Here is a 108748-nt window from a genome sequence, read left to right on the forward strand (position 1 = left end):
GGCATGGTTGCCCTCGGACAGCGCCGGGGCGAGCTTGGCCTTGGCCTCGGCCGATTTCACGAACACGAAGCGCGCCGGCGTGGTATTGGCTCCGGTCGGGCCCAGCTTCAGCAGGTCGTAGAGCCGGCGCAGGGTGTCGTCGCTTACTTCGCCGGTGAAGGCGTTGTAGGTGCGGGCGCTGCGGAACAGCTGGTCGAGGGCGGCTTCGTTCAACGGTTGGCTCATGGTTCTGGCTAAAGGGTCCGGTTGCGGCACGAGGCCACGGGTGGGCCGCAGTGTAGAGTGTTGCAGCAGCGGTTTACCAAATCCGGCCCGGAACGAATTGATGTCGCGCATGGAACGGAACGCGTCCACCACGGCCTGGCTGCTGACCGATGGCAACGCCGGCAACGTGCGCCAGGCCGAGGCCCTGGCCGGCGCCCTCGGCCTGGACTCGCCGCGCCTGCCGGAACTGGCGCCGCGCGCGCCCTGGCGCTGGCTGGCGCCGCGGCGCTTGCCCGGGGCGCGGCACGCGTTTGGTCCCGGGCTGGCGGTGGCCCTGGCGGGTCCGGCCCCGGCGCTGGCGATCGGCTGCGGCCGCCAGGGTGCGCTGGCCGGGCGCCTGGCGCGCGAGCGCGGCGCGCGTGCGGTGCAGATCCTCGATCCGCGCATCGACAGCCGCCACTGGGACCTGGTGGTGGTGCCGGAGCATGACCGCCTGCGCGGCACCAACGTCATCACCCTGCTGGGCAGCCTCAACCCGGTCGACGACGCCTGGCTGGAACGGGCGCGGCAGCAGTTCCGCGCGCTGTGCGCGCTGCCGCGTCCGCGCACCGCGCTGCTGCTGGGCGGCCCGACCCGGCATGCGCCTTGGTCGCTGGATTCGCTGGCGCAGGCGCTGGCGGCGCTGCGCGCGCAGGTGCGTGCGGAGGGTGGCAGCCTGCTGGCCACGGTCTCGCGGCGCACCCCGGCGGCCGCCTCCGCGCCGCTGCACGCGGCGATGCAGGGCGTGCCGGGCATGGCCTGGGACGGCGGCGGCGCCAACCCCTATCCGGGCCTGCTGGCCTGCGCCGACCGCATCGTCTGCACCCCGGACTCGGTGAACATGCTCTCCGAGGCCTGTGCCACCGACGCGCCGGTGTACGTGCTCGAACCGCAGCTGGCACGCGGGCGCCTGGCGGCCTTCCTGCGCGCACTGCAGGATCTGGGCCGGGTGCGCGCGCTTGCCGGCGGGCTGGAACCGTTCCCGGTGCAGCCGCTGCGCGAGACCGCGCGGGTCGCCGCCGAGGTGCGCCGGCGGCTGGGACTGGAGGACGCGCCCTAGGAGGCGTCCGGCGCCGGGTCGAACACCAGTCCGTGCGCGGCGATCGCAGCGGCCACCTGCGCCCGCTGCGGATCCAGCGCGCCGTCGTCGGGAACCAGCCGCGGGCGCCGGTCCAGGGTGCAGCCCAGGCCCGCCTCCACCAGCGCCGCATGCGCCGCCAGCAGCGCCTGCACGGTGGCCTCCGCCAGCCGGCCGGCCGCGCCCAGCGCGGCCAGCAGCCGCGGCGTGTCGCGCGGCTCCAGCAGCGGCGGGCAGGTCGCGGCCTCGCGCAGCACCAGGTACTGCACCAGGAACTCCAGGTCGACCAGGCCGCCGGCGCCCTGCTTGAGGTCGAAGCGCGCCGCGTCGCTGCGGTCCAGCTCGGCGCGCATGCGCCGGCGCATGCCGGCCACGTCGGCGGCCAGCGCCGCCGGATCGCGCGGCCGCGCCAGGGTCTGGCGGCGGATGCGCTCGAAGTCCGCCCCCATCGAGGCATCGCCGGCGACCATGCGCGCGCGCACCAGGGCCTGGTGCTCCCAGGTCCAGGCGCGGTGCAGCTGGTATTCCGAATAGCTGGACAGCGAGGACACCAGCAGGCTCTTGCCGCCGTCCGGGCGCAGGCGCATGTCGGTCTCGTACAGGCGCCCGGCGCTGGTGACCGCGCCCAGCAGGCCCACCACCTTCTGCGCCAGGCGCGCGTACCAGCGCCCGGCCTCCAGCGGCCGCGCGCCGTCGGACAGGGCCTCCGGGTCGGCGTCGTAGAGGAACACCAGGTCCAGGTCCGAACCGAAGCCAAGCTCGCAGCCACCGAGGCTGCCGTAACCGACCACGGCGAAGCGCCCGCCGGGAATGCGGCCGTGCGCAGCGACCACCTCGCCCTCGGCCATGGCCAGCACCTGGGCCACCACCGCGTCGGCCAGCCAGGCCAGCTCGCGCACGCTGTCCGTGGCCGGCTGGCGCCGGTCCAGCGCGGCCAGGGCGATGCGGAAGCTCAGCGCCAGGCGCACCTCGTTGAGCGCGCGCAACGCCGCCTCCGGGTCGCCGTCGCCGCTGGCCACCGCCGCGGCGCAGGCGCGGTGCATTTCCGCCGCGTCCGGGATCGGCCCGGCCACGCGGATGTCCAGCAGCTCGTCCAGCAGCAGCGGATAGGCGGCGATGCGGTCGGCCAGCAGCGCGCTGCGCGCCAGCACGTCGACCAGCCGCGCCAGCGCGCTGGGCTGCTCGTCCAGCAGGGCCAGGTAGCTGGCGCGGCGCAGGATCGACTGCAGCAGGCCCAGCAGGCGCTTGAGCGCCGCATCCGGCTGCGCCGAGCGCGCGGCCGCACCCAGCAGCGCCGGCACCACCCGGTCCAGGCGCGCGCGCGCCGCGTCCGACAGCGCGCGCACGCCGTTGCCGCGGGCGAAGTCACGCAGTGCCGCGTCGGCGCCGGCGGGATCGCCAAAACCGGCATCGGCCAGCACTCCGGCCTCGCCGGCCTGCGGCAGCGCGCGCCAGTAATCCTGCAGTGCGTCCGGCGCGGATTCGCGCCGGCGCGGCACCAGCAGCGCGTCGAACTCGGCCGACACCCGGGCGCGGCAGGCGGCCAGTTCCGCCGCCAGCGCCTCCCAGCCTGCGTGGCCCAGGGCCAGGGCGATGCGCTCGCGCGTTTCCGGATCCTCCGGCACCGAGTGGACCTGGGCATCGCCCAGCATCTGCACCCGGTTCTCCAGCCGGCGCAGGAAGCGGTAGGCAGCGGCCAGCGCGGCGCCGTCCTGCGCGGCGATCTGCCCGCCCTCCACCAGCGCCTGCAGCGCCGGCAGCAGGCAGCGGCCGCGCAGCGCCGGTTCGCGCCCGCCGCGGATCAGCTGCAGCGACTGCACCAGGAACTCGATCTCGCGGATGCCACCGCGCCCGCGCTTGAGGTCGTCGGCCATGTCGCGGCGCTGCATTTCGGCCACGATCGCGGCCTTCATCGCGCGCAGGCCGTCCAGCGCGGTGAAATCGAGGTAGCGGCGGTAGACGAACGGGCGCAGGGTCTCCAGCCAGGCCTCGCCGGCGGCGATGTCGCCGGCCACGGTGCGCGCCTTGAGCCAGGCATAGCGCTCCCAGTCGCGGCCCTCGCGCTGGAAGTACTGGTCCATCGCCGCGAACGACCACGCCACCCGGCCGGCATTGCCGAACGGACGCAGGCGCAGGTCGACGCGGTGGCAGAAGCCGTCGGCGGTGACCTCGTCCAGCAGCTTGGCCAGGCGCTGGCCCAGGCGCGCGAAGTATTCCTCGGCTTCCAGCGCGCGGCGGCCGTCGGATTCGCCCTCGTGGGCGTAGGCGTAGACCAGGTCGATGTCGGAGGAGAAGTTCAGCTCGCCGCCGCCGAGCTTGCCCAGGCCGAACACCACCAGCCGCTGCGGCCGCCCGGCCGGATCGCGGACCACGCCATGGCGCTGTGCGAACTCCTGCTCCAGCGCCTCCAGGGCCAGCGCCAGGCATTGCTCGGCCAGCCGCGTGCTGCCAGCCAGGGTGGCGTCGACGTCGTCCAGGCCCAGCACGTCGCGCCATACCAGGCGGGTGGAGGCGGCGGCGCGGAAGCGGCGCAGCTGGCCGGGCCAGTCGTGCGGCTGCAGCGGGTCCAGCACCGGCGGCGGCAGCGGCGCCGGATCGTCCGCGGCCAGGTGCGCCAGCAGCGCCGGCTGCCGGCGCAGGGTCTCGATCGCGAAGTCGCTGCCCAGGGCCACCCGCGCGACGCGGTCGCACAGCCCGGGGTCCTGCAGCAGCGCGGCATGCTCGGCCGAGGCGGCACGCAGGGTGGAAAGGGCGCGTTCGGCGTGGAGCCTGCGGAGTTCATCCGCGGCGGGGACGGGAGGCGTGGGCGTGCTCATCGCCCGGATTGTGGCATGCGCCCGGCGCGCGCCCGGGCCGGGCAGGCATAAAAAAAGCCCGCTTGCAGCGTACTGCCAGCGGGCCTGCTCCCTCCCCCACGTCGGGATGCGGGGCCATCGTGAAGAGCGCCCGAAGGCTTTGCACGCTGCACTGCAAAACAGCGCCCGCCGGTTCATCAACGTGGATTTCCGGGCATTTTTGCTGAATACGGATATTCCCCGAAGTGATACCGGTATCACATGAACCGACATGGATCCCGGGCAGGACCCGCGGGCACCTTTCCGGTGCCGCCGCGGGCACCTGCGGGGGCCATCAGCCTGAACGGACTGCGCAAAAACGCCCCGGGCGCGGTGCGCGGCCGGGGCGTCCGGGGGGCGGATTCAGGCGGCCTGGTGCGCGGCCGGCAGCGCGCGGCGTCGGCGCACGGCCTGCGCCAGCCGCTCCAGCACCGCGGCCGAGGCCTCCCAGTCAAGGCAGCCGTCGGTGATGCTCTGCCCGTAGGCCAGGGCACGCCCGGCCACCGGGTCCTGGCGCCCGCCGACCAGGTGGCTTTCCACCATCACCCCGATGATCCGGCGCTCGCCGCCCTCCAGCTGCGCGGCGATGTCCTCCACCACCGCGGGCTGGCGCTCCGGGTTCTTGCCGGAGTTGGCGTGGCTGGCATCGATCATGATCCGCGGCGCCAGGCCCGAGCGTTCCAGCACCTCGCTGGCGGCCTGCACGCTGGCGGCGTCGTAGTTGGGCGCCTTGCCGCCGCGCAGGATCACGTGGCAGTCCGGATTGCCGGCGGTGGCGGCGATGGCCGAGCGCCCGTCCTTGGTCACGGCCAGGAAATGGTGCGGATGCGCCGCCGCCATCACCGCGTCGGCGGCGATGCGCACGTTGCCGTCGGTGCCGTTCTTGAAGCCCACCGGGCAGGACAGGCCAGAGGCCATCTCGCGGTGGATCTGGCTCTCGGTGGTGCGCGCGCCGATCGCGCCCCAGGCCACCAGGTCGGCGATGTACTGCGGCGAGATCGTGTCCAGGTACTCGCAACCGGCCGGCAGGCCCAGGTGGTTGATGTCGCGCAGCAGGCCGCGGGCGATGCGCAGGCCCTTGTTGATGCGGAAGCTGCCGTCCAGGTCCGGGTCGTTGATCAGGCCCTTCCAGCCGACGGTGGTGCGCGGTTTCTCGAAGTACACGCGCATCACGATCTCCAGCGCGTCGCCGAGGCTGTCGCGCAGCGGGCGCAGGCGCCGGGCATATTCCATCGCCGCGTGCGGGTCGTGGATCGAGCACGGGCCGATCACCACCGCCAGGCGGTCGTCGCGGCCGTGCAGGATCGCCGACAGCGCGCGGCGCGCATCGGCCACCGTCTGCGAGGCCTGCTCGTCGCAGGGAATCTGGGCCAGCAGCTCGGCCGGGGGAGTCAGCGGTTCGAGGCTGCGGATGCGGAGGTCGTCGGTATGCGGGGCCATGGCGTTTCCATCTCTTGGTGGGGGGCCTGCCCAGCGTGGCGGCATGAAAAAAGCCGCCAGGTTCGCTGGCGGCTTTCGGGAATGCGTCTGAAGCTTTCTTCAGGGTGAGCGCAATCCTTCCTCCGCCAGCGGCTTCGGAAAGTAGTACCAAAAGTAAAAGCTGGCACGGGTTGCGGTCATGGGCCGTATTGATAGCACGCGGTCTTGTGCGCTGCCACAGTTTCATCCGCAACCCGCGCGTCCGCGGCGTGGATGCGGTCACGGAACGCAAAAAAAGAAGGCCGCCGCGAAGAGCGGCGGCCTTGCCAGGCCCGCGCAACGGCGCGGGACGGCGGATCAGGGAATCCGCAGGATCAGGAGCGGTACACCAGGCCGGCGCCCAGCACCGGGTACAGGCTCAGGTCGACGCTGTCCTCCAGGTCGCGGCGCTCGGCTTCCAGGTCGGCGGCGAACTGGGAGTCGCCGGCCAGGCCGGTGGCGACCAGCTCGACCGAGGTCTTGGCCGCGACCACGCCCAGCTCGGAGTAGAAGCCCAGCCCCGAGCCGCCGCGCGAGCGGTAGCCGATGCCGGCGTACGGGGCGACCTTGTCCTTCAGCTCGACGCGGCCCTGCAGGCTGCCCACGTCCTCGGCCGAGTACTCGGTGCCGTTGAACTCGTAGACGCCGCCGGCGCGCGGAGTGCCGGTCACCGCGGCCTTGATGTCGCCGACCACGGCGCCGACCGAAAGCTGCAGGCCACCGGCGAACGGATGCCAGTTCAGCAGCACGCGGGCGTTGTCGGACTTCAGCTCGCCGTCGTAGCGCACCTCGTCGGTGGTCTCGTCGCCGTCGAACTGGAAGGTGCTGTAGCCGACGGTGGCGGAGAAGCGCTTGCTGAGGCTGGCGTTGACGTCCACGCCGTAGCCGAGGGTGGACACGCCGGCGCCGACGCTGACGTCCTCGAACGGGGCGGCGATGGCGGCGGGCGCGAGCAGCGCGGCCGGCAGGGCGAGGGCCAGGGCGGCGAGTTTGTTCTTGGTCATGGGGGATTCCGTTGGGTGGGTTGGGACGCGGGGTCCTGGGTGGATAGCGACCGCCACCGCGCGCGCATTAATCCCGCCTTGGTCGCGGCGTGCCCGCGGCGCGCACCCGGTCACGGAATCCGCCATGCGCGCAAAGGAAAGGCCCCGCCTTGCGGCGGGGCCTTCCGGTACTGCGTGGACCGGCCTTGGGGCCTGGATCAGAAGTCCATGCCGCCCATGCCGCCCATGCCGCCCGCGGCCGCCGGCTCTTCCTTCTTCGGCAGCTCGGCCACCATGGCCTCGGTGGTGATCATCAGGCCGGCGATCGACGCCGCGTTCTGCAGCGCGGTGCGGGTGACCTTGGTCGGGTCCAGGATGCCGAACTCGAACATGTCGCCGAACTGGCCGGTGGCGGCGTTGTAGCCGAAGTTGCCATCGCCGTCCTTGACCTTGTTGACGATGACCGACGGCTCCTCGCCGGCGTTGGTCACGATCTCGCGCAGCGGGGCCTCCATCGCGCGCAGGGCGATCTGGATGCCGTGGTTCTGGTCCTCGTTGGCGCCCTTCAGGGCCTCGACCGCCTTCTTGGCGCGGATCAGGGCGACGCCGCCGCCCGGCACCACGCCTTCCTCGACGGCCGCACGGGTGGCGTGCAGGGCGTCTTCGACGCGGGCCTTCTTCTCCTTCATCTCGACCTCGGTGGCGGCACCGACCTTGATCACGGCCACGCCGCCGGCGAGCTTGGCCACGCGCTCCTGCAGCTTCTCGCGGTCGTAGTCCGAGGAGGTCTCCTCGATCTGGGCCTTGATCTGCTTGATGCGGGCCTCGATGGCGGAGGTGTCGCCGGCGCCGTCGATGATGGTGGTGTTCTCCTTGGAGACCTGCACCTTCTTGGCGCGGCCCAGGTCCTTGATGGTGGCCTTCTCCAGCTGCAGGCCGACTTCCTCGGAGATCACGGTGCCGCCGGTCAGGACGGCCATGTCCTCCAGCATCGCCTTGCGGCGGTCGCCGAAGCCCGGGGCCTTGACGGCGACGACCTTGACGATGCCGCGGATGGTGTTGACCACCAGGGTCGCCAGGGCTTCGCCCTCGACTTCCTCGGCCACGATCAGCAGCGGCTTGCCGGCCTTGGCCACGCCCTCGAGGATCGGCAGCAGGTCGCGCACCGACGAGATCTTCTTGTCGTGCAGCAGGATGAACGGATCATCCAGGTCGGCGGTCTGCGACTGCTGGTTGTTGATGAAGTACGGCGACAGGTAGCCGCGGTCGAACTGCATGCCCTCGACCACGTCCAGCTCGTTCTCCAGGCCCGAGCCTTCCTCGACGGTGATCACGCCTTCCTTGCCGACCTTCTTCATCGCCTCGGCGATGATGTTGCCGATCGACTCGTCGCTGTTGGCCGAAATGGTGCCGACCTGGGCAATGGCCTTGTCGTCGGCGGTCGGCTTGGACAGCTTCTTCAGCTCCTCGACGGCGGCCTTGACGGCCTGGTCGATGCCGCGCTTGAGGTCCATCGGGTTCATGCCGGCGGCCACGGCCTTGGAGCCCTCGCGGATGAAGGCCTGGGCCAGCACGGTGGCGGTGGTGGTGCCGTCACCGGCGTTGTCCGAGGTCTTGGAAGCGACTTCCTTGACCATCTGCGCGCCCATGTTCTCGAACTTGTCGGCCAGCTCGATCTCCTTGGCGACGGACACGCCGTCCTTGGTGATCGTCGGGGCGCCGAAGCTCTTCTCGAGCACGACGTTGCGGCCCTTCGGGCCCAGGGTCGCCTTGACGGCGTTGGCGAGGATGTTCACGCCGCGCACCATGCGCGAGCGGGCGTCTTCACCGAAACGGATTTCCTTCGCAGCCATTTTGAAAAACTCCGTGATTCTTTAAGCGTTGAGTGGATCGAAGCGCAGGAACCGCGGCGGGACTCAGCCCAGCACCGCGAAGATGTCGTCTTCCTTCACCACCAGGTACTCGGTGCCGTCCAGCTTGACCTCGGTGCCGGCGTACTTGCCGAACAGCACCTGGTCGCCGACCTTGACCTTGGGGGCGCGCACGCTGCCGTTGTCGAGCACCTTGCCCTCGCCCACGGCGATGACCGTGCCCTTGATCGGCTTCTCGGCAGCCGAATCCGGGATCACGATGCCACCGGCGGAGACCTTCTCCTCCTCGGTGCGCTTGATCACGACGCGGTCGTACAGCGGCTTGATGTTGCTCATTTCAATCCCTCACAAGTGATTGACTGGGTTGGAAAAAGGGCGGCGAGTCTAGCACTCGCCCCTGGCGAGTGCCAGCGCCCGCGACGGCAGGAAAAACCCCCGACGGGCCGAGGGCATGGGCCCCATGTGGGGCGCCGGCGGAGGCCTTTCAAGGGGCCGGCCGGGTTTTTCTTCCGGGCCCCGGGTCCGGGCCCCGGGGCCGCGGCCGGCTACACTCTGCGCCCATGGACGTGCACCTGGTGTTTTGCAGCTGCCCCGACCCGGACACCGCCTCCACCCTGGCCAGGACCCTGGTGGAGGAGCGGCTGGCCGCGTGCGCCAGCGTGCTGCCGGGGATGCACTCGGTATACCGCTGGCAGGGCGCGGTGGAGTTGGCCGACGAGGTGCTGCTGCTGGCCAAGGCCCCGGCCGACCGCCTGCCGGACCTGATCGGGCGGCTGCAGGCGCTGCATCCCTATGAACTCCCCGAGGTGCTCGCGGTCCAGGCCACGGCCGGGCTGCCCGCCTACCTCGGATGGGTGGTCGAGGCCACCCGCGACTGACGAACGGAAGACGAAGACACGCATGACCCCGCACCGCCCCCTGCCGGCCCGGCACCTGCCCGGCCTGCTCCTGATGCTGCTGGCCTGGCTGGCGGTCCTCGCCCCCGTCCAGGCCGCGGTCGACGCCAAGGACCTGCTGCCGGTGGACGAGGCCTTCGTCCTGACCGCGACCGCGCCCGAACCGGGGCGGATCGAGATCCACTGGAAGATCGCCGAGGGCTACTACCTCTACCGCCACCGCACCGCGGTCAGCGCCAGCGGCGACTTCGTCGGCGGCAACCTGCGGCTGCCGGCCGGCGAGCGCCACGTCGACGAGTTCTTCGGTCCGGTGGAAACCTACCGCGGCGCGCTGGTGGCGATCCTCGACGGCCAGCCCACCGGCGCCGGCGCCAGCGCCGAGCTGCAGATCCGCTACCAGGGCTGCGCCGACATCGGCATCTGCTATCCGCCGCAGACCCGCCGGGTGCAGGTGCGCCTGCCCGGCACCAGCACCGCCGCCAGCCGCCTGGCGGCGCTGCAGTCGGCCAACGCCGGGCGCGACCGCCTCGCGACGGCGCTGGGCGGCGTCCGCCCGGCCCTGCCGGAGGCGCAGGCCTTCGCGGTGGACGCCATCGCCGACGGCGGCAACCGCATCCGCGTGCGCCTGCAGCCGGTGGCCGGCTACTACATCTACCGCGACACCACCCGGTTCGTGCTGGAGGACGCGCCGGGCCTGTCCGCCGGCCGCCCGCAGTGGTCGCCGGGAACCGCGCACCGCGACGAGCACTTCGGCGAGGTGACGGTGTACTTCGAACCGGCGGAGGTCGTGCTGCCGGTGGTCCGCACCCGGCCGCACCCGGCGCGCGCCACCCTGGTGGTGACCTTCCAGGGCTGCCAGGAAGGCGGCATCTGCTACCCGCCGATGACCCGGCGCGTGGCCGTGGACCTGCCCACCGGAGAGGTGACGACGGCGGCGGCGGTGGGCGCCGCGCCGCTGCCCCCGGCCCCGGCCGCAGACGCCGGCGAGGTGGCGCCTGCGGAGCTGCCGGCCCCGCCGGAAGCGGCACCGGATGCCTCGGCCGGCAACGCCGCGCGCACCGCGGCGCCGCCAGCGGCCGCGGGCAACGGCAAGCGCGGCCTGGTCGGCGCCCTGCTGCTGGCCCTGCTAGGCGGCCTGGTGCTGAACCTGATGCCATGCGTGCTCCCGGTGCTCTCGCTCAAGGCCCTGGGCCTGGCCCAGAGCGGGGAGAGCCGCGAGCGCGCCCGCGCCCACGCGCTGTGGTACACGGCGGGCGTGCTGGTGGCGTTCGCCGCCGTCGGCGCCCTGGTGGTGGGCCTGCGCGCCGCCGGCCAGGCCGCCGGTTGGGGCTTCCAGCTGCAGCAGCCATGGTTCGTGGCCGCGCTGGCCTACCTGATGTTCGCGGTCGGCCTGAGCCTGTCGGGCGTGTACACCCTGGGCACCGGGGTCGGCGGCGGCCTGGCCGCCGCGCGCAACGGACCGGCCGGCGACTTCCTCACCGGGGTGCTGGCCTGCGTGGTCGCCAGCCCCTGCATTGCCCCGTTCATGGGCCCCGCCCTGGCCTACGCCTTCGCCGCGCCGGCCGCGGCCGGGATGCTGGTGTTCCTGGTACTGGGCCTGGGCCTGGCGCTGCCGTTCCTGCTGGTCGGCTTCGTGCCGGCACTGGCACGGCGGCTGCCGCAACCGGGGCCGTGGATGGAGACGGTCAAGCAGCTGCTGGCCTATCCGATGTACCTGACCGCGGTGTGGCTGCTGTGGATCCTCGGCCGCCAGCGCGGGGTGGACGCGGTGGCGATGGTGCTGGCCGGCGCCGCGGTGCTGGCGCTGGCGCTGTGGTGGTTCGAGCGCAGCCGCTGGTGGGGCCGCCGTGGCGCCACCCTGGCCGCCCTGGTCCTGGTCGCGGTGGCGCTGGCGCCGGTGTGGGGCGTGACCCGCCTGCCGCCGGCCAGCGTGCGCGCCGCCGACAGCGACGCGGTGCCCTACTCGGCCGCCGAGCTGGACCGGTTGCGCGGCGAGAACCGGGTGGTATTCGTCAACATGACCGCCGACTGGTGCGTGACCTGCAAGGCCAACGAGCGCAACGTGCTGGCCCGCGACGGCTTCCGCGAACTGCTGGGCCGCACCGGGGCGGTCTACATGCGCGGCGACTGGACCAATACCGATCCGGCCATCAGCGCGTTCCTCGAGGCGCACAACGCGGTGGGCGTGCCGCTGTACGTGGTCTACGGACCCGGCGCACCGCCGGCGGTGCTGCCGCCGGTGCTGACCCCGGCGATCGTCGAGGACGCCCTGCTCAGGGCGGCGGCGCGGTGAGGCCCGGCCTGCGCCTGGTCCTGGCGGCAGCCTGCGCCGCCGCGCTGGGCCTGGGCGCGCGCGCCTGGTACGAGCAGCGCCGCCCGGACCTGCCGGCGCCGCTGCCGGTGCCCGAAGGGGTGCGCGCGGCCATGCCGGGGCAGCACCCCGACCCGATCCGCCTGCCCGACCTGGACGGCAACCTCGTCGAACTGGCCGCGATCGCGCCCGGCCGCCCGCTGCTGGTCAACGTCTGGGCCAGCTGGTGCGGGCCTTGCGTGGAGGAGATGCCGGAGCTGCAGCGCTTCGCTGCCGCCCAGGGCGCGGACGGTGTCCAGGTCGTGGGCCTGGCCCTGGACGAGGCGGAGGCGGTGCGCGCCTTCCTGCGCCAGGTCCCGGTGGACTACCCGATCCTGCTGGACCGCCCCGGTCCGGCCGACGCCAGCGTGCGGCTGGGCAATACCCGCGGCCTGCTGCCCTACACGGTGCTGCTGGATCGGCAGCGCCGGGTGCTGCGGCAGAAGCTGGGACCGTTCCAGCCCGGCGAGATCGCCGACTGGGCCGCGGCCGGCACCGGGCCGGACTGAGGCCGGCCTTCAAACGGTTGCTTGAAACGCTTTCATCTTCGCCGAACTGGACAGTAAAGGCGCCTTCCTCCAGACTGCCGCCCTTTCCGGTTCCGCCCGCAACCATGGCAAAGCTGCTGGTCCTGCACGGCCCCAACCTCAACCTGCTCGGCACCCGCGAGCCGGAGGTCTACGGCCACGCAACCCTGGCCGACATCGACGCCGACCTGGCCCGCCGCGCCGCGGCCGCCGGGCACCAGCTCGAGTCGTTCCAGTCCAACGCCGAGCATGCGCTGGTGGACCGGGTCCAGGCCGCCCGCCAGGACGGCACGGCCTTCATCCTGATCAACCCCGCCGCCTTCACCCATACCTCCGTCGCCCTGCGCGACGCCCTGGCGGCGGTGGCGATCCCATTCATCGAGATCCACCTGTCCAACCCGCACGCCCGCGAACCGTTCCGCCAGCACAGCTACTTCAGCGACAAGGCGGTCGGCGTGGTGTGCGGGTTCGGCGCCGACAGCTACCGCTACGCCCTGGATGCGGCGCTGGCGCGGCTGCCGGCCTGAGCCCCATCCCGTTGCAACGCGTCCGCGCCGCGGACGCCCCACACAGAGGCCACCATGGACCTGCGCAAGATCAAGAAACTCATCGACCTGCTGGAAGAATCCAACCTCGCCGAAATCGAGATCAAGGAAGGCGAGGAAAGCGTGCGCCTGTCGCGCATCCCGCAGGGCGTGGCGGTGGCCGCCCCGGCCGCCTCGCTGGAAGTGCGCTCGCCCGCCGCGGCCCCGGCCGCCGCGCCGATGCCGATGAGCTCCCCGGTCGAGGCCGCCACCGGCGGCACCCCCAAGCCGGGCAGCGACCTGCCGCCGGGCCAGGTCGTGCGCGCGCCGATGGTCGGCACCTTCTACGCCGCCCCGGCCCCGGACAAGCCGGCCTTCGTCACCGTCGGCCAGCAGGTCAAGGCCGGCGACACCCTCGGCATCATCGAGGCGATGAAGATGTTCAACCCGATCGAGGCCGACGTCTCCGGCACCGTGGTCGCCATCCTGTGCGAGAGCGGGCAGCCGGTGGAGTTCGACCAGCCGCTGTTCGTGATCGGCTGACGCCGATCACGACGGGATTGGTGATTCGTGATTGGTGATTCGAAGGAGCGGCCGCACCAGCGCCTGGATGCATGGCGCGATGCGATGGAACTTGCCGCCCTGGTGTACGCGTACTCGGCCGGCTTTCCCGCGGAGGATCGGTACGGCCTGACGGCGCAGATGCGCCGGGCCGCCGTGAGCGTGCCATCGAACATCGCCGAAGGCGCCGCCCGTCGCTATGCCCCTGAACTCGTACGTTTCCTGCTGATTGCGCGCGGCTCGCTGTCCGAACTGGATACGCAGCTGGCGCTGGCTCCGCGGCTCGGCCTCGCCGCCCCGGACCAGGACCTCCTGCAGCTGCTCGATCGCACCTTCGCGCGCCTCAACGCGCTGATCAGGTCGATCGACGACACCGCAGCCGCGCGCGACGAGCCGGCCTACTACGAATTACCAATGACGAATCACGAATCACGGGCCCAATCCCATGCTCGATAAAGTCGTAATCGCCAACCGCGGCGAAATCGCGTTGCGGATCCTGCGCGCCTGCCATGCGCTGGGCATCCGCACCGTCGCCGTGCACTCCACCGTGGACCGCAACCTCAAGCACGTGGCCATGGCCGACGAGTCGGTCTGCATCGGGCCGGCGCCGTCCACCGACAGCTACCTCAACATGGCCTCGATCATCGCCGCCGCCGAGGTGACCGATGCCCAGGCCATCCACCCCGGCTACGGCTTCCTGTCCGAGAACGCGGACTTCGCCGAGCGGGTGGAGCAGTCCGGCTTCATCTTCATCGGCCCCAAGCCCGACACCATCCGCCTGATGGGCGACAAGGTCGAGGCGATCCGGGCGATGAAGGCCGCCGGCGTGCCCTGCGTGCCCGGCTCCGGCGGCCCGCTGGGCGACGACATCGCCGCCAACGCCAGGATCGCCCGCGAGATCGGCTACCCGGTGATCATCAAGGCCGCCGGCGGCGGCGGCGGCCGCGGCATGCGCGTGGTCCACTCCGAGGCCGCGCTCAGGGCCGCGATCGAGACCACCAAGAGCGAAGCCAAGGCCGCCTTCGGCAATGGCGAGGTGTACATGGAGAAGTACCTGGAGAATCCGCGCCACGTGGAGATCCAGGTGCTGGCCGACGGCCAGGGCAACGCCATCCACCTCGGCGAGCGCGACTGCTCGATGCAGCGCCGCCACCAGAAGGTGGTCGAGGAGGCGCCGGCGCCGGGCATCACCGCCGAGCAGCGCGCGGAGATCGGCAAGGTCTGCGTCGAGGCATGCATCCGCATCGGCTACCGCGGCGCCGGCACGTTCGAGTTCCTGTACGAGAACGGCCGCTTCTACTTCATCGAGATGAACACCCGCATCCAGGTCGAACACCCGGTCACCGAGATGGTCACCGGCATCGACCTGGTGGCCGAGCAGCTGCGCATCGCCGCCGGCCACAAGCTGCGCATCCGCCAGGAGGACGTGGTGCTCAACGGCCACGCCATCGAGTGCCGCATCAACGCCGAGGACCCGGAGACCTTCTTCCCCAGCCCCGGCCTGATCCAGCACTTCCACGCCCCGGGCGGCCCGGGCGTGCGCGTGGACACCCACATCTACGAGGGCTACCGCGTGCCGCCGAACTACGACTCGATGATCGGCAAGCTGATCGTGCACGGTCCGGACCGCGAGACCGCGATCTGCCGCATGCGCGTGGCCCTGAGCGAGATGGTGGTCGACGGCATCAAGACCAACATCCCGCTGCAGCAGCGGATCATGCGCGACAAGGGCTTCCAGGCCGGCGGCCAGAACATCCACTACCTGGAGAAGCGCCTGGCCGAGCGCAAGAACCAGTCGATCGCACTGGGGTGAGGACAACCCGCCTGCGCGGCGCCGCCTCGGGAACGCCCCGGCGCGCCGCGCCGGGCAGGTGGCACCTGGGGCCGGCCATGCCGGCCCTTTCCCTTTGCGGCCAGCGCAGGCCCCGCGTGAGACAATCGCGCCCCCACACCGCAACCGCCCACGCCCATGCCCTACCTTGAACTTAGCCTGCGCAGCACCGAGGCCGAGCAGCCGCGCTACGAGCGCGCGCTGGAGGACGTGGGCGCGCTGTCGGTGACCCTGCTGGACGCCGACGCCGACACTCCCAACGAGCGCGCCATCCTCGAACCCGGCGTGGGCGAGACCCCGGTGTGGAAGTCGCTGGTGCTGAGCGCGCTGTTCGACGCCGACGTCGACGCGCTGGCCCTGCTGGCCGCGCTGGAGGCGTTCGACCCGTCGCTGGACTGGAGCAGCGCCTCGTTCCGCAAGGTCGAGGACCAGGACTGGGAGCGGGTCTGGCTCGACCAGTTCCAGCCGATGCGCTTCGGCGCGCGCACCTGGATCGTGCCGTGGAACCACGAACTGCCGGCCGAGGCCACCGCGGCCGATGCCGCGGTGGTGCGCCTGGACCCGGGCCTGGCGTTCGGCTCGGGTACCCATCCGACCACCGCGCTGTGCCTGCGCTGGCTGGACCAGCTGGCCGGCGAAGGCCTGCTGCAGGACGCGCGCGTGCTCGACTTCGGCTGCGGCTCCGGGATCCTCGCCCTGGCCGCGCTGAAGCTCGGCGCCGCGCAGGCGGTGGGCGTGGACAACGACCCGCAGGCGCTGCAGGCCTCGCTCGACAACGCGCTGCGCAACGAGGTCGAAGGCCAGCTGGCGGTGTACCTGCCGCAGGACGAACCGGAAGCGACCTATCCGGTGGTGGTGGCCAACATCCTCGCCTCGGCGCTGGATGCGCTGGCCAACACCCTGGCCGCGCGCGTGGCCCCGGGCGGGCGCATCGCCCTGTCCGGCATCCTGGAGGGCCAGGAAGGCGAACTGCTGCAGCGCTACGCGGCCTGGTTCGACGAGCTGCAGGCCAGCGTCGACGGCGATTGGGTGCGGATCGACGGCGTGCGCCGCTAAGGCGCCTGCGCCGGCCGCGGGCGCATGGTTGAATAGCGGGCATGTTCACCGCCTGCCCGCACTGCGATTTCCTGGTCACCCACCTGTCGGGCCAGCCGCGGCCCGAGGCCTGCCCGCGCTGCGGCAAGCCGCTGGCGGCCGATCCCGGCGCATCGGCCGCCAGCGGTCCGGCCGTGGCAGGCGCGGCTGCACCGCCGGCGCTGGCCACCCTGCTGGATGACGAACCGACGCCGCCAGCGGCTATCGCGCCGGAAGCGGCATCCGCCGCAGCAGACCCTGCGCCCGGACCGGAGCCCATCCCGCAACCGCAGCCCGAGCCGCGGTCCACGCCGCAGCCGCCACCGGCCATCGCCGCGGATGCACCGTCCGTCGTCGCCCTGCATGCCACGCCGGCGCAGGCGTCCGCCGCACCACGCACCAACGCGGCGCGCCCGCGGCGCGCGCGCTGGCAGTGGCCGCTGGTGGTGCTGCTGGCCCTGCTGCTCGGCCTGCAGGTGCTGCTGGCCGACCGCGCGCGGCTGGCGGCCGATCCGCAATGGCGCCCGTTGCTGCTGCAGGCCTGCGGCGTGCTGCGCTGCAGCCTGCCGGACTGGCGCGAGCCGGGCGCATTCACCATGGTCGAGCGCAGCGTGCGCCCGGGCCAGGCGCCGGGCACCCTGCGCGTGGACGCCACCTTCCGCAACGATGCGCGCTGGGCCCAGCCCTGGCCGCTGCTGCAGCTGTCGCTGGCCGATGCCGACGGCCGCACCACCGGCAGCGGCGTGTTCGCGCCGGAGCAATACCTGGGCGAGGCGCCGGAAGGATTGCTCGCACCCGGGCAGAGCGCGCAGGTCACCTTCGTGGTGCAGGAGCCGGCGCCGGGCACGGTGGCGTTCTCCTTCAGGTTCCACTGATGGCCAATGGCAGCGGCCGGGCGGCCGCGCTAGACTCCCCAACCCGCTCGATGCACGCGCATCATCCAACGGAATCCCACGTGCAGCAGAACGCCCCTTCCCGCGCCGACGCCGGCCGCAGCGCCCCCCGCCCGCCCCTGCGCGAGCACGTGGCGCAGTCGGTGCGCCGCTACCTGCGCGACCTGGACGGGGTGGAAGCCAACGACGTCTACGAGATCGTCCTGCGCGAGATGGAGATCCCGCTGTTCGTCGAGGTGCTGAACCACTGCGACGGCAACCAGAGCCGCGCCGCGGCGCTGCTGGGGATCCACCGCGCCACCCTGCGCAAGAAGCTGAAGGACTACGGGCTGGTCTGAGCCCGCGGGCGGCCCCGGGGGCGGCGGCTATAATTCCGCCTCTTTCCCCGCACCCTGCTGCCCACCCATGACCGCCGATTTCCTGCCCGTGCGCCGGGCACTGCTGTCCGTTTCCGACAAGACCGGCCTGATCGACCTGGCCCGCGCCCTGGCCGCGCGTGGCGTCGAGCTGCTGTCCACCGGCGGCACCGCCCGCGCCATCCGCGAGGCCGGCCTGCCGGTCAGGGACGTGTCCGAGGTCACCGGCTTCCCGGAAATGATGGACGGCCGGGTCAAGACCCTGCACCCGGTGGTCCACGGCGGCCTGCTCGGCCGCGCGGGCCTGGATGATGCGGTGATGGCCGAGCACGGCATCGCCCCGATCGACCTGCTGGTGCTGAACCTGTATCCGTTCGAGCAGGTCACCGCCCGCGCCGACTGCACCCTGGCCGAGGCGGTGGAGAACATCGACATCGGCGGCCCGGCGATGCTGCGCAGCGCGGCCAAGAACTTCGCCCGGGTCGCGGTGGCCACCTCGCCGGAGCAGTACGCCGGCCTGCTGGCCGAGCTGGAGGCCAACGACGGCAAGCTCTCGGCCGCCACCCGCTTCGCCCTGTCGGTGGCCGCGTTCAACCGCGTGGCCCAGTACGACGCTGCGATCAGCAACTACCTGTCGGCCGTGACCGACGCCAGCGCCGAAGTGCCGGTGCGCGCGGCCTTCTCCGCCCAGGCCAACGGCAGCTTCGTCAAGGTCATGGACCTGCGCTACGGCGAGAACCCGCACCAGCAGGCCGCGTTCTACCGCGACCTGCACCCGGCGCCCGGCTCGCTGGCCACCTTCACCCAGCTGCAGGGCAAGGAGCTGAGCTACAACAACATCGCCGACAGCGACGCGGCCTGGGAATGCGTGCGCCAGTTCGACGCCCCGGCCTGCGTGATCGTCAAGCACGCCAACCCCTGCGGCGTGGCCGTGGCGGCCAACGTCGGCGAGGCCTACGAGCTGGCCTACGCCACCGACCCGACCAGCGCCTTCGGCGGCATCCTCGCCTTCAACCGCCCGCTGGACGCGGCCACGGCCAAGACCATCCTCGACCGCCAGTTCGTCGAGGTGCTGCTGGCGCCGGAGTACGACGCCGGCGCGCTGGAATACGCCACGAAGAAGGCCAACGTGCGCGTGCTGCGGATCCCGATGGCGCCGCCGTCGCCGGGCTTCATCGACCTCAAGCGCGTTGGCTCGGGCCTGCTGATGCAGACCGCCGACGACCGCGTGGTCACCCGCGACGAGCTGAAGGTGGTGACGAAGCTGGCGCCGACGGATGCCCAGTTCGCCGACCTGCTGTTCGCGTGGAAGGTGGCCAAGTTCGTCAAGTCCAACGCCATCGTCTACGCGAAGGACAGCCGCACCGTGGGCGTGGGCGCCGGGCAGATGAGCCGCGTGTACTCGGCGCGCATCGCCGGCATCAAGGCCGCCGACGCCGGGCTGGTGGTCGAGGGTTCGGTGATGGCCTCCGACGCGTTCTTCCCGTTCCGCGACGGCATCGACGCGGCGGCCGAGGCCGGCATCAAGGCGGTGATCCAGCCCGGCGGCTCGATGCGCGACGCCGAGGTGATCGCCGCGGCCGACGAGCACGGCATCGCCATGGTGTTCACCGGCGTGCGCCACTTCCGCCACTGATCGCCCCGCGCGACCCGGCTGGCTGGTAGCGGACGGCCGCGCCCTTCCAGGCGCGGCCGTTTCCGTTCGTGGCACGGCCGGCATCACCCGGCATTCGCCGCCGCGCCCGTAGGGTGGCCCCCGACAGCCGCCCCGCAGCGCGGGCCGACCACACGCAAAGGAGAACGCGCCAATGTGGATCCGCGAGGAAGGCCCCGAGGACATCGACGCCATCTGTACCGTGCTGCGCAAGGCGTTCGCCAAGTATCCCGGCGAGGGGAAGCTCGAGACCCGGATCGTCGACACCCTGCGCGCGGACAACGCCCTGGCGATGTCACTGGTCGCCGATATCGACGGCCGCGTCGCCGGGCACATCGCGTTCTCGCCGGCACGGCCCTCGCGCGATGGCGACGGCTGGTACGTGCTCGGTCCGCTGGCGGTGGATCCGGCCGACCAGGGCCACGGCGTCGGCGCCGCCCTGGTGCGCGCCGGCCTGGCCGAACTGCAGGCACGCGAGGCCAACGGCTGCGTGGTGCTGGGCGACCCGGCCTACTACGGCCGCTTCGGCTTCGTCGCCGATCCGCTGCTGACCCTGCCCGGGGCGCCGCAGGGCGCGTTCCAGGCCCTGCGTTTCACCGATGCCGCTTCGGCCGGCGAGGTGGTGTTGCATCCGGCCTTCGGCCACCACGAGAAGCCCTGAGCCAGTCGCGGTGGTTGCCGGCGAAAGCGCCGCGCGCGGAAGGCCGGACCCGGCAGGCAGGCTAGAATCGCGTTCCCTTTCCCGCGAATCCCTTCCCACATGAGCAAGGTCCTGGTCATCGGTTCGGGCGGGCGCGAGCATGCGCTGGCCTGGAAGCTCGCGCAGTCGCCGCGCGTCAGCGAAGTGATCGTCGCCCCCGGCAATGCCGGCACCGCCGCCGAGGCCAAGTGCCGCAACGCCGCGGTCAAGGTCACCGACCTCGAGGGGCTGCTGCAGCTTGCGCGCGACGAAGGCGTGGCGGTGACCGTGGTCGGACCCGAGGTGCCGCTGGTGGCCGGCGTGGTCGACCGCTTCCGCGAAGCCGGGCTGCGCATCTTCGGCCCCACCTCCGCGGCCGCGCAGCTGGAAGGCAGCAAGGCCTTCGCCAAGGATTTCCTCGCCCGCCACGGCATCCCCACCGCGTTCTACGCGGTGCACACCCAGGTCGAGGCCGCCCTCGCGTACATCCGCCAGAAGGGTGCGCCGATCGTGGTCAAGGCCGACGGCCTGGCCGCCGGCAAGGGCGTGATCGTCGCCATGACCCTGGAGGAGGCCGAGGCCGCGGTGCGCGACATGCTTTCCGGCAATGCCTTCGGCGATGCCGGCGCACGCGTGGTGATCGAGGAATTCCTCGAGGGCGAGGAAGCCAGCTTCATCTCGATGGTCGATGGCCGCACCGCCCTGCCGATGGCCACCTCGCAGGACCACAAGCGCGTGGGCGATGGCGATACCGGCCCCAACACCGGCGGCATGGGCGCGTACTCGCCGGCGCCGGTGGTCACCCCCGACGTGCACGCGCGGATCATGCGCGAGGTGGTGGAACCGACCGTGGCCGGCATGGCCGCCGACGGCATCCCGTTCACCGGCTTCCTCTACGCCGGGCTGATGATCGATGCCTCCGGCGCGCCGAAGGTGATCGAGTTCAACGTGCGCTTCGGCGATCCGGAGACCCAGCCGGTGATGCTGCGCCTGCAGTCGGACCTGCTGGACCTGGTCGAGGCCGCGCTGGACGGCCGCCTGCACGAGGTCCAGGCACAGTGGGATCCGCGCCCTTCGCTGGGCGTGGTGATGGCCGCGCGCCCGTACCCGGAATCGCCGGTGACCGGCGACCCCATCCACGGCCTGGACGCGGTCCCGGCCGACGTGAAGGTGTTCCATGCCGGCACCGCACTGGATGCCGACGGCAAGGTCGTCAGCGCCGGCGGCCGCGTGCTGTGCGTGACCGCGCTGGGCGACAGCGTGGCCGACGCCCAGCGCCGCGCCTATACGGGGGTGGACGCGATCCGCTGGGAACACGCCTTCTGCCGCCGCGACATCGGCTGGCGCGCGATCGCCCGCGAGCAGGGCAACTGAGCCATGGCCGGCCGGGTCGAGCCGTTCCGCGCGATCGCCATCAGCCAGCTGGCGCGTGCGCTGGAGGCCCAGGGCCGCTCCGTGGTGCACATGGAGTTCGGCCAGCCTTCCACGCCGGCGCCGGCCGCGGCACTGGCGGCGGTGCGCGAGGGGCTCGACCGCGATCCGCCCGGCTACTGGGAGAGCGTGCCGCTGCGGGCGCGCATCGCCCGCCACTACCGCGACGCCTACGGCGTGGAGGTGGATCCGGCGCAGGTCGTCCTCACCTGCGGCGCATCGCCGGCGCTGCTGCTGGCGATGCTGTCCCGCTTCGAGGCCGGCGACCGCATCGCCTTCGCCCGCCCCGGCTACATCGCCTACCGCAACACCGCCATCGCCGCGCGCCTGCAGCCGGTGGAGATCGGCTGCGGACCGGAAAGCCGCTACCAGCTCACCGCGGCGGCGATCGCCGCGCTGGATCCTGCACCGGCCGGCGTCATCCTCGCCAGTCCGGCCAATCCCACCGGCACCATCATCGAACCCGGCGAGCTGCGCGCCATCGCGGACGTGTGCCGGCAGCGCGGCATCGTCCTGCTGTCGGACGAGATCTACCACGGCCTGCACTACACGCAGCCGGCGCACTCGATCCTGCAATACGCGCCGGACGCGATGGTGGTGAACAGCTATTCGAAGTACTACTCGATGGTGGACTGGCGCCTGGGCTGGCTGCTGGTGCCGCCGTCGCACGTGGACACCGCGCGTGCCTATGCCGGCAACCTGTTCCTGACCCCGCCCTCGCCCAGCCAGCAGGCCGCGCTGGTGGCGATGGACTGCACGGAGGAGCTGGAAGGCCATCGCGCCACCTACGCGCGCAACCGCCAGCTGCTGCTGGAGGCGCTGCCCGACCTGGGCCTGGAGCGCATCGCCCCGCCCGACGGCGCGTTCTACATCTGGGCCGACGTGGCCCACCTGGCCGACGACAGCCTTGGCCTGTGCCGGCGCATCCTCGAGGACACCGGCGTGGCCCTGGCCCCCGGCGTGGACTTCGACCCCGTCGATGGCCACCGCTTCATCCGCTTCAGCTTCGCCCCGGCCACGGTGCACGTGGAGGAGGCGCTGCGACGGCTGCGGCCGTGGTTCGCGGCGCAGCCGCGCATCCGCTGAGGGCTCAGCCGGGCGCGCCGCCCAGGTAGTCCAGCACCACCTGCAGCATCGCCTTCGCGCCATGCTCCAGCGCCGCCTCGTCCGGCGCGTAGTGCGGCGAGTGGTTGATCGGCGCCTGCGCCGGATCCTGTCCGGCCGGCGTGGTGCCGACCAGGAAGAACGCGCCCGGCACCTCGTTGGCGAACTGCGAGAAGTCCTCGGCGATGGTCTGCAGCGGCATTTCCACCACGTTCTCCGCGCCGGCGGCGGCCTGCAGCGAGGCCAGCACGCGTCGCGCCAGCTGCGGTTCGTTGATCGTGGCCGGCGCGGTGTTCACCACCTCCAGCCTCGCGGTGGCGCCGGCGGCGTGCGCGTAGTCGCTGGCGATGCGTTCGAAGCGCGCGATCACGTCCTCGCGCACGGCCGGGTCGAAGGTGCGCAAGGTACCGACCAGCTTCGCCTCGTCCGGGATGATGTTGAAGCGCACGCCGGCGTTGAACTGGCCCGCGGTCAGCACCACCGGCGTGCTGGCGATGTTCACCTGGCGCGCGATCATGCTCTGGGTGCCCAGCAGGATCTGCGCAGCCACCGTGATCGGATCGACGCCATCCCACGGCCGCGAACCATGGGTCTGGCGGCCACGCACCGTCAGGGCCCACTCGTCGGCGCTGGCCAGCAACGGCCCGCTGCGGAAGCCGACCTGGCCCACCTGCAGCGCGGACCACACGTGCAGGCCGAACACCGCCTCCGGGCGGAAGTCCTTCCACACGCCCTCGTCCAGCATCAACCGCGCGCCGAATGGCGCACCCGGTTCGTCGGGACCTTCCTCCGAAGGTTGGAACACGAACATCACCTCGCCGGCCAGTTCCTGCCGGCGTTCGGCCAGCGCGCGGGCCACGCCCAGCAGGATCGCCACGTGCAGATCGTGGCCGCAGGCGTGCATCACGCCCACCGGCTGGCCGCGATAGGTCGAGCGCACGGTGGAGGCGAACGGCAGGCCGGTGGCCTCCTCCACGGGGAGCGCGTCCATGTCCGCGCGCAGGGCGATGCCCGGGCCGGGTTTGCCGCCGCGCAGGACCGCGGCCACGCCGGTGCGGGCGATGCCGGTGCGCGGCTCCAGCCCCAGCGCGCTCAGTTCGCCGGCGATGGCGGCAGCGGTGCGGGCCTCGTGTCCGCCCAGCTCCGGATGGCGGTGGAAATCGCGCCGCCACTCCACCATCGCCGGGTACTGCGCCCTGGCCGCAGCGATGGCGCTGGTGGTGGCGGATTCGGCGGCGGACGCGGGCAGGGCCATGCCCAGCAGCGCGGCCAGCAGGCCTGGCAGGATCGACGGCTTCATCGCTCGGCTCCGGCGCGGGGATGGCCGATGGTAGCCGGCTGCCGCACTAGACGTTGGCCTGCTCCGCCGGCAGCGAGGTCTCGATCGGGGCGGCGCCCGGGCCAGCGCCGGCGGCCGCGCCATGGCTGTCCACGCCGTACGATGTCATCGACAGCGAGCCGTAGGCGTAGCCCTCCACCAGCGGCCGCGCCGGATGCCCGGAAGCGGCGGCCAGGCCAGCGATGTACAGCAGCGGCAGGAAATGGTCCGGGGTGGGCACGGCCAGGCGGTAGTCGGGGTGGGATACCAGCGAGGGCGCGTCGTGCGGCCGTTCCAGCATCAGTTCGCGCGCGGCCTCCTCGAAGCGGCGGGTCCAGTCGAAGGCACCGTCGGGCCGGTGCCAGTCGATCGCGCGCAGGTTGTGCACCACGTTGCCGCTGCCGATCACCATCACCCCGCGCGAACGCAGCGCGGCCAGCTTGGCGCCAAGGGCCGGGTGCCATTCCGGCGGCCTGCGCGCGTCGATCGACAGCTGCACCACCGGCACGTCGGCCTGCGGGAACGCATGCACCAGCACCGACCAGGTGCCGTGGTCCAGGCCCCAGCCGTCCAGGTCGGCGCCGAGCTGGTCCGGCGCCACCGCGTCGGCCACCTCCTCCACCAGCTCCGGCAGGCCCGGCGCCGGGTACTGCACGTCGAACAACGCCTGCGGGAAGCCGTAGAAGTCGTGGATGGTGCGCGGCCTGGGCATGGCGGTTACCGCAGTGAAGTTGCCGTACCAGTGCGCCGACACCGCCAGGATCGCGCGCGGCCGCGGCGCGGCGGCGCCGAAGGCGCGCCAGGCCTCGGTGTAGCGGTTGCGCTCCAGCGCGTTCATCGGGCTGCCGTGGCCAAGGAAGGCGGCCGGCATCAGGGCATGGGCGTCCACGCAGGACTCCGGAAACGGGGGTACCGCGCCCACTGTAAGCCGGCGCGGCCGACGCGGCACGCAAGGCAACGGTCGGGTGCGCCGTCCACGCCGCGCATGTCCACCGCGACCCGGCGCTCTGCTAGGCTCCGCGCCAGTCCCGCGGAGAGCCGCATGGCCGCCCACAGCCAGTTCGCGCTGCTGACCCAGCGCCGCTTCCTGCCCTACTTCATCGTGCAGGCGCTCGGCGCCTTCAACGACAACGTCTACCGCCAGGCCATCATCGGCCTGCTGTTCTTCCTCGGGGTCAGCGCCGAGGAGCGCTCGACCTACGCGGTCATCGCCCCGGCGATCTTCATCGCGCCCTACTTCCTGTTCTCGGCGATCGCCGGGCAGGTGGCGGAGAAGCTGGAGAAGCAGCGCCTGATCGTGGTCACCACCAGCATGGAGATCGCGATCATGTCGCTGGCGGCGGTGGGCTTCCTGCTGCAGTCCATGCCGCTGCTGCTGGTGGCGCTGTTCTGCACCGGCCTGCAGTCGACCCTGTTCGGCCCGGTGAAGTACTCGGTGCTGCCGGCCATCCTCAAGCCCGAGGAACTGACCGGCGGCAACGGCCTGGTCGAGATGGGCACTTCGATCTCGATCCTCGGCGGCATGATCACCGGCGGCCTGATCTTCCAGCTCGCCGGCGCGCACGGCCCGGAGGCAGCGGCCGCGGCGATCGTGGCGCTGGCCATCGCCGGCAACCTGGTGGCGCGCATGATCCCGCGGGTGGACGCCGGCGCGCCGGACCTGAAGATCGGCTGGAACCCGCTGCCTGAGTCGCTGGCGGTGCTGCGCATGGCGCGCGCCCAGCCGGCGGTGCGCAACGCCATCCTCGGCGTGTCCTGGTTCTGGTTCTTCGGCACCATCGTCACCTCGCAGCTGCCGGCCTACGCCGAACTCAACCTCGGCGGCGCCTCCGGCTCGGCCACGCTGTACATCTTCGTGCTGGCGCTGTTCTCGGTCGGCACCGGCACCGGCTCGCTGCTTTGCGAGAAGCTGTCGGCGCGCACCGTGGAGATCGGCCTGGTGCCGCTGGGCGCGGCCGGCATGAGCACGTTCCTGCTGGACCTCTACTTCGCCCGCCCCGGCGCGCCGCCGGCCACCGGGCTGGACGTGGCCGGCTTCCTGGCCCAGCCCGGCAGCCTGCGCATCGTCGTCGACCTGCTGGGCATCGGCGTGTTCACCGGCTTCTTCGTGGTGCCGCTGTTCGCCCTGATCCAGAGCCGCACGCCGTCCTCGCGCATGTCGCGGGTGTTTGCCGCGCTGAACATCCAGAACTCCGGCTTCATCGTGCTGGCGGCGGTGGTCGGACTGGGCGCGGGCATGCTGGGCTGGAGCAGCCCGCAGCTGTTCCTGGCCCTGGCGATCGCCAACGTGCTGGTGGCGGCGTGGATCTTCGCCCTGGTGCCCGAGTTCCTGATGCGCTTCCTCAGCTGGGTGCTGGTGCGGGCGCTGTACCGGCTGCGCGTGCGCGGCGTGGAGGAGCACGTGCCCGACGAGGGCGCGGCGGTGCTGGTGTGCAACCACGTCAGCTACATGGACGCGCTGATCCTGGCGGCGAGCATCCCGCGCCCGGTGCGCTTCGTCATGTACTACCGGATCTTCGACATCCCGGTGATGAGCTGGATCTTCCGCACCGCCCGCGCCATCCCCATCGCCGGCGCGCGCGAGGACCCGGAGCGCATGCAGCGCGCGTTCGACGCGATCGACGCCGCGCTGGCCGAGGGCGAGCTGGTGTGCATCTTCCCCGAGGGCGCGCTGACCAAGGACGGCGGGATCGCGCCGTTCAGGTCCGGGGTGGAGCGGATCCTGGAACGCGCCGCCGCGGCCGGGCGCCCGGTGCCGGTGGTGCCGATGGCGCTGCGCGGCATGTGGGCCAGCATGTGGAGCCGGCGCGATTCGCGCCTGGGCCGCATGCGCGTGCCGCGCCGGCTGCGCGCGCGGGTAGAGGTGATCGCCGCCGCGCCGCTGCCCGGCCCGGTGTCGGCGCAGGCGCTGGAGGCACGCGTGCGCGAACTGCGCGGCGACGATGCATGAGCCACGCGCCACGGCGCGGCTTTTGCCGCCAGTGGCCGGTCGGTTAGGCTTGCGGCTGTTGTCCGGGGGGATGTACGCCAGCATGGACGCGCCGAACGACGCCATGGGACGTGGCACCTGTATTCCGGCAACCGGGGCCCGGGCAACCGCGCCGCGGACGACGGGCGCGCCGCCGCACGCGCGGCACGCCACCATCCGCGACCGCAGCTGTCCGCCCCTGCAGCACCGGGCCCGGTGCCCGCGCCGGCCTGCCGCCGGCCGGCGTCAGGCCCGCCACGGCCTTTCCTTCCCTGCTGGAGCAACCTGATGAGCTACGTTCCGCCACCGTCCCCCCAGTCCGCCGCGCCGGTGCAGGAGCCGGTTCCCAACCACCTGGCCTGGGCCATCATCTCCACGATCCTGGCCACCTGCCTGTGCTGCCCGCTGGGGCTGGTCGGCATCGTCGCCATCGTGTTCGCCAGCAAGGTCAACTCGCTGCTCGACCGCGGCGACCTGGAGGGCGCGCGCCGCGCCTCGGCCAATGCCAAGACCTGGTGCTGGGTGGCCACCGCGCTGGCCATCATCGGCCTGCTGTTCAACATCTGGGCGCTGGCCACCGGCGGCATGGCCGAGTACATGCAGATGATGCAGCAGATGCAGGGCTGATCCATGGCCCTGTCGCGGCCCTTGCGGATCGCGATGCTGGCGTCGGCCGCGGTGGCGGCCGGCGCCGGCGTGTGGTTGCTGCGCACCTACGATCCCAACGTGGCCGGCAACCCGTTCCCGCCATGCATGTTCCGCGCCTTCACCGGCTGGTTCTGCATCGGCTGTGGCCTGACCCGGGCCATGCACGCGCTGGTGCACGGCGACCTGGTGCGGGCCTTCTCGATGAACCCGCTGGGCCTGCTGGCGCTGGGCCTGACCCCGCTGATGCTGGCCTGGTCCGGCGGCTGGCAGCCGCGGCTGCTGGCACCGCTGATGCGCTGGGTGCTGGAGCCGAAGCTGTGGCTGGCGGTGTTGCCGGGGTACTGGATCCTGCGGAACCTTCCGTGGTTTCCGTTCACGCTGCTCGCACCGGTCTAGGGCAACGCCAGCCCGGGCGGTGAGGCCGCTGGCGCGTGGCGACGCCTTCGTCGTGGCCAGCCCTGATGCCTGCCTGGCGCGGCGCGCGCCGCTCAGCCGGCCCAGCCGGCCAGGATCAGCAGGGCCAGCACTGCCAGCCAGAGCAACAGCGCCCGCCAGATCAGGTTCATCGCGTCGCGCAGCTCGGCCAGTTCGCCGCGCGCGGGCACGCGGCCGGCCTCCAGGTCCTCGGCGTCTTCCTCGGCCAGCTCGCCGACCACCGCCGCGCGCGCTGCCGCCTCCAGGAACCGGCTTTCCGGGTTCCAGCCGGCGCCGCCCTTGTGCCGCCAGGCACGGCTGACCAGGTCGAAGTTGCCGGCCAGGGCCAGGGCCAGGGTCATCAGCTGGGCCACCGGCCATTCCATCCAGCGCAGCAGCCACAGCAGTCCGGCGGCGTTGTCCTCGGGCAGCTGGCGGACCTGGCCGGCGAACGCCGAACGCTCCAGCAGGCGGTACAGCACCGCCCCGGCCGGGCCCAGCAGCAGGAACCAGAACAGCACCGCGAACCAGCGCCGCAGGGCGGCGCGTGCCATCACCGCCGGCAGTCCGGGGCCTTCGGCCACCACCTGCCCGGGTTCGGCCGCCAGCTGGTCCAGGCGGGCCTTGCGGGTCGCCGGGTCCTCGGCGTCCAGCACCGCTTCCACGTCCACGTCCAGGTCGCGCGGGCCCCAGGCCAGGACCAGCACCAGCACGCCGAACAGCAGCCCCGGCAGGCCGTACAGCACCCGCCCCAGCGCCAGCTGCAGGGCCAGCACCAGCAGCACCGGCGGCAGCACCGCCAGGGCGATGCCCCAGCGGGTGCGCCAGGGGCCGCCGTCGGCCAGCTGCGCGGCCAGCCAGGCCTGCCAGCGCGCGTACCAGCCGAAGCTGCGCGCCGGCGCCAGCACGGCCGGCGCCACGTGGCCCAGCACCAGGGCGATGATCACCGCGACCAGGGTCGTGAACATGCTCCCTCCGTGCCGCGGATACTAGCCGGCGGCGCGGGCGGCGGTCACCGCCGGCGCGCCCTCGGCGTACCAGTACTCGACCAGCGCCCGCGCGATCGACAGCGAGGGCGGCAGGACCGGGCCGCCACTGGCGTCGTCGCCGCGGGCCAGGGCCTGGCCGACTTCCTCGCGGGTGAACCAGCGCGCCGCCTCCAGTTCGCCGTCGATCCGCGGCAGGTCGGGCTCGCCGCGGGCGATGTAGCCCAGCATCAGCGAGCCAGGGAATGGCCAGGGCTGGGCGGCCAGGTAGCGGCAGTCGCGCACCCGCACCCCGGTTTCCTCGTGGACTTCGCGCACCACCGCCTGCTCGGGGGTCTCGCCCGGCTCCACGAACCCGGCCAGCACCGACCAGCGCCCCGGCACCCAGCCGGGCTGGCGCCCCAGCAGCAGCCGCTCGCCGTCGCTGACGGCCACGATCACCGCCGGGTCCACCCGCGGGTAGTGGTCGCTGCCGCAGGCCGGGCAGTGCGCAACGAACCCGCCACGCTGGAATTCCACCGCCGCGCCGCAGGCACCGCAGTGGCGGTTGCGGGCCCGCCAGTGGAGCATGCCGCGGGCATAGGCGAAGGCGCCGGCCACGGTGGGCGGCCAGGCGCCAGCGGCGCGGCGCAGGTCGATCCATTGCCGAACCGCCTGCCCGGCGGGCGCCTGCAGGGCGAAATGCGGCTGGCCGCTGCCGTCCAGGCCCAGGAATACGGCCTGGTCGAAGCGGTCGGGAAGGTCGGTGCCGGCCAGCGGCAGCGGCTGGCCGCACCCGTCGGCGGCGGCGCGGCCCTCGGCGTCCAGCAGCAGCAGCCGCGCCCGCGGCCACAGCGCGCGCAGGGCGGCGGCGTCGCCGCGCAGGGCGTCGGAGCGGTCCAGCCCGGCGTCGCCGAAGGCATAACCGGACAACGCGGCCGCCGCGGTGGACGTGGCCATCGGCCTGGCCTCCGCCGCGGTCAGACGCTGAAGCTGCTGCCGCAGCCGCAGGTCGTCTTGGCGTTGGGGTTGCGGATCACGAACTGGGCGCCGCTGAGGCCTTCGCTGTAGTCGACCTCGGCGCCCATCAGGTACTGCAGGCTCAGCGGGTCGACCAGCAAGGTCACCCCGTCGGTGTTCACGGCCATGTCGTCCTCGGCCTGGTTCTCGTCGAACTCGAAGCCGTACTGGAAGCCCGAACAGCCGCCGCCCTGGATGTAGACGCGCAGCTTGAGGTCGGCGTTGCCCTCTTCGGCGATCAGCTCGCGGACCTTGGCCGCGGCGGCGCTGCTGAAGCGCAGCGGCTGGTCCAGCTGCTGGTAGCTGGGAACGGTGGGAAGCGGAATCATGCTGCCAGCATGGGGGCGTGGCGCCCCCCGTTCAAGCCTCGGCGGTCGCCATCGCCTCGCCGGAACCGGCCTTGGCGGCTTCCCGCGGCTGCTGTTCCGGCGCCGGCAGGGCGCGGGTCGCCGGCGGCTGGGCGTGGACCAGGCGGCCGGTCAGCTGGGCACCGGCGCTCATCTCCACCACGGCATAGTGGACATCGCCCTCCACCCGCGCCTGCTGCCCCAGCTCCACCCGCTCGGATGCGTGCACGTCGCCGACCACGGTGCCGTTGATCACCACCACCGGGACGTGGATCCCGCCGGCGATGCTGCCGCCCTCGGCCAGCACCAGGCTGGCGGGCTTGCCCTGGACCGCCTGCACCCGGCCCTCGATGCGGCCTTCCACGTACAGGCCGCCGCTGAATTCCAGGTCGCCGCGGATCACCACCTCAGGGCCCACCAGGGTATCGATGGTGTAGCCGTTGCGCTGGCCGGACTTCTTCTTTCCGAACACGTTACCTGCCTCCCCCGCTGCCGGCGGTTTTCCAGTCGAAAGTCTGCTCGGCACCCCCTCCGTTGCCGCGCAGCAAGACTCGCACACGTTGCGGGGTGAAATCCTTGGGCAGCATCACGCTGCCGTCCAGTTCCTGGAAATACCTGAAGGAATACGGCTGGCCGGGCGCGTCCGGGCGCTGCAGCAGCTCGTTCCAGCCGATGCTGGCGAGCTTGCCGTCGCGCACGCCCTCCACGGTGAAGCGCATCTGCCCCTGGCTGATCGCGCCGCGGTTGAGGTTCTGGGTCAGCACCGCGCGGTAGCGCCAGGTGCCGCCCTCCTCCGGGGCGAACTCGATCGAGTGCACGCTCAGGCCCTTGCGCTGGCTGGTCGCGCCCACCAGGCGCTCGTAGAACGCCACGTCGGTGCGCAGCGCCGCGATCTCCTCGTCGCGCGCGGCCAGCGAGGCCTGCAGTTCGATGTTGGCGGCGCGGCTGATCTGGTCCGAGCGTTCCAGGGTCACCACCCGCTGGTTCAGTTCCTCGAGCTGGCGGCGCAGCTGCTCGGCCTCGTGCCGGGCCTGGCGCGCGCCCTCGCGCACCTGCTGCAGCCCCGGTGCGGCGAGCCGGGTGGCCACCAGGCCCACCACCACCAGGCTCAGCAGCCAGGCGCAGGCGAGGCCGATCTTCCATGCGCGCCCGGAACCACGGCGCGGGACGATGCGAAAGCGTGAGGACGATCCTGTCATCGGGTCATGCCGTCGTTTCTGCCTATACTGCGGCCGATGGCCGGGCAGTGTAACCGCCCCGGTGCCGGCGGCCGGAGCCGCCCCGCCCTGGCCCCGTGTCCCCTCCGCAAGGAGCCGCCATGACCGATGCCCACGTCTTCGTGATCGGCCTGCTGCTGGCCTGGATGGCCGGCATCCGCGCCTACCTGACCGTGTTCGGCGTGGGCCTGGCCGGGCTGCTCGGCTGGGTCGAGCTGCCGCCGGCCTTGCAGGCCACGCAGTCGTGGTGGGTGCTGGGCACCTCCGGGGCGCTGGCGGTGGCCGAATTCCTGGCCGACAAGATCCCCGGGGTGGACTCGGTCTGGGACCTGCTGCAGACCCTGGCGCGGATCCCGGCGGGCGCCTTCCTGGCCGCCGCCGCGTTGTCGCCGGACGGCGAGCTCGGCGCCGGCGCGCTGGCCACCGGCGCGGGCGTGGCCCTGGCCAGCCACGCGCTCAAGTCCGGCACCCGCGCCCTGCTCAACACCTCCCCCGAACCGGCCAGCAACTGGGCCGCCTCGGCGGCCGAGGACACCGTGGTGGTCGGCGGCCTGGCGCTGGCGCTGGCACACCCATGGCTGGCGCTGGCGCTGGTGGTCGGCACCACCGTGCTCGGCGCGCTGCTGGTGTGGTGGATCTGGCGGCTGATGGCGCGCGGCATGCGCCGCCTGCTGGCCGCCCGATGAACCGTTGCGGACCGCCCAGGGTTGTACCGGATGGAGGGATTGGTCACATAATGCAGGCCCAATAGGGGAGCCATTGATGGCCGCACGAGATCCTGCGCCCACGCCGGAGGACCCGGCGGCGCGCCAGCGCATACGCGCCGAAACCCCGCCACCGCATTACTGGCGCCGCTGGACCCGCGACGCCGCGGACGTGGCGGCCGAAGCCGCGGCCGCTCCCGCCGCGCGCGTGGGCGCCGCGGTGCCGCCGCCCGCCGCCGTGGCCCCGTCCGGCCCGGTGCCGACCCCGGCCCCGGTGCTCAGCACCGGCGAAGAGGCCCCGTACCGCATCCTGGTGGTCGAGGACGACCGTCCGCAGGCGCTGTTCGCGCAGAGCGTGCTGCACGGCGCCGGCATGCAGGCCGAGGTGCTGATGCAGCCGGAGGGCCTGATCGAGGCGATCACCCGGTTCGAGCCGGACCTGATCCTGATGGACCTGCACCTGCCGGGCGTGGACGGCCGCCGCCTGACCACCCTGGTGCGCCAGCAGCCCGGCTGCCAGCTGCTGCCGATCGTGTTCCTCACCGGCGAACCGGACCCGGACCTGCAGTTCGAGGTGCTGGAAGCCGGCGCCGACGATTGCCTGGTCAAGCCGGTGCGTCCGCGCCACCTGATCGCCGCGGTGGCCAACCGCATCCAGCGCCGGCGCGCGCAGCGCGAGGCCGCGGCCGCGCCGGCGATCGCGGTGCCGACCCTGCGCAGCCACCCGGACACCGGCCTGGCCACCCGCAGCTGGCTGCTGCAGCAGGTGGAGGAGATGCTTGCCGCCGGCGCCACCGCCGGCCTGTTCTTCGTCGAGGTCGCCGGCGCGCTGAGCCTGCGCGAGCGCTTCGGCTACGCCGCGTTCGAGCGGCTGATGGCCGAGGCCGGCCGCCGCCTGGCGCTGATCGTGGCGCCGGCGCCGCTGGCGCGCCTGAACGACAACAGCTTCCTGGCGCTGGTCCGCGACGCGGTCCCGGACCAGCTGCAGGCGATCGCCGCGGAGATGCGCGCGCGCCTGGCCACCGAAACCTTCCAGGTGCGCGAGGGCGAGCCGCTGCAGCTGCGCAGCGCGGTCGGCCACGCCGCCCTGCCCGGCGGCTTCGAGCACGCCACCGCCGCGCTGGAGGCGACCGAGCGCGCCGCGCTGCAGGCGCGCCTGCTGCCGGAGGGCGTGTGCGGCTACGTGCCGCCCAGCACCCAGGAGGCACAGGAACAGCTGGCCCTGCTGGAAGGCGAGATCGAACTGGCCTACCAGCCGGTGGTGGCGGTGGCCGGCAGCGAACAGGCCCGATACCAGGTGCTGATGCGCCTGCGCCAGGCCGACGGCACGGTGCTTTCGGCCGGCCAGGTGGTGCCCACGGCGGAGGCCAGCGGCCGCATCACCGACCTGGACCAGCAGGTGATGGAGCACGCGCTGGACCTGATCGCGCGCCGCGCGCGCGAGGGCAACCCGCTGCAGCTGTTCGTCTCGCAGTCGCCGCGCACGCTCACCCGCGAGGCCTACGCCGACTGGCTGCTGCAGGCGATCGGCGCGCGCGCCATCGACGGTGGCGCGGTGATCATCGACCTGCGCCTGGCCGACGCCCTGGTCCACTGCGTGGCCCTCGCCCCGGTCTGCCGCCGCCTGGTGGAGGCCGGCGTGCAGTTCTGCCTCAGCCAGTACGAGCCCGGCCCGGAGGCCGAGGCGCTGCTGGGCCAGCTGCCGCTGGGCTACGTGCGCATGGCCGGGCGCTTCGCCGGCGCGCACACCGACCAGGGCCTGCGCGACCAGCTGCGCGCCACCATCGACAAGGCCCATGGCTTCGGCCTGCTGGTGGTCGGCCAGCAGATCGAGGATCCGCAGGCCGCCGCGGCGATGTGGATGGCCGGCATCGACTTCGTGCAGGGCAACCTGGTCAGCTCGGTAGGCAGCGAGCTGGACTTCGACTTCCAGAACGCGGTGCTCTAGCCATGGTCGCGCCGGCCTCCCGCAGCCCGTGGCCGGCTGCCGCCGCAGGCGCGATGGCGGCGGCGCTGCTGGTCCTGGCTCTGGCGCTGGCGGGCGTGGCCGGGCCCTGGCTGGCGCTGGCCGGCGGGCTGGTGCTCGCCGGGTTCATGGCCGCGCTGGTGGCCCTGTTCACCGCGCGCCGCGCCGCGGCGGTGCTGGACGCGGCGCTGGCGCGCGCGGCCACCGCCGAGCACGAGCGCAACCAGCTGCAGCGCGAGCTGCAGCGCCACGACAAGCTCGAGCAGCAGCTGCTGCAGGCCAAGCAGGCGGCCGAGGCCGCGGCCCTGGCCAAGGGCGAGTTCCTGGCCACCATGAGCCACGAGATCCGCACCCCGCTCAACGGCATCATCCCGATGCTGGACCTGATCGGGCACGGCACCCTGGCCGAGGACCAGCGGCAGATGCTGCGCACCGCGCACGAGTCCTCGCTGCAGCTGCTGCGGATCGTCGACGACATCCTCGACTACTCCAAGCTGGAGGCGAACCGGCTTGAGCTGGAGATCACCACCTTCAACCTGCGCGAGCCGCTGGAGGCGATGCTGCAGCTGATGCGCCGCCCGGCCGAGGACAAGGGCCTGCGGCTGGAGCTGGAGATCGACCCCAACGTGCGCCTGCCGGTGCGCGGCGACCCGGTGCGGCTGCGCCAGGTGCTGGGCAACCTGGTCGGCAACGCGGTCAAGTTCACCGAGCGCGGCGGGGTCACCCTGGCCGTGCGCCGGCTGGGCGAGACCCCGGCGCAGCACCTGCTGCGCTTCGAGGTGCGCGACACCGGCATCGGCATCGACCCGGACATCCAGGCGCGCCTGTTCCGTGCCTTCAGCCAGGCCGACGCCTCCACCACCCGCCTGTACGGCGGCACTGGCCTGGGCCTGGCCATCTGCAAGCGCATCGTCGACCTGATGGGCGGACGCATCGGGGTGGAATCCGAGCCCAGCCGCGGCTCCACCTTCTGGTTCGAGATCCCGCTGCTGAAGGTGGTCGGCGACCTGCAGCGCGGCGAGACCGGTGGCGCAGAACTGCGCCAGGTGCTGGTGGTCAGCCCGGACGTGCGCCTGCGCCAGCGCATGGGCCTGCTGCTGCCACCGTGGGGCTACGCCGTGGACGCGGTCGAATCGCCGCAGGAAGCGCTGGAACGGCTGCGCGGCGATGCCCTCCCGCGCCAGGCACGCGGCGCCTACGTCGCGGTCCTGGCCGACCACGACGGCCTGCGCCACAGCGCGCGCGCCCTGTACCGGGCGCTGGCCCGGACCCCGGCCTACGCCGGCATCCGCCTGCTGTGGCTGTACGGCGCGGAGGTGCCGGGGGAACTGCGCGAGGGCGCCGAGCTGGTGCCGCGGATGGCGGCGGACGCCGAGCTGCGCGCCGCGCTGCAGGAACCGGCGGGCGATGGTGCGGGCACGGCCGCCGACACCGCCCCGGGCGGCGACGACGGCACCCCCGGCGCGCTGGCCGGCGGCGGGCTGGCCGGTGCCGAGCCGGGCCCGGCACCGCAGGCTCCGGAAACCCCGGCTGCGCCCCCTGCCCCGCCTGCATCTCCCGCGCCGGCGGCCGGGCCGGCGCCGGTGCATGCGGCGCGCCTGCTGCTGGTGGAGGACAACCCCGTCAACCTGCTGGTGGCGCAGAAGCTGCTGTCGGTGCTGGGCTACGCCTGCGACACCGCGACCAATGGCGAGGCCGCGCTGGCGCGCCTGGCCGCGGCCGAGTACGACCTGGTTTTCATGGACTGCCAGATGCCGGTGCTGGACGGCTACAGCGCCACCCGGCGCTGGCGCGAGCAGGAAGCGGTGCGCGGCGGCCGGCGCCTGCCGATCGTGGCCATGACCGCCAACGTCATGGCCGGCGACCGCCAGCGCTGCCTGGACGCGGGCATGGACGACTACCTGTCCAAACCGGTGGCGCGCGAGCAGCTCGATGCCTGCCTGCGGCGCTGGCTGCGCCCGGCGCCCGCCGCCGCCCAGGCGCCTGCGCCCGCGGCGTCCGCGGCCCCGGCGCGGCCTGCACCCAGCGTCCCGCCGGCGGCGACGCCCGCGTCGGCTGCCGCCCCGGGCCCGGTCCCGCGCGCCGCGCCCGCCCCTGGCCCGGCGCGCCCGGCCCCCGCTCCGGCCGTGGCCACGCCGCCGGCCCGGCCCGCGGCCCCGCTGATGCCTCCCGCAACCCAGCCGTCGCGGGTTGCGGCGACGCCGCCGCGCCCGGCCCCGGCGCCGACTGCACCGACCGCGCCAGGCGCCCCCGCCGCGCCGGCCGCCAGCCGAGCGGCCACGCCGGCGGCTCCTGCGCACCCCATGGCTCCGGCGAACCCTGCACCGTCTTCCACGGCTCCGGCCACGCCGGCAATCACCCCGGTCCGCCCGGCGGCCCCCGCGGCGCGCGCCAGCGGCGCCCAGGCCACGGCCCTGTCGGCCGTGGATGCCGGGATCCCGGTGCTGGACATGGAAATGCTGGATGAGCTGCGCGCGATCGCCGGCGACGACGCCACCGCGATCGTGCGCCTGTTCCTGGAGGATGCGCCGCGGCTGGTGCGCCAGGTGGAGCAGGCCTCGGCCACGCCCGACCTGCCGGCCATGCGCGAGGCCGCGCATGCGCTCAAGTCCTCCAGCGCCAACATCGGCGCGCTGGCGCTGTCGTCGGTGGCGCGCCGGATCGAGACCGCGGCGCGCACCGGCACCCTGGAGCGGCCGGCGGTGGCCGCGGCGCTGCTGATCGCCGAATTCGGCCGCGCGCGCGAGGCGCTGCTGGCCTGGCTGGCGACCCCGGGTCAGTCCTCGAGCTTGCTGAGCAGGTAGTTCTGCTCGCCGATGCGGGCGATCAGGTCCAGCTGGGTCTCGAGCCAGTCCACGTGCTCCTCCTCGTTGTCGAGGATCTTCGTGAACAGCTGGCGGCTGACGTAGTCGCCGACCGAATCGGCGTAGGCGATGGCTTCGCGCAGCAGCGGAATGCCTTCCAGTTCCAGCGCCAGGTCGCACTCGAGCACCTCGCGCGGGCCCTCGCCGATGCGCAGCTTGCCCAGCGCCTGGAAGTTCGGCAGGCCCTCGAGGAACAGGATGCGCTCGGCCAGCCAGTCGGCGTGGTGCATCTCCTCGATCGATTCCTTGTACTCGTGCTCGGCCAGCTCCTTGAGCCCCCAGTTCTTCAGCATCTTGGCGTGCAGGAAGTACTGGTTGATCGCGGTGAGCTCGTTGTACAGGGCCTTGTTGAGGTACTCGATGACCTTCGCGTCGCCTTTCATCGGGTTCGCTCCTGCGCGGGGGATGGGCGCACTCTAGCGCGCCGCGGGCGGCGGCGAGGTAACGCGAATCGTGTGCATCGCCGGCCGCGGGCCGGCGAGGCTCAGGCCGCCTGCAGCAGCGGCAGGGACAGGGCGCGGGCCCGGTATTCGGCCACCAGGTCGGCGGCCAGCGGCAGGCAGGTGCCGCAGGTCGCGCCGCAGCCGGTACGCATGGTCAGTTCGGCGACGCTTTCGCAGCCGGCCTCGACGGCCTCGCGGATCTGGCGGTCGGTAACCCCATTGCAGATGCAGACGTACACGGCGGTCTCATGTGGCTGAACCGGGATCCATTCCACAATGAATGAGAACCGTTGTCAATTGCATCCGCGTCCGCGGCCCCTGCCAGGGTTCAGGCGGATGAACGCCCGCCCCGCGGCTGCCGCGGCCGCCGCCGCGGACGGTCGTGGCCGGCGCTGTTGCCCGGCAGCCAGGCCTGCTGCGCCACCCCCGGCATCTGCCGCAGCTGGGCGCCCACGCTGGTGGCCAGCGGGGCCAGGTGGCGCAGGGCGCGGGCATAGACCCCGCGCTTGAAGGTGACCACGTGCTCGACCGGGTACCAGAAGTCGACCCAGCGCCAGTGGTCGAACTCGGGGCTGTCGGTGGCGTCGAAGCGCACCAGTGACTCGTCGGCCACCAGCCGCAGCAGGAACCAGACCTGCTTCTGCCCGATGCACACCGGCCCCGGCCCGCCACGGCGGATCGCCCGCCCCGGCAGCCGGTAGCGCAGCCAGCCGGGCGTGGCGCCCAGCAGTTCCACATGCTCCGGGGACAGGCCGGTTTCCTCGTACAGCTCGCGGTACATGGCCTCGACCGGGGTTTCGTCGCTGCGCATCCCGCCCTGCGGGAACTGCCAGCCATCCCGGCGCACCCGGCGCGCCCAGAACACCTGCCCATCGTCGCGCATCAGCACGATGCCGACGTTCGGCCTGTAACCGTCCGGATCGATCACGATGCGGACTCCAGAAAATTCGACTGCCCCGACAATGCCACGCCCCCGGCAGGGCGACAAGCGGCGATTGACAGCGCGGCCAGGAACGTGAAAAATTCGCAATTCCCCGCCGCCCTGCAGGCGCGTGCGCGGGAAGCGCGGCCTGGTCCGCGGTTTCGGCTACGTAGCTCAGCCGGTTAGAGCACAGCACTCATAATGCTGGGGTCGGTGGTTCGAGTCCACCCGTAGCCACCATTGCCTGCAACGCAAAAGCCCCGCATCCGCGGGGCTTTTTGTTTCCATCGCCACGCCTGGCCGCGCCGTCCGGCGCCGCGCTATGGCGCCGCCTCCGCCTCCAGGCCGACCACGCCGGGGGCCAGGACCCGGGCACGGGTGGTCTTGCCTGTGCTGGTGTTGCGGATGCGCACGCTGTCGCCTACCCCGCCATCCTCCAGCGCGGTGCCTGCAATCGCGGTCTGGAAGCCCTGCCCCGTCGCCACGATCCGCAGCGGCTGGCCACGGGCGACCGCGCTGCCGCCCTGCAGCAGCGAACGCCGCAACGGCTGGCCCGCGCGCAGCGTGCGCCGGGCGCGGTAGCCGGCGGCCTGGTCCGGCGACAGCAACAGGTCGGGGATCGCCGCCAGGTCCTGCTCGCCGGTTCCCAGCGCCTCGGCACGCAGCGGCTGCCCGGCCGCCACTTCCCCGCGCGCGACCACCGCGTCCACGTAGAGCGGGCGGAGGGAGGCGGTGGTGGCGCGGGCTTGGCTCATGCATTCACCCCAGCAGGTCGGCCATGGCCAGGATGCGGCGCGCCACGTCCGCGAGCTTGAGGCCCTGCTTCATCGCCTGCTGGCGCAGCGTGGCGTAGGCCTCGGCCTCGCTCATGCCGCGCCGGTCGATCAGCAGGCCCTTGGCGCGTTCGATGTCCTTGCGGTCCTGCAGCCGCTGTTCCAGCTCGCCCACGCGCTGGCGCACATGCGCCTGCTGCTCGAAGCGGGCCATGGCCACGCGCAGGATCGAGGCCAGCCGCCCGGGCGCCAGCCCGTCGACCACGTAGGCGGCCACGCCGGCGCCAAGCGCCTGGCGGATCAGGCGCTCGTCGTCGTCGGCGGAGAACACCACCACCGGGCGCGGCGCGTGGCGGTCGATCATCGCCAGCTGCTCGAGGGTGTCGCGCGAGGGCGATTCCACGTCCAGGATCACCACGTCCGGCTGCTGTTCCTGCACCGCGCGCAGCAAGCCGGCAGTGGCCACCGGCTCCAGCACCTCGCAGCCGGCATCGGCCAGCGCCTGCCGCAGCTCGGCGATCGGCTTGTCCGTGTCGTTGACCAGGAGGACGCGCGGCATCGGGACGGGGCGGCGGGGGATGCGCCTGATGTTGCCATGCAACATCGCCGCTGTGGGAACCGGTCGCGCCGGGCACGCGCGGCGGCCCCGGCGGCAAACCGCGGCAGCGGTCACTGATCGCGCAACTGGGCCGGTGCAGCCCCTCAACCGCCGCGCTGCCGCGGCCGTTAGGGAAACAGGTCGCGGGACAGCGTCCCCCGCCGCGAACGGCTGCGGCCAGGTGCCGCCAGGCCGGCCCGCCTTCCCGGGCCGCACCACCGGCTGCGCCGTTTCCGTTCGCGGCATGCCCCCCCGGCATGGCGCCCGCCCGCGTCCGCCCGCCGCGCCCTCCCCCAGGTCCAGACATCCCCCATGAACGCCCCGCGCCCCCATACCCCAGGCACCCCCGCGGCCCCAGGCCGCTCCACCCCGGCTACCGCCGCGCTTGCCGCGGCCATGCCCACGCTCGCGCCGGCCGATCCGCTCGGCCCGCTGGGCAAGCTCGCCCTGGCGGCAGGCATCGTCGTGGGCGTGGCCCTCTTCGCCCGAGCCACCTGGCGCTACCTGTTCGGGCCGCAGTACCCGGCCTCGCACCCGGCGGTGATCTCCCTGTTCAACGCCCGCGACGCGGCGATCGATGCCGCGGTGTCGGCCGACCACATGCGCCTGCACGGCTACATGGCCGAGCTGGAAACCCTGCTGATCGCGCGCCTGCCGGACGACATCAACGAGGCCTCGCTGTACATCGCCGAGGCCACCTGCGCCCGCGACATCCTCTCCGGGATCGCCGCCACCGATCCGGAAGGCGCCGAGCAGCTGCTGCACGCGCTGCACCGCGCCGGCTTCGTGGTGCCGGCGGACCTGGAATTCCTGCAGGCCCACCCCCGCGCCGGGATGTCGCTGGCGGCGCAGTAGGCCTGCCCGGGCGTGCCGGCCCCGTGCGGCCCGGGGACGCGGTCCCGGGGCCGGGCCGCCATCACGAAGCTGAAGCGGCCCTGCCGGCACGCCGGCCATTGACCTGCATCAAGGACAGGCACCGCGGGCGGGCCTAGCCTCGCTCCATGGCCAGCCTGTCCTCCCTGTTCGATCCCGAGCTGCTGCGGCGCTACGACGTGCCGGGCCCGCGCTACACCTCCTACCCGACCGCGCCGCAGTTCACCCCCGGCTTCGGCGAAGCGGACCTGCGCGCGGTGGCGGCCGCCAGCAACGGCGACCCGATCCCGCGGCCGATCTCCCTGTACCTGCACGTGCCGTTCTGCACCAGTCCGTGCTTCTATTGCGGCTGCAACCGGATCATCACCCGCGACAAGGCGCGCGGCACCGCGTACCTGACCCGGCTGTACCGCGAGATCGGCATGGCCTCCGAACTGTTCGACCGCGACCGCGACGTGGAGCAGGTGCATTTCGGCGGCGGCACCCCCAACTTCCTGGACCCGCTGCAGATCGCCGAGGTGATGGACGTGCTGCGCCGGCACTTCCACTTCGCCCCGGGCGCGCGCATGGACTGCTCGATCGAGCTGGACCCGCGCTTCATCACCCCGGCCGAGGTCGGCGAGCTGGCCGCGGCCGGCTTCAACCGCGCCAGCCTGGGCGTGCAGGACTTCGATCCGGCGGTGCAGGAGGCGGTCAACCGCGTGCAGGGCGTGGCCCAGACCCTGGGCATCATCGACGCCTGCCGCGCGCACGGCTTCCGTTCGGTCAACGTGGACCTGATTTACGGCCTGCCGAAGCAGACCCTGGAGGGCTTCTCGCGCACCCTGGACATCACCCTGCAGGCGCGCCCGGACCGGCTGGCGATCTACGGCTACGCGCACCTGCCGAGCATCTTCCGCCCGCAGCAGCGGATCCGCGCCGAGGACCTGCCGAGCCCGGAGCAGAAGCTGGACCTGCTGCGCCTGGCGATCGAGAAACTGGGCCAGGCCGGCTACGAATACATCGGCATGGACCACTTCGCCCTGCCGACCGACGAGCTGGCCCGCGCCCAGCGCGAAGGCGGCCTGCACCGCAACTTCATGGGCTACACCACCCATGCCGAGAGCGACCTGGTGGGCCTGGGCGTGAGCGCGATCAGCCACATCGGCGCCAGCTTCAGCCAGAACCCGCGCGACATCGCCGGCTGGGAGCAGGCGATCGACGAGGGCCGCCTGCCGGTGTGGCGCGGCATGCGCATGGACGAGGACGACGTGGTCCGCGCCGACGTGATCCAGCAGCTGATGTGCCACGGGCGGCTGGATTTCGACGCCATCGGCCGCCGCCACGTGATCGATTTCCGCGAGTACTTCGCCGACGCCCTGGCGCGGCTGCGGCCGCTGCAGGCCGACGGCCTGGTGGAGGTCGACGGGTCCGGGCTGAGGGCGACGATGCGCGGACGCCTGCTGCTGCGTATCATCGCCATGTGCTTCGACCGCTACCTCACCGCCGCCGGGGGCTCCGCCCCCCTGTACTCGCGCACCGTCTGAACCGCGGGAGGGCGCGCGCATGAGCGGTCCCGGCGTGGTCTTCCCGCGCAGCGGCCCGGCCGTGATGGCCGACGACGGCGACGCGCTGACCTTCTGCTCCACCTGCGCCTTCTCCCAGGCCTGCATGTCCGAGGGCATGGACAAGGCCGCGCTGATGGACCTGCACGTGCTGGTGGAGCACGTCGGCCCGCTGCACCCGGGCGAGCACGTGTTCCGCGAGGGCGATCCGTTCGGCGCCATCGCCGCGGTCCGCGCCGGCACGGTGAAGACCTACCAGGTCGACCGCAACGGCCACGAGCAGGTGCTGGGCTTCCACCTGCCCGGCGAGGTGATCGGCCTCAACGCCATCCACGACGACCGCTATCCCTGCAACGCGGTGGCGCTGGACACGGTGATGCTGTGCCGGTTCTCGTTCCCGAAGATCGCGCTGCTGGCCCAGCGCCTGCCCAACCTGCAGCAACACCTGTTCCGGCTGATGAGCCGCGACATCGGCGTGGCCTCGCTGTTCGCCCGCGACAACACCGCCGACGAGCGCATGGCCGCGTTCCTGATCGGGCTGTCGCGGCGGCTGGCCGCGCGCGGCTTCTCGCCGCGCCGCTTCCAGCTGACCATGTCGCGCACCGACATCGCCAACTACCTGCGCCTGGCCCCGGAGACGGTCAGCCGCGTGCTGCGCCGCTTCGAGCAGGACGGGCTGGTGCACATCAAGCTGCGCGACGTGGAAGTGCTGGACATGCAGCGCCTGGAGGCGCTGGCGCTGGCGGTCCTGCGCGACTGAAGTCCCGCTAGTCCGGCATGTCCCGGGCGGCATCCCCCGCATCCGCCGTGTTCCCCGGATCGGCCGCGCCCGCGCACGGCAGCCCGCGTTCCTCGCGCAGGATCTCCAGCACGCGGCCGATGACCACCGGATCGCGGTAGAGCGTGTGCCCCTGGTCCACCACCAGGGTCGAGCGTGCGCCCGGCAGCAGGGCGCTTTCCAGCGGTACCAGGCCGTCACCGCCCTGCCCGTGGAGGTCGCCGGCGATGGTGTGGTAGCGGATGCCCGGCGCCGGCAGCAGCGATTCGCCGGCCCGCCGCACCGGTTGCGGCGCGCGCAGGGTCCAGATGCTGTCGAGCCGGGCGAAGCGGTAGCTGTCGCGCACCTCCTCGCGCACGTCCTCCGGGTGGGCCAGCGTCACCTCCTTGAGCGCCTGGATCTCCGGTGCGCGGCGGGCCACCAGCGCCCGGGCCAGTCGCCCGGCGAAGCCCGATGCGGCCGGGCTGCCCTTGTGCGGAGCGGCGAGCATGACCACCGCGCAGACCCCCGGATACGGATCGAACAGGAAGATGTCCTGGATCGCCGCCACGTCCTCCGCCGCCCCGTGGAGCTGCCCGGGGGCGACGGTGAACGCCGCATCCCACAGCACCCGTCCGCTGTCGACCGCGAGCAGGCGCGCGACCACTCCACCCAGGCTGTGGCCGACCAGCACCATCTTCCCGCGCGCCGGGTCGTCGCCTTCCGGGTCGAGCAGTTCCCACATCCGGTCCAGGTACGTGCGGACGCGTTGCCTGGACACCAGCAGCGGGGCGTTGGTCTGGAATACGACGTGGATGACCTGGTAGCTGTCGCGCAGCACCGGATCGGCCCAGATCGCGCCGGACAGTTCGGCCCAGATGATCGGGTGGCTGCCCAGCCCGTGCACCATCACCACCGGCGTCTTGCGCGGGTCGTAGTCCGTGAGCAGGTAGGCGCCCGCGCGCCGGCCGATGCCATCGCCTCCGAGCAGCCCGTAGACGCCCAGCCGCGGAAGGCGCGAGGCCATCGCGCCCTTCCAGTAGGACGAGAACGCATCGAACGAGAGCCGCATCCCGCGCCCGCCCACGGTGGTCGACGGCGTCGCCACCGGGTCGACGATGCGCACGACGGGGACGTCGTCGCCATGCTCGATCCAGGCGGTGGCCCAGCGGTAGATCCCTTCCGGCGTGTACAGCGCACAATCGGGCGCATCGGTGCAGCGGTCGGCGCGCAGCACCAGTGGCAGGCCGAAGCCGGGCTGGCGGAAGTCCCAGCCCGGCGGCACCGGGACATCCTGCGCCGGGGTGATCGTATAGGCACCGCGGGCCATCGGGCTGGCACCTTCGATCCGTAACTCCAGCTCGCGTCCGGCGATGCGCCGCCGCCCGGGTTGCCATCCGCCGGGATGGCGGCGGAACAGGTCCAGCAGCGCCCGCGTCGAACAATGGTCCGCCAGTGCGATTCCCGCATCCGGCAGGGCCACCTCCCCGTCCAGCGCGGCATGGGCCGCGGACGCGCAGTCCAGCCACAGGCGCGTGCGGATCGACGGGTCCGGCTCGCGCGCGGCGCGGCGGGCAAGCGCGGCGGCCTCCTGCTGCGTGCGTGGACCAGCCGCTGCGGCGGCAGCGGAAGGTTCGCGGGGCGTGGCCACGCAGCCGGCCAGCACTGCGGCCAGCAGCAGCGTCCCGCGACGGATCGCCGGTGCCGTCGCGTCCCGGACGCGGATGCGGCCTGGGTGCCCCGGCACCTGTTCGATCGCTGGAGAGGGCTTCCTGTGCACCGGCATGGCACCCGGGAAGGCGGCGGGATGGGAACCGGAATTTACCGGGCCATGGCCCCGGCCGCGTCAACGCGATGGGCCGGCCTGTGCGGTGCATGCATGCGGCGCCCGGGCACCTGCACCGCCGACCGGCAGGGCGCCGCCGGGGTTGCGGTGCGGAAGCCTCCAGCTCCCGCCACGGCATGCCGGCCACCTGGGACCGGACGCGCATCGCGCCCGTACTGCCTACCCCGTCACGCGACAACTGCGCCGGCTCACCGCTCCAGCACCGCCAGTGTCCGTGGCTTGACCTGCGTCAGGGCCGCCGCCGGCCCCGCTGCCGAAGATGCGGCCGTTCCTTCCCCGGAGAGGCCGCATCATGGATCCAACACGCAAGCTCTGGGCAGGCCTGGCGGTCCTGCTCTTCGCCTCGTTCGCCGCCCTGTTGTGGGTCGGCAGCGAGATCCATCGCCAGGCGCCACCCATGCCCGAACAGGTGGTCACCACCGACGGCACCGTGGTCTACACCCGCGCCGACATCGAGACCGGACGCCAGGTCTGGCAGTCGATCGGCGGCCAGCAGCTGGGCTCGATCTGGGGCCACGGCGGCTACGTGGCGCCGGACTGGGGCGCGGACTGGCTGCACCGCGAGGCCGAGGCCATCCTCGATGCCTGGGCCGCGCGCGAGCATGGCGTCGATTCGTACAAGCAGCTGGACGAACCGACCCAGGCCGCGTACGCCAAGCGCGTGCAGGCACTGCTGCGGCCCAACACCTGGGACGCGGACAGCGGCACCATCACCCTCGACGCCGAGCGCGCCGCGGCGATGGCGAAGGTTTCCGCGCACTACGAGAGCCTGTTCTCCAACGACCCGGCCACGGCGGAGCTGCGCGAGGCCTATGCCATGCGCAACGACGCGGTGCCGGACGCCGGGCATCGCCGCCAGCTGGCGGCGTTCTACTGGTGGGCGGCCTGGGCCTCGGTGACCGAGCGTCCGGGCTCGGAGATCAGCTACACCGCCAACTGGCCGCATGACGAACTGGTCGGCAACACGCCGCCGTCCAACCTCCTGATCTGGACGGTGTTCAGCGTGCTGTTCCTGATCGCCGGCGTCGGCCTGCTGGGCTGGCACTACGCCACCGGCCACGGCGAGGAAATGCAGCCGGTGCTGCCCAAGTCCGATCCGCTGGCGCTGATCAGGGTCACCCCGTCCATGCGTGCCACCGCCAAGTACTTCTGGGTGGTGATCGCGCTGTTCCTGGTGCAGATCCTGCTGGGCGCGACCACCGCGCACTACCAGGTCGAGGGCCAGGAGGCCTACGGCTTCGCCCTGGCCGAGATCCTTCCCTACGCGCTGACCCGCACCTGGCATACCCAGCTGGCCGTGCTGTGGATCGCCACCGCGTGGCTGGGCATGGGCCTGTACATCGCCCCGGCCATCTCCGGGCACGAGCCGAAGTTCCAGCGCCTGGGCGTCAACGTGCTGTGGACCTGCCTGCTGGTGATCGTGGTCGGTTCCTTCGCCGGACAGTGGATGGCGGTGATGCAGAAGCTGGGCCTGGCCCACAACTTCTGGTTCGGCCACCAGGGCTGGGAATACGTCGACCTTGGCCGGTTCTGGCAGTGGTTCCTGTTCGTCGGCCTGCTGCTGTGGCTGGTACTGGTCGGCCGCGCGCTGTGGCCGGCGATGCGCAAGGGCGCGCAGTCGCGCTCGATCGTGGGCCTGCTGTTCCTGTCGGTGGTCGCGATAGGCGTGTTCTATTCGGCCGGCCTGATGTGGGGCGAGCACAGCCACCTGTCGATGGTCGAGTACTGGCGCTGGTGGGTGGTGCACCTGTGGGTGGAAGGCTTCTTCGAGGTGTTCGCGGTGGCGGTGATCGCCTTCCTGTTCACCCGCCTGGGCCTGCTGCAGGTGCGTTCGGCCACCGTCGCGGTGCTGTTCGCCACCATCATCTTCATGGCCGGCGGCGTGCTCGGCACCCTGCACCACCTGTACTTCACCGGCACCCCGACCGCCGTCATCGGCCTGGGCGCCAGCTTCTCGGCGCTGGAAGTGGTGCCGCTGGCCTACGTCGGCTTCGAGGCCTGGCACAACTACCGGCTGGGCAAGGCCACGCCGTGGATGGCGCGCTACAGGTGGCCGATCATGTTCTTCCTGGCGGTGTCGTTCTGGAACCTGGTGGGCGCCGGCCTGTTCGGCTTCCTGATCAACCCGCCGCTGCCGCTGTACTACATGCAGGGCCTGAACCTGACCGCCAACCACGGCCACACCGCGATGTTCGGCGTGTACGGCATGCTCGGCATCGGCCTGATGCTGTTCTGCCTGCGCGGGCTCAAGCCCGACCTGCAGTGGAGCGAGCGCCTGCTGAAGACCTGCTTCTGGTCGCTCAACATCGGCCTGGCCGGGATGTCGCTGTTCACCCTGCTGCCGCTGGGCATCCTGCAGCTGGACGCGGCGATCGAGCACGGCTACTGGTTCGCGCGCTCGGCGGAGTTCATGCAGCAGCCGATCATCGACCTGCTGGTGTGGATGCGCGTCCCTGCCGACACGCTGTTCAGCGTCGGCGCGCTGGCCCTGGCCTGGTTCGTGTTCCGGCTGTGGGTGGCGCCCAAGCGCGGCGCCCAGGCCTCGTCCGCCACCACGGTGGCCGCGGCGGCGATCATGCCGCGGCGCTGAGTCCGGCATCCGATGCAAAGGGACGGGCCGCATTCGCGGCCCGTCTTCTTTTTCCCCGGGTGGCCACATGGCACGTGCCGCGCGGTGCGGCGCGGGGCGCCCGAGGTGCGGCGCATCGTCCCCGCCGGGTCCGGTGGCGCGGCCGGGAGGCTGCCCCGCTCCCGGAGGGAGAAGGGCCCATGGTCAACGCAGCAACAGGGGGATCGTCCCGCGTGCCGCGTGTTCGCTGCGCACCGAGCGGCAATAGGGGCCATTCATCACGAAACGCCGGCAGGTATCCGGGCGGTCGTCGTAGATGCCGCAGTTGCGATGCTCCGCATCCAGCGCCACGCACCAGCCATCGGCGCCGTGCGCCATCACCCGTGCCCCGCCGGGCAGCAGCTCGGTCAGGTGTTCGGGGACATGGTCGTCATCGTCCAGCACCACCGTCAGCCGGCAGCACACCGCGTCGCAACGGCTGCACTCGGCCGCGCAGCGCGCGTGCCGGGCGCCGTGGCGGCTCATGCCTGGCCGCCGGGAACGCCGCGGGTGTAGTGCAGCAGCCGCCCGCGGTAGGGCGGCGCCTCGCCAGGCTGCAATGCGCAGCGCCGCTCCTCCAGGGCGAAGCCGCGCGCGGCCAGCTGGCGGTTGAGGTGCGCGCTGTTGCCGCGCCCCGGGTCGGCCACCAGCACCTCGGCGGCCGCGTGCGCGTGGCGGTCGATCACCCCGCCCAGCAGCGGCGCGTGCGCGGTCTCGTAGAGCACGTCGCTGGCGATGATCAGGTCGAAACGGCCCAGCTCCGGCAGCGGCGCGTCCCATTGCAGGTGGCGGTAGTGCAGCGCCGGCAGCTCGTTGAGCGCGGCGTTGTAGGCCAGAAACACCTCGGCCAGCGGGTGCATGTCCGAGGCGACCACGTCGGCGCCGCGCCGTTGCAGCACCAGGCTGGCCAGGCCGATGCCGCAGCCCAGCTCGAGGATGCGCTTGCCGCGGATGTCGAAGTCCTGCATCGCCCGCGCCAGCAGCTGCCCGGCCGGCCACAGCTGGCCGAACAGCGCCCACTGCGCCGAGGAGATGCCCAGGCGCTCGCCGTGCCCGTCCGGATCCCAGAACTGCTGGCGATCGGCGAGCACGCGCAGGCGGTAGTCGTGGCCGCCGATGGCGACGTGTTCTTGGCGGGTTTCGTAGCCAGGCATGTGCTGCTCCCCGGGCTTGGCCGCGCAGGGCGGGCCTCTCAGGTGTGGAAGGGAGCGAATCGGGGCCGCAAGGCCGCGCGGGACGCGCGTGGGAGCACGGAGCTCGCCGCCATGGTACCACCCGGGCCGATGAACCCAGGCCCAAGCGCCGGGCGGGCGCCGCCGCGCGCCACGCCCGGAGGGACATCCGGGGAACTCAGCCGCCGCTGCAGGAGCAGCCGCAACCGCAGCCGCCGCCGGCACCGGCCGGGGTTGGCGCGACAGGGATCCCGGCCGCGGCGAGGATGCGGTCCACTTCTTCCGGGTCAAGCACGGTGAGGACCTGGACGCTGCCGTGGTCCGGGTCCAGCGCCACCTGCGCGCCGGGATCGTGCGGGCGCAGCGCCGCGCTGATGGCGGCCAGGCGCGACAGGCCGGCGCCGGTATCGGCCTGGGCGGAGGGATGGCTCATGCGTTCCTCGTGGCGTGATCGGAGTGGCCGCACGTTAGGCAGCACGCTCGCTTCCCGCCTTGACCCTGGTCAAACCCGGCGCAACGCTCCGGGCTGACCTGGGTCAAGGCGGCATCCCTGGACGGGAGACAGACTGCGCCCATGCACATCGAGACCGTTCCCCTGCCCCGCCGCGGCCATGCGCGGCCCTCGCCTGCCTGGCTCGCGCATGCCCCGCACCGGCTGATGTTCTTCATCGGCGCGGCCAATGTGCTGCTGGCGATGCTGTGGTGGGCGCTGTGGCTGGTGTCCGCGCGCTGGGGCGCGTGGACCATGCCGGAGTTGCCGGTTCCCGCCGGATGGCTGCACGCCTTCCTGATGCAGTACCTGGTGCTGCCCAGCTTCGTGTTCGGCTTCCTGCTGACCGTGTTCCCGCGCTGGATGGGACTGCCGGAACTGCAGCGCCACCACTACCTGCCGGTGGGCGCCGGCCTGATGGGCGGGCAGCTGGCGATCCTGCTCGGGGCCGCCGGCTGGGAAGCGGGCCTGACCGTGGGCCTGTGGATGGCACTGGCGGGCTGGAGTACCGCGCTGTTCCTGCTGGGCCGCCTGCTGGTCGACGAGCGCGGCCGCACCTGGCACGCCCGCTCCTGCTTCGCCGCGTTGCTGCTGGGCTGGCTGGGCCTGGCCATGTTCCTGGCCTTCGTGCTGGGTGCATCGGCGCAATGGGCCTTCGCCAGCATCAAGCTGGGGAGCTTCGGCCTGCTGCTGCCGCTTTACGTCACCGTCGCCCATCGCATGTTCCCGTTCTTCGCCGGCAATGCCGTGCCCGGCTACCGCGCCTGGCGGCCGCTGTGGTGGCTGCTGGCGGTGTGGGTGCTGGCGCTGGCCCATCTGGCCCTGGAGCTGGTGCACGGCTACGCCTGGCTGTGGACCACCGATGCGCCGCTGCTGGCGTTCACCACCCTGGCCGTGTGGCGCTGGTGGCCGCGCGCGCGCATGCCGGGCCTGCTGGCGGTGCTGTTCATCGGCACCGCATGGCTGCCGGTGACCTTCGGCCTGTACGTGGCGCAGAGCCTGGCCTATGGGCTCACCGGCGAATTCATCCTGGGACGTGCGCCGATGCACGCGCTGTTCATCGGCTTCTTCGGCAGCCTGCTGGTGGCGATGGTCACCCGCGTGACCCAGGGCCATTCCGGGCGTCCGCTGCGGATGTACGGCATCGCCTGGTTCGCGTTCGTGGCGATCCAGGTCGTGGCCACCCTGCGCATCCTGGCCGACGTGCTGCCCGATCCGGGGCTGTGGCAGGCACTGGCCGCGGTCGGCTGGCTGCTGGCGCTGTCGCCGTGGGTGGCGCGCATCGGCCATGTCTACCTCACCCCGCGCCGCGACGGTCGTCCTGGCTGAGCCACTCCCATGATCGAGTTCTATCCGCAGATCAAGCTCGTCCACGTCAGCGCCGTGATGCTCAGCGGCAGCTTCTTCGCCCTGCGCGGGCTATCGCTGCTGGCAGGCCTGCAATGGCCCCGGCACGCGTTGCCGCGCTACCTCAGCTACACGATCGACACCGTGCTGCTGACCGCGGCGCTGATGCTGCTGACCATCCTGCCGCACGAGCTGTACGCCAACGGCTGGCTGCTGGTGAAGCTGGGCTTCGTCGACAGCTACGTGGTGCTGGGCATCCTCGCCTTCCGTCCGCGCCGCGGGCCCGGGGCGCGCGGGGGAATGCTGGCCGCCGCGGCGCTGTGCTTCCTGCAGGCCTACTGCATCGCCCGCGCCCACCATCCATTAGGCGCGCTCTACCTGCTCGGCGGCTGAGCGGAGGAACCATGGAACACGAGTGCCCCGAGCTTCCCGATCCGTGCCTGGCGGCCAGCCCGCTGCTGCAGGAATCCTTCGATGCGGCGGGCGTGGCGCTGTTCCTGGAAGCGGTGCCGCCAGCGGATCCTGCCGCCGGCTAGCCAGTCCCGCTCAGTAGCTGTACTGCAGCTGCAGCCAGAGCTTGCCGGTGTCGGCACTGTAAGCCGGGTCGTCGCTGCGGTAGCGGGCCAGCTTCAGCAGGCCGGTCAGGCCCTGCACGCCCGGTACCGCGTGCGCGTAGGAGACATCCAGCTCCCGTCCATAGCTGCCGCCGCCGCGCTCGGCGGCGAAGTCGTGGTACCAGGCCTGCAGGCTGCCGCCGGCCAGCGGCACGGTGGCGCCCGCGTAGCGGTCGTCCACGCCCTGCGCCGGCGTGGTCAGGAACACGTCGGCCCAGCCCTGGAAGGCATGCCGGGTCGCCAGCGGGGTCTGGAAGGCCCGGTTGCCCTCGCCCTCGCCGCCGCCCAGCGACTCGTACCCGGCCTTCAGCACGCTGCCGCCGGCCAGGGCGTAGCCCAGCTCGGCCAGTACGTAGCGGCTGTCGAGCCGCCACGGGTTGCCCGCAAGGTCCCGCTGGCGCGCGTATTCGCCCGCATAGCTCCATCGGCCCCGGCTTCCCTCCAGGCGCAGGCCGCTGGTGCGGCTGTCCAGGGTGCCCAGCGGCGCGGCCGCGGTGACCGCCATGTCCTCCAGTTCCACCCGGTAGTGGTAGGCGACCAGGCGCAGCGGCGGCGCAAGCTGCAGCGCGGCGCGCAGCAGATGGCTGTCGCCGCTGCTGTCGGAGGGGTTGGCACCGGTGGAGGCGCTGCTGTCGGCCGGCCCGAAGATGGTGCTGACCCCGCCGATCCAGGCGTAATCCAGCGCCAGGCGCGGCGTGGCGGCCAGCTGCAGGTGCACGCCGTCGTAGGTCTGTTCGTTCTGCCGCCACGCGCTGCCGCCGACGAAGCGCTGGTTGTCCAGGTTGATCCGCTGCCGGCCCAGGGTCGCGACGGTGCGGGTGCCGGCGTGGCGCAGCAGGGCCTGGTTGATCTCCGCGCCGGCCGGATCGGCGACCACGGGATAGGCGCGGCGGCCATTGCGGGTGTCGTTGTAGCGACCATCGTCCTGGCCCAGCACCGCGTCGGCCTCGGCCAGCGCCGACCAGCCATGCCACGGCGCGCTGCGTGCGCCCACGCGCAGGCGCAAGGTGTTGGCGACCGCATCCTCGCCGAAGCCGGACTGGTCGACGCGTTCATGGCGGTAGCGCAGGTCGAGCCAGGTGCCGGGGCCTGCGTCCTGCGCGGCCAACGCGGGCAGGGGAAGCACGGCCAGGGCAAGCAGGGGTGCGACGTGGCGCGGACGGTATTGGGCAGTCATGGGGGAGCCGGAGTGTGGGGTTGCGCGCACGCTAGGCCCGCCAGCGCCAGCGAGCCATGACCAGGGTCAAGACGCCGCGGCGGCGGCGTGATCCGCGCACGCGGCTGACGCACGTCAATGCGCCGCGGCAGCCGCGCTGCGAACGTGCAGCGGCCCGCACCCGCCCGCCGATCGCCATGTCCCATCTGCTCGACCTGCGCCACCTGCCGCCACCCGAACCAATGCAGCGCATCCTCGATGCGCTGGAGGTCCTGCCCGTACGCGCGGTCCTGGTGGCGCTGACGCCGTTCCGTCCGGTACCCCTGCTACCCATGCTGGAAGCGCAAGGCTGGGCATGGCGGCTGCGAGATCTGCCCGAAGGCGGTTGCCGCATCGCGATCTGGCGGCGGCCGCGCAGCCGGGCCGGCTCCATCGCTGCGCCCGCTGCGGGCGCGGCAACGGCACGGGCGTGAGCGGCCTGGCCTTCGCCAGCGCGCCGCCGGCGGTGCGGCCGCTGCGCTTCCTGCTGTGCGCGCCTGCGTGGGGCGTGGTTGCCGGCGCACTGCTGGTCGCCGACCCGCACCTCCTGGACGGCGGACGCTGGTCGCCGCCGGTGGTGGCCCTGGTACATGTGTTCACCCTGGGCGTGCTTGGCAACGCCATGCTCGGCAGCCTGCTGCAGTTCCTGCCGGTGGCCGCCGGCACGCCGGTGCGCGCCGGGCGCCTGCTGCCGCTGGCGCATGCGGCGCTGAACCTGGGCCTGGTCCTGTTCGTGCTGGCGTTGTACCGCTGGCCTGCCGTGCTGCCCGCGGCGGCGCCCCTGCTGGCGGCATCGTTGTTGCCCGTGCTCGCCCCGCCGCTGCCGGCGCTGCTGCGCCAGGGCACGCAGCGGCTGCTGCGCGCGGGCATCGGCGCGGCGCTGCTGGCACTGGCGGCGACGGCGTTGCTGGGCGTGGTGGCGACCGCAGTGCTGCGCGGCTACCTCATGCTGCCCCTGGACCAGGTGGTGGACGCCCACGCCATGCTCGGTGGCGGCGGCTGGCTGCTTGGCTTGCTGGCGGCAGTCGGCGGGGTGACCGTGCCCATGTTCCAGGGCACCGCGCAGGTGGCGCCACGCGCGCAGCGCGCCTGGACCCTGGCGGCGGTGGTCCTGCCGCTGGCCGCGGCAGTGGCGCGATTGCTTGGCATGCCGACGACCGTGGTCATGCTGGCCCTCGCCCTGCAGGCCGGCGTCCTTGCCGCGGCGGTGCTGCGGCTGCAATGGCATGCGCCGCACCGGCGCAATCCGGCGCTGGTGCGCTTCTGGTGCGCCGGCTGCATCGCACTGTGCCTGGCGGCCGCGGCGGCCTGCGCGGGTGCAGCCGGCGCTCCAGGCCTGGAAGCACCGGCGTGGGCCATGCTTGCGGGTGTGCTGGGCCTGGGCGTCGGTGCGCCGCTGCTGGTCACCGGCATGCTGCTGGAGATCGTTGCATTCATCGCCTGGGTGGACCTGCGCGGCCGCTGCCCGCGCGGCATGCGCATTCCCGCGGTGGGCCGCCTGCAGCCGGAGGAAGACAAGCGCCGCGTCCTGGCCCTGCACCTGGTCGCAGTGCTGCTGCTGCCGGCCGCGTTCCTCGGACCGCTGGCGACGCTTGCCGCCGGCCTGGCCCTGTCTGCGGCGCATGCGGCAACCGCGCTCTGCCTGCTGCGTTGCCTGCGACGCGCGCGCCACTTCCGGCTGCATCCGGAAGCCTACCGATGAGGTGCGGATATCCGGCGGCGGTCCCCGACAGCGCCGCCACCGGCAACATCCGGCTCAGTAGCTGAAGTTGAGCTTGATCCAGGCCGTGCGCCCCGGCTCGGCGATGCGCTCCGGCTCGGAGGGGTAGCCGAAACCGCTGTTGCCGGCGGCATTGAGGTGCTCGCGGTAATCGCGGTCGAACAGGTTGTCGATGCCCGCGGCCAGCTGCACGCGATGCCCGAAGCGGTAGCCGCCGTTGAGCGAGAACACCGCGAAGCCCGGGCTCGGGCCCAGGTCGCGGCCGACCACGTTGCCCTGCCCGGTATTGCTGCGGTGCTGGGCCGCGGCCACGCGCAGCAGCGCGCCCCAGGACCAGGGACCGCGCTCGCCACTGGCGGTCAGGCGCGCCTCCAGCGGCGGCATCTGCGGCAGCGCGCCCTCCGTGGTCCGGCCCCAGGCATAGGCCAGGGCGCCGCCCAGCTTCAGCCCGGGCCGCGGCTTCCAGTCCGCGCCCAGTTCGCCGCCGGCGATGTCCGCATCCAGGTTCCGTGCACGCGTGCTGCCTCCCATCATCCCGCCGGGGAGATAGTCGAACACGATGTAGTCGTCGATCCGCCCGGCGTAGACCGAGGCCCAGGCTTCCACCTTGCCGGCGCGGTACTGCAGGCCGGCGTCGAGCTGGGTGGTGCGCTCCGGCTGCAGACCGATGAAGGCATTGGCCGCGCCCTGCGGCCCCATCGTGGGCGAGAACAGCTCCCAGTAGTCCGGCATGCGCTCGGCGTGGCCGAGGCCGGCATACCAGCCGAAGCGCCCGGCCATGTCGTGCTCGTAGCGGACGAAGCCGCCGGCGAGGGTTTCCCCGCGGCGCTGGCCCGCGGTCGGGTTGGGCATGGCGTCCATGCCGCTGCCGGTGCGCGCGCGCCGGTCCTCGGCACGGGCGCGGTCCACGCGCAGGCCGGACATCAGGTGGTGCACCTCGTCGATGTGCCAGTGCGATTCGGCGAACGCGCCGACGGTGCGGGTGCGTGCGTCATGGGTCCAGGGCGCCTGGCGCCAGGCGTCGCGGCCCATGCCGCTGCGCCGGCGGTGTTCGCCCTGCCTGCCGTCCACGCCGGCGGTCACCTCCCAGCGGCCGTGCTGGAAGGTCAGGGCAATGCGCCCGCCCTCGCTGGTGTCGCCGACATTGCTGGCCATCGGCATGGGCATGGCCGAATCCGGATCCGGGTCGCGCAGGCTGTAGTTGTCCATCACGTGGTCGACCTCGTTGCGGTAGAGGCTGGCCACCACCGCATCGAGCACGCCACCCATGTGCTTCTTTTCAAAGCGCAGGCCGAGGCTGTCGCGGCGGAACCGCGAGCCGTCCATGCCGCGGCCGGCATAGCGGGCTTCGGCATCGCCGGTGCCAGCCGACAGCTCCAGCACGGTGTCCGCATCCGGGGTCCAGCCGATTGCCGCGTCGGCGTTCCACTTGCCCCAGGCCGAGGGCACGCGGCGGCCGTCACCGGCGCGGTAGTCGCTGGCCTCCGAACGGTTGCCGGCGACACGCGCATAACCGCGCGGGGTGCCGGCACTGGCATCCAGCACCTGGTCGTTGCGGCCGTTGCCGCCGGCCAGCAGGCTGCCCTGGGCACGCACGCCCGGGCGGTCGAAGTACGGGATCTCGCGCTCGAAGCGCACCGTGCCGGCCGAGGCGCCGCCTCCCCACAGCACGGTCTGAGGACCCTTCACGACGGTCAGGCGGTCGTAGGTCTCCGGCGCGATGTAGGACATGGCGTTGTCCATGCGCGAGGGACAGGCGCCGCTGAGCACGCCGTCGTTGGTAAGCAGGGCGATGCGCGAGCCGAACATGCCGCGCAGTACCGGATCGCCGTTGGTGCCGCCACTGCGCAGGGTGGAGAAGCCGGGGATGGTCTTCAGGTAGTCGGCGCCATCGCTGGCGGGGACCGGCTGGCGCGGCAGCTTCGGATCGGTGGTGAAGGTGGCCGCGGCCACCGGGGCCACGCCCAGCACCACCACCCCATCCAGGTCGGTGGTGGCCAGTTCGGCATGGACATGCCCGTCCGCGGCCACGGCGGCGGGGACGGCGGCGCAAAGCGCGGCGACCAGGGCATGGGCAAGGGGATTGCGGATCATGGCTGCGCCTCGTGCGCGTTGCCTCGGGGTACGGGCAGTCTTCGCGCCGGCCGCCGCATGCGCCTTGATGGTGGTCAATCGCAAGCCCCCGCAGGCGGCCGCCATGCACCGGCTTGACCTGGGTCAAGTGGAGCGCAGGTCCTGCCCGCCGCGGGTAGCGGATTGATGCAAATCAAGGTCCGTCCGGTGGCGTACGCGCACTGTTCGTCCCGCAGCCCAACGAGACGAAAGAGACGAAACATGAAGATCCGTCACCACCTGGCCATCGGCGCGCTTTCGGCGGCAATCGCCCTGGCTTCCGCTCCCGCCTTCGCCGCCAAGGCCAAGGCTTCCGATGCCCCGCTGCCGGTCGTGCAGGCGCAGCTGACCGCGCCGCCGCTGGTCCCGGCCCCGATCTCGCGCAAGACCCCGGCCAAGGTCGTGGTCGACCTGGAGATGGTCGAGAAGGAGATGCAGCTGGACGACGGCGTCACCTACAACTTCTGGACCTTCGGTGGTTCGGTCCCCGGCAGCTTCATCCGCGTGCGCGAGGGCGACACGGTGGAGTTCCGGCTGAAGAACCACCACAGCTCGCACTTCTCCCACAACATCGACCTGCACGCGGTGACCGGCCAGGGCGGCGGCGCCGAGGCCACCTTCACCCTGCCCGGCCGCGAGACGCAGTTCACGTTCAAGGCGCTCAACCCCGGCCTGTACGTCTACCACTGCGCGATGGCCCCGGTGGCGATGCACGTGGCCAACGGCATGTACGGCCTGATCCTGGTCGAACCGGAGGAAGGCATGGAGCCGGTGGACAAGGAGTTCTACGTCATGCAGGGCGACTTCTACACCGAGGGTGCCAACGGCGAGAAAGGCCTGCAGGCCTTCAGCCTGGAGAAGGGCATCGCCGAGGATCCGACCTACGTGGTGTTCAACGGCTCGGTCGGCGCGCTCACCGGCGACAACGCGCTGCAGGCCAACGCCGGCGAGAAGATCCGCATGTACGTCGGCAACGGCGGCCCCAACCTGACCTCCAGCTTCCACGTCATCGGCGAGATCTTCGACAAGGTCTACTTCGAGGGCGGCAGCAAGTACCAGGAGAACGTGCAGACCACGCTGATCCCGGCCGGCGGCTCGGCCATCGTCGAGTTCAAGGCCGACGTGCCCGGCAACTTCGTGCTGGTCGACCACAGCCTGTTCCGCGCCTTCCACAAGGGCACGCTGGGCATCCTCAAGGTCGACGGCGAGAAGCGCCCAGAGATCTACACCGGCCAGCAGCACGACGTCGAGTACCCGGAAGCCGAACCCCAGGGCCACCAGCACTGAGCGCAGCCGCCGCCATGTCCCGCAGCATGCCCCTCCTGTCCACCACCCTCGCCGCCGTCCTGGCGCTGGCTCCGGCCCTGGCCGGGGCCGCCGCCACCGACGCGGCGTCCGGCGGCGGGATCGCATGGCGGTCCATTCCCGGCGGCGCGTTCCGTTCGGCGGTGCGCTTCGAGGAGGAGCGGCCGGTGCTGCCGGTGGCGCCGTTCCAGCTGATGGAGCGCCCGGTCAGCAACGCCCAGTTCGCCGCATTCGTGGCGCGCCGCCCCGAGTGGCGGCGCGACCGCATCCCCGCGCTGTTCTCCAGTCCCGGCTACCTGGGCCACTGGGAAAGTGCCGACGCCCCCGGCGCCAGGCTGGACCCGGACGCACCGGTGGTGCACGTGAACTGGTACGCCGCCGATGCGTTCTGCCGCGAGGCTGGCGGGCGCCTGCCGGACTTCCTCGAGTGGGAATTCGCCGCGGCCGCCGACGCCACCCGCGCCGATGCCCGCCACGACCGCCAGTGGCGCCTGCGCCAGGCCAACGACGGCACCCCGCACGCGCCCGATGCCGCGGCGGACGCCCCGGCCAACGTGTACGGCGTCCGTGGCCTGCACGGCGCCTACTGGGAATGGACCGGCGACGCCACCTCGTTGCTGGGCGGCGGCGACCGCCGCGGCCGCGACGACGGCGACGCCCTGCAGTACTGCGGCGCCTCGGCCATGGCCTTCAACGATCCGGCCGACTACGGCGCGGTCAAGCGCTTCGTCCTGCTGTCGGCCCTCACGCCCGCTGCCACCCTCGGCAACCTGGGCTTCCGCTGCGCGAGGAGCCAGCCATGAACCACCACTTCAAACCCCTGCGTACTGCCCTGGGCCTGGCCCTGGCGCTATCCCTGTGCGGGCCGCTGCCGGTCGCCCTGGCCGCGCTGGCCGGGCCGGACGCGCCCGCGGCGACCATGCTGCCCGGCAGTTCGCTGTACCAGGTCGATGCCGGCCTGACCGACCAGCACGGCCAGCCGCTGCGCTGGTCCGACCTGCACGGCCGGCCGCAGCTGGTGTCGATGTTCTACGCCAACTGCCACCTGATGTGCCCGCTGATCCTGGAGAACGCCAAGGCCCTGCAGAAGCAGCTGGGCGCCGACGGCGAACGCCTGGGCGTGGCGGTCATCACCCTGGACCCGGCGCGCGACACCCCGCAGGCCCTGGCCGCGGTCGCCGCCGACCACCGCACGCCCGCCGCCTGGCGCTACCTGCGCCCGGAACCGGACGCGGTCCGCGCCCTGGCCAGCGTGTTGGGCGTACGCTACCGCTTCCGCGACGACGGCAGCATCAACCACACCAGCGTACTGGTGCTGCTCGACGCCGAGGGCCGCGAGGTCGCACGCTCCGAAGTCACGGGCATCGCGCCCGATCCCGCATTCGTGCAACAGGTCCGCGCCACGCTGGCCGCGGACTGACGCTTCCATCCATCCCCGTCAAACCGGAGTAACCACCATGAAGAACCGCACCCGCATCCTCGCTGCCCTGGCCCTGATGGGCGCCGCCGGCATGGCCCAGGCCGCCGGCAACTGCACCATCTCGCTCAAGGGCGACGACGCCATGAAGTTCGACCTGAAGGAGGCCACCGTCTCGGCCAGCTGCCCGACCATCACCGTCGAGCTGGCGCACACCGGCAAGCTGCCGGTCACCGCGATGGGCCACAACGTGGTCATCAGCAAGACCGCCGACATGGCCGGCATCGCCCGCGACGGCATCAAGGCCGGCGCCGCCAACGCCTACGTGCCCAAGGGCGACGCCCGCGTGATCGCGCACACCGACCTGGTGGGCGGCGGCCAGAAGACCAAGATCACCTTCCCCGGCAAGGCCCTGGCCGCCGGCGGCGACTACAGCTTCTTCTGCAGCTTCCCGGGCCATTCGGCCATGATGAAGGGCAAGCTGGTCGTCACCAAGTAAGTCCCGCGCCACCCGTGCCGCCGAGGCACGGGTGGCCCGTTCCCGGCCGCGACGCGGCCCCAAGGGGATTCCCGCATGGAACTGGACATCCGCATCGATCCGACGCGGGTCGACCTGGCACGCATCGAGCAGGCCCTGCTGGAAAGCGACCCGGCCGCCCTCGTGGACCTGGACCCGGCCAGCGGCCACCTGCGCGTGGCCACCTACGCCGGCACCGCCGAGGTCGGGGCGATCCTCGCCGCCGCCGGCGTCCCGGTGCCGCAGCAGGCCATCCACATCGTGCCTTCGGTGTGCTGCGGCGGCTGCAGCGGCTGAAGCGCCGCGGCGATCCGTTGATCGCCGGCATCAATACGAGACCCGCATTCAGGCCGCAAACCCGCTGTTTCCGGCCTCCGGCGGCGGGTCGTGGCGCGACGCAGGGGTAAGATCGGTCCTCCGATCCATGCCCGGCCCGCCCGGCAGGCCGGTGCGCTCCGCACCGGCGGCAGGCAGGCCGGCGCGACCAGCGACCTGCCCGCCATGAATACCAAGCACCGCAAGCCCCTCCCCGGAACCCCCCTGCACTGGTACGACGCCCGCGAGGCGGTCGAAGCCCTGCAGCCCGGCGCCTGGGCCAGCCTGCCCTATACCTCGCGCGTGCATGCCGAGAACCTGGTGCGTTGCGCCGACCCGGCCCACCTGGACGACTACCTGCGCCAGCTGGTCGAGCGCCGCCGCGACCTCGACTTCCCCTGGTTCCCGGTGCGGGTGGTATGCCACGACATCCTCGGCCAGACCGCGCTGGTGGACCTGGCCGGCCTGCGCGACGCCATCGCCGACAAGGGCGGCGACCCGTCCAGCGTCAACCCGGTGGTGCCGGTGCAGCTGATCGTCGACCATTCGCTGGCGGTGGAGTGCGGCGGCCACGACCCGCAGGCCTTCGAGAAGAACCGCGCGATCGAGGAGCGCCGCAACGCCGACCGCTTCCACTTCATCGAGTGGTGCCGGCATGCGTTCCGCAACGTGGAGGTGATCCCGCCGGGCAACGGCATCATGCACCAGATCAACCTGGAGAAGATGTCGCCGGTGGTGTACGTGCGCGACGGCGTCGCCTTCCCCGATACCTGCGTGGGCACCGACTCGCACACCCCGCACGTGGACGCGCTGGGCGTGATCGCCATCGGCGTCGGCGGCCTGGAGGCGGAAAACGTGATGCTCGGCCGCGCCTCGTGGATGCGGCTGCCGGAAATCACCGGCGTGCGCCTGACCGGCCGCCCGGGCCCGGGCATCACCGCCACCGACGTGGTGCTGGCGCTGACCGAGTTCCTGCGCGCGCAGCGCGTGGTCGGCCACTACCTGGAGTTCTTCGGCGAGGGCGCGGCCACGCTGACCATCGGCGACCGCGCCACCATCTCCAACATGTGCCCGGAGTACGGCGCTACCGCCGCGCTGTTCCACATCGACCAGCAGACCCTGGACTACCTACGCCTGACCGGGCGCGAGGAGCAGCAGGTGCAGCTGGTGGAGACCTATGCGAAGACCGCCGGCCTGTGGGCCGACGACCTGGCGCAGGCGCAGTACGAGCGCGTGCTGGAATTCGACCTGTCCTCGGTCGTGCGCAACCTGGCCGGCCCGTCCAACCCGCACCGGCGCCTGCCGGTCAGCGCGCTGGGCGAGCGCGGCATCGCCGACCCGGCCAAGCTGCAGGCGGCGCGCGAGGAAGAGGCCCGCGGCCTGCTGCCGGACGGCGCGGTGATCATCGCCGCCATCACCAGCTGCACCAACACCTCCAACCCGCGCAACGTGATCGCCTCCGGCCTGCTGGCGCGCAACGCCAACGCCCGCGGCCTGCTGCGCAAGCCCTGGGTCAAGACCTCGCTGGCCCCGGGCTCCAAGGCGGTGCAGCTGTACCTGGAGGAAGCCGGACTGCTGCCGGAGCTGGAGAAGCTGGGCTTCGGCATCGTCGGCTTCGCCTGCACCACCTGCAACGGCATGAGCGGTGCGCTGGACCCGAAGATCCAGCAGGAGATCGTCGAGCGCGACCTGTACTCGGTGGCCGTGCTGTCGGGCAACCGCAACTTCGATGGCCGCATCCACCCGTATGCCCGGCAGGCATTCCTGGCCAGCCCGCCGCTGGTGATCGCCTACGCCATCGCCGGCACCATCCGCTTCGACATCGAGAAGGACGTGCTGGGCCTGGACGCCGACGGCAAGCCGGTCACGCTCAAGGACATCTGGCCGGCGGACGAGGAGATCGACGCCATCGTGCGCGCCAGCGTCAAGCCGGAGCACTTCCGCAAGGTCTACGCGCCGATGTTCCAGGTGCGCGTGGAGCACGGCGAGCCGGTCAGGCCGCTGTACGACTGGCGCCCGATGAGCACCTACATCCGCCGCCCGCCGTACTGGGAAGGCGCGCTGGCCGGCGAGCGCACCCTGCGCGGCATGCGCCCGCTGGCGGTGCTGGGCGACAACATCACCACCGACCACCTGTCCCCGTCCAACGCCATCCTGCCGACCAGCGCCGCCGGCGAGTACCTGGCGAAGATGGGCGTGCCGGAGGAGGACTTCAATTCCTACGCCACCCACCGCGGCGACCACCTCACCGCGCAGCGCGCCACCTTCGCCAATCCCAAGCTGCTCAACGAGATGGTGCGCAACGAGGACGGCAGCGTGCGCCAGGGCTCGCTGGCGCGGCTGGAGCCGGAAGGCAAGGTGATGCGCATGTGGGAGGTGATCGAGACCTACATGCAGCGCCGCCAGCCGCTGGTGATCATCGCCGGCGCCGACTACGGCCAGGGCAGCTCGCGCGACTGGGCCGCCAAGGGCGTGCGCCTGGCCGGCGTGGAGGCGATCGTGGCCGAGGGCTTCGAGCGCATCCACCGCACCAACCTGATCGGCATGGGCGTGCTGCCACTGGAGTTCAAGCCGGGCACCACCCGCCTGACCCTGGGCATCGACGGCACCGAGACCTTCGACGTGGTCGGCACCCGCGCCCCGCGCGCGGACCTGACCCTGGTCATCCACCGCCGCAACGGCCAGGCCCTGGAGGTCCCGGTGACGTGCCGCCTGGACACCGCCGAGGAGGTGAGCATCTACGAGGCCGGCGGCGTGCTGCAGCGCTTCGCCCAGGACTTCCTGGAGGCGTCGAAGGCTGCCTGACTGGTTCGTCGCAGTGACATGACCCACTGCGAAGGAGCCACGACCATGACCGACACGACCGCCACCGGCACCGTCCACCTGCACCGCATCCTGGCCGCGCCGCCGGCCCGGGTGTTCCGCGCGTTCACCGATCCGGACGCGCTGGTGCGCTGGATGCCGCCGTACGGCTTCACCGCGCGCATGCTCGAGTTCAAGCCCGGCGTGGGCTACCGCATGGCCTTCACCAACTTCTCCACCGGCAGCAGCGAGTCGTTCACCGTGCGCTACCTCGAGCTGGTCGAGGACGCGTTGGCCCGGCATGCCGACACGTTCGACGACCCCGGGCTGCACGGGGAGATGCTCGTGACCGTGTCGCTGAAGCCCAGCATCGCAGGGACCGAACTGCGGATCGTGCAGGAAGGCATTCCCGCGGCCATCCCGGAGGACATGTGCCACCTGGGCTGGCGCGACTCGCTGGACATGCTGGCGAAACTGGTCGAACCGGAGATCCCGGACCGGGCCTGAGCCCCGCCCTCCCCTACCCTCAGCGCAAGCGAATCCATGAGCCACAAGCCCCAGCTCCGCATCCCCGCCACCTACATGCGCGGTGGCACCTCCAAGGGCGTGTTCTTCCGCCTGCAGGACCTGCCCGCCGAGGCGCAGGTGCCGGGTCCGGCGCGCGACCGCCTGCTGCAGCGGGTGATCGGTTCGCCCGATCCCTACGGCAAGCACACCGACGGCATGGGCGGCGCCACCTCCAGCACCAGCAAGTGCGTGATCATCGGCCCGGCCACGCGCCCGGGCCACGACGTGGACTACCTCTACGGCCAGGTCGCGATCGAGGAGGACTTCGTCGATTGGAGCGGCAACTGCGGCAACCTCAGCACCGCGGTCGGTCCGTTCGCGGTCGCCAACGGCTTCATCGACCCGGCGCGCATCCCGCGGGAAGGCACGGTGGAAGTGCGGGTGTGGCAGGCCAACATCGGCAAGACCATCGTCGTGCACGTGCCGGTCAGCGGCGGCCAGGTGCAGGAGACCGGCGATTTCGAGCTGGACGGCGTGGCCTTCCCCGCCGCCGAGGTGGTCGTCGAGTTCCTCGATCCGGCCGAGGAAGGCGAGGACGGCGGCAGCATGTTTCCCACCGGCAACCTGGCCGACAGCCTCGAGGTGCCCGGCGTGGGCACGCTGGAGGCGACCCTGATCACCGCCGGCATCCCCACCGTGTTCGTGGACGCGGAAGCCATCGGCTTCACCGGCACCGAGCTGCAGCCGGCGATCAACGGCGATCCGGCGATCCTGGCGAAGCTCGAGGCCATCCGCGTGGCCGGCGCACTGCGCATGGGCCTGATCCGCACCCCGGAGGAGGCCGCCACCCGCCAGCACACGCCCAAGGTCGCCTTCGTCGCACCGCCGCGCGACTACGTGTCCAGCAGCGGCAAGCCGATCGCGGCCGCCGACATCGACCTCAACGTGCGCGCCATGTCCATGGGCAAGCTGCACCACGCGATGATGGGCACCGCCTCGGTGGCGATCGCCACCGCCGCCGCGGTGCCCGGGACCCTGGTCAACCGCGCCGCCGGCGGCGGCGCGCGCGAGGTGGTGCGCTTCGGCCATCCCTCCGGGACCCTGCGCGTGGGCGCCTCGGTCGCCCGGGTCGACGGCCAGTGGACCGTGACCCGCGCGGTGATGAGCCGCAGCGCGCGCGTGCTGATGGAAGGCCACGTCCGGGTGCCCGCGGCCTGATCCCTCGCCGGCCCGCCGCCTCCCGGCGCGCCGGCTCAGGCCGCCCCCGGTCCCGCGGCCGCCGCCTGTTCCTGCTGCAGTTCCCGCGGCCGCGGCGGCAGCCGGTTGTGCGCGGCCAGCGCGGCGATCGCCGCCTGGCCCACCGCCACCGAGATCTGGTTGAGCCCGCTGACCACGTCGCCGGCCGCGTAGAGGCCCGGTACCGAGGTCAGCTGGTGGGCGTCGACCGGGATCTCGCCGCTGTCCGACAGCTCCACCCCGGCCTGCCGCGCCAGGTGCGCGCTGCTGTCGCAGCCGAGGAACGGGTACACCGTGTCGAAGCGGTGGCAGTGGCCGTCGACCACGTAGCCGCAGCGGCCGTCGGCGAACACCAGGCGGCCGCCGGGCGGCAGCACTTCCACGCCCAGGTCCGGGGGCGGCGACGCCGGCACCGCATCGGTCGGCAGCAGGCTCAGGCGTGCGCTGTAGCCGCGCAGGAACGGCACGTGGCCGATGATCGTCTCCCACGGACCGTAGATGCCGATGGCCTGGTCGCTGGCCTCGTAGGCATCGCAGACCGGGCACAGCCGCAGCGCGCCGCAGGCCACGGCCTGCTCCACGTCCGGCAGGTCCGGCAGGCGGTCGCTCAGCCCGGTGGCGAGGATCACCGCCGCCGCGTGCCAGCGGCGCCCGTCCGGTGCTTCGGCGACGAACACGCCGTCGGCGCCGCGCTGCAGCGAGGCCACCAGGCCGTGTTCGAGCACCGCGCCGAACGATTCGGCCTGGGCGCGCAACCGCGCCAGCAGCGCGGTGCCGGCGATGCCCTGGGGGAAGCCGGGGCAGTTGTTGCTCTCGGGGATCCAGCGCGCGCGGCTGTCGCCGGCGTCGACCACCACGCAGCGGCGGTGCAAGCGCCCCAGGTAGATGGCCGCGGTCAGCCCCGCAGGGCCGCCGCCAACCACCAGCACGTCCGTCTCGATCACGGCCCACCTCCGTCGTCCTCGCCGGAACGATAGGCGGCCGGCGTGAACGCGGCGCGAGGCGGCTAGGCGGCGGCGTTGGCGCTGGCCACGTCCAGCACCACGTCCATGACGGTGGGATCCTCGCGGTCGGGCGCGACCTTGAAGCCCAGCTGCTGGCACATCGCCAGCATGGTCACGTTCTCGCGCAGCACCTGGCCCTCGACCGCCTTCAGGCCGATGCTGCCGGCCCACTCGATCATGATCCGCATCAGCTGCCAGCCAATGCCCAGGCCCTTGAGGTCGGAACGGACCATGATCCCGTACTCGCCGCGCTCGTAGTTGGCGTCGGCCAGCAGGCGCACCGCGCCCAGCATCTCGCCGCTGTCCGGGTCGATCGCCACCAGGGCGATGGAGCGGGCGTAGTCGAGCTGGGTCAGGCGCGCGATGAACTCGTGGCTGAAGTGGCGCACCGCGGAGAAGAAACGCAGGCGCAGGTCCTCGTCGCTGACCCGGGAGAAGAACTCCAGGAACATCTGCTCGTCCTCCGGCCGCACCGGGCGCACGAACATGCGCCGGCCCTGCGACAGCTCCAGCGTGCGCTCCCACTCCTTCGGATACGGGCGGATCACGAAGCTGGAATGCCACGGGCCCTTCTGCGCCGGGCCCGGGTGCGGCGCCACCGCCACCCGGGCATCGACCGCGACCACGCCCTCGCGGTCGGCCAGCAGCGGGTTGATGTCCAGCTCGCGGATCTGCGGCACGTCGGCCGCCAGCTGCGCCAGCTTGACCAGCACCAGGGCCACCGCGCGCTCGTCGGCCGCCGGCACGTCGCGGTAGGCCTTGAGGATGCGGCTGACGCGGGTGCGCGAGATCAGGTCGTGGGCCAGGCGCAGGTCCAGCGGCGGCAGGGCCAGTGCCTTGTCGTCGATCACTTCCACCGCGGTGCCGCCGCGGCCGAACACGATCACCGGGCCGAAGGTCGGGTCGTGGGCGATGCCGGCGATCAGTTCACGCGCCTTGGCCCGCGCCACCATCGGGTGCACGGTCACGCCCTCGATCCGCGCCTTGGGCCGCAGTTCACGGGCGCGTGCCAGGATCGAGGCCGCCGCCTCGCGCACCGCGGCCTCGCTGGACAGGTTGAGGCGCACGCCGTCCACGTCGGACTTGTGCACGATGTCCGGCGACAGGATCTTCAGCGCCACCAGCTTGCCCGCCTCCAGCAGCGGCCGCGCGGCGGCGACCGCGGCCTCGGCGTCGGCGGCGCGCCACGCCGGGGTGACCGGGATGCCGTAGGCGCCCAGCAGGTCCACCACCTCCAGCGGGTCCAGCCAGTCGCGGCCCTGCTCCAGGGCACGGGCGACGATCGCCTGCGCCGCGGCGGCGTCGACCACGAAGTCCTCCGGCAGGCTGGGCGGGGTTTCCATCAGCGCCTGCTGCGCCTCCCGCTGCCGCACCAGGTAGGTGAAGCCGCGCACCGCGTCGGCCTCGGTGGCGTAGGTGGGCACCCCGGCCGCGTCCAGCCGCGCCAGCGCCTCCTGGCCGCCGCCCAGCCATACCCCCAGCACCGGCTTGCCGTGGCCGGGGCGCGGCCGCCGCGCCAGCACCGAGGCCACCGCCTCGGCCGCCTCGAGCGAGGACGACAGCGCGGTGGGCACGTTCATCACCAGCACCGCGTCGCTGCCCGGGTCGGCCAGCAGCGCCTCCAGCGCGGCGGTGTATCGGGCCGCGTCGGCGTCGCCGACGATGTCCACCGGGTTGGAATGCGACCAGGTCGGCGGCAGCACCTTGTCCAGGGCCTGCACGGTCTGCGGATCCAGGCTGGCCAGGGTGCCGCCAAGGTCGACCAGGCGGTCCACCGCCAGCACGCCGATCCCGCCGCCGTTGGTGAGGATGGCCAGGCGCCGGCCGGGGGCCTGGCGCAGGTGGCCCAGGGTCTCGGCCGCGGCGAACAGCTCGTCCAGCGCGTGCACGCGCAGCAGGCCGGCGCGGCGGAAGGCGGCGTCGTATACCGCGTCGGCGCCGGCCAGGGCGCCGGTATGGGTGGCGGCGGCGCGCGCGCCCTGCTCGTGGCGCCCGGACTTGACCACCACCACCGGCTTGGAGCGGGCCGCGGCGCGCGCGGCCGACATGAACTTGCGCGCGTCGCGGATGGATTCGATGTACAGCAGGATGGCCCGGGTCTTCGGGTCCTGGGCGAACCAGTCCAGCAGGTCGCCGAAGTCCACGTCCAGGGCATCGCCCAGCGAAACCACGGCCGAGAAGCCGATCGAGCGCGCCGCGCCCCACTCGACCAGGCCTGCGGCGATGGCGCCGGACTGCGAGACCAGGGCCAGGTCGCCCGGCAGCGGGCTGCGCGCGGCGAAGCTGGCGTTGAGGCCCACGTGCGGGGCCATCACCCCCAGGCAGTTGGGGCCGACGATGCGCAGGCCGTGCGGGCGGGCCTCGTTGCGCAGGTGCTCCAGCAGCGAGCCCGGGCCCTGGCCAAGCCCGGCGGTGACCACGATCGCCGCCCGCGCCCCCACCGCCACCGCCTGGGCGACCACCCCGGGCACGGTTTCGGCCGGGGTGGTCACCACCACCAGCTCGGGCGCGAACGGCAGGTCGCGCAGCGAGGCCACCGCCGGCACGCCCTCGATCCGCCGGTACTTGGGGTTGACCAGGCCCACCTGCCCGGCGAATCCGGCCTGGCGCAGGTTGTGGACCACGGTGCGGCCCACCGACCCGGGGCGGGGGCTGGCCCCGACCACGGCCACCGACTTGGGGGCGAAAACGGCTTCCAGCGCGTAGATGCTCATCCGCGAACGGCTCGGTACGTCTCAGGGCTAAACGATACAGTGCGGCGCCGGCGGGCGCCTCCGGGTCCCGGAACCGGGATGCAGTTCCCCTATTTCAAGGGATAACCCGTTAACGGCGCTTGGCGCCTTGATCCTGATCAATGCCCCGCTTGCCTTCCCTGCCGATCATGCACCCCATCCACAGGAGGATTGGGACGTGTCGACCGTTCAGGAGACATACAACGACAAGGTAGTGCGCCAGTTCGCGGTCATGACCGTGGTCTGGGGCATCGTGGGCATGGCCGTGGGCGTGCTGATCGCCGCCCAGCTGTACTGGCCCGCCCTCAACTTCGACCTGCCGTGGCTGAGCTACGGGCGCCTGCGCCCGCTGCACACCAACGCGGTCATCTTCGCCTTCGGCGGCAGCGCGCTGATGGCCACCAGCCTGCACGTGGTGCAGCGCACCTGCCACGTGCGCCTGCTCTCGGACGGCCTTGCGGCCTTCGTGTTCTGGGGCTGGCAGCTGGTCATCGTGCTGGCCGCCGTGACCCTGCCGCTGGGCCTGACCCAGGGCAAGGAGTACGCCGAGCTGATCTGGCCGATCGACATCCTGATCGCCGTGGTCTGGGTGGCGTACGCGGTGCTGTTCATCGGCACCATCGCCAAGCGCCGGGTCAAGCACATCTACGTGGCGAACTGGTTCTACGCCAGCTTCATCATCGCCGTGGCGCTGCTGCACATCGTCAACAACATCGCCATCCCCACCGGCGCCCTGCACTCCTACCCGGTGTACAGCGGCGCGGTCGACGCGATGGTGCAGTGGTGGTACGGCCACAACGCGGTCGGCTTCTTCCTGACCGCCGGCTTCCTGGGAATGATGTACTACTTCGTGCCCAAGCAGGCCGGCCGCCCGGTGTACTCCTACCGGCTGTCGATCGTGCACTTCTGGGCGCTGATCGCCGTGTACATGTGGGCCGGCCCGCACCACCTGCAGTACACCGCGCTGCCCGACTGGGCGCAGTCGCTGGGCATGGTGTTCTCGCTGATCCTGCTGGCCCCGTCCTGGGGCGGCGCGATCAACGGCATCCTGACCCTGTCCGGCGTCTGGTACAAGCTGCGCACCGACCCGATCCTGAAGTTCCTGATCGTCTCCGTCTCGTTCTACATGATCGCCACCTTCGAGGGGCCGATGATGTCGATCAAGACGGTCAACTCGCTGTCGCACTACACCGACTGGACCGTCGGCCACGTGCACGCCGGCGCCCTGGGCTGGGTCGCGATGATCTCCATCGGCTCGATCTACGCCCTGCTGCCGAAGCTGCTGGGCCGCGAGCAGATGTTCTCGACCAAGGCCATCGACCTGCACTTCTGGCTGCACACCGGCGGCGTGGTGTTCTACATCGCCTCGATGTGGATCGCCGGCGTCATGCAGGGCCTGATGTGGCGCGCCACCAACCCGGACGGCACGCTGACCTACAGCTTCGTCGAGTCGCTGCACGCCACCTACCCGTACTACCTGATCCGCCTGGGCGGCGGCCTGCTGGTGCTGTCCGGCATGGGCGTGATGGCCTGGAACACGTGGCGCACCTGGCGTGCGGCCCCGGCGATCGCCCCGCAGCCGGTGCTGCCCGTGGCGGCCTCCGATGCGCGCGCCTGAGGAGGAACTAGGACCATGAGCGAAAACCACAACGCGCACGAGAAAGTCGAGAAGAACGTCGGCCTGATGGCCGTGCTGATCGCGGTGGCCGTGTCCTTCGGCGGCCTGGCCGAGATCGTCCCGCTGATGTTCCAGGCCGAGGCGATCGAGCCGCTGGAGGGCGTGGAGCCCTACCCGGCGCTGGAGCTGGCCGGGCGCGACGTCTACGTCCGCGAAGGCTGCTACAACTGCCACTCGCAGATGGTGCGCACCCTGCGCTTCGAGTCCGAGCGCTACGGCCACTACTCGCTGGCCGGCGAGTCGGTCTACGACCGCCCGTTCCAGTGGGGCTCCAAGCGCACCGGCCCGGACCTGGCCCGCGTCGGCGGCCGCTACTCCGACGACTGGCACCGCGTGCACCTGAACAACCCGCGCGACGTGGTGCCCGAATCCAACATGCCGGCGTTCCCGTGGCTGGCCAAGGCCAAGGTCGACGGCGAAGTCGTGGCCAAGCGCATGCGCGCGCTGCAGACCCTGGGCGACCCCTACACCGACGAGCAGATCGAGCAGGCCCCGGCCGAGCTCGAGGGCAAGACCGAGCTCGACGCGGTGGTCGCCTACCTGCAGGGCCTGGGCCGGCACGCGCCGAAGGGAGGCCAGCAGTGATTTCCGGAATCGTGACCGCAGTGCTGCTGGTGCTGTTCATCGGCGGCTGGATCTGGGCCTGGAGCCCGGCACGCAGGACCGAGTTCGAGCAGGCGGCGCAGCTGCCGCTGGAAGAGGACTCGCATCAGGGCAATATTGGGGAGAACCGCGCATGAGCATGGGATGGACGTGGTACGTCATCGCCCTGGTCGCGCTGAACATCGTCGGCTACGTCTGGTTGCTGTGGTGGACGTCGCGCCGGCGCCCGGGCGATCCGAAGCCCGAGGACACGCTGCACACCTGGGACGGCGACATCACCGAGTACAACAAGCCGCTTCCGCGGTGGTGGATCAACCTGTTCTACATCACCATCGTCTTCGGCATCGGCTACTTCTTCTGGTACGGCGGCCTGGGCAGCATCCCCGGCTACAGCGGCTGGAGCTCCAAGCAGGAGCACGCCGAGGAGAAGGCGGTGCAGGACGCGCGCCTGGAGCAGACCTTCAAGCCGTACGCCGGCAAGTCCATCGACGTGCTGGCGCAGGATCCGAAGGCGGTGGCCCTGGGCCGCTCGATCTTCAGCAACACCTGCGCCACCTGCCACGGCTCGGCCGGCCAGGGCGCGGTGGGCTACCCGAACCTGACCGACGAGATCTGGCACTGGGGCGGCAGCCCGGACCGCATCCTGGAGACCATCCTGGACGGCCGCGAGGGCGTGATGCCGGAGTGGGGCACCGTGCTGACCGGCATGGGCGGCCCGGAGGTGGTGGACTACGTGATCGCCTACGTGCGCGCCCTGTCCGACCCGGAGGCCGGCCTGCAGAACAACTTCATGGCCGCCCAGGGCAAGAAGCTGTACGAGGGCGTCTGCGTGGCCTGCCATGGCATCGACGGCAAGGGCAACCAGGACCTCGGCGCGCCCGACCTGACCGACGACTACTGGCTGTACGGCAGCAGCCGCGAGAGCCTGCGCAAGACCATCGCCGAAGGCCGCCACGGCACCATGCCGGCCCACCGCGAGCTGCTCGGCGAGACCCGCGCGCGCCTGGTCGGTGCCTATGTCTGGTCGCTGTCGCATAATCGGGCCGACTCCGGGGAACCGACGGACCAACAGTGACCGACTTCAGCGAGCCACGCTTTGACCACCCCCCACGTCCGCTGGCCCAGCGCGTGGGGGCCATCGCCTGGCCCAGCTTCTTCGCGGCCGGCGTGTCGACGATGGTGTTCTTCGCCTTCGTCGACCCGCTGGTCCTGCGCGACCTCACCTTCCCCGGCCTGCCGATGACACGGGAACTCGGCTACACGCTGGGGTTTTTCCTTTTCTGGATCGCGACCGCGTCCTCCAGCCTCTTCACCTGGATCCTGCTGCGTCCCTCCAGCCGCTTCAACCGCGCGCTTCCGCCTGAATAAGCGCGCTCCGGCGCGCGGCCCTGGGACAATCTGTCGCTTTCGCGCGCGGACCGGATGCGGATACTGGGACATGCGGCGGACTCCCCCGCACGCCACGCCGCGGACGCGGCCAAGCAAACGCCATGACTGCCCAAGAACGCATCCTTTCCCTTCCTTGCCACGCCGCCGGCGTACGGTGGACGCCGTGAGCAAGCGCATTCCCCTGGACGTGGTCGACGACCAGGGCAACTCCTTCTACGTCAGCGAGCGCAAGGTCTACCCGCGCGACGTCTCCGGCCGCTTCAACCGCCTGCGCGTGGCCGCGGTGGTGTGGCTGCTGGGCATGTTCTACCTGTTCCCCTGGCTGAAGTGGGACGGGCGCCAGGCGGTGCTGTTCGACCTTCCGGCGCGCAAGTTCTACGTGTTCGGCCTGGCGTTCTGGCCGCAGGACTTCCTGTTCCTGGCCCTGCTGCTGATCATCGCCGCGTTCGCGCTGTTCTTCTTCACTGCCCTGGCCGGCCGCCTGTGGTGCGGCTACGCCTGCCCGCAGACGGTGTGGACCGAGGTGTTCCTGTGGATGGAGCGCTGGACCGAGGGCGACCGGCCCAAGCGCATGAAGCTCGACGCCGGCCCCTGGAACCGCGAGAAGATCCTGCGCAAGGGCGCCAAGCACGCGCTGTGGCTGGCGTTCGCGCTGTGGACCGGCTTCACCTTCGTCGGCTTCTTCACCCCGATCCGCGACCTCGGCGCCCGCATGTTCCCGTTCGAGCTGGGCGGCTGGGAGACCTTCTGGGTGTTCTTCTACGCCCTGGCCACCTGGGGCAACGCCGGCTTCCTGCGCGAGCAGGTGTGCAAGTACATGTGCCCGTACGCGCGCTTCCAGAGCGCGATGTTCGACCGCAACACCCTGCTGATCGCCTACGACCCGATGCGCGGCGAGCCGCGCGGCCCGCGCAAGCGCGGGCTGGGCAGCGTGCTCGAGCGCGCGCGCGGCCTGCTGGACCCGAAGACCGCCTACGACTACGTGTTCCGCGCCAGCGCGCACCCGACCGCGGCCGACAACCGCGCCCAGGCGCGCGGCACCATCACCCTGGCCGGCGTCGGCCAGAAGCCCGAGCCGCTGCCGAAGTTCGCCCCCGAGGAACTGGGCGACTGCATCGACTGCACCATCTGCGTGCAGGTCTGCCCGACCGGCATCGACATCCGCAACGGCCTGCAGTACGAGTGCATCGCCTGCGGCGCCTGCATCGACGCCTGCGACGAGGTCATGGGCAAGATGGGCTACCCGCGCGGCCTGATCCGCTACGCCACCCAGAACGGCATCGACGGCAAGCCCAGCCGGGTGCTGCGCCCGCGCATCCTGGTCTACGGGCTGGTGCTGCTGGGCCTGTGCGCGGCCTGGGCCTGGGGCGTGGCCAACCGCAGCGAGCTGATCGTCGAGGTGCTGCGCGACCGCAACGCACTCTACCGCCAGCTCGGCGACGACGGCGTCGCCAACGACTACACGCTCAAGCTGGTCAACAAGAGCCAGCAGGAACAGCGCTACCGCATCAGCCTCGAGACCGACGCCCCGTTGCGCCTGGCCGGCGCCGGCGAGGTCGCCGCCGGGCCGGAGCAGGTGGTGCCGGTGGCGGTCAGCGTGGTCGCCGACGAGGGCATCCCCGTCGGCCGCCACGAGCTGCGGTTCGTCGTCGAGAGCATCGATGGCAGCGAAAGGCGCATCATCGACAGCAGCTTCTTCGGACCGGTCCAATGAACGAGCCCAACCCGCACAAGGATTCCCCGGCCTGGCGCAACCCCGTGCTGTGGCTGGTCATCGGGCTGCCGCTGCTGTCGATCGTCGCCGGCGTGGGCCTGGTGGTGGTCTCGGTGCGCTCCGGCGGCGCCGACGTGGTGACCGACCCGGTGCGCCGGGTCTCGCAGATCCAGACCGCCGACCTGGGCCCGGACGCGCAGGCGAAGAAGCTGGGCCTGAGCGCGGTGCTGCGGGTGGAGGACGGCATCGTCGAGGTGCTGCCGGCCACCGGCAAGTTCGACCGAGCCGCGCCGCTGCGGCTGCACCTGGAGCACCCGACCACCCAGGCCCGCGACCTGCAGCTGGAACTGCAGCCGCACGGCCCGGGCTGGCGCACCGAGCAGGCGGTGGACGGCTCGCACGACTGGATCGCGCGCCTGCGCGCGGCCGACGGCAGCTGGCGCCTGCAAGGCCGGCTGCCGAAGGATCAGCACGCCACGCGGCTGGCGCCGGCGCTGGGCGGCGGCCAGGGCTGAGCGCCATGGCGGCTGCCCTGGCCATGCCGGCTGCCGCTTCCACCAGCGGCCACTGCCACCACTGCGGCGAGCCCCTGCCGGCCACCCCCTGCGTGGTCGAACTCGACGGCCAGGCCCGTTCCTTCTGCTGCCAGGGCTGCGCCGCGGCCGCCGAATGGATCGCCCAGGCCGACCTGGACGGCTACTACCGCCTGCGCAGCGCCGCCGCCGGCAAGGTCGGCGACGAACTGCCCGACCTGGCGGTCTGGGACCGGCCCGACGTCCAGGCCGAGCACAGCCGGCCGGTCGAGGGCGGCCGCGAGATCACCCTGCTCACCGACGGCATGCGCTGCGCCGCCTGCGCCTGGCTGATCGACCGCGCCCTGGCACGCGAGCCGGGCGTGCTCGACTGCGGCGCCAATGCGGTGACCGGCCGCATCCGCATCGCCTGGGACCCGCAGCGCACCGCGCTGTCGGCGCCGCTGCGGCGGCTGGCCATGCTCGGCTACCGGCCCTACCTGGCCGGCAGCGAGGCGCTTGAACGCGAACGCACGCGCGAGCGCCGGCGCTGGCTGCTGCGGCTGGGCATCGCCGGACTGGGCATGCTGCAGGCGATGATGATGGCCGAGGCCCTGTACCTGGACTTCGACAGCACCATGCCGGAGGCGACCCGCGACTTCTTCCGCTGGCTGACCTTCCTGCTGTGCGCGCCGGTGGTGTTCTACTCCGGCTGGCCGTTCCTGGCCGGCGCCGCGCGCGAGCTGCGCCAGCGCCGCCTGGGCATGGATTTCCTGATCGCCAGCTCGACCCTGCTGGCCTACTTCGCCAGCCTGGTGGAAACCATCCGCGGCGGCCCGCACGTCTGGTACGACGCGGCGGTGATGTTCGTGTTCCTGCTGCTGGCCGCGCGCATGCTCGAGCAGCGCGCGCGCAGCGTGGCCTCGGCCCAGGTCGACGCACTGGCCCGTGCGCGCCCGGCCTTCGCCACCCGCGAACTGGCCGACGGCCGCCGCGAGACCGTGCCGCTGGCGGCGCTGGCGCCCGGGGACGTGGCCTGCGTGGCCGCCGGCGAGGCGGTGCCGGCCGACGGCGTGCTGTTGGCCGATGGCGACAGCGCCGAGGCCTGGTTCGAGGAAGCACTGCTGACTGGCGAGTCGGCCCCGGTGCGCCGCACCGCCGGCGAAACCGTCTACGCCGGCACCATCTGCCGCGAGCGCCCGGCCCGCCTGCGGGTGACCTGCACCGGCACCGCCACCCGGCTGTCGCAGCTGGCCCGCCTGGTCGAGCAGGCCCAGGCGCACCGCCCGGCGCTGGCGCGGGTGGCCGACCGCATCGGCAGCCGCTTCGTGATGTCGCTGCTGCCGGTGGCGGCGCTGGTGTTCGCCGGCTGGTGGCACTGGCAGCCGGAGCGGGCGCTGGAAGTGACCCTGGCCCTGCTGGTGGTCAGCTGTCCCTGCGCGCTGTCGCTGTCGGTGCCGACCGCGCTGGCCGCCGCGCATGGCGCACTGGCGCGGATCGGCCTGCTGGCCATGCGTCCGGACGCACTGGACACCCTGGCCCGCGCCACCGACGTGGTGTTCGACAAGACCGGCACCCTCAGCGATGGCCGCCCCGCACTGGCCTCGGTCGAGGTGCTGGACGCCACGCTGGACCGCGACGGCGTGCTCGCCATCGCCGCGGCGCTGGAGCGCGATACCGGGCATCCGCTGGCGGCCGCCTTCGCCGGTGCCACGCCACTGGCCGCGAGCGCGGTGGAAACCCTGCCCGGCCGCGGGGTGCAGGGCGTGGTCGGCGCCCGCGCCTGGCGCCTGGGCCGCGCCGATTTCGCCGCCGGCCGCGAAGACGACGGTGCCCTGTGGCTGGGCGACGGCCAGCACGCGGCCGCGCGCTTCGTGCTCGAGGAACGCGCCCGCGCCGATGCCGCCGCGGCGCTGGCCGCGCTGCGCGCGCAGGGCCTGCGCCTGCACCTGGCCAGCGGCGACGGCGAGGCCGCGGTGGCGCGGCTGGCGTCGGCGCTGGGCCTGGACGCGCGCCATGCGCGGCAGTCGCCGGAGGACAAGTTGGCCCTGGTGCGCCGCCTGCAGGCCGGGGGCCGGATCGTGGCCATGGTCGGCGACGGCCTCAACGACGCCCCGGTGCTGGCCGGCGCCGACGTCTCCATCGCCATGGGCCAGGGCGCCTCGCTCGCCCACCGCGCCGCCGACCTGGTGACCACCGGCGAGGGCCTGCTGCGCATCCCGGCGGCGGTATCGCTGGCCCGCCGCACCCGCGCCATCATCCGCCAGAACCTGGCCTGGGCCGCCGCCTACAACGTGCTGGCGATCCCGCTGGCCGCCGCCGGGCTGGTCACCCCGTGGCTGGCGGCGCTGGGCATGGCCCTGTCCTCGCTGCTGGTGACCCTCAACGCGCTGCGCCTGGCCCGGCGCGCGCCGACGTCCGCCAGCGGCGACAATGGCGGTACCGCCACCACCCGCGAGGCCCGCGCATGAGGATCCTGCTGCTGCTGATCCCGATCAGCCTGGTGCTGCTGGGCGTGGCCATCGCCGCCTTCGTCTGGGCGGTCAAGCGCGGCCAGTTCGACGACCTCGACACCCCCGCCCTGGACATCCTCGAGGACAACGACCGCCCGGCCCCGCCGCGCGGGCAACCGCGCGGGGACGGCGACCGGCCGGCGCCATGATCCTGCCGGTCGACCTGCCGACCCTGCTGGCGGCGCTCACCGCCGGGCTGCTTGGCGGCCTGCACTGCGCGGTGATGTGCGGCGGCATCGCCACCGGCTTCCACGCCATGGCCGCCGGCCCCGCGCACCGCGTGGCCTGGCAGGCCAATGCCGGCCGCATCCTCGGCTACGTGCTGGCCGGTGCCCTGGTCGGCGGCCTGGGCGGCGGCGTGCTGCGGCTGCTGCGGATCGAGGCCCTGGCCCTGGGCCTGCGCATGGCCGCCGGCCTGGCCCTGGTGCTGGTCGCCCTGCGCCTGCTCGACCGCGGCGGGCGCCTGGACCTGCTGGCCAGGCCCGGGATCCAGGCCTGGCGCTGGCTGCAGCCGCTGCGCCGGCACCTGGTTCCCGCCGACCGCAGCTGGAAGCGGCTGGCGCTGGGCGCGCTGTGGGGCTGGATGCCGTGTGGCCTGAGCCTGGGCCTGCTGACCGTGGCCTGGCTGCAGGCCAGCGCCGCCGGCGGGGCGCTGGTGATGGCCGCGTTCGGCCTGGGCACGCTGCCGGTGATGCTGCCGCTGACCTGGAGCGGGGCGCGGGTCGGGCGCTGGCTGCAGCGCCCGGCGCTGCGCGCTTCGCTCGCCCTGCTGGTGCTGTGCGCGGGCCTGCTGACCATGGCCGCGCCCTGGCTGATGCAGGTGCCGGCGCTGCACGGCCCGCTGGCGGCGCTGGGTTGCCGCCCGGCGGGCGGCTGAGCGCTCAGTCGCGCACGCAGTCGCGGCCGGCGAGCTTGGCCCGGTACAGGGCGGCGTCGGCCGCCCCGGTCCAGGCTTCGAAATCATCCAGCCCCGGCCCGATCTGGGCCACGCCGATGCTCAGGGTCACTGGCCGGCCGCCGCCCAGCACGCAGGCCCGCACCGCGTCGGCCAGGCGCCGGGCCAGGTCCAGCGCGGCCTCGCGCGCGGTGCCGGGGAGCAGCACGCCGAACTCGTCGCCGCCGAAGCGGCCGGCGGCGTCGCCGCCGCGCAGGCTGTCCAGCACGCAGGCGGCGACCTTGCGGATCACTTCGTCGCCGGCCAGGTGGCCGGCGGCGTCGTTGACCTGCTTGAAGTGGTCGATGTCCACCATCATCAGCGAGGCCACCGTGCCGTAGCGCCGGTAGCGCCGCACCTCGGCGGCCACCTGTGCCTGCCACTGCCGGCGCGTGGCCAGACCGGTCTGCGGGTCGATGCGCGAATCCTGCTCCAGCTCGCGCTTGCGCACGCGCACGTGCTCGGTCAGGCGCCAGGCCACCGCACCGATCGCCAGCGGGTAGAGCACGAAGAACGGCATGCACCAGAGCATGGTGCGGAAGCTGGTATGGGGGTGGAACGGGAAGCCGCGCGCGATCCAGGTCAGCAGGGCGGCCGCGGCCATCGTCGCGAACGCGCGCAGGGCCAGGCCCCAGCCGCCGGCGATCAGGCGGTCCATCATCATCATCGCCAGCATCATCGCCGTAGGCACCAGGTCGAAGCCGGTCATGGCCATCCAGAACCCGGCCATGCCGGTGTCGACCAGCAGGCTGCGGTACTCGGTGCGCAGGGGTTGCAGGGATACGTCGACCAGGCGCCAGGCCAGCAGCGGCCAGCACACCGCGTTGAGCCACACCACCGCCAGTACCCAGGCCGGATGGCCCTGCCCGGCCAGCGAGGAGGCCACGCCGAAGGCTCCGGCGACAAAGCCCAGCGCCCGCATCAGGGCGGTGTGCCTGACGAATCGCGCCAGGGAGCTTCCTGCATTGCCTGGGTTGTCGGGCATGGCGTGCGTCCGCTGCAAACCCTGGTTCCATCGGCACGAAAAAGCCCGGCTTGAGGGCCGGGCTTTCTCGATCTCGAATTTGGCAGCCCCGGATGGATTCGAACCACCGAATGCCTGAGTCAGAGTCAGGTGCCTTACCACTTGGCGACGGGGCTGTGGGCTGGAGATTATAACCCCAGGTGCCGGTGCGAATGCAACACCACCGGCGGTGGAACCGGCACGCACCGCAGCGCGTGCCGGATCCCCTCCAGGCGCCGGATCAGCGCTTGGAGAACTGCGTGGCGCGGCGGGCCTTGTGCAGGCCGACCTTCTTGCGCTCGACCTCGCGGGCGTCGCGGGTCATGAAGCCGGCCTTGCGCAGGTCGGACTTCAGCGACTCGTCGTACTCGACCAGGGCGCGGGCGATGCCCAGGCGGATCGCACCGGCCTGGCCGGTGGTGCCGCCGCCGCTGGCAGTGACGACGACGTCGAACTTGTCGGTGGTCTGGGTCAGCTCCAGCGGCTGGCGCACGATCATGCGCGCGGTCTCACGGCCGAAGAACTCGTCCAGCGGACGGCCGTTGACGGTGATGTTGCCGCTGCCCTTGCGCAGGAACACGCGGGCGGTGGAGGACTTGCGACGGCCGGTGCCGTAGTTTTGCGTGGTAGCCATCGTGTGTGCCTCAGATTTCCAGCGGCTTCGGCTGCTGCGCCGCGTGCGGGTGTTCGGAACCGGAATAGACCTTGAGCTTGCGGTACATCGCGCGGCCCAGCGGGCCCTTGGGCAGCATGCCCTTGACCGCGATCTCGATCACGCGCTCCGGGTGGCGCTCCAGCGCCTGGGCGAGGGTCTCGCTCTTCAGGTTGCCGACGTACCCGGTGAAGCGGTGGTACATCTTGTCCTGCAGCTTCTTGCCGGTGACGGCGATCTTCTCGGCGTTGATCACGACCAGGTAGTCGCCGGTGTCAACGTGAGGGGTGTAGGTGGGCTTGTGCTTGCCGCGGAGGCGGTGGGCAAGCTCGGCGGCCAGGCGGCCCAGGGTCTTGCCGGAGGCGTCGACGAGATACCAGTCGCGCTGGACGGTCTCGGACTTGGCGATGAAGGTCTTCATGGGGACTCGAAGGTTGGTCGGGCGGATTCCGCACCGGATTGCCCGGACGGAACTTTGCCTCGCGTTGTGAAGGGTGCAGCAAAGACGCGGGATGGTAGCGCATCCGCGCGGTCCGACGCAAGCCGCCGGGTACTCCGGCCGCAGGCGCCGCGTCCGGGGGCGGCTTCACTTGGCGACGCCCGCGGGCCGGCCGACAATCCCCCGTTCCACGCAGGAGGTTCGCCCATGTCGTCCGTCGCCGCCCGCCAGCTCTCCCCCCTGGACCGCGTCCTGGTCGAGGTCCAGCGCGCGCTGGAGACCACCCTGGGCGATCCGCCGGCGTCCCGTCCCTGCCCGGCCCGCGCCGGGGACCCGGTGCTGCCGCGGGCCGAGCGCCGCCATGCCGCCGGCCTGATGCGGATCAACCACGTCGGCGAGGTCTGCGCCCAGGGCCTGTACTTCGGCCAGGCCGCCGTGGCACGCGACCCGGCCACCCGCCAGCACCTGCTGGACGCGGCCCAGGAGGAGACCGACCACCTGGCCTGGTGCGCGCAGCGGCTGCGCGAGCTGGACAGCCGCCCCAGCCTGTTCAACCCGCTGTGGTACGCCGGCAGCTACGCCATCGGCTCGCTGGCCGGGTTGCGCGGCGACGGCTGGAACCTGGGCTTCGTGGTCGAGACCGAGCGCCAGGTCGAAGCCCACCTGGACGAGCACCTGGACAGCCTGCCGCCGGGCGACCAGCGCAGCCGCGAGATCATCCGGGTGATGAAGGAGGACGAGGCGCGCCACGCCGACAACGCCGAGCACGCCGGCGCGCGGGTGCTGCCGCCGCCGATTCCGCAGGCGATGGCCCTGGCCTCGAAGTTCATGAAGCTGGTGGCGTACCGGATCTGATGGATCCGTGATTGGTGATTGGTGATCGGGGGTTGATCCGTAGCCCGGGCAGGCGCAGCGCATCCGGGGTACGGCGGATGACAGGCCACCGGCGCGTGTCCACGTCCTCCCCCGTGCCAACGCCCTGGCCCGCTCCCGGCGCGGGCGCTCAGGCGCTGGTGAGCTTGAGGCCGGCGATCCCGGCCACGATCAGGCCGATGCACAGCAGCCGCGCGGTGGTCGCCGGCTCCTTGAACACCAGCATGCCCAGCAGGGCGGTGCCGACCGCGCCGATGCCGACCCACACCGCGTAGCCGGTGCCCAGCGGGATGTGCTTCAGCGCCGTGGCCAGCAGCCAGAAGCTGCCGAGCATGGCCACCACGGTGACCGCGCTGGGCAACGGCCGGGTGAAGCCCTGCGAATACTTCAGGCCCACGGCCCATGCCACTTCCAGCAGGCCGGCCAGCACGAGCAGGATCCAGGACATCGTCGATCTCCTCCTTTCCACCGGGCCAGGAACGCGAAAGCGGCCCGGAACATGGTTCCGGACCGCCGTCGGTCCTGCGTTCGCGGCGCGTGCCGCGGGCGGGCCGTCCCGCCTGGATTTCAGCGGGCGCCGGGATACCCGGCGCCGGCGCAACCGCGCGTAACCGTCACTCGACCAGGTTGCGGCCGTGGAACAGCTCCTCGATCTCGCGCTTGAGCAGCGCCTCGATGCGCATGCGCTCCTTGAACGAGAGGTTGCGCGCCTTCTCCTCGAACAGGTAGGTGTCCAGGTCGAACTCCTTCAGGTGCATCTTCGTGTGGAAGATGTTCTCCTGGTACACGTTCACGTCGATCATCTCGTAGCGCGAACGGATGTTCTTGGCCAGGAAGTCCTGGATCGAGTTGATCTTGTGGTCGATGTAGTGCTTCTTGCCCTTGATGTCGCGGGTGAAGCCGCGCACGCGGTAGTCCATCACCACGATGTCGGACTCGAAGCTCTCGATCAGGTAGTTCAGCGCCTTCAGCGGCGAGATCACGCCGCAGGTGGCCACGTCGATGTCCGCGCGGAAGGTCGCGATGCCGTTCTGCGGGTGCGTCTCCGGGTAGGTGTGGACGGTGATGTGGCTCTTGTCCATGTGCGCCACCACCGCGTCGGAGATGACCTCCTTGCCGGCCTGCTTCTTGTCGATCACCGGCTCCTCGGAGATGAGGATGGTCACCGACGCACCCTGCGGGTCGTAGTCCTGGCGGGCCACGTTCAGGATGTTGGCGCCGATGATCCGGGCCACGTCGGTCAGGATCTGGGTCAGGCGGTCGGCGTTGTACGCCTCATCGATGTACTCGATGTAACGCTGGCGCTCGTCCTCCGAGACCGCGTAGCAGACGTCGTAGATGTTGAAGCTCAGCGCTTTGGTCAGGTTGTTGAAGCCTTGCAGCCTCAGGCGCGGCAGGGGTTTGACCACGGCGGTCATGCCTCTGGGGGTGGGAAACGCGCCATTATGCGGCAAAGCCGATGAAGGGGGGATACGCTCCGTGAACCGGAGTTTGCCCCCCGGGCGACACGGGGGTACCCTTCGCTTGCCCCATACCCCCAATTCATGAACGTCAGGAATCCTGCCGCCGTGTCTCCCGTGCGTTTTGCCACCAGCCCCCTGTCGCTGGACCAGACCGTCGTCGACCGATTCCTCGTCCACTGCCAGCGCCGACGTTACCCCAACCGCACCGACGTGTTCAGGCCTGGCGACCCCGCCGGGACCCTGTACTACGTGGTCAGCGGCTCGGTCAGCATCATCGCCGAGGAAGACGATGGCCGCGAACTGGTCCTGGGCTACTACGGCCCGGGCGAGTTCGTCGGCGAGATGGGCCTGTTCATCGAGACCGACAGCCGCGAGGTGATCCTCCGCACCCGCGCGGCCTGCGAACTGGCCGAGATCAGCTACGAGCGCCTGCAGCAGCTGATGCTGGGCTCGCTGGCGGCCGACGCCCCGCGCCTGCTTTACTCGATCGGCGTGCAGCTGTCGCGGCGCCTGCTGACCACCAGCCGCAAGGCCAGCCGCCTGGCCTTCCTCGACGTCACCGACCGCATCGTGCGCACCCTGCACGACCTGGCCCGCGAGCCGGACGCCATGTCGCACCCGCAGGGCACCCAGCTGCGGGTCTCGCGCCAGGAGCTGGCGCGCCTGGTCGGCTGCTCGCGCGAGATGGCCGGCCGCGTGCTGAAGAAGCTGCAGGCCGACGGCCTGCTGCATGCGCGCGGCAAGACCGTCGTGGTCTACGGCACGCGCTGAACTTAACCGTTCAGTGGATCAGGCCCGGGGCGGTGCCTCGCCGCCGCGGTCCTTGCAGCCCCAGTTGAGGATCGGCGTCCCGGCCGGCAGCACCTGCCGGAAGAATGCCTCGCGCCCGCGCTTGGGATTGACCACCACCGGCTGGCGCGCGGCCTGCAGCAGCGGCAGGTCGGCGGTGCTGTCGCTGTAGGCCATGTCGATGTCGCCATAGCCGCGCTCGCGCAGCATCCGCACCTTCTCGCGGTTGTGGCAGTGGCGGGTGGCCTTGACCCCGCCCAGGCGCGGCCCGACCTCGGTGCCCACCACCGGCACGTCGGCGTGGGCGACGAAGCCCAGGATCGCCCGCGCCAGTTCCGGCGGCGCGCCGGTGGCCACGACCACGCGGTCGCCGCGGGCGCGGTGGTTGGCGAACACCTCCAGCGCGGTCGGCAGCAGGCGCGCGGCGATCTCCTCGCGGTGGGTGGCCACGTAGCGGTCGATCACCCGGTCGAACTCGCGCACCCGGTGCATGCCGAAGCTGCCGATCCAAGCGTAGCCGGAGATGCCCCAGCGCCGGGTCGGCAGGAACGCCACCATCGGCCCCAGCACCGGCGTGGCCAGCAGCGCCACCAAGGTGCGCAGCCAGCTGCGGCGGATCAGCCAGGCGAACAGGTGGCTGCCGGAGTCGCCGTCGTACAGGGTGTGGTCGAAGTCGAACACCACCAGTGGCGCGTCGGCCTTGGGTTCGGGCCAGGTACTCATGCTTCGAAGAACAGCTGGCGCAGGGCCTCGCCCGGCTCCTCGGCGCGCATGAAGGCCTCGCCGACGAGGAACGCGTGGACCCCGGCCTGGCGCATCAGGGCCACGTCGGCCGGGCCGAGGATGCCGCTCTCGGTGACCAGCAGGCGGTCGCGCGGCACGGCGTCCTTCATGCCCAGGGTCACGTCCAACGACACCTCGAAGCTGCGCAGGTTGCGGTTGTTGATGCCCACCAGCGGCACCGGCACCTGGATCGCGCGCTCCAGCTCGTCGATGTCGTGGACCTCGACCAGCACGTCCATGCCCAGTTCCAGCGCGGTGCCGGACAGCTCAGCCAGCTGCTCGCCGGACAGCGCGGCCACGATCAGCAGGATGCAGTCGGCGCCGAGCATGCGCGCCTCGTGCACCTGGTAGGGATCGATGGTGAAGTCCTTGCGCAGCACCGGCAGGGTGCAGGCCGCGCGCGCCTGCTGCAGGTACTGGTCCGCGCCCTGGAAGAAGTCCACGTCGGTCAGCACCGACAGGCAGGAGGCGCCGCCGAACTCGTAGCTGACGGCGATCTCGTCCGGGCGGAAGTCCGGGCGGATCACGCCCTTGGACGGGCTAGCCTTCTTGATCTCGGCGATCACCGCCGGGTCGCCCTGGGCGATGGCGGCCTGCAGGGCCGCGGCGAAGCCGCGCACCGGCCCGGCATCGCGGGCGCGGGCAGCCACCTCGGCCAGCGGCAGGCGCGCGCGGCGCTCGGCGATTTCTTCGGCCTTGCGGGCCAGGATGGTCTGCAGGATGTCGCTCATGGGGTCCCTGTATGGCGCGGCACCCCGGCCGGGGCCGGGACCGGCATTCTCGCATGAGCCGGGCGCGGCCCGGCGCCGTTCAGTCGGCGGCGGGCACGCCGGCGCGGTAGCCGCAGGCGCGCTCGACCCTGCCCACGCGCAGCTCGTAGCGCTCGTACCAGTGGGCACGGCCGTGGCGGCGGATCTCCGCGTGCTCGGCGTGCGCGCGCCAGGCGGCGATCGCCGCCTCGCTTTCCCAGTACGACACGGTGATGCCGAAGCCGTCGGCGCCACGCACCGACTCCACGCCCAGGAAACCGGGTTGCCGGCGCGCCAGTGCCACCATGCGCTCCGCGGCGGCGGCGTATTCCTCCGGGTCGGCGTCGTTGCGCTGCGAGGCGAACACCACCATGTAGTACGGCGGTGCCGGCAGCGTGGCGAAGCGTCCCTCGCTCATGCCGGAGCCGCCTCCGCGGCCAGCGCGCGGCTGGTCTGGACGTAGCGGTCCAGCGCCGCGCGGGCGGCACCGGAGTCGATCGCCTGCCGCGCGCGGCCGATGCCGTCGGGGATGTCCTCGGCCACGCCGGACACGTACAGCGCGGCGGCGGCGTTGAGCAGGACGATGTCGCGCGCCGGGCCGGGGGCGCCGTCCAGCACCGCCAGCAGCATGCCGCGCGACTGCGCCGCATCGGCCACCTTGAGGTTGCGGCTGGCGGACATGGCGATGCCGAAGTCCTCCGGGTGGATGTCGTATTCGCGCACCTTGCCGTCGCGCAGCTCGCCGACCAGGGTGGCCGCGCCCAGCGAGATCTCGTCCATGCCGTCGCGGCCCCACACCACCAGGGCGCGCTCGGCGCCCAGCTCCTGCAGCACGCGCGCCTGGATGCCGACCAGGTCCGGATGGAACACGCCCATCAGGATGTTCGGCGCGCCGGCCGGATTGGTCAGCGGCCCGAGGATGTTGAAGATCGTGCGCACGCCCATCTCGCGCCGCACCGGCGCCACCACCTTCATCGCCGGGTGGTGGATGGGCGCGTACATGAAGCCGATGCCGGTGCGGGCGATGGACTCGGCCACCTGCTCCGGCTGCAGCTCGATCGCCGCGCCCAGCGCCTCCAGCACGTCGGCCGCGCCGGAGCTGGAGGACACGCTGCGCCCGCCGTGCTTGGCCACGCGCGCGCCGGCGGCGGCGGCCACGAACATCGAGCAGGTGGAGATGTTGAAGGTGCGCGAGCCGTCGCCGCCGGTGCCGACGATGTCGACCAGGTGGCTGCGGTCGGCGACCTCGACCTTGCGCGAGAACTCGCGCATCACCGTGGCCGCGCCGGCGATCTCGCCCACGGTTTCCTTCTTCACCCGCAGGCCGGTGAGGATGGCCGCGGCCATCACCGGCGAGACCTGCCCGCCCATGATCTGGCGCATGAGGTCGACCATCTCGTCGTGGAAGATCTCGCGGTGTTCGATCGTGCGCTGCAGGGCTTCCTGCGGGGTGAAGGTCATGGTCATGGCGGCTGTGCGGGGGGTACCCGGGCGAGTTTATCGCGGTGGCGCGTGCGTGGCCTCGGGACAGGCCGTAGGGGGCATCCGGGATGGCGCGCCGGGCTCCCGGGCGCCTGCCGCAGCCGGTTCCCGGGGCCCGCTTCGCTCGTCCGGGCTGCGAGCATCGGAATACCCGTTGCCGGGGCGCCCCACTCCAGGGGCGGAACAGGACCACACGCCCCCCGACGCGCCGGAAGCCGCTTGTAGCACGCGGGCATGCCACAAGCGGGCCATGAGTCTTGCCAGCCCCTGGTCCATTTCCGGCCCCCAAACGCAAAACGCCGGCCCCGGGGCCGGCGTTCGCGTAACCCTGCCCGGCCGTGGCCGGGAGCAGCGTCAGTGCTTGAGGTTGCGGCGCAGGCGCTCCAGCGCCTGCAGCTGGGCGGTGACCTCGGCCAGGCGCTGCTGCGCCTCGGCCACTTCCATCGCCTCGCTGCGGTTGGCCAGCACCCGCTCGGCCTCTTCCTTGGCCTTGCGCACCGCGGCCTCGTCGATGTCCTCGGCGCGGATCGCGGTGTCGGCCAGCACCGTCACCACCTGCGGCTGCACCTCGAGGATGCCGCCGGAGATGGCGAAGTCAAGCTGCGAGCCGTCCGGCAGCGTCACCACCACCTTGCCCGGCTTCAGGCGCGTGATCAGGGGCGCGTGCCGGGGCGCGATGCCCAGCTCGCCCAGCTCGCCGGTGGCCACGACCAGGGTGGCCTCGCCGTGGAAGATCTCCTGCTCGGCGCTGACGATGTCGCAACGGATGGTGCTCATGCTGCCTCGCTGTGCTCAGTGTCCAAGGAAGACCGCGCTCAGGCGATCTTCTTGGCCTTCTCGACGGCTTCCTCGATGGTGCCGACCATGTAGAACGCCTGCTCCGGCAGGTGGTCGTACTCGCCGTCCACGATGCCCTTGAAGCCGCGGATGGTGTCCTTCAGCGAGACGTACTTGCCCGGCGAGCCGGTGAACACCTCGGCCACGTGGAACGGCTGGCTGAAGAAGCGCTCGATCTTGCGGGCGCGCGACACGGCAAGCTTGTCCTCTTCCGACAGCTCGTCCATGCCCAGGATCGCGATGATGTCCTTCAGCTCCTTGTACTTCTGGAGCGTGGCCTGCACGCGGCGCGCGGTGTCGTAGTGCTCGTGGCCGATGACGTTCGGGTCCAGCTGGCGGCTGGTCGAGTCCAGCGGGTCCACGGCCGGGTAGATGCCCAGCGCGGCGATCTGGCGCGACAGCACCACGGTGGCGTCCAGGTGGGCGAAGGTGGTGGCCGGCGACGGGTCGGTCAGGTCGTCCGCGGGCACGTACACGGCCTGGATCGAGGTGATCGAACCGGTCTTGGTCGAGGTGATGCGCTCCTGCAGCACGCCCATTTCCTCGGCCAGGGTCGGCTGGTACCCCACCGCCGACGGCATGCGGCCCAGCAGCGCGGACACTTCGGTACCGGCCAGGGTGTAGCGGTAGATGTTGTCGATGAACAGCAGCACGTCCTTGCCCTTGCCGGACGCGTCCTTCTCGTCGCGGAAGTACTCGGCCATGGTCAGGCCAGTCAGGGCCACGCGCAGGCGGTTGCCCGGCGGCTCGTTCATCTGGCCGTACACCATCGCCACCTTGTCGAGGACGTTCGACTCCTTCATCTCGTGGTAGAAGTCGTTGCCCTCGCGGGTGCGCTCGCCCACGCCGGCGAACACCGACAGGCCCGAGTGCGCCTTGGCGATGTTGTTGATCAGCTCCATCATGTTGACGGTCTTGCCGACGCCGGCGCCGCCGAACAGGCCGACCTTGCCGCCCTTGGCGAACGGGCACATCAGGTCGATCACCTTGATGCCGGTCTCCAGCAGCTCGGTGGCCGAGGACTGGTCCTCGTAGGACGGGGCGGCGCGGTGGATCTCCCAGTGGTCGGAGGCCTGCACCGGGCCGGCCTCGTCGATGGCGTTGCCCAGCACGTCCATGATGCGGCCCAGGGTGCCGGCGCCGACCGGAACCGAGATCGCGCGGCCGGTGTTGGTCGCGACCAGGTTGCGCTTCAGGCCGTCGGTGGAGCCCAGCGCGATCGCGCGCACCACGCCGTCGCCCAGCTGCTGCTGCACTTCCAGGGTGATGTTGGTGCCTTCGACCTTCAGCGCGTCGTACACCTTCGGCACTTCCGCGCGCGGGAACTCGACGTCGACGACCGCGCCGATGATCTGAACGATCTTGCCCTGACTCATGGTGATTTCCTCAGACTCTTGAAATTTCTCGCGACCGGGTCGCCGAAGGTTTTTCCTGATGGCCGCCGCCGGGAGGCGCGGCCGCTTGGTGTTCGCGTCAGACCGCCGCCGCGCCGCCGACGATCTCGGAGATTTCCTGGGTGATCGCCGCCTGGCGGGCCTTGTTGTAGACCAGGTTCAGCGTGCCGATCAGCTTGGTCGCGTTGTCGCTGGCGGCCTTCATCGCCACCATGCGCGCCGCGTGCTCCGAGGCGACGTTCTCGAGCACCGCCTGGTAGACCAGGGACTCGATGTAGCGGGTGATCACGTGGTCCAGCACGCTGGCCGCGTCGGGCTCGTAGATGTAGTCCCAGTCGTGGGCCGGCACGTCGGTCTGCGCCGCCGGCAGCGGCAGCAGCTGGTCGAACGTGGCCTTCTGGCTCATCGTGTTCACGAAGTGGTTGTAGACCACGTACACGCGGTCGACCTTGCCCTCGGTGTACGCGTCGAGCATCACCTTGATCACGCCGACCAGGTCGTCCAGGTGCGGCATGTCGCCCAGGTGGGAGACGCTGCCGACCATGTTCACCTTGATCCGGCGGAAGAAGGCCTGCGCCTTCTGGCCGATGGTGACCATGTCGACCTCCACGCCCTGCTCGTTGTGCTGGCGGATCTCGCCCAGCAGCTTGCGGAACAGGTTGTTGTTGAGGCCGCCGGCCAGGCCGCGGTCGGAGGAGACCACGATGTAGCCGACCCGCTTGACCTGCTCGCGCTGCACCAGGAACGGGTGCTGGTAATCGGTGTTGGCCTGGGCCAGGTGGCCGATCACCTGCTTCATCGCCTGCGCGTACGGGCGCGAGGTCCGCATCCGATCCTGCGCCTTGCGGATCTTGGAGGCCGAGACCATCTCCAGCGCGCGGGTCACCTTGCGGGTGTTCTGCACGCTCTTGATCTTGGTTTTGATTTCCCTGCCGCCTGCCATTAGCTCGCTCCGCTCGCCGGGATTCGGGATTCGGGAACGGGGATTGGCCGAAGGCGCATCCCGTGTCCCGTCACGAACCCTGTTTTCCTACGAATCCCGAATCTCGAATCCCAAATCCCAAGGACTCAGTAGGAGCCCGTGGTCTTGAACTCCTCGATGCCCTTCTTGAACGCCGCCTCGATCTCGTCGTCCCAGGCACCGGTGTTGTTGATGCGCTCGACCAGCTCGCCGGCGGTGTTGATGAAGTGGGCGTGCAGGCCTTCCTCGAAGGCGCCGATCTTGTTGACCGGGACGTCGTCCAGGTAGCCCTCGTTGACCGCGTAGATGGACAGGGCCTGCAGCGCGATCGGCATCGGCGCGTACTGCTTCTGCTTCATCAGCTCGGTCACGCGCTGGCCGCGCTCCAGCTGCTTGCGGGTGGCCTCGTCCAGGTCGGAGGCGAACTGGGCGAACGCCGCCAGCTCGCGGTACTGGGCCAGGGCGATGCGGATGCCGCCGGACAGCTTCTTGATGATCTTGGTCTGGGCGGCGCCGCCGACGCGCGACACCGAGATACCGGCGTTCACGGCCGGGCGGATGCCGGCGTTGAACAAGTCGGTTTCCAGGAAGATCTGGCCGTCGGTGATCGAGATCACGTTGGTCGGCACGAACGCGGACACGTCGCCGGCCTGGGTCTCGATGATCGGCAGCGCGGTCAGCGAGCCGGTCTTGCCCTTGACCTCGCCGTTGGTGAACTTCTCCACGTACTCGGCCGAGACGCGCGCGGCGCGCTCCAGCAGGCGCGAGTGCAGGTAGAACACGTCGCCCGGGTACGCCTCGCGGCCCGGCGGGCGGCGCAGCAGCAGCGAGATCTGGCGGTAGGCCACGGCCTGCTTGGACAGGTCGTCGTAGACGATCAGGGCGTCCTGGCCGCGGTCCATGAAGTACTCGCCCATGGTGCAGCCGGCGTAGGCCGAGATGTACTGCATGGCGGCCGACTCGGAGGCGGTGGCGGCGACCACGATGGTGTGCTCCAGCGCGCCGTTCTCCTCCAGCTTGCGCACGATGTTGGCGACGGTCGAGGCCTTCTGGCCGATCGCCACGTACACGCACTTGATGCCGGTGTTCTTCTGGTTGATGACCGCGTCGATCGCCATCGCGGTCTTGCCGGTCTGGCGGTCGCCGATGATCAGCTCGCGCTGGCCGCGGCCGATCGGGATCATGGCGTCCACCGACTTGTAGCCGGTCTGCACCGGCTGGTCGACCGACTTGCGCCAGATCACGCCCGGGGCCACGCGCTCGACCGGGGCGGTCAGCTTGGCGTTGATCGGGCCCTTGCCGTCGATCGGCTCGCCCAGGGCGTTGACCACGCGGCCCAGCAGCTCCGGGCCGACCGGCACTTCGAGGATGCGGCCGGTGGTCTTGGCCACGTCGCCCTCGCGCAGGTGCTCGTAGTCGCCCAGGACCACGGCGCCGACCGAGTCGCGCTCCAGGTTCAGGGCCAGCGCGTAGGTGTTGCCCGGCAGCTCGATCATTTCGCCCTGCATCACGTCGGCCAGGCCGAAGATGCGCACGATGCCGTCGGACACGCTGGTCACCGTGCCCTCGTTGCGGGCCTCGGCCGAGAGCTTGACCTGCTCGATGCGGGACTTGATCAGGTCGCTGATTTCGGAGGGGTTGAGCGTGGTAGCCATGTTGGTTTCCTTGGAGTCGCTCGCCGGCATCCCGGGTCGCGACCTGAAAAGTGAACTGTCTGGGTGCGGCGTCCGTCAGCCCGCCAGGGCGGTCTGCAGGCGCGCCAGCTTGCCCTTGAGCGAGCCGTCGATGACCACGTCGCCGGTGTCGATCACGGCGCCGCCGATCAGGCTGGCGTCCACCGCCTGCTGCAGCTCGACCTCGCGGCCGAAGCGGCGGCGCAGCGCGGCGCGGATCTTCTCCAGCTCCTCGGCCGAAAGCTCGGTGGCGGAGGTGACCTTGGCCCGCACCACGCGCTGTTCCTCGGCGCGCAGCTGCTCGAACAGGCCGGCGATCTCGGCCAGCAGCGGCAGCCGGCCGGCCTCGGCCAGCACCGCCAGGAAGCGGCGGAAGCTGTCGTCGGCGTCCTGCGGCGCCAGCAGCGCGATGGCCGCCTCGTCGCCCAGTTCCGGGTTGAGCAGCAGCGTGGCCACGCGCGGGTCGGCAGCGACCTGCGCCGAGAACGCCAGCGCCTGCGACCAGGCGTCCAGGCGGCCCTGGTCGCGGGCCGCGCCGAAGGCGGCGCGGGCATAGGGACGTGCGAGGGTCAGCGCCTGGCTCATGTCAGATCTCGGCCGCCAGTTCGTCCAGCAGCGCCTTGTGCGCGTTGGCGTCGATCTCGCGCTGCAGCAGCTTCTCGGCGCCGCTCACCGCCAGCAGGGAGACCTGCTTGCGCAGCTCCTCGCGGGCGCGGTTGGCCGAAGCCTCGATCTCCGCCTGGGCCAGCGCCTTCTGGCGGTTGGCCTCGACGATGGCCTCCTCGCGGGCCGCGTCGACGATCTGGTTGGCGCGCGCGTGGGCCTGGTCGATGATCTCGTTGGCCTTGGCGCGGGCTTCCTTCAGCAGCTCGTTGACCTTGTCCTGCGCCTGGGCGAGGTCCTTCTGGCTGCGGTCGGCCGCGGCCAGGCCCTCGGCGATCTTCTGCTGGCGCTCTTCCAGGGCCTTGAGCAGCGGCGGCCAGATCTTGGTGGCGACCAGCCAGATCAGGCCTGCGAAGGCCAGCGCCTGGGCGAAAAGAGTCAGATTGAGGTTCATTGGTACGCTCTGCCTGTGCTCAGGGAGCCTGCGGCGCGGACGCCGCGAGGCTGCCTACATGCCGCCGCCGGTTCCCGCGAAGCGGACCGGCGGCAGACCCGTCGAATCGAACGATCCGGCAGTTACGGGGCCAGGCCGCCGACCAGGAACGGGCTGGCGAAGGCGAACAGCAGGCCCACGGCGACCGAGATGATGAACGCGGCGTCGATCAGGCCGGCGGTGATGAACATGCGGACCTGCAGCACCGGGATCAGTTCCGGCTGGCGGGCGGCCGATTCCAGGAACTTGCCAGCCATGATGGCCAGGCCCAGGCCGGCGCCCAGCGCGGCCAGGCCGATCATGATGCCGATGGCCAGAACGGTCGAAGCCTGGACGGAAGCGAGGGCGGTCAGTGCGGTTTCCATGGTTTTCTCCGGAACGGATAGCTGAGTTGGTGAAACGGTGGGAACGAAGGGTGAAGCGAATGGGGGAAATCAGTGGCTGTCTTCGGACAGGCTCAGGTACACGATCGACAGCATCATGAAGATGAAGGCCTGCAGCGGGATCACCAGCAGGTGGAAGATCATCCAGCCGAAGCCGAAGACCGCGCCGCCGAGCATGCCCAGCAGGCCGGCGCCGCCGAGCACCCAGATCAGCAGGAACACGATCTCGCCGCCGAACATGTTGCCGAACAGTCGCATCGCCAGCGAGATCGGCTTGCTGAGCCATTCGACGATGTTGAGGATGAGGTTGAACGGCATCATCCACTTGCCGAACGGCGCGGTCAGGAACTCGGCGGTGAAGTGGCCCAGGCCCTTGGCGCGCAGCGCGAAGAACAGCATCAGGAAGAACACGCTGATCGACATGCCGAGGGTGGCGTTGACGTCGGCGGTCGGCACCGGCTTCCACGAGGAGACGCCCAGCGCGTGCAGCGGCTGCACGATGAAGTCCGCCGGGATCATCTTCAGCAGGTTCATCAGCAGGATCCAGAAGAACAGGGTGATCGCGATCGGCGTCACCAGCTTGCTGGTCCCGTGGTAGGTGTCGCGGGCCTGGCGGTCCACGAATTCAAGGCAGATCTCGACGAAGGCCTGCCACTTGCCCGGCACGCCGGACGTCGGCTTGCGGGTGGCCAGCCAGAACAGGAAGACCATCAGCAGGCCCATCAGGACCGAGGTCACCAGCGTGTCGACGTGAATCGTCCAGAAGCTGCCCTCGCCGACGTGCGCCGTCAGGTTGTGCAGGTGGTGCTGGATGTAGCTGGTAGGGGTAAGTTCCGCCTCGCCCGCCATAGGTCCGATCTTCCTGTGCTAACGACCTGGAGTTGTGTGTTGCGGTATAACGGCCCCGTCGGCCTGAGCCGTTCAGGGATGTCGCGCCATGGCCAGTACCTGCGCCACCAGCGAGACCGCCGCCGCCACCAGCATCGGCAGCGGGGGCAATCCCAGGGCGACCACCCCGATCACCATCACGGCGACCAGGACGAACCACTTGGCCAGCATCCCTGCCAGCAGCCGCGCCATCGCCGGAACCGCCCCGGTGATGCCGCCGCCCAGTCCGATGCGGGCCGCGATCCAGCCGCCCAGCAGCACCGCAGCCCCGCCCACCAGCGCCGCCGCGCCCGCCTTCCAGCCCTGCCAGAGGCAGGCCAGCGCGGTCAGCAGCGTCGCCATCGCCTGCCAGGCAATCGCGCGAACGGCCTGTCGCCGGGCTGCGGCAACGGAATTGATCACGCGACGGTACCTGTGAGGGGAGGCGGAAGCAGGCTGCACTGCAGCAGATGCGCCCGTTGAGCCGCAAAAGTATAGCAGCGGGACAATTTGCGGGACAACCGACGCAAGTCACGGCCCCCGGGCGGGAACTTGCCGGGAAAATCCCGGTCGTAAGCCCCTGCAGCCGCGGAGTACCTCGTCGATCCGTCGCCGCCAAGGCCCCGTCCCCACCGGGGCCTTCGTCTTTGGTAGGGGCCTGCCTTGGTAGGGTGGCCCGCCTTCACCCGGCCTGTGCGCCGGGCTCACGGGTTCTGGACCGCACGCGCCCGCATAGTGGCGGCCCCTCCTCCCACGAGAGCCCGACCCGATGCGCTTCCACCCCGCCCCCGCCCTGCTTGCCACCGCCCTGCTGGCCTGCGCCGGCACCGCCGCCGCCCAGGACGCGCGCGGCGACCGCTTCACCCTGCGCGTGGGTGCGATGAGCGCCGCCGCCGAGACCGAGCTGTCGGCCTCCACCACCTTCATGGGCGAGCCGTACCGCTTCTCCCAGGGCTTCGACTTCGGCAGCGACGAGTGGGTGCCGCGCATCGACGGCGTGTTCCGCCTGTCCGAGCGCCAGCGCCTGGTGTTCGACTACTTCAACTACGACAAGAGCCGCCGCGAGACCCTCGGCGAGAACCTCTCCTACGACGACATCACCATCCCCGCCGGCAGCTACGCCGAGGCCACGCTGGACTTCCAGCTGGCCAGCCTGCTGTACGACTACTCGGTGGTGCAGACCGATTCCTTCAGCCTGGGCCTGCAGATCGGCGCCGAGTGGGCCAAGGCCAAGGCCACCCTGGTGGCGGAGGCCGGCGAGGACCGCTGGAGCGACGACACCAGCGAGGACGGCTACGCCCCGGTGGTCGGCGTGCGCCTGACCGCGCGCCCGGGCGAGCGCTGGCTGCTGAACCTGCAGGGCCAGTACCTGGACGCGGACTGGGGCGATTTCGGCGACTACGACGGCAGCATCACCCGCGCCAACGCCGTGGCCGAGTACCGCTTCACCGACAACTTCGGCCTGTTCGCCGGCTACGAGTGGTACCGCCTGGACGTCAAGCGCACGGTCTCCGGCGACGGCATGCGCGACGGCCTGGCCGGCTGGGACCAGCGCTTCAAGGGCCCGGTGGTGGGCGTGACCCTGGCGTTCTGAACCGCGCCGGCGACACCTGCGGAAACGAAGAACCCCGGCGCAGGCCGGGGTTCTTCGTTGCGGTGCCAGCGGCGCCGGCTTACTTCTTCTTCGGGATGTACAGGTCGGTGATCGTGCCCTCGTACACCTCGGCCGCCATCGCCACCGTCTCGCCCAGGGTCGGGTGCGGGTGGATGGTGTGGCCGATGTCGCCGGCCTCGGCGCCCATCTCGATCGCCAGCGCCAGTTCGGAGACCAGGTCGCCGGCATGCACGCCGACGATGCCCGCGCCGATGATGCGGTGGGTGGCCTCGTCGAAGATGAGCTTGGTGAAGCCCTCGGTGCGGCCGATGCCGATGGCGCGGCCGCTGGCCGCCCACGGGAACTTGCCGACGCCGACCTGCAACCCCTTGGCCTTGGCCTCGGTTTCGGTCACGCCCACCCAGGCGATTTCCGGGCTGGTGTAGGCCACCGACGGGATCACCCGCGCCACCCACTCCTTCTTCTCGCCAGCGGCCACTTCCGCGGCCAGCTTGCCCTCGTGCGTGGCCTTGTGCGCCAGCATCGGGTTACCGACGATGTCGCCGATGGCGAAGATGTGCGGCACGTTGGTGCGCATCTGCCGGTCGACCGGGATGAAGCCGCGCTCGGTGACCTGCACGCCGGCCTTTTCCGCGTCGATCTTCTTGCCGTTCGGCGCGCGGCCGACGGCGACCAGCACGCGGTCCCAGGTGCCCGACTCCAGCTCCGGCTTCTGGCCTTCCACGGCCGATTCGAAGGTCACGGTGATGCCCTTCTTGTCGGCCTTCACGCCGGCCGCCTTGGTCTTCAGGTGCACCTCGATGCCCTGCTTCTTCAGGCGGTCGGCCAGCGGCTTGACCAGGTCCTTGTCGGCGCCCGGCATCAGCTGGTCCATGAACTCGACCACGGTGACCTTGGCGCCCAGGGCGCTGTACACGGTGGCCATTTCCAGGCCGATGATGCCGCCGCCGACGACCAGCAGCCTCTTCGGCACCTCGGCCAGTTCCAGCGCGTCGGTCGAATCCATGATCCGCGGGTCGTCCCACGGGAAGTTCGGCAGCTTCACCGCCTGCGACCCGGCGGCGATGATGCACTGCTCGAAGCGCAGCAGCTGGACCTTGCCGTCGGCGCCGGTGATCTCCAGCTCGTTGGGCGAGACGAACTTGCCCACGCCCTGGACCACGCGCACCTTGCGCTGCCTGGCCATGCCGGCCAGGCCCTTGGTCAGCTGGCCGACGACCTTCTCCTTGTACTCGCGCAGCTTGTCCAGGTGGATCTTCGGCGCCGGGAACTCGATGCCGCACTCGCCGGCGTGCGCGGCCTCCTCGATGATCGCGGCCGAATGCAGCAGCGCCTTGGACGGGATGCAGCCGACGTTGAGGCACACGCCGCCGAGGCTGGAATAGCGCTCGACCAGCACCGTATCCAGGCCCAGGTCGGCGGCGCGGAACGCGGCGGTGTAGCCGCCGGGGCCGGAGCCGAGCACGACCATGCGGCATTCGATGTCGGCCGGGCGGCCGGTGGCCAGCGCCGGCTTCGGCGCCGGGGGCTCGGCCGGGGCGCGGTGCGACGGGGTCACCGGCGGCTTGCTGCCCGGCGCCACCGGGGCCGGCGCGGCGGCCGCGCCCGCGGCTTCCAGCACCACCACGACGTCGCCCTCCGACAGCCTGTCGCCGACCTTGACCTTCACTTCCTTGACCACGCCGTCGGCCGAGGACGGCACCTCCAGGGTGGCCTTGTCCGATTCCAGCGTCACCAGGCCCTGGTCCTTCTTCACCGTGTCGCCGACGGCGACCAGCACCTCGATGACCGGCACGTCCTTGTAGTCGCCGATGTCCGGAACCTTGACCTCGACCGCACCGCCACCCGCGGCGGGAGCGACCGGAGCAGGCGCGGGCGCGGCGGCAGCCGGGGCGGCCGCCTTCGGCGCCTCCGCCGCGGCGGCACCGGCGGCTTCCAGCACCACGACCACGCTGCCCTCGGACAGCCTGTCGCCGACCTTGGCCTTCACTTCCTTGACCACGCCCTCGGCCGAGGACGGCACTTCCAGGGTGGCCTTGTCCGACTCCAGCGTGACCAGGCCCTGGTCCTTCTTCACCGTGTCGCCGACGGCGACCAGCACCTCGATGACCGGCACGTCCTTGTAGTCGCCGATGTCCGGGACCTTCACTTCGATCGTGTTCGCCATGTGCCCTCCGTTACAGCAACACGCGGCGCATGTCCGCGAGGACCTGGGCCAGGTAGCTGGTGAAGCGCGCGGCGGCGGCGCCGTCGATCACGCGGTGGTCGTAGCTCAGCGACAGCGGCAGCATCAGCCGCGGCTGGAACTGCTTGCCGTCCCACACCGGCTGGAAGCTGGACTTGGACACGCCCAGGATCGCCACCTCCGGCGCGTTGATGATCGGGGTGAACGCGGTGCCGCCGATGCCGCCCAGCGAGCTGATCGAGAAGCAGCCGCCGGTCATCTCGGCCGGGCCCAGCTTGCCCTCGCGCGCCTTCTTCGCCAGCTCGCCCATTTCCTGGGCGATCTGCAGCACGCCCTTCCTGTCGACGTCGCGGATCACCGGCACGACCAGGCCGTTGGGCGTGTCGGCGGCGAAGCCGATGTGGAAGTACTTCTTGAGGGTCAGGTTCTCGCCGGACTCGTCCAGCGAGGCGTTGAACTCGGGGAACTGCTTCAGCGCGGCGACCGAGGCCTTCAGCAGGAACGCCAGCATGGTCAGCTTGATGCCGGACTTGGCCTTCTCCTGCTCCTTGTTGAGCTGCACGCGCAGCTCTTCCAGGTTGGTGATGTCGGCCTGGTCGAACTGGGTGACGTGCGGGATCATCGCCCAGTTGCGGGCGAGGTTGGCGCCGGAGATCTTCTTGATCCGCGACAGCGGCTTGGTCTCGATCTCGCCGAACTTGCTGAAGTCCACCTTCGGCCACGGCAGCAGGTTGAGGCCGCCACCGGTGGCAACGCCGCCCGGAGCGGACGCCGCGGCGCCGCCGGCCAGCGCCGACTTGACGTAGCGCTGCACGTCTTCCCGGGTGATGCGGCCGCCGCGGGCGCTGCCGCTGACCCGGGCCAGGTCCACGCCCAGCTCGCGCGCGAACAGGCGCACCGCCGGGGTGGCATACGGCACCTTCTCCGGCAGCACGCTGTCGGCGTTGAACTCCACCGGCGGGGTGCGCGGGCCGGACGGCTGCTGCAGCTGGGCCTGGCCGATGTCGCGCTGGGCGAGGTTGTCGGTCTTTTCGGGCACGGCCACCGGCTCGATGCGCTCGCCGGTCTCGGCGGTCTTGACCGAGGCGGCCGGGGTCTGCGGCGCGGCCGGGGCGGCCTCGGCCTTCGGCGCGGCGGCGGGGGCCGGCGCGCTGCCGCCTTCGGCGACCTCGATCAGGGCCACGACGCTGCCCTCGGACAGCTTGTCGCCAAGCTTGACCTTCAGTTCCTTGACCACGCCGGCGTAGGGAGAAGGCACTTCCAGCGTCGCCTTGTCCGACTCCAGGGTCACCAGGCCCTGGTCCTGGTTCACGGTGTCGCCAACGGCGACCAGGACTTCGATGACGGGGACGTCGCTGTAATCCCCGATGTCGGGGACGCGCGCTTCCTTGATTTCGGCCATGCCAGGGCTCCGGCGTTGTACGTGGGGAAAGACCCCTATTGTGTCCGTCCGCGCCCCACCCGCCAACCTCCGCCACTGTCGCGCTGCGGGAACATTGAAGGCCGCTTTCAGGCGCTACGGTTGCAACGGTGACCATACGCAAGCGCAGGGTGCACCCGCCCTCACCGGCGCATCACGCTCACCCGCCCCTCGCCCACCTTCCACGCCGCGCCGACGTGGATGAACCCGGTCCGCGCGGACGGGCAAGCAACGGCGCGGCCTGCGGCGGTTTGCCTGAACGCCGCGCACGACGCGCCCCGTGCGGCAGGGTTTGGTTCATCCCCGTGCTCCTACGTTCGGTCGCGCCCACTCCAAGGGCGCCTAGAACAACAAAGGAGACTCCCCCATGCGGTCCATTCGAATCCTGACCCTCGCCCTCGTCCCCGCCCTGGCCGCTGCCCCGGCCTTCGCCCAGGACGCCTCTTCCACCGCCGCGGACAAGCGCTTCGCCGTGGTTGGCGGCATCGCCCACATCGAGCCCTCCGATCCGGGCAACAACCTGACGGTCGACGGCGGCCCGGCCCCGACCCTGAGCGCCAGCTGGTACGCCACCGAGAACTTCGCGGTGGAGCTGTGGGGCGCGGCCGACAAGTTCGACCACCGCGTGCGCGACAAGGACCTGGGCAAGCTGGGCACGGTCGAGCAGCAGCCGATCGCACTGAGCGGCCAGTGGCACTTCGGCCAGGCCGGGCAGACCTTCCGCCCGTTCGTCGGCCTGGGCTACTACGAGTCCAACTTCAGCGACGAGGAAGTCGCCGGCCTGGGCGGCGTGGTCGGCCTGGAGACCGCCAAGGGCGCGATCGGCACCGTCGGCGTGGACATGAACATCAACGAGACCTGGTTCGCGCGCACCGACGTGCGCTACATGCACTCGCGCCCGGAAGTCCGCATCGACGGCGCCGGCACCGGGCAGGAGCTCAAGCTCGACCCGTGGACCGTCGGCGTCGGCATCGGCGCGCGCTTCTGACGCTCCCGCCGCACGACACGGCGACAGGACGGGCCCGCGGGCCCGTCCTTTTTTGCGTCAGCGCGCCGGCTCCAGCGGCGCGTCCACCACCGGCGGCGGCGCCCACACCAGGCGGCGGTAGTCGAAGCCGGCCTCCAGCCGCGGCTTGACGATGCGGAAGAACGGCGAGACATCGAAGTCGCGCGGGGTGTACAGGCTGTGGTGGCGGATGTGCAGCACTTCCTCGCGGGCGAAGCGCCCGCCGGGACCGGCCGCCTCCAGCACCTCGATCTCCGGCAGGATCGGATAGCCGATCGAGCCGAAGGCCTGGGCCAGCAGGGTCGAGCAGATCGCCCTGGTCGGCTCGCCGCTGCCCAGCGCCAGCATGCGCCGCTTGAGCGGGTCCGGCAGCGGCGGCTGGCGGATGAGGTAACGCGCCAGGTCGAGGATGTTCTTCAGGTCGTAGCTGTAGCCCAGCCGCTGCAGCATGTAGCCGGCCACCGCGTCGATCTCGGCCGCGCCCAGGCCCACCGGCCGGCAGATGCGCAGGTGCAGGCCGGCGAACTCCGACAGCGGCACCGTGCGCACGCCGTCGTTGACGTCCACGTCCACGAACCAGGGCTGGTCGCCGCCCTCCGGCACGCCCAGGCACAGCGCCGCGTGCGACCAGGTCGACTGGGTGAGGTACTTGATCGCGCTGGAGAAGCGGCTGGTGCCTTCGACCAGCAGCACGTCGCCGCGGCGCAGGCTGGCCGCGACCAGCTCCAGGCGACTGCTGGGACCGCGCGCGCGGCCCGGACGCGGCCGCGCCAGGAACCGCGCCAGGCGCCTTCCGATCCACTGCAACACCATCGTGTTCCTCCCCGGGTGGACCGGCCAAGGCTAACCGACGCCGGCCGCTCAGGGCCGGCGCAGGACCCCGCCGTCGCGCCTGTACGCCGCGGTACGCATGTAGAGGTAACGGGTCATCACCAGGGCATAGCCCAGCAGCAGGCCGCCGACCGCCATCAACCCGGCATGGCTGAGCCAGCCCGACTCCGGCCAGGTGGCATCACCGAAGGCCACGCGCAAACCCTGCACCAGGCCAGCCACCAGCCGCACCAGGACCAGCGCCAGCAGGCCGACCGACACCACCGGGCTGGTGCGGTAGAACAGGCCCGCGGTGGTTTCGACGAAGCGCACGCGGGTGGTGGCGAGCAGGCCCAGCACGATGCCGGCCAACGCCGCCAACGGCACGTACGTCCACACGTTGCGCCAGAACAAGCCCGCCAGCAGCGCGGCCAGCGCGAACAGCACCGCCGACAGCAGGCTCGACCACCAGGCCAGCCGCAATGGCAGCAGCCAGGCCTGGCGGCGGGTATTGAACGCGCCGCGGATGCGCAGCGCCAGCGCCACCGGCAGCAGGGCCAGGAACAGCGCCAGGACGGCGACGAGGGCCAGCAGCAGCGGCACGGGCGCGGCTCAGAACGCCGGCAGCACCGCGCCCTTGTACCTGCGCTGGATGAAGTCCCTGACCTCGGGGCTGGTCAGCGCGCGCGCCAGCGCCTGCACCCGCGGATCGTCGCGGTTGTCCGGGCGCGCGACCAGGAAGTTCACGTAGGGCGAATCGCTGCCCTCGATCGCCAGCGCGTCGCGGGTGGGGTCCAGCCCGGCGTCCAGCGCGTAGTTGGTGTTGATCAGGGCCAGGTCGACCTGGTCGAGGATGCGCGGCAGCATCGCCGAATCCAGCTCGCGGAACTTCAGGCCCTTGGGGTTGGCGGTGATGTCGCGCTGGGTCGCCAGGGCGTTGGTCGGGTCGGCCAGGGTGATCACGCCGGCGGTGTGCAGCAGGATCAGCGCGCGCGAGTTGTTGCTCGGATCGTTGGGGATGGCTACGTCGGCGCCGGCCGGCAGCGCCTCCAGCGAGGCGTGGCGGCGCGAGTAGGCGCCGAACGGCTCGATGTGCACGCCGGCGACGGTCACCAGGTCGGTGCCGCGGCCCTGGTTGTAGGCCTGCAGGTAGGGCTCGGTCTGGAAGTAGTTGACGTCGATGTGCTTCTGCGCGACCTGGTCGTTGGGCTGCACGTAGTCGTTGAACACCCGCACCTGCAGGCGCACGCCCTCCTTCTCCAGCATCGGCTTGACCACCGCCAGGATCTCCGCGTGCGGCACCGCGGTGGCGGCCACGCGGAGGGTCTGGTCGCCGCCGGCGGCGGAACCGGAGCCGCCGCCGCAACCGGCAAGCACGGTGCTGGCGGCAAGCAGGAGGGGCAGGAGGATGGCGCGCATGGGGGGAGTCCGTGTGGGTTGGGGGAAGGATACGGCTCAGCGGCGGCTGTAGCGGGCCACCAGGCGGTCGCCCAGCATCTGCACCAGCTGCACCAGCACCAGCAGCAGCACCACCGTGACCAGGGCCACGTCGGTGTGCGAGCGCTGGTAGCCGTCGCGGAAGGCCAGGTCGCCCAGGCCGCCGGAGCCGATCGCGCCGCCCATGGCGGTGAAGCCGACCAGGGCGATGGTGGTGACGGTGGCGCCGGCGACCAGCCCGGGCCGCGCCTCCGGCAGCAGCACCCGCCACACCAGCTGCCAGGTGGTGGCGCCCATCGCCAGGGTCGCCTCGATCACGCCGCGGTCGACCTCGCGCAGCGCGGTCTCCACCAGGCGCGCGTAGAACGGCGCCGCGCCCACCACCAGCGGCAGGATCGCGCCGCGCACGCCCAGCGAGGTGCCCATCACCGCCAGGGTCAGCGGGATCATCGCGATCATCAGGATGATGAAGGGCACCGAGCGCAGGATGTTCACCACCAGTGACAGCACCGCGTACAGCCCGCGGCGCTCGTGCAGCTGGCGCGGGCCGCACAGGAACAGCAGCACGCCCAGCGGCAGGCCGGCCAGCAGGGTCAGCGGCAGCGCGCCGCCGAGCATGGCCAGGGTATCCAGCGTGGCCTGGCCGATCTCGGCCCACTTGCCGGCGTCCAGGTTGCGGAAGAAGCCGTCCGCGGCGGCGACCAGGGCAAACGTGCTCATGCGCGCAGCACCTCCACGGTGACGCCGGCCGCCGCGAACGCCTGCTGCGCGGCGTCGGCGTCGCCGCCGACCAGGGCCACGACCAGCTGCCCGTAGGGCGTGTCGCGGATGCGGTCGATGCGGCCGGACAGGATGTTGTAGTCCACGCCGCACTGGCGCGCGATGCGGCCCAGCAGCGGCGCGTAGGTATCGGCGCCGAGGAAGGTCAGGCGCAGGATGCGCCCTTCCACCGCGGCGAAGTCGGCATGCAACCCATGCTCGTCCACGTGCTCGGCCTCGGACACGAAGCGGCGCGTGGTCGGGTGCCGCGGGTGCAGGAACACCTCGGTGACCGGGCCGCTCTCGACCAGGCGGCCGGCGTCGAGCACGGCCACGCGGTCGCAGACGCGGCGGATCACGTCCATCTCGTGGGTGATCAGGACGATGGTCAGGCCCAGCTCGCGGTTGATCCCGGCCAGCAGGGACAGCACCGAGGCGGTGGTCTGCGGATCCAGCGCGCTGGTGGCCTCGTCGCACAGCAGGATCTTCGGCCCGGTGGCCAGGGCGCGGGCGATGCCCACGCGCTGCTTCTGCCCGCCGGAAAGTTGCGCCGGATACTTGTTCGCGTGCTCGGCCAGGCCGACGCGCTCCAGCAGTTCCGCCACCCGCGCGTCGATGCGCGCGCGCGGCTCGCCGGCCAGTTCCAGCGGGAAGGCCACGTTCTGCGCCACCGTGCGCGAGGACAGCAGGTTGAAGTGCTGGAAGATCATGCCCACGCGCCGGCGCAGCGCGCGCAGGCCCTCGCCGTCCAGCACCGCCACGTCCTGGCCATCGACCCACAGCTGGCCGCCACTGGGCGCCTCCAGGCGGTTGATCAGGCGGATCAGGGTGGACTTGCCGGCGCCGGAGTGGCCGATGATGCCGAACACCTCGCCGGCCCGGATCTCCAGGTCGAGCGGATGCAGGGCGGCGACCTGGCGGCCACCCACGGCGTAGGACTTGTGGACCTGCTGGAACCGGATCACGGGGGAGCGGAAGGGCATCGACGCGCGGGCCGGCAAGCCTAGCAGCTGCCCTGCCCCGGTGGCGTGGCGCGGCGTTCCAGCCGCGCCCCGCAGCGTCCCGGCCGGCTCAGGAATGGTCCAGCGGCGCGCTGCGCGCGGCGCCGACCGTGCGCTCGCGGCGCAGCAGGTACAGGCCGCTGCCCATGATGATGGCCGCGCCGATCCAGGTCACCGCGTCCGGCAGGGTGCGCCAGAACAGCCAGTCCCAGCCGATCACCCAGACCAGGCCGGTGTACTCCAGCGGCGCCACCAGCGAGGCGTCGCCGCGCATGAACGCCGCGGTCAGCGCGACCTGCCCCAGCGCCCCGGCCAGGCCCAGGCCCAGGATCAGCGGCGCATCGCCGCGCTGCAGCGGCACCCAGCCCGGGATCGCCGCCAGCCCCGCGCCGACGGCCATGATCGCCAGGAACCAGACCACCATCGACTGCGGCGTGTCGGTGCGGGTCAGCAGGCTCACGGTGACCGCGGCGATCGCGTAGGCGGTGGCCGCCAGCAGCACCATCAGCCCCGGCAGCGACGCGAAGCCGCCTGCGCCCGGGCGCACCACCACCACCACGCCGACCAGGCCGATGCCGATGGCGGTCCAGCGCCGCGGCCCCACCTTCTCGCCCAGCAGCGGCACCGACAGCGCCGCCACCAGCAGCGGCGCGACGAAGTAGATCGTGTACGCGGTGGACAGCGGCATGCGCTTGAGCGCGAACACGAAGCAGCCGATCATGGCCATGCCCAGCGCGCCGCGCAGCAGGTGCAGGCCCCAGCGCACCGGCAGGATCGAGCGCGGGCCGGCGGTGGCCATCACCCAGGCCAGCACGAACGGCAGCGAGGCGGCGCCGCGCAGCAGGGTCACCTGCAGCGGCGGGTAGCGGGCCGAGAGCAGCTTCATCGCCGTGTCCATCAGCGAGAAGCAGGCGATGGCGGCGACCATCCAGGCGGCGGCCGCCAGGTTCGAGCGGGGACGTGGGGGCATGCACGCATTATCCGCGCACGCGCGCCGATGCGCGCGCCGGCGCGGGCACCGCCTAGAATGTGCGCATCCGCACAAGGAGCCCCCCGATGCCTTCCTTCGACATCGTGTCCGAAGTGGACACCCACGAGCTGACCAACGCCGTCGACCAGGCCAGCCGCGAACTGACCACCCGCTTCGACTTCAAGGGCGTGGACGCGAAGTTCGTGCTGGAGGACAACGTGATCAGCCAGTCCGCGCCCAGCGATTTCCAGCTCGGGCAGATGACCGACATCCTGCGCCAGCGCATGACCGCGCGCGGCATCGACATCCGCTGCCTGGAGTTCGGCGACATCGAGACCAACCTGGCCGGCGCGCGGCAGAAGGTCACCGTGAAGCAGGGCATCGAGCGCGAGACGGCCAAGAAGATCCAGGCCGCGCTCAAGGACGCCAAGCTCAAGGTCGACAGCCAGATCAACGGCGAGAAGCTGCGGGTCAACGGCAAGAAGCGCGACGACCTGCAGGAGGCCATCGCCCTGCTGCGCAAGGGCGATTTCGGCATCCCGCTGCAGTTCGAGAACTTCCGTGACTGATCCGGCCATCGGCAACCCCGGCGGGGACGCCGCGCTGGACGAGGCCAGGGTCCTGGCCGATACCCGGCGCTGGCTGGAGCGGGCCGTGATCGGCCTGAACCTGTGCCCGTTCGCCAAGGCGGTGTACGTCAAGGAGCAGGTGCGCTTCGTCGCCAGCGACGCGACCACGCCGGAGCAGCTGCTGGAGCAGCTGGGCGAGGAGCTGGTGCTGCTGCGCGACACCCCGGCCGAACAGGTCGACACCACCCTGCTGGTGCACCCGCTGGTGCTGGGCGACTTCCTCGACTACAACGACTTCCTCGACCAGGCCGACGCCCTGGTCGAGGCGCTGGAGCTGGACGGCGTGCTGCAGGTGGCCAGCTTCCACCCGGACTACCAGTTCGCCGACAGCCGCCCGGACGACATCGAGAACTACTCCAACCGCGCGCCCTACCCGACCCTGCACCTGCTGCGCGAGGACAGCGTGGCCCGCGCGGTGGAGGCCTACCCGGACCCGGACGTGATCGTGGAGCGCAACTACGCCACCCTGCGCAAGCTCGGCCACGAGGGCTGGCGCAGGCTGCTCGCGGACGAGGCCGGCTGAGCGCGCCGGCGCGCGGCGACCGCGCCTGCACGCCGCGCACGCCACACTGCAGCCGCAACGGAGCCACGCCATGCCGATCGTCCCTCCCGTCCAGCCCTGGGATCCCGCGCCGCTACGGGACCGCGTGGTCCTGGTCACCGGCGGCGCCCAGGGCATCGGCCGCGGCATCGCCCAGGCGGTGCTGGGCGCCGGCGGCTGCGTGGCCATCGGCGACCTCGACGCCACAGCCGGCCGCGCCTGCCTGCGCGAATGGGGCGTCCCGGGGCGGGCCATGTTCCGCCGCCTGGACGTGGCCAGCGAGCGCAGCACCGCGGCGTTCGTGGCCGCGGCGCTGGAGCGCTTCGGCCGCATCGACGGCCTGGTCAACAACGCCGGCCTGCCCGATCCGCAGGTGCCGCCGCTGGAAGCGCTGGATTTCGCCGGGTGGAACCGGCGCCTGTCCAGCCTGCACGGCGCCTTCCTGTGCAGCCGCCATGCCCTGCCCGCGCTGCGCCAGGCGCCCGGCGGCGGCGCCATCGTCAACATCGCCTCCACCCGTGCCCACCAGTCCGAGCCGCACAGCGAGGCCTACGCCGCGGCCAAGGGCGGACTGGTCGCGCTGACCCACGCGCTGGCACTCAGCGAAGGCCCGCGGGTGCGGGTGAACTGCATCAGCCCCGGCTGGATCGCCACCGAGGCCTGGCAGGCACCCGCACGCCGGCGCCGGCCGAAGCTGTCGCGCCGCGACCACGCCCAGCATCCGGCCGGGCGCGTCGGCACCCCGGAAGACATCGCCGCGCTGGCGGTCCACCTGCTGGCGCCGGCGCTGTCCGGCTTCACCACCGGGCAGGAATTCATCGTCGACGGCGGCATGACCCGCAAGATGCAGTACGCCTGAGCGCGCTTCAGCGCGCGACCGCGCCGCGCAGCGCCGGGGTGCCGTCCACCACCTCGGTCCACACCAGCCAGGCGGCGCCGTCGGCCACCTGCATGCGCGGCATGCCGCTGGCGCGGCCGCGCGCCGGGAAGGTGGCCACGACCTGCATCTCCCCGCGCCGCAGGTCGGCCGTGTAGCGCATCAGGCGCAGCAGTTGCAGGCCTTCGGGGAGTTCCTCCAGCCACGCCGCGTAGAGCTGGTCGTCGGCGGCGGCCACGGCCACCCGGCCCAGCAGCTGCGGCCCGCGCACCAGGGTCACCGGCGCGGCGAAGCTGTCGCCGCCGTCCTGCGACACCGCCGCGCGCAACTCCGGCCAGCCGCCGGCCTCGGTGTACCAGGCCACCCACACCCGCGGGCCCTGGGCCGCCACCGCCGGGCCGTTGACCGGGCAGCCGGCGAAGTGCCAGCCATCGGCATGCACCGGCCGCGGCGGCGTCCACGCCTGGCCGTCGAAGCGCACGATGCGGATGTCGCGGATCTCGCCCGCGCCGCGCCCGCGGTAGACCACGACCACACCCTTGCCGCTGCGCGCGGCGGCGGTGGGACAGCAGTCGCAGGTGGAGGCATCCAGCGGCCATTCGCGCAGCTGCGCGCCATCGGCGCCATGCACAGCGGCGCGCAGCATCATTGCCGCGCCGCCGTGGTGGCCGTCGCCGTCATGGCCGTCGTGTCCGCCGCCGGCCGCGGCCGCCTTCTGCCGGCTGTCGAGCCAGGCGATGCCAAGCTGGCCCTGGCCCTGTTCCCAGAAGCTGACGAAGCCGTGGTCGCCGCGGCTGCCGCCCGGATGCACCGCGGCAGCCGGGGTCCAGCTGTAGCCGTCGTCGCCGGAACGCGCCAGCGCGATGCCGTAGTCCATGCGCGACGGACCGGTATTGCGCAGCCAGTGCGCCCACAGCGAGCCGTCGCCCAGGGCGTACACGTGCGGGGTGTCGGCCCAGTTCACGAACCAGTCGCTGCCTTCGGCGATGGTGCGCGTGGGTTCCCAGTCCGCGCCAGGGCGGGTACCGGCCAGCCGCAGGCGGTGGCCGTCGCCGGCTGGTTCCAGCCAGCTCAGCAGCAGGCGCCCGTCCGGCGCCCGCACCAGGTCCGGCTGGGCCGCGCCGGGCGGCGCCGGCAGGGTCCACGGCTGCGCCTGCAGCGGCCGGACCGGCGTTTCCGTGTCGCGGCCGCAGGCAGCCAGCAGCAGCGGCAGCAGCAGCGCCGCGACGGTGGCGCGCCAGTGGCTGGATGGCGATGGCGTATGCATGCGCTGTCCTCAGTCGAAGGCCTGGTGCAGGACCAGTTCCCAGCTGCGCGGATCGCCCGGCCAGGCCATCTGCCCGCCCAGCGCCTGGGCAATGTAGCGGCGGTCGCCAAGATTGCGCCCGCGCAGGGTCAGTTCGGTGCGCGCGCCGGCGCGCCAGCGCAGGTGCGCGTCCCAGGTGGCGTAGCCAGGCACGCGCAGGCTGTTGGCCGCGTCGGCCTGGCGCGCCGATACCGTACGCAGGCCGGCACCCAGCGCCCAGCGCGGCTGCAGCTGCCAGTCCAGCCACAGGTTGCCCACCCGCGCCGGGATGTTGGGCGGGCGGTTGCCCGCGCGCGAGACCGCCTGGCCGGCGACGGTCTCGGTGAACGCGTCCAGGCGCGCATCCACCCAGGCCAGGTTGCCGTCCAGCGCCAGCCGCTGCGCCGGCTTCCAGCCGAAGGCCAGCTCCAGGCCGCGCGCGGACTGCCGCCCCACCGGCAGGGTCTGGCCCGGGTTGTCCGGGTCGGCCACCGCCAGGTTGCGGCGGACGATGCGGTACACGGCCAGGGTGGCGTGGCTGCGGCCGTCGGCCGACTGCAGCTTGGCACCCAGCTCGGCCTGGCGTCCGCTGGACAGGTCGAAGTCGCGCAGCTGGGCGAAGCTGGCGGTACTCAGCACGCCGGCCGGCGGGTCGGCGGCGGTGCTGGCCTGGACGTAGGCGCGCGCGTTCGGCGCCGGTGCCCATTCCAGGGCCAGGCGGCCGGTGGTCGGCCGGTAGCGGCGCTCGAAGCGCGCGGGGTTGCCGGGGCCGGGCGCGCGGTGGTTGCGCACCTCCAGCTGCAGGCGTTCGTGGCGCAGCGCGGCCAGCAGCGACACGCCGGCGCCCAGGGTGGTGAGGTTCTCGGCATACACCGCCTGGCTGCGCAGGCGGTTGCTGCGGTCCGGTCGGTAAGCCAGTTCCGCGCCCGGCACGTCGAGGAAGCGGCCCGGCGCCACCGCGTCCACCGGCACGGTGTCGACCACGCCCGGCAGCGACAGCGGGAAGCGGGTCTGCCGGTTCCACGCCGCCTCCGCGCCCACGGCCCAGCGCGCGGGGCGGCCGGCCAGCAGGCCCTCGTGCAGCCATTCGCTGCGGTTGCCCCACACCTCGTGGTCGTGGCGCTGCAGCAGCGCGCCGGAACGCTGCACGCCGCCCTCCGCCAGGCGGTAGCTCTCCACGTTGCGGTAATCGCGCAGGGCGTCGTAGTGGTAGACCGTGTTGCGCACGCGGTCGCCGTCGCCGCGCTGCCATTCCAGCAGCGAGCGCACCCAGCGCACGTCCTGGGCGTAGCGGCCGTCGCCGACGTTGTAGTTGCGCGCGGCCAGGGCCGGATCCAGCCGCAGGCGCCCGCCCGTGGCCTCGCCCGGCACTCCCCAGTACGGGCGCCGCACGTCCTCATCCTGCCATTCCAGGGCCAGCACGTGCTCCAGCCCGGGCGCCAGCCGCACCCGCCACGACCCGGCCGCCGCCAGCGCGCTGCGCTGCTGCGCATCGATCCAGCTGTCGCCATCGCGCGCGCTCAGGTCCAGCGCCAGCGCCTGGCGCGCGGCGGCATCGCGCAGGTTCATGCCGAAGGCCACGGTGCCGTCGCGGTGCGAACCCCAGGCCGCGCGCCAGCGCGCCTGGTCGTGTCCGAGGCTGGCCAGGCGGGTGACGTAGTTGATCGCGCCGCCGACGGCGCCCACGCCATGCAGGAAACTGGAAGGGCCACCGATGGCCTCGATCCGCTCGTACTGCCAGGCATCCACCGGACGCGCGGCGATGCTGGCGTACTGCACGTCGATGCCGTTGAACAGCT

At 71.9% G+C, this 108748-nt stretch carries 109 protein-coding genes and 2 tRNA genes (2 of these 111 only partly in view); 56 read left to right on the plus strand and 55 right to left on the minus strand.

Annotated features, from left to right (window positions below; all coding sequences use genetic code 11):
• Positions 1-225: the beginning of a malonic semialdehyde reductase gene (locus tag EIM48_RS02950; protein WP_026010733.1), read on the minus strand. 363 nt of this gene lie to the left of the window's left edge; the window shows 225 of its 588 coding nt (coding positions 1-225); it begins with the start codon at positions 223-225; the stop codon falls past the left edge of the window.
• 109 nt (positions 226-334) lie between these two features.
• Between EIM48_RS02950 and EIM48_RS02955 the strand changes: the two genes are divergently transcribed.
• Complete coding sequence (locus EIM48_RS02955) at positions 335-1303, plus strand: mitochondrial fission ELM1 family protein (protein ID WP_125111041.1); 969 nt, start codon at positions 335-337, stop codon at positions 1301-1303.
• Here the strand turns inward: EIM48_RS02955 and glnE are convergent.
• From glnE to groES, 5 genes are all read right to left on the minus strand, one after another.
• Positions 1300-4137, minus strand: a complete 2838-nt coding sequence (gene glnE, locus EIM48_RS02960; RefSeq protein WP_125111042.1) for a bifunctional [glutamate--ammonia ligase]-adenylyl-L-tyrosine phosphorylase/[glutamate--ammonia-ligase] adenylyltransferase — start codon at positions 4135-4137, stop codon at positions 1300-1302. The genes EIM48_RS02955 and glnE overlap by 4 nt on opposite strands.
• Positions 4138-4518: 381 nt before the next feature.
• Complete coding sequence (locus tag EIM48_RS02965) at positions 4519-5595, minus strand: 3-deoxy-7-phosphoheptulonate synthase (RefSeq protein WP_019399948.1); 1077 nt, start codon at positions 5593-5595, stop codon at positions 4519-4521.
• Positions 5596-5948: 353 nt separating this feature from the next.
• Positions 5949-6617 carry a hypothetical protein gene (locus tag EIM48_RS02970; RefSeq protein WP_019399949.1) on the minus strand — a complete coding sequence of 223 codons (669 nt, stop codon included), beginning with the start codon at positions 6615-6617 and terminating at the stop codon, positions 5949-5951.
• A gap of 197 nt (positions 6618-6814) precedes the next feature.
• The gene (groL, locus tag EIM48_RS02975) at positions 6815-8449 is read right to left on the minus strand and encodes a chaperonin GroEL (RefSeq protein WP_019399950.1); all 1635 of its coding nucleotides are present in this window, start codon (positions 8447-8449) and stop codon (positions 6815-6817) included.
• Positions 8450-8512: 63 nt separating this feature from the next.
• Entirely contained in the window at positions 8513-8803 is a 291-nt protein-coding gene (gene groES / locus EIM48_RS02980) for a co-chaperone GroES (protein WP_019399951.1), read from the minus strand.
• Between the two features lie 224 nt (positions 8804-9027).
• Here groES and cutA point away from each other — a divergent pair, with 224 nt between their 5' ends.
• The 14 genes from cutA (at position 9028) to EIM48_RS03050 (ending at position 22329) form a co-directional block, all read left to right on the plus strand.
• Entirely contained in the window at positions 9028-9345 is a 318-nt protein-coding gene (gene cutA / locus EIM48_RS02985) for a divalent-cation tolerance protein CutA (protein WP_028914545.1), read from the plus strand.
• Between the two features lie 22 nt (positions 9346-9367).
• Positions 9368-11656 carry a protein-disulfide reductase DsbD gene (locus tag EIM48_RS02990; protein WP_255416916.1) on the plus strand — a complete coding sequence of 763 codons (2289 nt, stop codon included), beginning with the start codon at positions 9368-9370 and terminating at the stop codon, positions 11654-11656.
• Entirely contained in the window at positions 11653-12222 is a 570-nt protein-coding gene (locus tag EIM48_RS02995) for a TlpA disulfide reductase family protein (protein WP_019398821.1), read from the plus strand. The genes EIM48_RS02990 and EIM48_RS02995 overlap by 4 nt, the downstream gene beginning before the upstream one ends.
• Positions 12223-12326: 104 nt before the next feature.
• The gene (aroQ, locus tag EIM48_RS03000; protein WP_019398820.1) at positions 12327-12767 is read left to right on the plus strand and encodes a type II 3-dehydroquinate dehydratase; all 441 of its coding nucleotides are present in this window, start codon (positions 12327-12329) and stop codon (positions 12765-12767) included.
• A gap of 54 nt (positions 12768-12821) precedes the next feature.
• On the plus strand, positions 12822-13307 hold the full coding sequence (accB, locus tag EIM48_RS03005) for an acetyl-CoA carboxylase biotin carboxyl carrier protein (RefSeq protein ID WP_019398819.1): 486 nt from the start codon (positions 12822-12824) through the stop codon (positions 13305-13307).
• Between the two features lie 27 nt (positions 13308-13334).
• The gene (locus tag EIM48_RS03010; RefSeq protein ID WP_026010559.1) at positions 13335-13781 is read left to right on the plus strand and encodes a four helix bundle protein; all 447 of its coding nucleotides are present in this window, start codon (positions 13335-13337) and stop codon (positions 13779-13781) included.
• Positions 13771-15138 (plus strand): acetyl-CoA carboxylase biotin carboxylase subunit, encoded by a 1368-nt coding sequence (gene accC, locus EIM48_RS03015; protein WP_019398817.1) that lies wholly within the window; start codon positions 13771-13773, stop codon positions 15136-15138. Before EIM48_RS03010 ends, accC begins: the two co-directional genes overlap by 11 nt.
• 156 nt (positions 15139-15294) lie before the next feature.
• On the plus strand, positions 15295-16212 hold the full coding sequence (prmA, locus tag EIM48_RS03020; RefSeq protein ID WP_019398816.1) for a 50S ribosomal protein L11 methyltransferase: 918 nt from the start codon (positions 15295-15297) through the stop codon (positions 16210-16212).
• A gap of 41 nt (positions 16213-16253) precedes the next feature.
• Positions 16254-17105, plus strand: coding sequence for a DUF3426 domain-containing protein (locus EIM48_RS03025; RefSeq protein ID WP_084220782.1), 852 nt, complete (start codon positions 16254-16256; stop codon positions 17103-17105).
• 50 nt (positions 17106-17155) lie between these two features.
• On the plus strand, positions 17156-17461 hold the full coding sequence (gene fis / locus EIM48_RS03030) for a DNA-binding transcriptional regulator Fis (protein ID WP_051403619.1): 306 nt from the start codon (positions 17156-17158) through the stop codon (positions 17459-17461).
• Positions 17462-17528: 67 nt separating this feature from the next.
• Complete coding sequence (gene purH, locus EIM48_RS03035; RefSeq protein WP_125111043.1) at positions 17529-19115, plus strand: bifunctional phosphoribosylaminoimidazolecarboxamide formyltransferase/IMP cyclohydrolase; 1587 nt, start codon at positions 17529-17531, stop codon at positions 19113-19115.
• A gap of 172 nt (positions 19116-19287) precedes the next feature.
• A complete protein-coding gene (locus EIM48_RS03040) occupies positions 19288-19794 on the plus strand; it encodes an N-acetyltransferase (RefSeq protein WP_125111044.1) in 507 nt (168 codons plus the stop codon).
• A gap of 99 nt (positions 19795-19893) precedes the next feature.
• Positions 19894-21186 (plus strand): phosphoribosylamine--glycine ligase, encoded by a 1293-nt coding sequence (purD, locus tag EIM48_RS03045; protein ID WP_125111045.1) that lies wholly within the window; start codon positions 19894-19896, stop codon positions 21184-21186.
• A gap of 3 nt (positions 21187-21189) precedes the next feature.
• Positions 21190-22329 carry an aminotransferase class I/II-fold pyridoxal phosphate-dependent enzyme gene (locus tag EIM48_RS03050; RefSeq protein WP_125075845.1) on the plus strand — a complete coding sequence of 380 codons (1140 nt, stop codon included), beginning with the start codon at positions 21190-21192 and terminating at the stop codon, positions 22327-22329.
• A 4-nt stretch (positions 22330-22333) separates the two neighbouring features.
• Here the strand turns inward: EIM48_RS03050 and EIM48_RS03055 are convergent, their stop codons facing one another.
• Together EIM48_RS03055 and ygiD are read right to left on the minus strand one after the other, a co-directional pair.
• Entirely contained in the window at positions 22334-23647 is a 1314-nt protein-coding gene (locus EIM48_RS03055) for a M20 family metallopeptidase (RefSeq protein WP_125111046.1), read from the minus strand.
• 46 nt (positions 23648-23693) lie between these two features.
• The gene (ygiD, locus tag EIM48_RS03060; protein WP_125111047.1) at positions 23694-24554 is read right to left on the minus strand and encodes a 4,5-DOPA dioxygenase extradiol; all 861 of its coding nucleotides are present in this window, start codon (positions 24552-24554) and stop codon (positions 23694-23696) included.
• Between the two features lie 153 nt (positions 24555-24707).
• On the opposite strand from ygiD, the gene EIM48_RS03065 reads away from it, so the two are divergent.
• The 3 genes from EIM48_RS03065 to EIM48_RS03075 all read left to right on the plus strand — a co-directional run bounded on the left by EIM48_RS03065 (position 24708) and on the right by EIM48_RS03075 (position 27677).
• Positions 24708-26615 (plus strand): MFS transporter, encoded by a 1908-nt coding sequence (locus tag EIM48_RS03065; protein ID WP_125111048.1) that lies wholly within the window; start codon positions 24708-24710, stop codon positions 26613-26615.
• A gap of 306 nt (positions 26616-26921) precedes the next feature.
• Positions 26922-27260 (plus strand): CD225/dispanin family protein, encoded by a 339-nt coding sequence (locus tag EIM48_RS03070; RefSeq protein ID WP_125111049.1) that lies wholly within the window; start codon positions 26922-26924, stop codon positions 27258-27260.
• A gap of 33 nt (positions 27261-27293) precedes the next feature.
• On the plus strand, positions 27294-27677 hold the full coding sequence (locus EIM48_RS03075; protein WP_199728381.1) for a DUF2752 domain-containing protein: 384 nt from the start codon (positions 27294-27296) through the stop codon (positions 27675-27677).
• Between the two features lie 92 nt (positions 27678-27769).
• Here EIM48_RS03075 and EIM48_RS03080 read toward each other — a convergent pair whose 3' ends face one another.
• Genes EIM48_RS03080 through EIM48_RS03100 form a run of 5 tightly spaced genes read right to left on the minus strand, consistent with a single transcriptional unit; the run spans position 27770 to position 31226 of the window.
• Positions 27770-28663 (minus strand): membrane protein, encoded by an 894-nt coding sequence (locus EIM48_RS03080; protein WP_019398804.1) that lies wholly within the window; start codon positions 28661-28663, stop codon positions 27770-27772.
• A gap of 21 nt (positions 28664-28684) precedes the next feature.
• On the minus strand, positions 28685-29620 hold the full coding sequence (gene nudC, locus EIM48_RS03085; protein WP_019398803.1) for an NAD(+) diphosphatase: 936 nt from the start codon (positions 29618-29620) through the stop codon (positions 28685-28687).
• A gap of 20 nt (positions 29621-29640) precedes the next feature.
• Positions 29641-30009 (minus strand): iron-sulfur cluster insertion protein ErpA, encoded by a 369-nt coding sequence (gene erpA, locus EIM48_RS03090; RefSeq protein ID WP_019398802.1) that lies wholly within the window; start codon positions 30007-30009, stop codon positions 29641-29643.
• A gap of 31 nt (positions 30010-30040) precedes the next feature.
• Positions 30041-30499: a polymer-forming cytoskeletal protein gene (locus EIM48_RS03095; protein ID WP_019398801.1), complete on the minus strand. Its 459-nt coding sequence runs from the start codon at positions 30497-30499 to the stop codon at positions 30041-30043.
• 1 nt (position 30500) lies between these two features.
• Positions 30501-31226 (minus strand): DUF6776 family protein, encoded by a 726-nt coding sequence (locus tag EIM48_RS03100; RefSeq protein WP_019398800.1) that lies wholly within the window; start codon positions 31224-31226, stop codon positions 30501-30503.
• 119 nt (positions 31227-31345) lie between these two features.
• On the opposite strand from EIM48_RS03100, the gene EIM48_RS03105 reads away from it, so the two are divergent.
• The 3 genes from EIM48_RS03105 (at position 31346) to EIM48_RS03115 (ending at position 36718) form a co-directional block, all read left to right on the plus strand.
• Positions 31346-31930, plus strand: a complete 585-nt coding sequence (locus EIM48_RS03105) for a DUF4126 domain-containing protein (protein WP_019398799.1) — start codon at positions 31346-31348, stop codon at positions 31928-31930.
• A 76-nt stretch (positions 31931-32006) separates the two neighbouring features.
• Complete coding sequence (locus tag EIM48_RS03110) at positions 32007-33896, plus strand: EAL domain-containing response regulator (protein WP_125111051.1); 1890 nt, start codon at positions 32007-32009, stop codon at positions 33894-33896.
• Between the two features lie 53 nt (positions 33897-33949).
• The gene (locus EIM48_RS03115; protein WP_125111052.1) at positions 33950-36718 is read left to right on the plus strand and encodes a hybrid sensor histidine kinase/response regulator; all 2769 of its coding nucleotides are present in this window, start codon (positions 33950-33952) and stop codon (positions 36716-36718) included.
• Here EIM48_RS03115 and bfr read toward each other — a convergent pair.
• The 3 genes from bfr to EIM48_RS03130 all read right to left on the minus strand — a co-directional run bounded on the left by bfr (position 36691) and on the right by EIM48_RS03130 (position 38149).
• Positions 36691-37161, minus strand: a complete 471-nt coding sequence (gene bfr, locus EIM48_RS03120; RefSeq protein WP_028914533.1) for a bacterioferritin — start codon at positions 37159-37161, stop codon at positions 36691-36693. The genes EIM48_RS03115 and bfr overlap by 28 nt on opposite strands.
• A gap of 101 nt (positions 37162-37262) precedes the next feature.
• A complete protein-coding gene (locus EIM48_RS03125; RefSeq protein WP_125075839.1) occupies positions 37263-37460 on the minus strand; it encodes a (2Fe-2S)-binding protein in 198 nt (65 codons plus the stop codon).
• Positions 37461-37549: 89 nt separating this feature from the next.
• Positions 37550-38149: an RNA pyrophosphohydrolase gene (locus EIM48_RS03130; RefSeq protein WP_028914532.1), complete on the minus strand. Its 600-nt coding sequence runs from the start codon at positions 38147-38149 to the stop codon at positions 37550-37552.
• 157 nt (positions 38150-38306) lie between these two features.
• Here EIM48_RS03130 and EIM48_RS03135 point away from each other — a divergent pair.
• Positions 38307-38383, plus strand: a tRNA-Met gene (locus tag EIM48_RS03135).
• A gap of 80 nt (positions 38384-38463) precedes the next feature.
• On the opposite strand, the gene flgA is transcribed toward EIM48_RS03135, so the two are convergent.
• Together flgA and EIM48_RS03145 are read right to left on the minus strand one after the other, a co-directional pair.
• Positions 38464-38898 carry a flagellar basal body P-ring formation chaperone FlgA gene (flgA, locus tag EIM48_RS03140; protein ID WP_125111053.1) on the minus strand — a complete coding sequence of 145 codons (435 nt, stop codon included), beginning with the start codon at positions 38896-38898 and terminating at the stop codon, positions 38464-38466.
• Positions 38899-38902: 4 nt separating this feature from the next.
• On the minus strand, positions 38903-39475 hold the full coding sequence (locus EIM48_RS03145; protein WP_125111054.1) for an ANTAR domain-containing protein: 573 nt from the start codon (positions 39473-39475) through the stop codon (positions 38903-38905).
• A 435-nt stretch (positions 39476-39910) separates the two neighbouring features.
• On the opposite strand from EIM48_RS03145, the gene EIM48_RS03150 reads away from it, so the two are divergent.
• The 3 genes from EIM48_RS03150 (at position 39911) to EIM48_RS03160 (ending at position 42691) form a co-directional block, all read left to right on the plus strand.
• Positions 39911-40369: a hypothetical protein gene (locus EIM48_RS03150; RefSeq protein ID WP_125111055.1), complete on the plus strand. Its 459-nt coding sequence runs from the start codon at positions 39911-39913 to the stop codon at positions 40367-40369.
• 146 nt (positions 40370-40515) lie between these two features.
• Positions 40516-41913, plus strand: coding sequence for an oxygen-independent coproporphyrinogen III oxidase (gene hemN, locus EIM48_RS03155; RefSeq protein ID WP_028914493.1), 1398 nt, complete (start codon positions 40516-40518; stop codon positions 41911-41913).
• Positions 41914-41932: 19 nt separating this feature from the next.
• Positions 41933-42691 carry a helix-turn-helix domain-containing protein gene (locus EIM48_RS03160; protein WP_051403606.1) on the plus strand — a complete coding sequence of 253 codons (759 nt, stop codon included), beginning with the start codon at positions 41933-41935 and terminating at the stop codon, positions 42689-42691.
• A 7-nt stretch (positions 42692-42698) separates the two neighbouring features.
• Here the strand turns inward: EIM48_RS03160 and EIM48_RS03165 are convergent, their stop codons facing one another.
• Complete coding sequence (locus tag EIM48_RS03165) at positions 42699-44435, minus strand: alpha/beta hydrolase (RefSeq protein ID WP_125111056.1); 1737 nt, start codon at positions 44433-44435, stop codon at positions 42699-42701.
• 391 nt (positions 44436-44826) lie between these two features.
• Between EIM48_RS03165 and EIM48_RS03170 the strand changes: the two genes are divergently transcribed.
• Positions 44827-47124, plus strand: a complete 2298-nt coding sequence (locus tag EIM48_RS03170; protein ID WP_125111057.1) for a nitric-oxide reductase large subunit — start codon at positions 44827-44829, stop codon at positions 47122-47124.
• Positions 47125-47307: 183 nt separating this feature from the next.
• Here the strand turns inward: EIM48_RS03170 and EIM48_RS03180 are convergent, their stop codons facing one another.
• The 3 genes from EIM48_RS03180 to EIM48_RS03190 form a co-directional block, all read right to left on the minus strand.
• Positions 47308-47628 (minus strand): YkgJ family cysteine cluster protein, encoded by a 321-nt coding sequence (locus EIM48_RS03180; RefSeq protein ID WP_019398262.1) that lies wholly within the window; start codon positions 47626-47628, stop codon positions 47308-47310.
• A complete protein-coding gene (locus EIM48_RS03185; RefSeq protein WP_019398261.1) occupies positions 47625-48296 on the minus strand; it encodes a methyltransferase domain-containing protein in 672 nt (223 codons plus the stop codon). The genes EIM48_RS03180 and EIM48_RS03185 overlap by 4 nt, the downstream gene beginning before the upstream one ends.
• Before the next feature lie 196 nt (positions 48297-48492).
• Positions 48493-48747: a hypothetical protein gene (locus EIM48_RS03190; protein WP_019398260.1), complete on the minus strand. Its 255-nt coding sequence runs from the start codon at positions 48745-48747 to the stop codon at positions 48493-48495.
• 141 nt (positions 48748-48888) lie between these two features.
• On the opposite strand from EIM48_RS03190, the gene EIM48_RS03195 reads away from it, so the two are divergent.
• The 3 genes from EIM48_RS03195 to EIM48_RS15655 are packed head-to-tail and all read left to right on the plus strand — an operon-like array spanning position 48889 to position 50687.
• The gene (locus EIM48_RS03195; RefSeq protein ID WP_037034251.1) at positions 48889-50133 is read left to right on the plus strand and encodes an NnrS family protein; all 1245 of its coding nucleotides are present in this window, start codon (positions 48889-48891) and stop codon (positions 50131-50133) included.
• A 9-nt stretch (positions 50134-50142) separates the two neighbouring features.
• A complete protein-coding gene (locus EIM48_RS03200) occupies positions 50143-50544 on the plus strand; it encodes a SirB2 family protein (protein WP_125111058.1) in 402 nt (133 codons plus the stop codon).
• Between the two features lie 11 nt (positions 50545-50555).
• Positions 50556-50687 (plus strand): hypothetical protein, encoded by a 132-nt coding sequence (locus tag EIM48_RS15655; RefSeq protein ID WP_255416918.1) that lies wholly within the window; start codon positions 50556-50558, stop codon positions 50685-50687.
• A 10-nt stretch (positions 50688-50697) separates the two neighbouring features.
• Here EIM48_RS15655 and EIM48_RS03205 read toward each other — a convergent pair whose 3' ends face one another.
• Entirely contained in the window at positions 50698-51942 is a 1245-nt protein-coding gene (locus tag EIM48_RS03205) for an alginate export family protein (protein ID WP_125111059.1), read from the minus strand.
• A gap of 56 nt (positions 51943-51998) precedes the next feature.
• On the opposite strand from EIM48_RS03205, the gene EIM48_RS03210 reads away from it, so the two are divergent.
• Both EIM48_RS03210 and EIM48_RS03215 read left to right on the plus strand, forming a co-directional pair.
• Positions 51999-52394, plus strand: a complete 396-nt coding sequence (locus EIM48_RS03210) for a DUF2249 domain-containing protein (RefSeq protein WP_233581613.1) — start codon at positions 51999-52001, stop codon at positions 52392-52394.
• The gene (locus EIM48_RS03215; protein WP_125111060.1) at positions 52391-53662 is read left to right on the plus strand and encodes a hypothetical protein; all 1272 of its coding nucleotides are present in this window, start codon (positions 52391-52393) and stop codon (positions 53660-53662) included. The genes EIM48_RS03210 and EIM48_RS03215 overlap by 4 nt, the downstream gene beginning before the upstream one ends.
• A 54-nt stretch (positions 53663-53716) precedes the next feature.
• Here EIM48_RS03215 and EIM48_RS03220 read toward each other — a convergent pair whose 3' ends face one another.
• Positions 53717-55774, minus strand: coding sequence for a TonB-dependent copper receptor (locus tag EIM48_RS03220; protein WP_125111061.1), 2058 nt, complete (start codon positions 55772-55774; stop codon positions 53717-53719).
• 240 nt (positions 55775-56014) lie between these two features.
• Here EIM48_RS03220 and nirK point away from each other — a divergent pair, with 240 nt between their 5' ends.
• The 8 genes from nirK (at position 56015) to prpF (ending at position 63873) form a co-directional block, all read left to right on the plus strand.
• On the plus strand, positions 56015-57079 hold the full coding sequence (nirK, locus tag EIM48_RS03225; protein WP_019398253.1) for a copper-containing nitrite reductase: 1065 nt from the start codon (positions 56015-56017) through the stop codon (positions 57077-57079).
• Positions 57080-57105: 26 nt separating this feature from the next.
• A complete protein-coding gene (locus EIM48_RS03230) occupies positions 57106-57900 on the plus strand; it encodes an SUMF1/EgtB/PvdO family nonheme iron enzyme (protein ID WP_233581614.1) in 795 nt (264 codons plus the stop codon).
• The gene (locus EIM48_RS03235; RefSeq protein WP_125075822.1) at positions 57897-58517 is read left to right on the plus strand and encodes an SCO family protein; all 621 of its coding nucleotides are present in this window, start codon (positions 57897-57899) and stop codon (positions 58515-58517) included. Before EIM48_RS03230 ends, EIM48_RS03235 begins: the two co-directional genes overlap by 4 nt.
• A 37-nt stretch (positions 58518-58554) precedes the next feature.
• A complete protein-coding gene (azu, locus tag EIM48_RS03240; protein ID WP_019398250.1) occupies positions 58555-59013 on the plus strand; it encodes an azurin in 459 nt (152 codons plus the stop codon).
• Positions 59014-59088: 75 nt separating this feature from the next.
• Positions 59089-59328, plus strand: a complete 240-nt coding sequence (locus tag EIM48_RS03245; RefSeq protein ID WP_125111063.1) for a hypothetical protein — start codon at positions 59089-59091, stop codon at positions 59326-59328.
• 204 nt (positions 59329-59532) lie between these two features.
• Positions 59533-62151, plus strand: coding sequence for a Fe/S-dependent 2-methylisocitrate dehydratase AcnD (acnD, locus tag EIM48_RS03250; protein ID WP_125111064.1), 2619 nt, complete (start codon positions 59533-59535; stop codon positions 62149-62151).
• 45 nt (positions 62152-62196) lie between these two features.
• Positions 62197-62655, plus strand: a complete 459-nt coding sequence (locus EIM48_RS03255) for an SRPBCC family protein (protein WP_125111065.1) — start codon at positions 62197-62199, stop codon at positions 62653-62655.
• A 36-nt stretch (positions 62656-62691) separates the two neighbouring features.
• Positions 62692-63873, plus strand: coding sequence for a 2-methylaconitate cis-trans isomerase PrpF (gene prpF, locus EIM48_RS03260; RefSeq protein WP_028914482.1), 1182 nt, complete (start codon positions 62692-62694; stop codon positions 63871-63873).
• A 35-nt stretch (positions 63874-63908) separates the two neighbouring features.
• On the opposite strand, the gene EIM48_RS03265 is transcribed toward prpF, so the two are convergent.
• Complete coding sequence (locus tag EIM48_RS03265) at positions 63909-64835, minus strand: NAD(P)/FAD-dependent oxidoreductase (RefSeq protein WP_028914481.1); 927 nt, start codon at positions 64833-64835, stop codon at positions 63909-63911.
• A 62-nt stretch (positions 64836-64897) separates the two neighbouring features.
• Entirely contained in the window at positions 64898-67609 is a 2712-nt protein-coding gene (locus tag EIM48_RS03270) for a bifunctional acetate--CoA ligase family protein/GNAT family N-acetyltransferase (protein ID WP_125111066.1), read from the minus strand.
• A gap of 250 nt (positions 67610-67859) precedes the next feature.
• Here EIM48_RS03270 and ccoN point away from each other — a divergent pair, with 250 nt between their 5' ends.
• From ccoN to EIM48_RS03320, 10 genes are all read left to right on the plus strand, one after another.
• Positions 67860-69245 (plus strand): cytochrome-c oxidase, cbb3-type subunit I, encoded by a 1386-nt coding sequence (ccoN, locus tag EIM48_RS03275; protein ID WP_050992152.1) that lies wholly within the window; start codon positions 67860-67862, stop codon positions 69243-69245.
• A gap of 15 nt (positions 69246-69260) precedes the next feature.
• Positions 69261-69890, plus strand: a complete 630-nt coding sequence (ccoO, locus tag EIM48_RS03280) for a cytochrome-c oxidase, cbb3-type subunit II (protein WP_019398242.1) — start codon at positions 69261-69263, stop codon at positions 69888-69890.
• Positions 69887-70045 carry a cbb3-type cytochrome c oxidase subunit 3 gene (locus EIM48_RS03285; protein WP_125075816.1) on the plus strand — a complete coding sequence of 53 codons (159 nt, stop codon included), beginning with the start codon at positions 69887-69889 and terminating at the stop codon, positions 70043-70045. Before ccoO ends, EIM48_RS03285 begins: the two co-directional genes overlap by 4 nt.
• A complete protein-coding gene (gene ccoP / locus EIM48_RS03290) occupies positions 70042-70983 on the plus strand; it encodes a cytochrome-c oxidase, cbb3-type subunit III (RefSeq protein ID WP_125111067.1) in 942 nt (313 codons plus the stop codon). Before EIM48_RS03285 ends, ccoP begins: the two co-directional genes overlap by 4 nt.
• The gene (locus EIM48_RS03295; protein WP_019398239.1) at positions 70980-71276 is read left to right on the plus strand and encodes a hypothetical protein; all 297 of its coding nucleotides are present in this window, start codon (positions 70980-70982) and stop codon (positions 71274-71276) included. The genes ccoP and EIM48_RS03295 overlap by 4 nt, the downstream gene beginning before the upstream one ends.
• Before the next feature lie 184 nt (positions 71277-71460).
• The gene (locus tag EIM48_RS03300) at positions 71461-73011 is read left to right on the plus strand and encodes a 4Fe-4S dicluster domain-containing protein (RefSeq protein ID WP_125111068.1); all 1551 of its coding nucleotides are present in this window, start codon (positions 71461-71463) and stop codon (positions 73009-73011) included.
• On the plus strand, positions 73008-73526 hold the full coding sequence (locus EIM48_RS03305; RefSeq protein ID WP_019398237.1) for a FixH family protein: 519 nt from the start codon (positions 73008-73010) through the stop codon (positions 73524-73526). The genes EIM48_RS03300 and EIM48_RS03305 overlap by 4 nt, the downstream gene beginning before the upstream one ends.
• Positions 73527-73531: 5 nt before the next feature.
• Entirely contained in the window at positions 73532-75994 is a 2463-nt protein-coding gene (locus tag EIM48_RS03310; protein WP_125111069.1) for a heavy metal translocating P-type ATPase, read from the plus strand.
• Complete coding sequence (gene ccoS, locus EIM48_RS03315) at positions 75991-76185, plus strand: cbb3-type cytochrome oxidase assembly protein CcoS (protein ID WP_019398235.1); 195 nt, start codon at positions 75991-75993, stop codon at positions 76183-76185. The genes EIM48_RS03310 and ccoS overlap by 4 nt, the downstream gene beginning before the upstream one ends.
• A complete protein-coding gene (locus EIM48_RS03320) occupies positions 76182-76913 on the plus strand; it encodes a sulfite exporter TauE/SafE family protein (RefSeq protein ID WP_125111070.1) in 732 nt (243 codons plus the stop codon). The genes ccoS and EIM48_RS03320 overlap by 4 nt, the downstream gene beginning before the upstream one ends.
• Positions 76914-76917: 4 nt before the next feature.
• On the opposite strand, the gene EIM48_RS03325 is transcribed toward EIM48_RS03320, so the two are convergent.
• The 4 genes from EIM48_RS03325 to rplM form a co-directional block, all read right to left on the minus strand.
• Positions 76918-77955, minus strand: a complete 1038-nt coding sequence (locus EIM48_RS03325) for a sensor domain-containing diguanylate cyclase (RefSeq protein WP_037034242.1) — start codon at positions 77953-77955, stop codon at positions 76918-76920.
• Positions 77956-78035: 80 nt separating this feature from the next.
• Positions 78036-78110: transfer RNA gene (locus EIM48_RS03330), tRNA-Gln, on the minus strand.
• A gap of 104 nt (positions 78111-78214) precedes the next feature.
• On the minus strand, positions 78215-78607 hold the full coding sequence (gene rpsI, locus EIM48_RS03335) for a 30S ribosomal protein S9 (protein ID WP_019398232.1): 393 nt from the start codon (positions 78605-78607) through the stop codon (positions 78215-78217).
• 10 nt (positions 78608-78617) lie between these two features.
• Positions 78618-79046: a 50S ribosomal protein L13 gene (gene rplM / locus EIM48_RS03340; RefSeq protein ID WP_019398231.1), complete on the minus strand. Its 429-nt coding sequence runs from the start codon at positions 79044-79046 to the stop codon at positions 78618-78620.
• Positions 79047-79271: 225 nt separating this feature from the next.
• Between rplM and coq7 the strand changes: the two genes are divergently transcribed.
• Complete coding sequence (coq7, locus tag EIM48_RS03345; RefSeq protein ID WP_028914477.1) at positions 79272-79919, plus strand: 2-polyprenyl-3-methyl-6-methoxy-1,4-benzoquinone monooxygenase; 648 nt, start codon at positions 79272-79274, stop codon at positions 79917-79919.
• A 148-nt stretch (positions 79920-80067) separates the two neighbouring features.
• Here coq7 and sugE read toward each other — a convergent pair whose 3' ends face one another.
• Complete coding sequence (gene sugE, locus EIM48_RS03350; RefSeq protein WP_028914476.1) at positions 80068-80385, minus strand: quaternary ammonium compound efflux SMR transporter SugE; 318 nt, start codon at positions 80383-80385, stop codon at positions 80068-80070.
• Positions 80386-80551: 166 nt separating this feature from the next.
• Complete coding sequence (gene speD / locus EIM48_RS03355; RefSeq protein ID WP_024870477.1) at positions 80552-81346, minus strand: adenosylmethionine decarboxylase; 795 nt, start codon at positions 81344-81346, stop codon at positions 80552-80554.
• Positions 81347-81481: 135 nt separating this feature from the next.
• Between speD and crp the strand changes: the two genes are divergently transcribed.
• Positions 81482-82171: a cAMP-activated global transcriptional regulator CRP gene (gene crp, locus EIM48_RS03360; protein ID WP_026010445.1), complete on the plus strand. Its 690-nt coding sequence runs from the start codon at positions 81482-81484 to the stop codon at positions 82169-82171.
• 18 nt (positions 82172-82189) lie between these two features.
• Here crp and EIM48_RS03365 read toward each other — a convergent pair whose 3' ends face one another.
• From EIM48_RS03365 to EIM48_RS03425, 13 genes are all read right to left on the minus strand, one after another.
• Positions 82190-82912 carry a haloacid dehalogenase-like hydrolase gene (locus EIM48_RS03365; RefSeq protein ID WP_028914474.1) on the minus strand — a complete coding sequence of 241 codons (723 nt, stop codon included), beginning with the start codon at positions 82910-82912 and terminating at the stop codon, positions 82190-82192.
• Positions 82909-83703 (minus strand): indole-3-glycerol phosphate synthase TrpC, encoded by a 795-nt coding sequence (gene trpC, locus EIM48_RS03370; RefSeq protein WP_125111071.1) that lies wholly within the window; start codon positions 83701-83703, stop codon positions 82909-82911. The genes EIM48_RS03365 and trpC overlap by 4 nt, the downstream gene beginning before the upstream one ends.
• Positions 83704-83782: 79 nt before the next feature.
• Positions 83783-84139, minus strand: a complete 357-nt coding sequence (locus EIM48_RS03375; RefSeq protein ID WP_019398225.1) for an antibiotic biosynthesis monooxygenase — start codon at positions 84137-84139, stop codon at positions 83783-83785.
• Positions 84136-85182: an anthranilate phosphoribosyltransferase gene (trpD, locus tag EIM48_RS03380; RefSeq protein ID WP_125111234.1), complete on the minus strand. Its 1047-nt coding sequence runs from the start codon at positions 85180-85182 to the stop codon at positions 84136-84138. The genes EIM48_RS03375 and trpD overlap by 4 nt, the downstream gene beginning before the upstream one ends.
• A 375-nt stretch (positions 85183-85557) precedes the next feature.
• Positions 85558-85980 (minus strand): F0F1 ATP synthase subunit epsilon, encoded by a 423-nt coding sequence (locus EIM48_RS03385; protein ID WP_028914471.1) that lies wholly within the window; start codon positions 85978-85980, stop codon positions 85558-85560.
• A 38-nt stretch (positions 85981-86018) separates the two neighbouring features.
• Positions 86019-87416, minus strand: coding sequence for a F0F1 ATP synthase subunit beta (gene atpD, locus EIM48_RS03390; protein ID WP_019398222.1), 1398 nt, complete (start codon positions 87414-87416; stop codon positions 86019-86021).
• A 97-nt stretch (positions 87417-87513) separates the two neighbouring features.
• On the minus strand, positions 87514-88377 hold the full coding sequence (gene atpG / locus EIM48_RS03395) for a F0F1 ATP synthase subunit gamma (RefSeq protein WP_019398221.1): 864 nt from the start codon (positions 88375-88377) through the stop codon (positions 87514-87516).
• 125 nt (positions 88378-88502) lie between these two features.
• Positions 88503-90050 (minus strand): F0F1 ATP synthase subunit alpha, encoded by a 1548-nt coding sequence (atpA, locus tag EIM48_RS03400; protein WP_028914470.1) that lies wholly within the window; start codon positions 90048-90050, stop codon positions 88503-88505.
• 75 nt (positions 90051-90125) lie between these two features.
• Complete coding sequence (locus tag EIM48_RS03405) at positions 90126-90653, minus strand: F0F1 ATP synthase subunit delta (RefSeq protein WP_125075811.1); 528 nt, start codon at positions 90651-90653, stop codon at positions 90126-90128.
• 1 nt (position 90654) lies between these two features.
• On the minus strand, positions 90655-91125 hold the full coding sequence (locus EIM48_RS03410) for a F0F1 ATP synthase subunit B (RefSeq protein ID WP_019398218.1): 471 nt from the start codon (positions 91123-91125) through the stop codon (positions 90655-90657).
• A gap of 122 nt (positions 91126-91247) precedes the next feature.
• Complete coding sequence (gene atpE, locus EIM48_RS03415; RefSeq protein WP_013534007.1) at positions 91248-91529, minus strand: F0F1 ATP synthase subunit C; 282 nt, start codon at positions 91527-91529, stop codon at positions 91248-91250.
• A gap of 69 nt (positions 91530-91598) precedes the next feature.
• Positions 91599-92396, minus strand: coding sequence for a F0F1 ATP synthase subunit A (gene atpB / locus EIM48_RS03420; protein WP_019398217.1), 798 nt, complete (start codon positions 92394-92396; stop codon positions 91599-91601).
• 72 nt (positions 92397-92468) lie between these two features.
• Positions 92469-92837, minus strand: a complete 369-nt coding sequence (locus EIM48_RS03425) for a hypothetical protein (protein ID WP_233581615.1) — start codon at positions 92835-92837, stop codon at positions 92469-92471.
• A 346-nt stretch (positions 92838-93183) separates the two neighbouring features.
• Between EIM48_RS03425 and EIM48_RS03430 the strand changes: the two genes are divergently transcribed.
• Complete coding sequence (locus EIM48_RS03430; protein WP_019398215.1) at positions 93184-94008, plus strand: hypothetical protein; 825 nt, start codon at positions 93184-93186, stop codon at positions 94006-94008.
• Between the two features lie 79 nt (positions 94009-94087).
• On the opposite strand, the gene lpdA is transcribed toward EIM48_RS03430, so the two are convergent.
• Positions 94088-96196 carry a dihydrolipoyl dehydrogenase gene (gene lpdA, locus EIM48_RS03435; protein WP_125111072.1) on the minus strand — a complete coding sequence of 703 codons (2109 nt, stop codon included), beginning with the start codon at positions 96194-96196 and terminating at the stop codon, positions 94088-94090.
• A gap of 10 nt (positions 96197-96206) precedes the next feature.
• Positions 96207-97616: a dihydrolipoyllysine-residue acetyltransferase gene (aceF, locus tag EIM48_RS03440; RefSeq protein ID WP_125111073.1), complete on the minus strand. Its 1410-nt coding sequence runs from the start codon at positions 97614-97616 to the stop codon at positions 96207-96209.
• A 385-nt stretch (positions 97617-98001) separates the two neighbouring features.
• Here aceF and EIM48_RS03445 point away from each other — a divergent pair, with 385 nt between their 5' ends.
• Positions 98002-98622, plus strand: a complete 621-nt coding sequence (locus EIM48_RS03445) for an OmpW family outer membrane protein (protein ID WP_125111074.1) — start codon at positions 98002-98004, stop codon at positions 98620-98622.
• Positions 98623-98679: 57 nt separating this feature from the next.
• Here EIM48_RS03445 and EIM48_RS03450 read toward each other — a convergent pair whose 3' ends face one another.
• From EIM48_RS03450 to EIM48_RS03475, 6 genes are all read right to left on the minus strand, one after another.
• Positions 98680-99453: a YiiX/YebB-like N1pC/P60 family cysteine hydrolase gene (locus EIM48_RS03450; protein WP_019398211.1), complete on the minus strand. Its 774-nt coding sequence runs from the start codon at positions 99451-99453 to the stop codon at positions 98680-98682.
• A 48-nt stretch (positions 99454-99501) separates the two neighbouring features.
• Positions 99502-100053 (minus strand): hypothetical protein, encoded by a 552-nt coding sequence (locus EIM48_RS03455; RefSeq protein WP_125108558.1) that lies wholly within the window; start codon positions 100051-100053, stop codon positions 99502-99504.
• 9 nt (positions 100054-100062) lie between these two features.
• The gene (locus tag EIM48_RS03460; RefSeq protein WP_125111075.1) at positions 100063-100869 is read right to left on the minus strand and encodes a MetQ/NlpA family ABC transporter substrate-binding protein; all 807 of its coding nucleotides are present in this window, start codon (positions 100867-100869) and stop codon (positions 100063-100065) included.
• A 36-nt stretch (positions 100870-100905) separates the two neighbouring features.
• On the minus strand, positions 100906-101607 hold the full coding sequence (locus tag EIM48_RS03465) for a methionine ABC transporter permease (protein WP_028914465.1): 702 nt from the start codon (positions 101605-101607) through the stop codon (positions 100906-100908).
• A complete protein-coding gene (locus EIM48_RS03470) occupies positions 101604-102611 on the minus strand; it encodes a methionine ABC transporter ATP-binding protein (RefSeq protein WP_026010440.1) in 1008 nt (335 codons plus the stop codon). Before EIM48_RS03470 ends, EIM48_RS03465 begins: the two co-directional genes overlap by 4 nt.
• Before the next feature lie 106 nt (positions 102612-102717).
• Positions 102718-103617 carry a DMT family transporter gene (locus EIM48_RS03475; protein ID WP_125111076.1) on the minus strand — a complete coding sequence of 300 codons (900 nt, stop codon included), beginning with the start codon at positions 103615-103617 and terminating at the stop codon, positions 102718-102720.
• 86 nt (positions 103618-103703) lie between these two features.
• Between EIM48_RS03475 and EIM48_RS03480 the strand changes: the two genes are divergently transcribed.
• From EIM48_RS03480 to EIM48_RS03490, 3 genes are all read left to right on the plus strand, one after another.
• A complete protein-coding gene (locus EIM48_RS03480; protein WP_019398205.1) occupies positions 103704-104186 on the plus strand; it encodes a YajQ family cyclic di-GMP-binding protein in 483 nt (160 codons plus the stop codon).
• A gap of 34 nt (positions 104187-104220) precedes the next feature.
• Positions 104221-104769 (plus strand): DUF1415 domain-containing protein, encoded by a 549-nt coding sequence (locus EIM48_RS03485; protein ID WP_028914461.1) that lies wholly within the window; start codon positions 104221-104223, stop codon positions 104767-104769.
• A gap of 70 nt (positions 104770-104839) precedes the next feature.
• The gene (locus tag EIM48_RS03490) at positions 104840-105646 is read left to right on the plus strand and encodes an SDR family oxidoreductase (protein WP_125111077.1); all 807 of its coding nucleotides are present in this window, start codon (positions 104840-104842) and stop codon (positions 105644-105646) included.
• 7 nt (positions 105647-105653) lie between these two features.
• Here EIM48_RS03490 and EIM48_RS03495 read toward each other — a convergent pair whose 3' ends face one another.
• Together EIM48_RS03495 and EIM48_RS03500 are read right to left on the minus strand one after the other, a co-directional pair.
• Positions 105654-106931, minus strand: a complete 1278-nt coding sequence (locus EIM48_RS03495) for a hypothetical protein (protein WP_125111078.1) — start codon at positions 106929-106931, stop codon at positions 105654-105656.
• A gap of 9 nt (positions 106932-106940) precedes the next feature.
• Positions 106941-108748: the 3' portion of a TonB-dependent receptor gene (locus tag EIM48_RS03500; protein ID WP_233581616.1), read on the minus strand. The gene runs 322 nt beyond the window's last position; only the last 1808 of its 2130 coding nucleotides appear in the window; the start codon falls outside the window, past its right edge — the gene reads right to left on this strand; it ends in the stop codon at positions 106941-106943.

Source organism: Pseudoxanthomonas sp. SGNA-20, from assembly GCF_003931635.1.
GTDB lineage: Bacteria > Pseudomonadota > Gammaproteobacteria > Xanthomonadales > Xanthomonadaceae > Pseudoxanthomonas.

What these genes read in the sequence shown, in the direction of transcription:
- EIM48_RS02965 (WP_019399948.1), bottom strand. Translation starts at nt 5,595, where the DNA reads ATGGCCCCGCATACCGACGACCTCCGCATCCGCAGCCTCGAACCGCTG.
- EIM48_RS03430 (WP_019398215.1), top strand. Translation starts at nt 93,184, where the DNA reads ATGCGCTTCCACCCCGCCCCCGCCCTGCTTGCCACCGCCCTGCTGGCC.
- atpG (WP_019398221.1), bottom strand. Translation starts at nt 88,377, where the DNA reads ATGGCAGGCGGCAGGGAAATCAAAACCAAGATCAAGAGCGTGCAGAAC.
- trpC (WP_125111071.1), bottom strand. Translation starts at nt 83,703, where the DNA reads ATGAGCGACATCCTGCAGACCATCCTGGCCCGCAAGGCCGAAGAAATC.
- EIM48_RS03365 (WP_028914474.1), bottom strand. Translation starts at nt 82,912, where the DNA reads ATGAGTACCTGGCCCGAACCCAAGGCCGACGCGCCACTGGTGGTGTTC.
- EIM48_RS03405 (WP_125075811.1), bottom strand. Translation starts at nt 90,653, where the DNA reads ATGAGCCAGGCGCTGACCCTCGCACGTCCCTATGCCCGCGCCGCCTTC.
- EIM48_RS03465 (WP_028914465.1), bottom strand. Translation starts at nt 101,607, where the DNA reads ATGAGCACGTTTGCCCTGGTCGCCGCCGCGGACGGCTTCTTCCGCAAC.
- flgA (WP_125111053.1), bottom strand. Translation starts at nt 38,898, where the DNA reads ATGAGCCAAGCCCGCGCCACCACCGCCTCCCTCCGCCCGCTCTACGTG.
- EIM48_RS03050 (WP_125075845.1), top strand. Translation starts at nt 21,190, where the DNA reads ATGGCCGGCCGGGTCGAGCCGTTCCGCGCGATCGCCATCAGCCAGCTG.
- rplM (WP_019398231.1), bottom strand. Translation starts at nt 79,046, where the DNA reads ATGAAGACCTTCATCGCCAAGTCCGAGACCGTCCAGCGCGACTGGTAT.
- EIM48_RS03205 (WP_125111059.1), bottom strand. Translation starts at nt 51,942, where the DNA reads ATGACTGCCCAATACCGTCCGCGCCACGTCGCACCCCTGCTTGCCCTG.
- groES (WP_019399951.1), bottom strand. Translation starts at nt 8,803, where the DNA reads ATGAGCAACATCAAGCCGCTGTACGACCGCGTCGTGATCAAGCGCACC.
- ccoO (WP_019398242.1), top strand. Translation starts at nt 69,261, where the DNA reads ATGAGCGAAAACCACAACGCGCACGAGAAAGTCGAGAAGAACGTCGGC.
- EIM48_RS03235 (WP_125075822.1), top strand. Translation starts at nt 57,897, where the DNA reads ATGAACCACCACTTCAAACCCCTGCGTACTGCCCTGGGCCTGGCCCTG.
- EIM48_RS03460 (WP_125111075.1), bottom strand. Translation starts at nt 100,869, where the DNA reads ATGCGCGCCATCCTCCTGCCCCTCCTGCTTGCCGCCAGCACCGTGCTT.
- EIM48_RS03025 (WP_084220782.1), top strand. Translation starts at nt 16,254, where the DNA reads ATGTTCACCGCCTGCCCGCACTGCGATTTCCTGGTCACCCACCTGTCG.
- erpA (WP_019398802.1), bottom strand. Translation starts at nt 30,009, where the DNA reads ATGATTCCGCTTCCCACCGTTCCCAGCTACCAGCAGCTGGACCAGCCG.
- atpE (WP_013534007.1), bottom strand. Translation starts at nt 91,529, where the DNA reads ATGGAAACCGCACTGACCGCCCTCGCTTCCGTCCAGGCTTCGACCGTT.
- EIM48_RS03180 (WP_019398262.1), bottom strand. Translation starts at nt 47,628, where the DNA reads ATGAGCCGCCACGGCGCCCGGCACGCGCGCTGCGCGGCCGAGTGCAGC.
- hemN (WP_028914493.1), top strand. Translation starts at nt 40,516, where the DNA reads ATGGCCAGCCTGTCCTCCCTGTTCGATCCCGAGCTGCTGCGGCGCTAC.
- EIM48_RS03105 (WP_019398799.1), top strand. Translation starts at nt 31,346, where the DNA reads ATGACCGATGCCCACGTCTTCGTGATCGGCCTGCTGCTGGCCTGGATG.
- azu (WP_019398250.1), top strand. Translation starts at nt 58,555, where the DNA reads ATGAAGAACCGCACCCGCATCCTCGCTGCCCTGGCCCTGATGGGCGCC.
- EIM48_RS03270 (WP_125111066.1), bottom strand. Translation starts at nt 67,609, where the DNA reads ATGAGCATCTACGCGCTGGAAGCCGTTTTCGCCCCCAAGTCGGTGGCC.
- rpsI (WP_019398232.1), bottom strand. Translation starts at nt 78,607, where the DNA reads ATGGCTACCACGCAAAACTACGGCACCGGCCGTCGCAAGTCCTCCACC.
- atpB (WP_019398217.1), bottom strand. Translation starts at nt 92,396, where the DNA reads ATGGCGGGCGAGGCGGAACTTACCCCTACCAGCTACATCCAGCACCAC.
- prpF (WP_028914482.1), top strand. Translation starts at nt 62,692, where the DNA reads ATGAGCCACAAGCCCCAGCTCCGCATCCCCGCCACCTACATGCGCGGT.
- EIM48_RS03230 (WP_233581614.1), top strand. Translation starts at nt 57,106, where the DNA reads ATGCCCCTCCTGTCCACCACCCTCGCCGCCGTCCTGGCGCTGGCTCCG.
- EIM48_RS03490 (WP_125111077.1), top strand. Translation starts at nt 104,840, where the DNA reads ATGCCGATCGTCCCTCCCGTCCAGCCCTGGGATCCCGCGCCGCTACGG.
- EIM48_RS03100 (WP_019398800.1), bottom strand. Translation starts at nt 31,226, where the DNA reads ATGACAGGATCGTCCTCACGCTTTCGCATCGTCCCGCGCCGTGGTTCC.
- EIM48_RS03385 (WP_028914471.1), bottom strand. Translation starts at nt 85,980, where the DNA reads ATGAGCACCATCCGTTGCGACATCGTCAGCGCCGAGCAGGAGATCTTC.
- accB (WP_019398819.1), top strand. Translation starts at nt 12,822, where the DNA reads ATGGACCTGCGCAAGATCAAGAAACTCATCGACCTGCTGGAAGAATCC.
- EIM48_RS03200 (WP_125111058.1), top strand. Translation starts at nt 50,143, where the DNA reads ATGATCGAGTTCTATCCGCAGATCAAGCTCGTCCACGTCAGCGCCGTG.
- EIM48_RS02970 (WP_019399949.1), bottom strand. Translation starts at nt 6,617, where the DNA reads ATGACCAAGAACAAACTCGCCGCCCTGGCCCTCGCCCTGCCGGCCGCG.
- EIM48_RS03150 (WP_125111055.1), top strand. Translation starts at nt 39,911, where the DNA reads ATGCCCACGCTCGCGCCGGCCGATCCGCTCGGCCCGCTGGGCAAGCTC.
- accC (WP_019398817.1), top strand. Translation starts at nt 13,771, where the DNA reads ATGCTCGATAAAGTCGTAATCGCCAACCGCGGCGAAATCGCGTTGCGG.
- EIM48_RS03480 (WP_019398205.1), top strand. Translation starts at nt 103,704, where the DNA reads ATGCCTTCCTTCGACATCGTGTCCGAAGTGGACACCCACGAGCTGACC.
- EIM48_RS03220 (WP_125111061.1), bottom strand. Translation starts at nt 55,774, where the DNA reads ATGATCCGCAATCCCCTTGCCCATGCCCTGGTCGCCGCGCTTTGCGCC.
- EIM48_RS02955 (WP_125111041.1), top strand. Translation starts at nt 335, where the DNA reads ATGGAACGGAACGCGTCCACCACGGCCTGGCTGCTGACCGATGGCAAC.
- EIM48_RS03255 (WP_125111065.1), top strand. Translation starts at nt 62,197, where the DNA reads ATGACCGACACGACCGCCACCGGCACCGTCCACCTGCACCGCATCCTG.
- EIM48_RS03475 (WP_125111076.1), bottom strand. Translation starts at nt 103,617, where the DNA reads ATGCCCCCACGTCCCCGCTCGAACCTGGCGGCCGCCGCCTGGATGGTC.
- EIM48_RS03325 (WP_037034242.1), bottom strand. Translation starts at nt 77,955, where the DNA reads ATGCCCGACAACCCAGGCAATGCAGGAAGCTCCCTGGCGCGATTCGTC.
- EIM48_RS03145 (WP_125111054.1), bottom strand. Translation starts at nt 39,475, where the DNA reads ATGCCGCGCGTCCTCCTGGTCAACGACACGGACAAGCCGATCGCCGAG.
- nudC (WP_019398803.1), bottom strand. Translation starts at nt 29,620, where the DNA reads ATGGCCACGTCCACCGCGGCGGCCGCGTTGTCCGGTTATGCCTTCGGC.
- EIM48_RS03075 (WP_199728381.1), top strand. Translation starts at nt 27,294, where the DNA reads ATGCTGGCGTCGGCCGCGGTGGCGGCCGGCGCCGGCGTGTGGTTGCTG.
- EIM48_RS03065 (WP_125111048.1), top strand. Translation starts at nt 24,708, where the DNA reads ATGGCCGCCCACAGCCAGTTCGCGCTGCTGACCCAGCGCCGCTTCCTG.
- crp (WP_026010445.1), top strand. Translation starts at nt 81,482, where the DNA reads ATGAACGTCAGGAATCCTGCCGCCGTGTCTCCCGTGCGTTTTGCCACC.
- EIM48_RS03185 (WP_019398261.1), bottom strand. Translation starts at nt 48,296, where the DNA reads ATGCCTGGCTACGAAACCCGCCAAGAACACGTCGCCATCGGCGGCCAC.
- EIM48_RS03450 (WP_019398211.1), bottom strand. Translation starts at nt 99,453, where the DNA reads ATGGTGTTGCAGTGGATCGGAAGGCGCCTGGCGCGGTTCCTGGCGCGG.
- EIM48_RS03080 (WP_019398804.1), bottom strand. Translation starts at nt 28,663, where the DNA reads ATGTTCACGACCCTGGTCGCGGTGATCATCGCCCTGGTGCTGGGCCAC.
- atpD (WP_019398222.1), bottom strand. Translation starts at nt 87,416, where the DNA reads ATGAGTCAGGGCAAGATCGTTCAGATCATCGGCGCGGTCGTCGACGTC.
- EIM48_RS03495 (WP_125111078.1), bottom strand. Translation starts at nt 106,931, where the DNA reads ATGCATACGCCATCGCCATCCAGCCACTGGCGCGCCACCGTCGCGGCG.
- EIM48_RS03190 (WP_019398260.1), bottom strand. Translation starts at nt 48,747, where the DNA reads ATGAGCCATCCCTCCGCCCAGGCCGATACCGGCGCCGGCCTGTCGCGC.
- ccoN (WP_050992152.1), top strand. Translation starts at nt 67,860, where the DNA reads ATGACCGTGGTCTGGGGCATCGTGGGCATGGCCGTGGGCGTGCTGATC.
- ccoP (WP_125111067.1), top strand. Translation starts at nt 70,042, where the DNA reads ATGAGCATGGGATGGACGTGGTACGTCATCGCCCTGGTCGCGCTGAAC.
- acnD (WP_125111064.1), top strand. Translation starts at nt 59,533, where the DNA reads ATGAATACCAAGCACCGCAAGCCCCTCCCCGGAACCCCCCTGCACTGG.
- EIM48_RS03115 (WP_125111052.1), top strand. Translation starts at nt 33,950, where the DNA reads ATGGCGGCGGCGCTGCTGGTCCTGGCTCTGGCGCTGGCGGGCGTGGCC.
- EIM48_RS15655 (WP_255416918.1), top strand. Translation starts at nt 50,556, where the DNA reads ATGGAACACGAGTGCCCCGAGCTTCCCGATCCGTGCCTGGCGGCCAGC.
- coq7 (WP_028914477.1), top strand. Translation starts at nt 79,272, where the DNA reads ATGTCGTCCGTCGCCGCCCGCCAGCTCTCCCCCCTGGACCGCGTCCTG.
- trpD (WP_125111234.1), bottom strand. Translation starts at nt 85,182, where the DNA reads ATGACCTTCACCCCGCAGGAAGCCCTGCAGCGCACGATCGAACACCGC.
- EIM48_RS03170 (WP_125111057.1), top strand. Translation starts at nt 44,827, where the DNA reads ATGGATCCAACACGCAAGCTCTGGGCAGGCCTGGCGGTCCTGCTCTTC.
- bfr (WP_028914533.1), bottom strand. Translation starts at nt 37,161, where the DNA reads ATGAAAGGCGACGCGAAGGTCATCGAGTACCTCAACAAGGCCCTGTAC.
- EIM48_RS02990 (WP_255416916.1), top strand. Translation starts at nt 9,368, where the DNA reads ATGACCCCGCACCGCCCCCTGCCGGCCCGGCACCTGCCCGGCCTGCTC.
- EIM48_RS03410 (WP_019398218.1), bottom strand. Translation starts at nt 91,125, where the DNA reads ATGAACCTCAATCTGACTCTTTTCGCCCAGGCGCTGGCCTTCGCAGGC.
- EIM48_RS03310 (WP_125111069.1), top strand. Translation starts at nt 73,532, where the DNA reads ATGGCGGCTGCCCTGGCCATGCCGGCTGCCGCTTCCACCAGCGGCCAC.
- aroQ (WP_019398820.1), top strand. Translation starts at nt 12,327, where the DNA reads ATGGCAAAGCTGCTGGTCCTGCACGGCCCCAACCTCAACCTGCTCGGC.
- EIM48_RS03305 (WP_019398237.1), top strand. Translation starts at nt 73,008, where the DNA reads ATGAACGAGCCCAACCCGCACAAGGATTCCCCGGCCTGGCGCAACCCC.
- EIM48_RS03320 (WP_125111070.1), top strand. Translation starts at nt 76,182, where the DNA reads ATGATCCTGCCGGTCGACCTGCCGACCCTGCTGGCGGCGCTCACCGCC.
- aceF (WP_125111073.1), bottom strand. Translation starts at nt 97,616, where the DNA reads ATGGCCGAAATCAAGGAAGCGCGCGTCCCCGACATCGGGGATTACAGC.
- EIM48_RS03040 (WP_125111044.1), top strand. Translation starts at nt 19,288, where the DNA reads ATGTGGATCCGCGAGGAAGGCCCCGAGGACATCGACGCCATCTGTACC.
- EIM48_RS03160 (WP_051403606.1), top strand. Translation starts at nt 41,933, where the DNA reads ATGAGCGGTCCCGGCGTGGTCTTCCCGCGCAGCGGCCCGGCCGTGATG.
- EIM48_RS03375 (WP_019398225.1), bottom strand. Translation starts at nt 84,139, where the DNA reads ATGAGCGAGGGACGCTTCGCCACGCTGCCGGCACCGCCGTACTACATG.
- purH (WP_125111043.1), top strand. Translation starts at nt 17,529, where the DNA reads ATGACCGCCGATTTCCTGCCCGTGCGCCGGGCACTGCTGTCCGTTTCC.
- EIM48_RS03210 (WP_233581613.1), top strand. Translation starts at nt 51,999, where the DNA reads ATGACCAGGGTCAAGACGCCGCGGCGGCGGCGTGATCCGCGCACGCGG.
- purD (WP_125111045.1), top strand. Translation starts at nt 19,894, where the DNA reads ATGAGCAAGGTCCTGGTCATCGGTTCGGGCGGGCGCGAGCATGCGCTG.
- EIM48_RS03245 (WP_125111063.1), top strand. Translation starts at nt 59,089, where the DNA reads ATGGAACTGGACATCCGCATCGATCCGACGCGGGTCGACCTGGCACGC.
- EIM48_RS03055 (WP_125111046.1), bottom strand. Translation starts at nt 23,647, where the DNA reads ATGAAGCCGTCGATCCTGCCAGGCCTGCTGGCCGCGCTGCTGGGCATG.
- lpdA (WP_125111072.1), bottom strand. Translation starts at nt 96,196, where the DNA reads ATGGCGAACACGATCGAAGTGAAGGTCCCGGACATCGGCGACTACAAG.
- ccoS (WP_019398235.1), top strand. Translation starts at nt 75,991, where the DNA reads ATGAGGATCCTGCTGCTGCTGATCCCGATCAGCCTGGTGCTGCTGGGC.
- EIM48_RS03445 (WP_125111074.1), top strand. Translation starts at nt 98,002, where the DNA reads ATGCGGTCCATTCGAATCCTGACCCTCGCCCTCGTCCCCGCCCTGGCC.
- fis (WP_051403619.1), top strand. Translation starts at nt 17,156, where the DNA reads ATGCACGCGCATCATCCAACGGAATCCCACGTGCAGCAGAACGCCCCT.
- nirK (WP_019398253.1), top strand. Translation starts at nt 56,015, where the DNA reads ATGAAGATCCGTCACCACCTGGCCATCGGCGCGCTTTCGGCGGCAATC.
- sugE (WP_028914476.1), bottom strand. Translation starts at nt 80,385, where the DNA reads ATGTCCTGGATCCTGCTCGTGCTGGCCGGCCTGCTGGAAGTGGCATGG.
- prmA (WP_019398816.1), top strand. Translation starts at nt 15,295, where the DNA reads ATGCCCTACCTTGAACTTAGCCTGCGCAGCACCGAGGCCGAGCAGCCG.
- EIM48_RS03070 (WP_125111049.1), top strand. Translation starts at nt 26,922, where the DNA reads ATGAGCTACGTTCCGCCACCGTCCCCCCAGTCCGCCGCGCCGGTGCAG.
- glnE (WP_125111042.1), bottom strand. Translation starts at nt 4,137, where the DNA reads ATGAGCACGCCCACGCCTCCCGTCCCCGCCGCGGATGAACTCCGCAGG.
- atpA (WP_028914470.1), bottom strand. Translation starts at nt 90,050, where the DNA reads ATGGCTACCACGCTCAACCCCTCCGAAATCAGCGACCTGATCAAGTCC.
- cutA (WP_028914545.1), top strand. Translation starts at nt 9,028, where the DNA reads ATGGACGTGCACCTGGTGTTTTGCAGCTGCCCCGACCCGGACACCGCC.
- EIM48_RS03195 (WP_037034251.1), top strand. Translation starts at nt 48,889, where the DNA reads ATGCACATCGAGACCGTTCCCCTGCCCCGCCGCGGCCATGCGCGGCCC.
- groL (WP_019399950.1), bottom strand. Translation starts at nt 8,449, where the DNA reads ATGGCTGCGAAGGAAATCCGTTTCGGTGAAGACGCCCGCTCGCGCATG.
- EIM48_RS03110 (WP_125111051.1), top strand. Translation starts at nt 32,007, where the DNA reads ATGGCCGCACGAGATCCTGCGCCCACGCCGGAGGACCCGGCGGCGCGC.